Genomic DNA, 115,343 nt, shown 5'->3' on the forward strand with positions numbered 1-115,343 from the left:
GCAGGGCGGTCCAACCAGTAAAAGCATTTGGAGCTACTGTAGCCTTACCGAAAAGGGTCCCTGCGAGGGTGCCTTGAGTTTGCTCATCAGTAGCGATGGTTCTTGGAAGGGCATTGATGGTTCTTTCTACGTTTTGATTAGCCTCCGAAATAACAAACTCTCTTAATTTCTCACGCAAAACTGGAAAATTTCGCGACATCCCCTGATCTTCGTCTGAAATTGCTTTTGCTAGATTTTTACTCGCTCTGAACTTCTCTCTTGCAGAAAGACTGGTCAAAGTAAAATCAGCTCCGACAACCAACAGTAGTGCAGGAATACTGATCGTGGAAAGCAAACCTAAGATAAAGTACATTTCGTACTTCACCAAGGTAACCATAGGACCTGCGGTATTAACGACTCTTTCCGCAAGGTCCCCAGTAGTCACGTCCCAGAGAAAAGACTGAGTTGGCTGTACAAAAAAATGGTAGTTGTAGGGGCTTGACGTATCAATATGCATAAAGATAATCGTTGAGCAGCCAACCTCGTAAATGATTCGCTTTCTTCGCTCCAATACGTAGACATCGCCAGCTTTCAGGTGAATATTATGTAACGTGATCCCTAAAAAATTTAGGGCATCAAACCGCTGACTATTCGCAGTATCAAAAGGAAGATACTGAGACAAGCTATTAGTTACATCCCGCGGGCTGGTATGGTGAGTGGGTCTTTCTTGGCAAATTTCAACTAGTTGCCAGTGCCCGTCAATGAGTTCAAATTTCCTTTGTGTTGACACAGTTCGTCCCTTTTTAAGCTGCTTTGAGCAGCTACTTGTCCATGTAACTGAGCGTATGTTAAAAGCCGTGAAACAGCTCACTACGCATTCTGTGTGAATTGAGGCTCGCAAGTGTAAGACTTGATTGGAACTGACCGCCTCTAAAGTTAAGCGCAGATTACGCGCCCGTCAGCTCCCAATTTGGGATCATACAGGCCGATTCCAACCGCCGTTGCGACTCCTCGGCGCACATAGGAACTGCTCCCTGATTGGTGCCCCTACGAAAGCCAGAGAAAACAACGAATTGTTCCATACGCGCTTAACAAGCAGCATATTTTCAAAGACGAGCAGTATCCGTCAAGCTAAATACCGCTGTCGTCATTTCTGTTCTTCGATTGTGTGAACTCCATCAATGAAAACAAGGAAGCATCTGGGTCAAGACGGCATATGGGTCTGCCTTGTTTTTTACTCATTGCCAAATGACCTAGAAAACTGTTTGTCCAGCTGCAGGCCTTGCCCTACACGGAACTGCAGATAGCCATCATTAATATTTCTTTAAAACCTGATTTATCTCAGCGGGGCTTTCGGCGCGGTAAGGCACGACAACAGTCAAACCCGAACCATTCCGCTCAGCGAGATGATATCCGAGGCGAAAAGTGTACTAGTACAGCCTGACGGGTCAATCCGTTAGACGCTAAAAGACCTACCGCCTTCTAAGCGGCAGGTCTGTCGTGCCAACTGGTTAGTTCAGCCCTCAATGGTCACTGCCCCTTCCACCGACGAAACAGCACGCTGGCATTGACCCCGCCAAAGCCAAACCCATTGGACAGTGCATGGTCAGTTTCAATTGCGCGAGGGTTGCCTGTGGCGATGTTCAGACCGTCGGCCAACGGGTCGGCATTGTGCAGGTTGAGCGTTGCCGGAGCGAGTTGATCACGTAACGCGAGTACGGCAAAGATTGCCTCGATCCCGCCCGCTGCGCCCAACAAATGGCCGATAGAGGATTTGGTTGCGCTAATCACCGGCGAGGGCCCGTTGGCAAATATCGCTTTGATGGCAGCCAGCTCGCCCTTGTCGCCAACCGGAGTCGATGTTGCGTGAGCATTGAGGTGACCGACCTGACCGGGCTCGACGCCGCCTTGCTGCATGGCCTGCCTCATCGCGCGCTGGGCACCGTCGCCATCTTCCGGCCCGGAGGTAATGTGATAGGCATCGGCGCTGGTGCCGTAGCCGACCAGTTCGGCGAGTGGTGTGGCTCCGCGCGCCAGGGCATGTTCAAGTTCTTCGATGACCAGCAAGCCGGCGCCTTCGCCCATGACAAAGCCGTCCCGTTCGATGTCGAATGGACGAGAAGCAAGTTCCGGTGTGTCATTGAAGTTGCTCGCCAGGGCGCGAGCAGCAGCGAACCCAGCCAGGCTGACTCGGTGAATGGCGGCTTCGGCGCCGCCGCACAAGGCCACGTCCACCTCTCCTGCCCGGATCATGCGTGCCGCATCGCCAATCGCCTGTACCCCGGCAGCACACGCGGTCACCGGTGCACCCAGCGGGCCTTTCAATCGGTGACGGATGGAAACCTGCCCTGCGGCCAGGTTGCACAGGAACGAGGGAATCGTGAACGGCGAGAGGCGGCGGGGGCCTTTGTTGTCCGTGGTCCTCACGGCATCAGCAATCGCCGGGAAGCCACCGACACCGGTGGCGATAATGGTAGCGGTCCGCTCCTGTTCGCGTTCCGATTCCGGTGCCCATTTTGCCTGCGCCAGGGCTTGTTCCGCAGCCGCCAGGGCGAAAAGGATGAAACGATCGACCTTGCGCTGCTCCTTCGGTGAGAGCACACGATCAGGATCGAATCCACCTGCAGCATCCTCATCGGCACCAGGCACCTGGCCCCCGATGCGCACAGCCAAGTCGCCAATAAGTGCTTCCGGGAGCTGACGAATGCCGGATTCACCTGCCAGCAAGCGCTCCCAGACGAGCTCCACCCCACAGCCCAGCGGGGTGACCGCGCCCATTCCGGTAACGACGATACGTTTTGTCATCAGCTTTCGCCCCCTTGATTGTTTGGTAGTATCTAGACAGACCAAGTTACTATCATTATGAAAGTAACATAGTACACAATTTTCCGCAGTGGAGAACAACCCCGATGCAGCGCAAGACCCTTTTGCCGTCTGAATGCCCGATCGCGCTCAGCCTCGAGCGCGTTGGCGAGTGGTGGAGCCTGCTGATCATGCGCGATGCCCTGCAGGGCTTGCGTCGATTTGACGATTTTTCCAGGAGCCTGGACATCTCGCCCAACATGCTCACTCGCAGGCTCAACGCCTTGGTGGAAGCAGGATTGCTGGAGCGGCGTGCTTACAGTGACAAGCCGTTGCGACACGAATATGTACCGACTGAACGAGGTCGCGACCTCAAAGTGGTGCTTTTCGCGTTGATCGCTTGGGGCAACAAGCATTTCGCACAGGACGACGTGAGTGTTCAGGTAATCGAGAAAACCACCGGTAAAGCGCTGCAGCCGATGATGGTCAATACCGAAACGGGGCAGGCGGTGCCATGGGATGAGTGCAAGCTGGTGGATGGGCCCGGCGCCAGTCCGGGCATGCGAGAACGGTTACGGGGTATCAAAGTCTAGCCCAAAAAAGGGGGCAGTTAATCCTGCCCCCCTTTTACTCGCCAATTTTACGCATCCAGATTAGACGCCTGCTTTGTTTTCCGGCAAAACAAGCACTTTCTCAGTCGACGGACATATCCACTTCGCGAATATACAGCCGCCCCGCATCAATGGTCCCGGCATCCAGCATCTTCTGCTCCAGCTCGCCGCCAGTGGACCAGGTCGCAAAGTCATCGTCATTAAGCACGCCCAAGTGCTTGTCATCGATGCGCCACAAACCTTCCATCTTGTCATGTGGGTAGTTCGCCTCTACCACCATATCCAGCACCAGCGTCTTGTCTACCGGATAGATGCCAACAGCCGCCAGGGCGGCCCAACCGCCATCCAGCACGACCTTTTCCAGCGTTTGACCATCGATGGTCAGACCCAGGTCTGCGTCCTGAACCATGCCAGCCTGAAGGGCGACAGTCTCCAGGTTGGTGCCCGTAGACAGATCAATACGATAAACCTGTTTCTGTGCATTGGGGCTGACGCCGGCAGCGCCACCTGGCCCGCCATAAAGGAAGCTACCATCACGTTCCAGCACGAGGAAATCCGTATCGCTCAGCCCGACCATTTCCGAATTGGAGTTGGCTGCTTTCTCTTGCTGATAAAGATACTGACCGATAGCGCCCGTCTCCAGATCAACCGTCACTATACGAGTGATGGTCAAGGCGCGTACGGCCTTGGTGGGCAAGTCCATGGTGGATTGCATTACGCCGACCAGCGTTTTTTCATCCGGGGTAATTGCCAGGCCTTCCATCCCGCGATTAGCGCGACGATAGGCAAATTCCGCAGGCAAGTTGAAACGGGTACGTGCATCCATCGTGAAAGGGTTGATGCGATCAATCTCTTTGCCGTCCGCGTCAAAGTGCACCATGTGCGGGCCATACTCATCACTGACCCAGAAGCTGCCGTCACTCAGCGCAACCAGGCCTTCACCATCAAGACCGTAGTCGTCCAGCTTGATCGGATTGGTGGCCGCGTCGTAAGGTTGTGAAGGGTCTACCAGCACCGGGCTGCCATCCGGGTTGTAAGGCGTTTCGCCCGTACCGCCCAAGGCCGAAGTATTCGGCAGACCGCTGATCAGAGTGCCGTCAGGGCGTTTGAGCAAAATGGTGTCGAGTAACTCAACGCCGCCGTTTGCTGTCAAACGGAAGTGCCCCATGCGCGGAGTGTAATCCGGCACAGGAAATTTCTTGCCATTGCCATAATCGCCGTTAAAGTTCGCATTTGGACCACGATCAGTCAGCGCATAGAATTCATCCAGTTTGCTCGGGTGAGCGGTCATCGCCGAACCAAAACCACCGTTGCGCACCTCGAAGGGGCTCATTGTCTTGCCATCAATCAGATCGTCACGGAGCACCGTGAAGGGCAGTTCAACGCCATCAGCCGGGAAGCTGGCCAGGCGCTCGGCCAAGGCTTCCTCTGGGGTCTGAGCGGTATCATCATCGTCACTGCCGGAGTTGCAGGCAGTCAGCAACAGGCTGCTGCACACCAAAACGCACATCACTTTCCAGTTAGTCATAACTTTTCCTTTTTGGGGCAACCAGGCACACGCTGGATACACAAGCAGCCACTGTAAGGATCGGAAATGACAAAAATACGAAGGAAAGATGATGTTGTGTGCAGTACCACCTAATCGAAAGACGGCATACTCGGAGCCACAACGGGTTTACCGGCGTCACTCCACGCCTCAAAACCACCGCTGATGGACTGCACGTTCAGGTAACCCATCTGCTGCAAGGAGTTGGCGGCCAGCGCGGCGCGGCCGCTGGTCTTGCAATACAGCACCAGTTTGAGGTCACGAGCAGACATTTCCGGTGTACTGCTTAGCTTGAATTCCAGCAGGCCACGGGGAATGTTCACTGCGCCGGCAATATGGCCCGCAGCGAACTCATCACTTTCGCGTACATCAATCAGGGCATCCGCGTTGCGGATCGCGGCTTCGGCGTCCTGTACCGATACCTCTTGAATCTGCGCCTTGGCATCCACTACCAGATCATGAGCATTTTTCATTAAATTTCCCTCGGGTTGGATGGGTGAGTGAAGAATAGACAATTGCGTTTTAAGCGCGGCGTCGCGCTCACGGCGCAAAGCAACAAACTCGGACTCATTGACTCCCGTGTGACGAATCAAAAACCTGCCCGCAAGCGCAGCGATAACTAAAAAATAAATCTGTCACCTTTTTCTAATATTTCCTGAGCATCAGCCTGCTCATCCGTTCGTATTATCGACATATCAAACCGCTCCTGTCGTTGGTTCAGTATCTAATATTCATCTGACCTCAATTACTCTCCAATTACTTTATGCTGGCTGTTTTCGACATCGCCAGGCTTCTCCGGCAGAGGCACCAGATACCCCACACCAAGCAACAGCAGGCCAACCACAATAAACGAAACGATACGCTCAACCGTGCCGCTATTGGACAGATCAACCAGCAGTAGCTTGACCACCACTACCGCGATCAGCGCCATGCCCACCATCCATAGGTCTCGTTTGAGCAAACGATTGGCCGCCACCAACAAACCAACGCCGAGCAGGGTCCAGAAAATCGACAAACAGGTTTGCACCAGGTCCATTTCCAGCATGTGCGCGATATTGAAAGTTACCCCGGTAAAGGCATGCACGGTGCGCAGCAATAGTGTATTGAGATAGATAAAGCCCAGCCCGAGCAAAACCCTGACACCTGAGATGGGGGAAACGGCAGGGGGCAGTGCATGGCAAATACTACGCCACCACAAGCCAGCACAGACCAGTATACCCACCTGCCAAAGATCGAGCGGGTTCAGTAACGGCCAGTAAGGTAGCGGGTCGACTACCGGTTGAATGAAGCAGCCGATCAGCGTACTCACAAGTAGCATGGCAAATAGAATTGCCACGGCGCTGCGGCGATACAGTGGGTCCAGGCGCGCAGGCCACAGCCGTGTTTTAAGCGCCAGGACGATGGCAGTCAGCGGCACCAAACCAACGCCGATCAAATGCCAGCTATCGACGTCAGTATGCTGCTGAACTTGCCACTCCACTTCCAGCGCCGCAACGATGGTCATGGTCAGATAGCTCACCAGATGCCACGGCTCTTCTGCTTTGCCGATCATGCCGCTGAAAAAATTAGGGCGGTTATATAGCCAATACAACGTGATAAACGTCAGTGGCCAGGCAATATAGCCAAAGGATGAAAACGGATGTGAGCCAAAATACCTATGGGTCAGAAGCAGACCAACCGCTAGCGGCAACAATGCCAGTAACACCGGTGCCAGCGCCTGCCAGTGATAACGCATGCGCAACCATTGCAGGGCAATAAAACTCAGCGATACAAAGCACAGCACGGCCGGCAGAACTTGCTGATGCGTCAGGTGCGCTCCCATTTGCCAAACTCCGCCGGCAAACCACCACAATAAGCCCCAGCTCAGAACCGGTAAATGCAGCAAGCGCACCCAGTAGCTGTCCGGCTGCGCGCGCAAAATCCATGCGCTCCAGAGCGCGACTATGGCAATAGCGCAACTGCTGGCATAGCCCGCATTGAAAAACAAATGCTCACCCGCGGCAGGTGTACTCAGCAACCATGAAACGCCAGCGCCCACTTGCACTACCAGCGCCAGGAGCCCGCCCCAGTTGCGCTGTTGTCGAGCCGACAGCCAGATGGCTGCCGCGCCCTGAAACGTCCACACCAGGGCAGTGACGTCATGATCAAACGCATAAGGAACGGCCAGCGTCAGCATCACCACGCCGATGGCCGTCAACGACTCGCGCAACAAGAGGGCACGCTCGGTCAACATCTTCCACCAGAGCGCAGTGATGCCGAGATAGAACAGACCAAAACCGAGCGCACTCCACGCCATGCCGTACTCAAACTGTTCTACCAGCAAGGCTTGCAAGGCAAAACCAATTGTTGGTGTGCCAAACAAAATAGGGCCGTCGATAAACCGATGCGGGGGCCACCGCTTGCGCAGCCCAAATATCAATACCACCGCCACATAAAAAAGCATGAACAACAGCAGGAAAGGCTCGGTACTGGCGAACAGATCAGCCTGGTAACGCATAACACCCCAGGCTACGCAGATAATAAAGGTAAAGATGAACCCCATCAGCGTGAGCGCTCGCCATGCCTTGAACCAGACGATGGCCAAAATACCCGCATTGAGAATGGCGTAATAACTGAACAGCATCACATGGCTGCCGCTGCCAGTAGACGCGAGAATCGGCGCGAGAAAACCGCCGAGAATACCAAACACCGCCAGCGACTTGGCGTCCTGTTTTATCGACATCAATGCGGCAAATACCGACAACCCCACCAACAGCAAGAACCCAACGGAAGGAGACACGATCGGGTATACCTTCATACTGGCAAAGGTCACGAGATACCAGGTACCCACAGCGGCACCTTGCAGCAACAGCGCATAATCGCGGCGCTTGTGCCGTAGACGCCAGCCCAGCAGAAATACCACTAATGCAGCCGCAGCGATGCCAAGAAAGCGCAGCTCGATTCGCACGCTAATGCTCTCTGACGCGTACTTGACCAAGAAGGAGACGCCCAGAAACAGGATCACAATGCCGACGCGGGTAATCATATTGGTGCGCGCAATCAGCTTGCCCAGGCCACTTGATGCCCACAATGCGAGTAATTTATCGCCAGTACTTGGCACAGCGGGAGGGACGGCAGCGGTTACCGGCCGGGATGTGATGGCAGCAAACTCAGGTTCAACCCATGTGGTCTCTGCCGCTGCGGGCCCCTTGACGTGTGGGTCGATACTGGACGCAAGCTCCGGCGTGGCCGCTTCACTGAATACGTCGGGCGCTGGTGAGGGCTGGGCAGCATTGGGATTTACTGGCAATTCAGCGTCTGCAGCTGGCGCTGCGACAGCATCTGCCTCGGTACTAACAAGCTTCTTGCTCAGGAAGGCTATCTGCTCTTGCTGGCTACCTACCAGCCGGCTCAGCTCCCGAAACTTCACTAACAAGCCCGCCAAAACCGCCAACCCCAGCGCGCTTGCTACCTCCCCCAGCACGAAGCCAATCATCAGCCCCGCCGCCACCGCGATCACCATCCCCATTTGCGCATCCTGCATTAGTTGGAACGCCAGGGAGTATGGCGGATGCAGACCAAACAACCAAGTAGCGGAACGCTGGTTGGAGTAACTGGGGCTAGTTCAGATGAAGATTAATCCAGCCACTCAGGACAAGTAATGCAAGACTGCAAAAAATCGCACCGCAGGGAACACCCTCTACCATGCTTACACCGGGTAACGGGGGCAGGTGACCAGGTATCGATGATTGCGGAGCAGCCTTGCGGCCAATCGCAGCCACCGATATCAATCTGGTAGATGATAATCTGTCCTCATCTCTCTAGAGACAAATTTCATGAATTTTGGCAGCGACAATCAATCCGGCGTGTCACCCGCGGTACTTCAAGGAATCGTCGAGGCCTCGACCGGCGTAGCCGGCTCTTATGCCAATGACCACTGGACCCAAGCCGCCAATGCCAAGCTTTCCGACATCTTCGAGAAGCCGGTACAGGTGTTTTTTGTGGCCACCGGTACCGCTTCGAACTGCCTGGCGCTGTCCGCGTTGGTACAACCCTGGCATTCGATCCTGTGCCACTCGCAAGCACATATCGCGGTCGACGAGCTAAGTGCGCCAGAACTGTTCACCGGCGGTGCGCGCCTGGTGCTGATGGGCGACGATGGTGGCAAGCTGACTGCTCAGCTTTTGAGTGACACGCTGCAGAAACTGCCTGCAGACCGCCCGCATAACCAGATCCCGGGCGCACTCAGTATCACGCAGTGTACGGAGAGTGGACAGGTCTACAGCGTTGAGGAAATTCGAGCTCTGACGGAGGTCGCGCACGCCGCCGGCCTGCGAGTACACATGGACGGCGCACGCTTCTCCAACGCCCTTGCGACGCTTGAATGCTCTCCCGCTGACATCACCTGGAAAGCCGGAGTGGATGTGCTCTGTCTCGGCGCTTCAAAGAACGGCGCGCTGGCTTTAGAGGCCGTGATTTTCTTCGACGACACGCTGGCAAAGGATTTCGACCTCCGCCGCAAAAGATCGGGCCACCTGGTTTCCAAGGGCCGCCTTTTCGGCGCACAAATGTGCGCCTGGCTTGAGAACAACCATTGGATCAAGCTGGCGCACAAGGCGAACGAAGTAGCCCTGGCGCTCGAACACTGCCTCAAGCAGCACCCCGCTATCCAACTGGCCTGGCCGGTTCAAGCCAACGAGCTGTTCGCCGTGATGCCCACAGCGCTGTTTGAGCGCCTCAAGACAGAAGGTGTGCGGCTGAATGAGTGATCTGCAAGCAGCCTGCCCAAAGGGCTGGCGGTAGAAGCGGATCATCTAGCCGTGCGCTTCGTCACTTCGTTCGAATCGGAGAAGGCAGAAGTAGAGCAACTCAATGCGGTGCTGGCTACTTACTTCGCGGCCTGATTGCCAGCTCGGCGAGAGACAGATTCCCGCATGGAGGTGGTGGTTGCCGGAACACTTCCGCCGAGGCGGCGTAGTCATATGGATGCCTAGACAGGGGAAGCAATCAATGCTCATCCAACCCCAATTGTATGCTCATTTCCAGTTCGAGGAGATTGCGAGTCAATGACGGTAAGGCTACATATTTTCGGTGCATCAGGGTCGGGCACCACCACCCTGGCCCGCGCACTGGCCGAGCGCTGCGGCTGGCTTCACCTGGACACTGATGACTTCTACTGGTTACCCAGCGAACCACCCTACCTGCACAAGCGGCCACCCCAGGAGCGGGTGGCAATGATAAGCGAACAAACCGCCCAGGTGCCAAACTGGGTACTGAGCGGCTCGCTGTGCAGCTGGGGTGAAGCACTGATCCCTTCATTCACTCACGCGCTGTTCCTGCGCCTTGATGACGACGAGCGCATGCAACGCCTGCAGCAACGCGAATCGCAGCGTTACGGCACAAGCATCCAGCCCGGCGGCGACATGCATGCGCAAAGCCAGGCCTTCCTCGAATGGGCCGCAGGTTATGAGCATGGCGATGTACGAACTCGCAGCCTGCTGATGCATGAAACATGGATCGAACGGCATCTCGCCTGCCCGCTATTGCGTCTGGACTCGAGCCGGGAGACGCCGGAACAGCTTGTTGAGCGGGTGGCGTCTTGGCGACAGTAGCCCAGGAGCCACAAAATATCACCAAGCCGGCAATATTGTGTCCCCCAAGCCACAATAACCTATAGACACGCTTGTGAGAGCGTGGCTTACGGGCTACATTAATTGGCATATCAGCCCTATTTGTCGCCCAGGAGCTACAGATGTCCTCACTATATGACGTTGCCGAAATGCTCAAACAGGCGCGCCATGACGCGAACCTGAGCCAGGAAGCAATAGCCAGCCGTGCCGGCGTATCACGCTCCACAGTGGCCCGTATGGAAACATTGGCCAAAGGTGATATGAGCGTCTCTGCATTGGTTCGTCTGCTCGAGGCCGCAGGGTATGACTTGAAGCTGGTCAAGGTCGGTCATGGTCGTACCGTTGAGGACATTCTCAACGAACAGCGCGCAGGAAGAGGCTAACCATGATTCTCGACGTACACATTAGCGGAAGACTTGTGGCCAAGCTCTATCGCGAGCGCGATGAATACGTCCTGAAATACCTTCCGGGCACCGAACTGGCAGACTTTGTCAGCCTGACCATGCCCGTTCGTGAAGAGCCTTGGCGCTGGCCACGCGATCTGTTTCCGTTTTTCCGGCAGAACCTTCCCGAGGGTTATTTGCTCGGCGTTATTCGTGAGGAGTTCGGCGCAATGCTGGATGGCACCGACTTGTCTCTCCTGGGTTTAGTGGGCGGTACAGGCATCGGCAGAGTCTCGATTACGCCTGAAGGCGTCCAGCCCGGTATAGACATGGACCCTCTGGAAATAACCCACATGCTCCAGGCGGAAAATACCGCAGAACACTTTGCCGAGCTGGTACGCCAGTACGCACGCGTGGCCATCTCCGGGGTCGTGCCAAAGTTCATCGCCAAAGACGCCTCACACAACCAGCAGCCGCTGGGTAAGCCGACGCTGAGGACCGGATTTCATATCATCAAAGGTTCGGATGACAACACGCCGTTTCTCGGCTTCAACGAGTTCTACACCATGCACGTACTGGAACGGTTGAATGTCGTGCCCGTTGCCACATGCCAGATGTCTGAGGATGGAAGGGTTCTGGTAGTAGACCGCTTTGACGTTGATGAGCAAGGCATCCCCCACTATGGCCTGGAAGACGCGTGCGGACTGCTCGGCTTGCCGCCACACGAAAAGTATCGCCCCACAGTCGAGCAGGTGTGGAATGCAACCCGGTCTTATATGGGCGCAGATCGACTCCGCGAACAACGCGAGCACCTGGGCTGGCATCTGTTGACCAATTACGTGGTGCGTAACGCAGATTGCCACGCAAAAAATATCGCGCTGTATTACACCTCCCAGGCTGATGTCGGCTTTACCCCAGTCTATGACCTGGTAACCACGCAGGCTTACCCTCGCTTCGCTGCCAGCCCACCAGGGCTTTCCCTCGGCGGCAGGCAAACCTGGACGCCAGGCCGCTCGCTGGAAACCTTTTTCAAGTCTGTGCTTAGCATTCCCCCAGCGCAGTACGCTGCGATGGTTGAACAACTGTGTCAGTCAGCTGTGGAGGTTGGGCACAAGGTGATTGAAGCATCGAAAAACGAACCAGCCTGGCGCGATGTCGCCAAGCACATGGTGCACGCCTGGAATGACGGAATGGAGACATTACGCAGCGCCAAGGCAGCACCACAGTTTCGCGGTCTGGATAATGCCATTGCAGAAGCCGGCTTCTCAGGGCCACGCAAGCCTGAGTCTAGAGGTGAGGTGGTTGGTCGTTCTGAATTGTTGGCGAAAAAACGCTGAGGGCTTGAACGTGCGTTTTCGATTGGGACAAGCCGCTGTGCATGTGTGAGCGTAGAACTGTCACGCCCAGAACTAAAAAATAAATCTGTCACCTTTTTCCCAATAGCCGCGTGCAAGCCAAAAGCAACGACATGCCCCAGCAAATAAGGCAAAATCTGACGGCAGAAGCCAACTGCGATTGCAGCGATAGACGGCACTACCGAAAAGGATTCACGCCCCAGATGTTCGAACAAACCTTCAAAGCCATCGACGATGTTCTCTGGAAAGACGCTGGTTGCTCCAGTGAGCTGGATTACACCGAGCAGACCAGCTGGATGCTGTTTCTCAAATACCTGGACGACTTGGAGCACGAGCGCAGCCTTGCGGCCGAGCTAATGGGCGAGCAATACCAGTACATCATCGACGACGCCCACCGCTGGAGCCGCTGGGCTGCGCCCAAAGACGCCGCGGGCAACTTTGACCACAACAACGCCCTCACCGGCGATGACCTGATCGACTATGTGGATGGCGAACTCTTCCCCTACCTCAAGGGCTTTAAAAAGCGCGCCGACGGCCCCGACACCATCGAATACAAAATCGGCGAAATCTTCGGCGAGATCAAAAACAAGATTCAGAGCGGCTATTCATTAAGAGACGCTCTGGAAAAGGTGGACGAGCTGCGCTTCCGTTCACAGGAAGAAAAGCACGAACTCAGCCACCTGTACGAAACCAAAATCAAGAACATGGGCAACGCCGGGCGCAACGGTGGCGAGTACTACACGCCCCGCCCGCTGATTCGCGCCATGATCGACGTGGTTCAACCCAAAATTGGCGAAACCATTTACGACGGCGCCGCCGGCTCCGCGGGCTTTCTCTGCGAGGCCTACGACTATCTGCGCCAGGGTGGCCGCAGCAAGCAGCAGCTCTCTACCACCGCGCTGAAAACCCTGCAGGAACGCACCTTCTACGCCAAAGAGAAGAAGTCCCTCGCCTACGTCATCGCCATCATGAACATGATCCTGCACGGCATAGAAACCCCCAACGTGATCCACACCAACACGCTGACGGAGAACTTGCAGGACATACAGCCCAGCAACCAGTACGACATCATCCTCGCCAACCCGCCCTTTGGCGGCAAAGAGCGCAAAGAGGTGCAGCAGAACTTCCCCATCAAGACCAGCGAAACCGCCTTCCTGTTTCTGCAGCATTTTATGAAGATACTCAAACCCGGTGGCCGCGCCGCCGTGGTGATCAAAAACACCTTTTTAAGCAACACCGACAACGCCGCCGTCGCCCTGCGCAAAGAGCTGCTGCAAAACCACAACCTGCACACCGTGCTCGACTGCCCCGGCAAAACCTTCCTCGGCGCTGGCGTGAAAACCGTGGTGCTGTTCTTTACCAAAGGCGAGCCCACCCAGAAGGTGTGGTACTACCAGCTCGACCCTGGCCGCAGCCTGGGCAAAACCAACCCGCTGAACGACAACGATCTGCAGGCGTTTGTGCAGCTGCAGAAAGGCTTGGCAGATTCGGACAAATCCTGGTCGCTCAATGTCGCCGATCTGGATCAGGCCACCTGGGATCTGTCGGTGAAAAACCCCAATGCCAAAGAGGAGGCAGAGCTGCGCGAGCCGAAAGACATCATTGCCGATATTATTGCACTCGATAAAGAGAGCGAGGCCATACTGTCTAAGATTCAGGAGTTGGTGTGATGGCTTGGCCAACAGTTAAGTTGGGAGAAATATGCCAGATTGAGAAGGAACAGTTCCGTGAAGGAAATTTACCTTACGTTGGTATGGAAGATATAGAGGGCCATACTGGTAGATTTCTTGGAGAGCGGAGTCCTAAGTCTGTTGCTAGCTCAACATTTAAGTTCTCCGATAAGCATGTCTTATATGGGCGACTCAGACCCTATTTGAATAAAGTTTTAGTGCCTGGTTTCGAGGGGCATTGCTCCTCAGAAATATTTCCTTTGAAGCCCAGCGATAAGCTTAACCGAAAGTTTTTATATTACTGGTTATCAAGTGAAAAAATTGTATCTGCGATAGATGCGACGTGTACCGGCGCCCGGATGCCCAGAGCGAATGTGAAGGAGGTGCTAACTTTTGATTTTAGCTTGCCCTCCCTGCCGGAACAAAAACGCATCGTCGCCATCCTCGACCAGGCCTTTGCCGACATCGACCAAGCTCGCGCCCTAACAGAACAAAACCTCAAAAACGCCCGCGAACTGTTTGAAAGCTATTTACAACAGGTGTTTAGCCAGCGTGGGGAGGGGTGGACTATTGAACCACTGGAGAATGCGGTAACAAAAGACTGCACTTTATCTTACGGCATAGTTCAGCCAGGAGATAACGTCGCTGGAGGCTTGCCTGTAGTCCGCCCAACAGACCTGATAAAGGAAGTGATAGATCTGTCTGGCCTTAAGCAAATTGACCCTTCAAAAGCTGAAGGCTACATGAGAACTCTGCTGCAGGGTGGCGAGTTGTTAGTGTGCGTCAGGGGAAGTACTGGCACCACATCAATTGCGAGTGAAGAACTTTCAGGGGCCAATGTAACAAGAGGCATCGTTCCGATCCGATTCAATCCTGAAAAGATCTCACAAAGGTTCGGCTACTATCAGTTTATTTCTCCGGCCATTCAAACTCAGATTCAGGCAGGCACATACGGCGCAGCTCTGATGCAGATTAATATTCGAGACTTAAGGAAGCTGAAAGTCAGGATTCCATCCTTGGAGGTTCAGCAAAAAATTACAGACCAGCTCGACTCTATCAAACCCGACCTTGAAAGAATTGAAGCAATTTACTCAGCAAAGCTGAACGCGTTCGAGGAACTCAGATCTTCACTTTTAGAGAAAGCTTTCTCTGGAGCCTTAACCACGAATAACGAAAAAGCTGTTGCCTGAAATAGCAGGCAAGTAGCTTTACACAGTGTTATACGAAGTACATATACCACAGGGAACGGACAACCCATGACCATGAACGAAGCGGATACCAGAGCCAACCTGATCGACCCCAAACTGGTCGCTGCGGGATGGGGTTTGGTGGAACACAGCTATATCCGCCGTGAATGGTCGATTACCCAAGGCCGGATCATCGGCCGCGGCAAGCGTGCTTCGGCACTGAGCAGTGATTATGTGCTGGAGTATCAGGGCCGCAAGCTGGCGGCGATTGAGGCAAAAAAAGAGAGCCTGAGTTATACCGAGGGCGTGCGTCAGGCCAAGGACTACGCCCAGCGCCTGCAGTGCCGGTTTGGCTACGCCACCAACGGCCACGACATCTACCAGATGGATATGCTCACCGGTGAAGAGAAACTGGTAGAGCGCTTTTTAAGCCCCGCTGAGTTGTGGCAGCTGACCTTTGACCCCAGCCATAAACCCGGCGCCCTGCCCGAGCCGGACTTTGCCGCCGTGTGGCGCGAGCGCTTTGCCCAGATTCCCTTTGAGTGCAAGGGCGACTGGCAGCCGCGCTATTATCAGGAAAATGCCATCAACAACGCGCTGGAGGCCATCGCCCAGGGCCGGCAGCGTATTCTGCTCACCCTGGCCACCGGCACCGGCAAAACCTGCATCGCCTTCCAGGCCGCCTGGAAGCTGTTCCACAGCCGCTGGAGCCTGCGCGCGCAAACCCACCCCGCTGCCGCCAAAAAGCGCCCACGCATTCTGTTTCTGGCCGACCGTAACGTACTGGCCAATCAGGCGTTTAACGACTTTGGCCCCTTTGGTGAAGACGCCATTGTGCGCATTGAACCGGGAGAGATTAGAAAACTGGGCGCGGTGCCGAAGAATGCCAGCGTCTTCTTTACCATTTTCCAGACCTTTATGAGCGGGCCGGAAGACGAGCACGGCAACAGGACGCCCTATTTTGGCCAATACCCCGAAGACTTCTTCGACTTCATTATCATCGACGAGTGTCACCGCGGCGGCGCCAATGACGAGAGCAGCTGGCGCGACATTCTTGACTACTTCGCCCCCGCCGTGCAGCTGGGCCTGACCGCCACGCCCAAGCGCACGGTGAATACCGACACCTACAGCTACTTTGGCGAGCCGGTTTACAGCTACGCCCTGAAGGAAGGCATTAACGACGGTTTTCTCACCCCGTTTAAAGTGCTGCCCATCGTCGGCACCCTGGACGAGTACGTCTACACCCCCGGCGATGGTGTGGTGATCAAGGGCGAGCCGGAACCGGGCCGCATCTACAAAGAGGCGGACTTCAACCGCATTATCACCATCCCCCAGCGCGAGCAGATGCGCGTGCGCTACTGGATGGATCGCATCAACCCGCATGACAAAACCATCGTCTTTTGCGCCACCCAGGAGCACGCCGGCATGGTGCGCGACTTTATCAATCAATATGCGTCCGCCCAAGGATGGACCAGCAACCCCGGCTACTGCGTGCGTGTGACCGCCAACGATGGCAGCGCTGGCGAGAGTGACCTGAAAGTATTTCAGGACAACGAAAAGACCATCCCCACTATTCTCACTACCTCGCGCAAACTCTCCACCGGTGTGGATGCCCGCAATGTGCGCAATATCGTGCTGATGCGGCCATGCAACAACATGATCGAGTTCAAACAGATCATCGGTCGTGGCACCCGCCTGTACGACGGCAAGGACTACTTCACCATCTACGACTTCGTCAAAGCGCACTACAACTTTGCCGACCCGGCATGGGATGGCGAGCCGCTGCCACCAGAAGGTAAAGACTGCGCAACCTGCGGCCACAAACCCTGCACCTGCCCCAAAGAGCCCTGCTCTGTTTGCGGCTTTAACCCCTGCAACTGCGTAACACCCTGCCCGGTTTGTGAGGAGGCGCCCTGCAGCTGCCCATCAGCAGGCTGCGCGGAATGTGAACAAAGCCCTTGCGTGTGTGCCGGCCAGCCATGCCCTCTATGCGGTGCATCCCCTTGCGCGTGCGAAAAACCTGAAAAGCTGGTCATCCACCTTAGCGACGGCAAAACGCGCAGCATCAAACACATTGCCTCTGCGCTGTACTGGAGCCCCGAGGGCAAGCCGATTACCGCCAAAGAGTTTATCGAACGTTTGTTTGGCCAGATCCCCCAGTTTTTCGTCGACGAAGACCAGCTGCGCCAGATATGGAGCGACCCCACCACCCGCGAAAAGCTGCTGGAAGACCTGAGTGAGGCCGGTTATGGCGAAGAACAGTTGGACAGCATGAAGGAGCTGATCGACGCCAAAGACAGCGACGTCTACGACGTGTTGGCCTACGTTGCCTATGCCGCCGAAACCCACACTCGCGCAGAGCGGGTACACATCGCCAAGCCCGCCATCGCTCAGGCCTACAGCAACTTTAAACAACAGGCATTCATCGACTTTGTGCTGAGCAAATACATCGAAGACGGTGTGGCGGAATTATCGCCGAAAAAGATGCGCAGCCTGATCGAGCTGAAATACAACACCATCAGCGATGCAGCGAGTGAATTGGGCTCAACGGCAACGATCCGCGAGACCTTTTTGGGCTTTCAAAGGCTGCTTTACGCAGCGCAGAGCCAGGATAAAAACCAGCAGGTTTGACGCCACAACCTTAAACAGATGATAGCTCGTGCAGCGAACAAGTGTGCCGGATTGGTGCCTTCACCCCCTGCGCCACCCAGTTCTCACGGAGTAGTAAGAGCTACATCCAGCACGCCGTCGGAGGAGCTGGCGCGGCCATCACGGCCGCCGGTGGCTTTTGTGCAGTAATTGGGGTCAGATTAAAATTTACTGAAGCTCTTTGATGGCTCGACAGATTTTTGTTCTCGCGATGTTAATCCGATTCCGTTTCCTGCATCTCATCCACCCGCTTCACCCCAAACGCTCGACCTGAATCGATTCGACAAGCTGGCCAACCCAGCTTATCGATCCCGTTAAACCGACTGCGAATCACTCGACCCGTGTCAGCGTTACGTCAATGTTGCCGCGGGTGGCATTGGAGTAAGGGCAGACAATGTGGGCGCGTTCAATCAGGGTTTGGGCCTGTTCATCGTCCAGGTTTGGCAGGCTGATACGCAGTTCAACCTCGATGCCAAAACCTGTGGGGATGGCACCAATACCCACTACACCCTCAATCGATGCGTCTGCTGGCATGCTGAGCTTGTCCCGGCCAGCTACGAACTTCATTGCACCCAGGAAACAGGCTGAGTAGCCCGCAGCGAACAACTGCTCTGGGTTGGTACCTTCACCACCTGCGCCACCCAGTTCTCGCGGGGTAGTAAGGGCTACATCCAGCACGCCGTCGGAAGAAATTGCACGGCCATCACGGCCGCCGGTGGCTTCTGCATAGGCACGGTAAGCAACGTTTTGAATAGACATTTGGTAATCCTCTTGATTGGTTGGGTTTTGGCCGAAGGGCATGAACCACATCGGCCATGGAGCTACTGCGTTACTGCTGAAGGAAGTTCAGCAAATCCTGATTCAGCTGTTCCTTGTTGGTATCCGCCAGACCATGGGGGGCACCTTGGTACACGATCAGTTGGGCATCCTTGACCAGCGCGGCCGAGGCTTTGCCGGAGATGTCCAGGGGCACAATCTGGTCGTCACTGCCGTGAATCACCAGCGTGGGTACGTCGAACTTGGCCAGGTCACCGCGAAAGTCCGTCGCAGAGAACGCCGCGATGGAATCGTAGGTGTTCTTGGCGCCAGCCAGCATGCCTTGCCTCCAGAACGACTGGATCATGCCTTGTGACGGCTTGGCACCTTCGCGGTTGAAGCCGAAGAACGGGCCACTGGCAATATCCAGGTACAGCTGCGACCGGTCGACGTTGGAGGCTTCACGCAGACCATCGAATACCGAGAGCGGTAAGCCGTTGGGGTTGCTGTCGGTTTTCAGCATCATCGGCGGTACGGCGCTGATCAGGGCCGCCTTTTTCACCAGACCTGTGCCATGGCGGCCGATATAGCGGGCTACTTCACCACCACCGGTGGAAAAGCCGACCAGGGTAACGTCCTTGACCTGCAACGCTTTGATGACGGTTGAGAGGTCGTCGGCGTAGTGGTCCATATCGTTACCTTCCCAGGGTTGGCTGGAGCGGCCGTGGCCACGGCGGTCGTGGGCGATAACGCGGTAGCCCTTGTCTGCCAGGAACTGCATTTGCGCTTCCCAGCTGTCGGAGCTGAGCGGCCAGCCGTGGCTGAACATGACGACTTCACCATTCTTTGGGCCCCAATCCTTGTAGTACAGCTCGACGCCGTCCTGGGTGGTGATGGTGCTGGCAGTGCGAGCAAACTCTGCGGCGTGAGCGACCATTGAAATAACTGGCAGTGCAGCGGCGGCGAATGCGGCGATGGCGGTACGGGTAAATCTGTTCATGGCTTGATTCCTTTTCAGTGTAGTGAAAGTGCTGTTGTCTGTTGACGAAAAGGAGTTTCAGGCATTTACTGGTACGAATTAACACAATTTGTCTTAACTTTTTGACGGATCGTATTTTATGGTTGATCGACTCGCTGCTTTGCTGGGGCACTTTGCTGTCAGTGCGCGCACCTTCCAATCCGGTCCGCTGTGCGGCGTCAACACGCTGAGCGGCACCGAACCCTATGGCCAGTTGCATTTGCTGCGCCGCGGCACGGCTGAGGTCTGGCATGGCGCCAGCAAGGCGTACAGCCTGGATGGCCCGACCCTGCTGTTTTACCCACGCCCAATGGCGCACCGCTTTGTGACCGACAGCGAACAGGGCGCGGATTTTGTTTGCGCGCATATTGTCTTTGAGGGCGGCTCGGCAAACCCTCTGTCCAGTGCCCTGCCCGCGTGCGTTTGCATACCGCTGGACCAGTTACCGGACAGCGTGCCGGTGCTGACGCTGCTGTTTGCCGAGGCCGAGGCCAACAACTGCGGCCGCCAGGTCATGCTTGATCGGCTGTTTGAGGTACTGTTGGTGCAGCTGCTGCGCCAGTTGATGGAGAACGGCAGCACCCAGGTGGGACTGCTGGCGGGCTTTGCGCACATTCAACTGCGCCGCGCCATTGTCGCCATGCACCAGGCACCGGAGCGTGACTGGTCGGTGGAATCACTGGCGGCGGTGGCGGGCATGTCGCGCAGCGTATTTGCCAATCAGTTTCGTGAAGCGGTAGGCGAAACGCCGGCGAGCTACCTGCAGCGCTGGCGAGTGGGGCTGGTGCAAAAGTGGCTGAAGAATGGACAACCACTCAGGCTGATCGCCGAAGAGGCTGGCTACAGCAGCGAGTCTGCGCTGTCGCGTGCATTCAAGTCGCAGTGCGGACTATCACCCATGGCGTGGTTGAAGCAGGAGCGGTTGGTGGGGTAAAGATTGCGTGCCGTGGTAACTACGCCTATCTGTGCTTCCTCTCGATGATGGCGATATCAAAGCCGGTCGCGGCGGAACCAAGTGGCGAGCAGGTTGTGATCTGCTAGTTTGCAACATTGTTGTATAGACAGATCTGGCGCCAAACCTATGGCTACGCCATCGATTCAGACTGAAGACGCCCGAGGTGAGAAGCGCCAGAAAAGGCAACTGATTGACCAGTGCCGCTAGTCTCGCCAGGTAAAGCCGGTGTTCTCTAGGTCCGGGGCACTGACCGATTGCCCGCACCCTGCGCAGCCTGACGTTTTAGTGCAATCCGCATCAGCCTTTGAAAGGTCGGGCACTCCAGATGACTGGGTGCTGAGCAGGCCACCACATGACGCAACCCATCACGCAGTGCTGTCAGCTCCTTGATGCGTCGATCCAGAAGGTCAGCCTTTGCACCCACCATCTCGCGGTCTATGTCTGGCTGGCGTTCAGAGCCGAGCATTTCGCGTATGTCGGCCAGCGAGAATCCCGCAACCTGTCCCAAGGCAATCAGCGACAAGCGGGTCAGTACGTCCTTATCGAAAACCCGGCGCAGCCCTTTGCGGCCGACTGACCGAATCAGGCCTACTTCCTCGTAATAGCGCAGTTTCGAGGCAGCAATACCACTTTTACGCGAAAGTTCCGAAATTTCGAGCATGGCTCTTGACCTAAAGTCGACTTTAAGTAATAGGCTACTTGCCCACACCCTGACCATCAAGGAGATTGCGGAAATGACCGGACTGTTATTGGCTGCTCTGTTGCTCGGCGTTGGCGCTACCGTTTTCATGGATGTCGTCGCACTTTTACAAAAGCGTCTGCTTGGCATCCCCGCTCTGAACTACGCGCTGGTCGGACGCTGGCTTGGGCACATACCCGGCGGTACCCTTATCCACAAGTCCATCGGTAACAGCTCCAAAATCCGGGGAGAACGGATTCTGGGATGGATCGCGCACTATGGGATCGGGATGGTTTTTGCGGTGACGTTCCTGGCTCTTGCCGGGCAGGACTGGCTGGCTCGTCCCACGCTCATACCTGCGCTGGCTTTTGGGGTGACGACAGTACTTGCGCCTTTTCTTGTTCTGCAACCGGGTATGGGTGCAGGTGTCGCGGCTCGCAAAACACCGCAGCCGAACACAGCCCGACTGCGGAGTCTTTTTGCGCATTTCAGTTTCGGCCTTGGCCTCTGGCTGGCCGGTTTCGCTTGTAGCCTGGCCCTCCAAATCAACTGAAGGCGGTATCTCTGAAGCTTTGGCGGCTGGAGATTTCGCTGTACCTGGCCTGAAGATGCTCGCGTTTTACTGGCCACTGCAGCTCCGGCAGACGAAAAGTCAGGTAGTCCAGCGCCACCATCACAATGATGTCTCCCATGGTCAAGTCCGCTGGCGCTGTTTCTGCATAGCGGGCTTCCAGGGCGTCGGCACTGCGTTCGATAGCGCGCAGGCGGCGCTGCCCAAGTACGGACGCGTCGGCTTCTTTGCCGTGATGCTTGCGCTGGATAACCGTATTGAAGGCTGCTTCCATAAGCCCGTAGCCGATCCCAGCCAGATGCAAGGTACCGGCGGCACTGGCATCCGGTAACAGCGATACACGGCTTGAGAGGCGCTGCAAGTACTGCGCAATAAGCAGTGATTCCGCGATCGACTCGCCATCATCGGTGATCAACACCGGTACACGTCCGCAGGGATTCGCGGCCAGCAGCGCCGGTTCATCGGCCCAGGGATCACTCCAGACCAGCTCCAGCCGGTCATCCAGCCCCAACTCCAGGGCAATGATTCGGGCCACCCGGGCGTAGGGTGATGTCCGGTTGAGGTGCAATTGCATGGGATGCTCCTGTTAACGAGTGAAAGCGCTGCGCCGTGGGTCAAGACACAGCAGCACGAAACCGGCAACCAGCAAGAGGGTGCCGACCAAGAAGAGGGGTTGATAGGAACCGCTTGTGGCGTATAGCGAAGACATGGCATACCCCGACAGGGCCTGCGCCGCAGCGAAAACAGCGGTCGCCTGACCCCAGATGCGTTTGTGCGCTGTCGGACCAACCAGCTCTGCCAGTCGACCGGCAGTCAGGGCGACTATGCCCGGGACCATCGCGCCGACAATGAAAGACGAAAGCGAGCGACTGACCAGACCGGTCGAAAGCAGCGGCAGGCCAATCGCTACGGCTTTCAGTAAATACGCGGCAGCCAGGCTGGTGTGCCAGCCAAAACGCTTGACCAGCCAGCCAGCTGCGAATGGCCCTACTATCGCGCCCAAGCCAAAAACAAACCATTGGATTGCGGCGCTGCGGCTGCCCAGATCGACCTCGCGGGCGAGAAAATCTACCCAGAATACGGTATGTGGCACAAACCCCAGCGCGTCAAAGGCATAAGCTGCTATCACCAACAGGACGGAAACAGTCAGCAGCGACCGCAGCGGGCCGCCATTTACCGGCGTGCTGGCCTCTGCCGGTTTCAGTTCATTCAGTTTTGCCATCGACACTGTGCCGGCCAGACCCGCGGCAGCACAGAGTACGCCCAGCGCCAGCCATGTCCATTTCAGATCAAGGGCCAGCAGCGCCGGCACCAGGGTGGCAGAGACCAGTGCCCCGGCGCCGATACCGGTAAATACCAGGGCACCCACGGCCGGTTTTCCTGAACCAGGCGTGGCCGCCAGCGCCATGGACGGCCCCACCACCATCAATACCGCGCCAGCAAAACCCGCCGCAAACCGCCACAGGCTGAACCAGGCGTAACTGCCGGGCACGGCGCATAGAAGGAAACTCAGCGCTATGATCGCAAAGGCCCAACTCATGACGTGGCGAGCGGGATAACGCTCAGACAGAGCATGGGCTGCCAGGGCACCAAAAAAATACCCCAGCAGGTTGGTCGCACCCAAGTAAGCGGCCTGGGTATCGGAAAACCAGCCTTCAGTGACCAACATGGGTAGCAGCGCTGTGTAAGCGAAACGCGCAATACCGACACCACACAAGGTTGCCAGAAATCCGCTCGCCAACGCGGGTAGGTTTTCTCTCTCGATCATGACTCGATTGACTCGTACTAGCCTGAAGGAGCCTAGAATGGCAAAATCAGCTAAGCATTTATAATGATTATTTAAGATCACAGGCATCTCAAAAAGAGATAAGGGGTGGCTATGCAGCTACGCTCGCTGCAGGTTCTACTGGCAGTGGCTGAAACCGGCAGCTTTGTTGCTGCCGCATCCAGGCTGCATACGGTGCAATCCAATATCACCGCTCACATCAAGAAGCTTGAAACCGAGCTGGATACACTGCTGGTAACTCGAGGAAACCGAGCCGCCCTTACCCCGGCGGGCTTCTTGCTCAAGGGGTATGCCGAACGCATGACAGCCGCCCATGATGAAGCCGTATTACTCCTGCGCGGCAAGAACACACCGCTTGGCCAGTTGCGCATAGGCGCGATGGAAACCACCACCGCGTTTCGCCTCCCCCCACTGCTCGCTGCCTTTCACAAAGCCTACCCCGCTATTGAACTGAAACTGACCACCGGGCCGACGGCTGACCTGACCACTGGGCTGATCGAGGGCCGATTCGACTGTGTTTTCATCGCTGGCAAGCTCAATCACCCGGGCATTGAGAATACCCGGGCTTTTGTTGAAGAGTTGGTACTGGTAACCGACAAGCCACTGGACCGGCTGCCGACCAGCGCAGAATGGTTCTCGTCCAGCTTTCTCGCCTTCCGCCAGGGCTGTAGCTACCGCCAACGGATAGAGCTGTTGTTATCTGCAGCCGGTGTGTCAGCAACCCGGATAATCGACTTCGGCACCCTGGATGCCATGCTCGGCTGTGTGGCGGCCGGAATGGGTTATGCCCTGTTGCCGCGTTCAACCGTTGCAGCCCAAAGCCATCGCTTTGACGTCCATTGGGTGGAAATTCCTCGGGAAATAGCCTTGATTGATACCTATTTCGCCACCCCGCCCGAACATAGCTGGACGCCGGCACTCAGGTTGTTTGCCGACGCAATACCGAGCCCAGGTAACGAGTGACGGGAAGTTGGTAGAAACGCTCGCGCAATCGGCCCGCAGCGATTTGCAGGAGCTGACCGGATCTCTCTGAGCAGTCACCTTCAGATCACTACTCGACTGTTGCACCTGATTGCTGAGAGCGCCGACTCAAAAACCTGCCCGCAAGCGCAGCGATACACTGCGCTGCGCGCCGAGTACTGCACCATAATCACCTGAGCCGGTCAGTGCGTAATAGGCTGCCACGTAGTCTTTGTCGAACAGATTGCGTCCGATCAGCATCAGGTCCCAGCGGTTGCCGGCATCCGCTATGCCGAGGTAGCCATCTGCTGTGCCACGGGATGAGAGGTAAGTCCCTTCACCCCGTTCCAGAGTACCGTAAGCACCGCTGCGCCAGCTGTAGCCGGCCCCGGCCAGCCAATTCAGCCCGGGCCAGGCCGCACGGCGATAATCGAAGCCACTCGCGGCACTCCAGCGCGGCGCGCCGTAAACCTGCTTGCCGCGCTGATCGCAGTACAGTTGCTCGGTCGGCGGCGGGCATGGGGCGTCACTGAAGTGCCGATAGCGACTGTCATTCCAGGCTACAGCCAGGTAAGCATCAAGGTTGTCGGAAAACATCCAGGTCGTATCCAGCTCAATACCCCGTGAGCGAACCCGGCCGACGTTCATGAGATTGTTGCGCTGCGGGTTGAGTACCGCCGAATGCGGATTATACGTAATGGCCTGATAGTCATGGACCTGGGTGTGATACAGCGCAAAGTGGGTGTTTCCCCGGCCTGCGGCGAAAGTGAAGGAGCCGCCCGCTTCCAGCGTGTGCGCACGCTCCGGGTCGAAGGTCGGGCTGACGCCCGTGCCAATTGGCTCGGCATTGATGCCGCCGGCCTTGTAAGCGCTGGCAGCACCGGCATACAGAGCCAGGGAATCCGAGACGTAGCGGGTAATGCGCAGATGCCCACCCAGTAACCGGTCATTCACCGCATCGCGTCGCTGGTAATCCTGCCCCAGCGTAGCGGCCTGCAATGCCGGGCCGACCAGTTGGGACACCGGGTCAGCAGCCAGAGCCGGGCGCCGTGCCGTGCGACTGGCTGAACCATGCTTGCGCTCGTCGGCGATGCGCAACCCGACGCTGAGCAGATAGGCGTCGGTGGGGCGCCAATCAAGCTGCCCGAACAGGGCATGACTGCGAGTGGTCTGGCTGCCCGGTGTGTTGACGCTGGCGCCGTCGAGGATTGCGTCGTCGATCATCCCCGGGGTGATGCCCAGTTGTCGGACCTCGGGCACGCTGCCTGCGAACCAGTCTGCGGCTGACGGGCCGTATTCGAGCCAGCCACGGCGATCCATTGTCTGGTACATGCCGTGGTAGCCCAGCAGGTAATCCAGAGTGTTGGTTACCGGCCCCGTCAGCCGGAATTCCTGGCTGTACTGGGTATGCTCAAGATCTACCCCGCCTGCCGGTGATATCGGCAGGCCGATACCATCCAGGTCGCCACGTGATGCCATATCCCAGCTGCGCCAGCCGGTAATGGAAGACAGTCTGCTCGCTGTACCCAGCGGCATGTCGATATGCAGGGTAACGGCGTCCTGGTCTGCGGTGATCCGGTTGCGGGTGTCCTGCTGGACACGGCGCTCGAAGGGACGGACGGGCGGCAGGTCATACCCCACATAGTCCGCACTGCTGCGTGCGGACTGGCTGTAACGAACGACCGGAAAGGCACAGCAGTCCTCCTGCTGACGGGTCTGCTCGACTATCAGCCTGGCTGCCAGCCCGGCAGGGCCACGCCAGAGCAGCTGGCCGCGCATACCCCAACGGTCTTCGTCGTTTACCGCCGAGCCAACCAGGCCATTGCGCACGGAGCCATCGGCGCTGCGCTGGTACAGACTCAGGCTACCCGCCAGCACCTGATCCACCAGAGGGCCGGCCAGCTCGGCCCGGTACTGTCGCTGGCCGTTCTCACCAATCCGGATTTCGCCCCGACCAGAAGGCTGCCAGCTGGGCAGACGACTGATCAGATGAACCACGCCAGCGCTGCTGTTGCGGCCATAGAGCGTGCCCTGCGGGCCACGCAACACTTCGATACGCTCCACTCCGGCAAGGTCTGCCGGAAACATGCCCTGACGCCCCAGATAGACTCCATCCACCCACAAGCCGACATTGCTTTCCATGCCATCGTTGAACGATGAGGACCCCAGGCCACGGATGGAGAAGCTGGTCAATCTGGTCGATGGCGCGGCAAACTGCAGCGTCGGTATGCGACGGGCGAGCTCTTCGGCCGATTCCGGCGGCAAGGGCCCGGTCTCCTCGATAAACAACAGGTCGCGAGCCTGAATGGTCGGCCAGTCGAGATCCTGCCAGCGAGCAACCGTCTCGCTGTCGGGCAGAACGAGTGGGGCATCGGCCTGCGCCATGGGAGCAACACACAGGCATCCGAACAGGGTCGTCTTCAGCAGTCCTTTGGCGGGTTCAATTGTCAGCATGGCGGGTCCGTGCACTGGCTCTGAAAACACTGGGAGTCATACCCAGGCGCTCACGAAAAGCGGTGGTGAAATTGGCGGCACTGCTGAAGCCGACCAGGTCTGCAATGTCCTGCATGCTCATGGCCGTATCGGTCAGAAGTTCCTGGCTTTTGTGCAAACGTTCCTCACGTATAAAAGCAAAGACACTGGTACCCATGCGCTCGCGGAAAATCGCCGACAGGCGTTTCTCATAAGTGCCTACCCGGCGCGCTATCTCGGCTAACGAAGGAGGACTGGCCAACTCGTTGCCGATCAGCCGTAACGCGGCATTCAAAATCACCTGTTCCGGATCATGCGGAGCGTCGGAGAGCGTCGGGGCAGAGTAGTTGCGCTTGACCAGTTGCAGGTGAATGCGGATGCGGGCGAGGACTTCTTCCGGCAGAAATGGTTTGGTGACGTAGTCCACACTGCCCAAACTCAGACCATTCAACCGTTCCTCAGCCGATGCCGCTGCGGTCAGAAAGATCACCGGCAGGTCCCGTGTTGTGGGAGACTCCCGGAGCAATCGGCACAAGGCGAAACCATCAAGATCCGGCATGTGCACATCCAGCAGCACCAGGTCCGGCCACAGGGCGATAGTCCGGTCCAGCGCACGACGCGCTTCGGTAACAATGGAAATACGCATGCCTTCAGCCCGCAACAGTGCCATAAGCGAACCCAATGCCTCAGGCTGATCATCGATGATCAACACGTGCGCATTTGGCTTGTTGTTATTCATGTTTCCAATATCCCTTTGGCTGGATACAGCCAGCCAGTTCAGGGCGAACAAACCGCGTGCCCACCTGAAAAAACGTCCGCTCCAATCGAAACGCTAACGTGAAGACAACTCCGGCGAAATCCATGCTGCACGCGCTGCACCAGGCCATGCTGGCAACTGTGAATTCGATGCAGAGCGCATAACTGTCAGAATACCACCGTCAGGAATACATGATAGACGCAAACGGCAGCTGCAAGGAATCCGGGTAGCTCAACACCCTGATGCCTCAAGGTCTAGCCTGAGCCGACGAAAGCACCCAACCGCTTGAGCGGCGGTCAAACCGACCGACGCTTATTGCGTGCCGGCTCCCGGCTATGGCTGTGCAATAAATGCCTGACCTGGCCGAGCAGGTCACCACTGGTCGCCGGCTTGAGCAGATAGCTATCGAAATCAATCGACGGCGCCAGCTGCTCCGGCCTCCGTGGGGGTATGCCCGAATAGAGCATCATCTGCAACTGCGGCCAACGTCTTCGCACCTGCTCAAGTAACACCCAACCGCTTTTACCGGGCATCGATTGATCGCAGATGATCAGTTCAAAGGCGTTGTTTTGCAGGCTCTCCAAAGCCTGATCAACATCTTCACAGCTAACCACGTCATACCCATAGCCACCGAGCAGATCGCTCAAGGTATCGCGCACCATAGGCGAGTCGTCCACAACCAGGACGTGACTACCATTATCCACGACACTGGCCTCGTAGCTTTCGATGAAACTCTGTTCCACCTCTTGTTCGCCAGCCGGATCCAGTAGCAGTTCAAAGCTGAAGGCGGCTCCTCCCAAGCTGGACTTTTCCAGTTCCAGCTGCGAACCCATGCGCTCAAGCATCTGTTTGACGATAAACAAGCCAAGGCCCACGCCTTTTTCACCGCTGGCATTATCGCCACGGCCAAAGGGTCGCGTCAGTCGCTCCCAGTCAACGGCAGAAACTCCCCGGCCACTGTCTTCCACGCAGAAGCGTAGCGCGACTCGATCAGCCGCAGCCGTGGCGCCCGGCTCTACCGTGAAACGAATCTGCCCATTGCGGGTAAATTTCGCCGCATTGGCCAACAGGTTGACCAATACCTGACGCAGGCGGCGGAAGTCGGCGTTGACCAAGGTAGGCAGGTCAGACGACAAAATCGACTCGAAATGGTTGGCGTTGCTCTGCGCCAGCAAACGCCCCTGGAGCTGAACGTCGTCAAGAAAACCAAACAGATACCCCGGAGCAATCATCAGCTCCTTCTGCCGCAGCTCACTGCTGGAAAATTCCAACAACTCATCGATCAACTCAAGTTGCTGACTGGCAAAACGCTCGATATTGCGCGACGCCTCCTGCGCAGACACGCCGTTCTGACGCAACTGGCGGGCACTGCTGACGACACCCTGCATCGGCGCGCGCAGATCATGACTGATGCGCGCCAACAGGAACCCCTGGGCATTAAGCGATTCCCTGAGCTGTGTGGTCCGGCTGTCGACCTGATGCGCCAGGCGCTCCTGCTCGGTCTGCTTGAGCCGCTCGATATCATCCAGCGCCTGCTTTTCGCGGCGCCGACTCAAGGCAATCTGGCTTACCAGGGTATAGGTCAGCAGGGCGGCACCCGGCAGGGTTGATACCGAGAACCAGCTGTATTCGTACGGCGAAACCGGAAACAGACCCTGGTGAAATGCCAGGAAGGCCAGCGACTGGATGATCACCAAGGAGGTGACCAGATAGACAAACCAGCCATAGCGCAAACCCTGGCGGATGCCAGTGACCAGCACCCACAGCAGCACTCCGACAGTGAACAAACGCACCAGCTCCGCCGCAGCTTGTGCCAACAGGGAACCGGGGGGCAGCATCAGGTTACCCAGCGCAACCAGAACAATCATAATCTGGCACAGGGTCATCAGATAGCCGCTTAAAGCTGGCTGTTTACGCACCATCAGGAGAATACGCAGGTAGACAAAAACCAGAAAACGGGTGAGTGCTCCGGTTATTTCAATCAGGATCAGATCAAGCTGCGGATTGCCCGGCCACAGATAGACAAAACCGTAACCGGCGATCAGCGCCACCAGCAGCACATACGACAGTACCGACATGGCATGCGCGAACAGCAACGGCAACCTGAGAATATAGCCCGCCGCAAGACTGAACAGCACCAGCAGCAAGACGATGCCGAACACCACACCATCGGCAAGACTCTCGGCCATGCGTTCACTCAGCAAGCGGTCGTGGGACAGCAACATTGGTTGCATGGAAAAGCGCAGATCGCTGGCCATACGCAGGTAAATCGTTTGCTCCTGCTGTGCGGCCAGCACTACCGGAAAGGCCGGCAGGCGAATCGGGTTCTCCCATTCGTTCAACGGGTAATGCGCCCCGGCGTACTGCGCCACCCAGGCTCCATCCTCTCGCTGGAAAAGACTCATGTCCCGTGCTTTGGCCGTCCCCGGAAACAGCCAGAACCGGCATTCCCGTGGCGCATTATTGCGCACGTTCAGTTGCAGCCAGAGGGCGGAGGATTTCTGCGTGGTGGTCAGGTGTCGCGCTGTAACGTCTTCCCAGGCGGTGGTGGGCAAGGCCGTTACTGCCGACAAATCCATGCGCCCCGAGCCATCCTCCAGCGCTGACAGCCAGGGCTGCAGAACCAGCTTGTCGGCCTCGCAATCCTCAAGCGTCATGGTCTCGGCCCGGGAACTCAGGGACGCAACGGACAGGCAGAGGATAATCACCCACAGCAGGGGTTTAACCAGGCTGCGCGAGCAATCAGGGTGCAAGGCATGTATGGGCCAGAAAGACGACAACAGCGTTCCCTCGATCTGTGCGGTCGGGCAGCCGTTGGCCACCATATCTCGGAAGGGAACTCGCCAGATACCTGCCAAGATCAAGCTAGTTAATTATAGTTTCTATTTGTACTGTCTCGACCAAAATAGCCCAGACTCATTCGCCCAGCCAGGCAATTATGGGGGTCAGCGCAATTTCTCTAACGCTCCCCGGCGTGATATAAACCAGCTTGAAGTGAAGGCCAGAGCCCAGGATCGCCTGGTCACGTTCTTGTCGCTGTTGGCGACCCACCTCGCCGGAGATGACGCCCATTCTGTTCTGGAAGAAATTCACTGACCTTTTCCTGCTGCTGACTCTCCTGTCGGCATTCCCCCTCAGTGGGTATGCCGCCATCCTAGACTGCCGCCCCGGGGTTGAGTCCGTGCTGGATCATGCCCTGATTCTTGAAGATATGGACAGAAGCCTCACCCCTACCGAGGTGGCTGCACTTCCCGTCGGGCAGTTTTATACCCATCGTAGCAGTTTGCCGGACTGGGCATTGACACGTTCTGCAATCTGGCTGCGTTTTGAACTGGGGAATACGCAAACGCAGCCTTGCTCGCGCTGGCTGACTGTTGGTGAGCCTCGCCTGGAAAACATCCAGGTCTTCTTGCAACACAATGAAACCAGGACCCGACTGCAAGCCGGCAGTGCTTACCCTCTGGATGACTGGAGCGTGGCTGCTCGCCAACCCCGATTCAGGCTGGATGTGCCACCGGGTGAATCACTGCAGGTCCTGGTTCGTGTGGTCAGCAACAGCGTAATGCTGGTTAATCCAAAGCTATGGGACGACTCTACCCTGTTGAGCAAGGTGGCCAAGGATCAGTTGATTGATGGTATGACGCTGGGCTTCATTCTGCTGATGGTCTCTGTGGCGTTGATCATCGGCGTAGTCATTCGTTCCAGACTACTCTTGCTGCATGCTTTGGTTGTTCTCTGTTACAGCGGCTTCACCATGGCCGTCAATGGTTACCTTTTCTATTGGCCTGCTTTGCTGCCCTGGTCCAGAGAAATCGTTGCTGGCCTGTCTGCAGTGTCCTATCTTCTGATCTATTTTCTGCTGTATACACTTTTGCGCCTGGACTCGTTGCACCGCTGGCTGAATGCTGCTTTTTTGTTGTATGCCCTGATTACCGTGATTGTCCTGCTTCAAGGCATTGTTGGAAACTTTATCTGGTCCCTGGAAAAATTCGACGTACTACGCTTCGGGTACTACATTCTGGTCCCCATAGCCCTGCTGATTTCACTTTACCAACGCGTGCGCCTTAGCTGGCTGGCATGGTTACTTTGCACTCTGTTGAGCCTGCAAGGGCTACATTGGCTTTGGATGCAATTTCAGAATCTCGCCTGGACCGACGACGTTGACCAGTACTCACTGCAGTCGGGCTTCTTCTTCGTGTTCTTGCTGTTGTGCACCCTGACATTTGAAGCGCTTCAGTTGCGCCGTCGTGAACATACCGCACAGGATGAGTTGATTGCTCTGCAGCAGGCTGAGCACGAGCGGCTGGAAAGTCAGGTGGAAAAACGCACGAGCCAATTGCGTGAATCACTCAATGCACGCAGTTCACTTCTGGGGCGAATCAGCCATGATCTGCGTTCCCCGTTGAGCAGCATTATCAGCTACGCCCAGGAGTCACGCGCATCTTCAAGCAAGGAGTACCTTGAGCGCATTGAACGCCATGCCCGCCAGCAACTGGCCATGCTTGACGACCTGGTCGAGTTCTCAAGAACCGAACTACAGCAGATTGAGTTGAGCCTGGCGCCGGGCTACCTGTTCGGTTTTCTATATGAGATAGAAGAAGAGGGCCGCTTTCTGGCGCAGAGACGCAATAATGAGCTGCGCTGTGAATTGGCAGATGACCTGCCGACGGTGGTTAACGCTGATTTTCAGCAGCTCCGCCGGGTACTGATCAACTTGTTGAACAATGCGGCTAAATTTACCAGGAATGGCACGATAATACTGCAGGTTGAGACGCTGGCGCCGGCGAAGCAAGACAGTGGCCTGAGGTTTGCCGTGCGTGACAGCGGTCCAGGTTTTCCTGTCGGAAAGAGTCACCAGATGCTTGAGGCCTTTCAACGTGGCAATAACTCAGTTGGTGTTGAGGGGTATGGGTTGGGCCTGTCCATTGTTGCCGAGTTACTGAAACAAATGGATTCCGAACTGCAGATACAGAGTACACCTGGTAGTGGCAGCTCACTCAGCTTCGAACTTGAACTGAGCTTTGCATCGGAAGAGGAATTGGACAGCCTCTTTCTGGAAAGCCATACCCTTGGCGTGCATGGTGAGGGCTACCGCATCATTCTTGTTGACGATATAGCCCTGACCCGGGCATTTCTGGGTGACTTGTTGATGGGTTATGGCTTTGATGTGACGGCTGTCGAGACTGCCGAGGAAGCCCTTTCATATCTGGCAGATGAGCCTGCCGATCTGATGATTACTGATCAGCTGATGCCGGGAACAAATGGCTGGGCGCTGCTGCGTGAAGTCCGTCAGAAACACCCCAAGCTCCCGGTTATGCTGTATTCGTCAATACCACCCAGGCCACCCATTGAACACCAGGATCTGAGCTTCGACACCACGCTACTAAAGCCTGCCAGCACGGAAAAACTTCTCGACAGCATACAGGCGTTTTGCCGACACATTTCCCGCTGATCCTGAAACGCTTTGGCCCGCACCCTGCTATCCGTCACTTATCTTGAAGTGCTTTTTCAGGGTATATACCGATGCCTGCACATCGTCACTAATGCGCAAACAAAGTTGGCTTATGTCACGACTGTCAACATCGGCCAGCGTGTGCTGCAAGGTTCTTGCTCTGGCTTCCAGTCTGCGCAGCCCGGCATGTCCAGCGGTACTGATGAGATCATGTGCCTCTTGGCGCAATGTCTGCAAATCGATGGCGCCGGCCAGCTCACTGAATCGCCGTCCACGCTGCAAGCAGTCGTCTACCAGCATCGTCAACATACTGGCGAAGCGTTCGGCGCTAACCAGTTGCCTGAGCTTCTCCAGTGGCATCGGGTCCAGTATGGGCTCGTCATTGACTATGCGGCTTGACTGATCCTTTGGATGCTCGGCTACCGGCGTGCGATCAACACACAACTGCACCAGTGTTTGCCACAACAATGCCTGGTCTATCGGTTTACCGATGTGCGCATCCATGCCGGCTGCTCGGCATTGGCTGGCGTCCTGTTTGCTGGCATTGGCCGTCATGGCAATGATTGGCAGTTTGTTGAATCGCGTCTCCTGGCGCAGCATCCGGGTAGCATTGAGGCCGTCCAGACCAGGCATCATCATGTCCATCAGCACGGCGTCGTACGTTCCCGTTGGCGCTTGTTTCAACACGTCGATGGCCTGTTGTCCATCCTCAACCTCATCCAGCTTAATGCCGGCTTCCTGCAGAAACTCACGGGCAACCTCGCGATTTAGCTCATTGTCGTCCACCAGCAGCAGACGCAACCCTGCCAGCCGCGGTTCTGCGACTAATGGCACGGGCAAGGCACTTGGCAATACCGCTTCTGCGTCGGGAAGACGGACACGAACGCGGAACCAGAAGCGGCTGCCACGTCCTGGCTGGCTGTGTACGCCAACGCTACCCTCCATGAGTTCAGCCAGGCTACGTGAGATTGCCAACCCCAAACCCGTTCCGCCAAAACGTCGGGTGATGGACGTATCGGCCTGTTGAAAGGGCAGGAACAAATGCTCTTGCTCCTGCTCGCTCATCCCGATCCCTTGATCCTCCACTTCACCATATAGAATCGGGGCACCTGATTCTTCGTGCTGCAGACTTAACCGCAAGGTCACGGTGCCATGTTCGCTGAACTTGAGTGCATTATTGGTGTAATTGAGCAAAATTTGGCTGATCCGCAGTGGATCCCCCATCAACACGGGCAGGTCTGTTTCTGACTTCATTGTCAATATCAGCCCCTTGCTCTGCGCCTTTTCTTCCAGCATCTCGTGGATGTCTTCCAGCAGTTGCTGAGGGCTGAAAGCAATGCGTTCGGCTACCAGGTGCCCACCATCAATCTTGGTGAAATCAAGAATATCGTTGATGATGCCCAGCAGGTGGTGCCCAGACCTGATTATCTTGTCCATATGGTTCTGCTGGCGCGTATCCAGGGGATGTTTGAGAATCAATTGCGCGAGCCCAAGAATGGCATTCATCGGCGTTCTGATTTCGTGGCTCATTGTCGCCAGGAAAGCCGCTTTGGCGTGGGCGGCCTGCTCGGCCTGTTCCTTGGCATTTTCCAGCGCATGTGCCTGCGCCTTGGCCTCGCTGACATCAAGCCATATGCCGTTGAACAGTGTCGCGCCATCCTCCGTTCGTCTGGCGGTGGCCAGGGTCTTCAACCAGAAGCGCTGGTTGCCGTGCTCTACCTGCATCTCGATGTCGAGCGGCTGCAGATTGCGCAGGCTATGCTCGATGGCCAGGTCCAACTCATGCAGATGCTCAAGACTGTGGTTGATACGTATGTGGTCAAGACGCAGCCCCCGATGTTGCTTATCAGCAAGTGAGGGGCCGACATAGCGCTCGGACTTGCCGCTGAGGAAGACAAACTGCTGATCACCATTTACTGCGACTCGAAGCTGGAATACAGCGCCCGGCATGGCATCGGTAAGATCAATCAGCTGTTGCGAAATACGCCGATTTTCGGCGTCAACAATGGCCTCGCGCTCCAACTGGTCAGCACGCTGCATGCTGTCCCGGAAAACCCTGAGCGCCAAAGCCATGCTCCCAACCTCGTCACGGCGCTCGGTGTAGTCGATCGAATGATCGTAATCTCGTCGGCTGAGCCTGGCCATGGCGTTGGTCAGCTGCTTGATCGGGCGTGAAATCTGAGTAACCGATATGTAGGCGGATAGCCCAATGATCACTGCCAACGCCAGGGTGAAGGCTATCGTAGTGTTGAACAGGGTACGGTGGGTGGTCAGTGTCAACTCCTGCGAGGTGTTGTTGAAGTTGTCCACGGCGCTGTTGCGCAAAAAATCCATGTCACGACGCATAGCGCTCAACGCCGGATCGAACTCCTCATGAATTATCCTCAGCGCACGGTCTCCACGCCAACGAGCCGCCGAGTCAATGACTGCATGGGCCAGCTCGAACAGCTGCTCCTCTTTCTGACGTATGTCCTCCAGCCTTTGGTCCGCGTTTTTCAGCAGCGGCGCAATGCTTGATAGCTTCGCCTCAAACTCTTTCTGCTTTACATCCAGCAACTGCTGCGTTACGCGCATGCTGCCTTCGTCCTGCTCGGTCAGTACCGACAGTACCATTCGACTGGCATCACTCAGATCAAGCAAGGCGGCACTGATCATCAGTGACGCCTTCGCGTCCTGGTCAAGCAGCGCACGGTAGTCGCGATCCACCGTGTGCAGGCTGGTCATGGAATACAGGGTGATAATTATCGAGAGGGCGCCCAGCAGCGCGACCAGCAGCACGACCTTGCTGGTCAGCCCGAGATTATTGAACAGTCGCATTCAGTTACCCTGTGAGCGCGCGGCATTGATGATGACAGCTTTCATTCGGTCGACCGCTTGCGCATCGCTGATGCGCCCCAACAGGTGATCACTGACGACAGTGTAGATAGCCTCCTTTACCTTGCCTGGATTGGCGTTGCCCATCGCGATTGAGCCCATGACAGTGCGCCGCATGTTGGCCGCACGCAGGTCGTTGATCGCCCGCTGACCACACTGATTGAAACTCTCGCGCGGTACATCGACTCTGGCCGGGGCAGCGCCAGTCGCGATATTGAGTTCACGCTGCAACTCTACTTCCATCAGTGTGCTGGCAAAGGTGTTACGGATTCCGGGGTCGACCGGGTAATCCTTGAAGAACATGTATTGGTCGCTGTTGAACAGAAATACCCCCTGAGTATCAGGGAAGCGGAAACAAGCAAAGTCCTGACCCGGGATCATCCCGTGAGCGTTGAACTCGCCGTTTACCCAACTGCCTTGCACCTGCATCAGAGCTTGTCCGGTCCGAACCAGATCCGTTCCCTGGTCCCAACTGCGCGTATTCATACCCTCATCCATATACTCGCGCAACTGACTCATGCGTTGGAATATCAACCCCAGCATGGCGTCGTCCAACGCCACCGGATCAAGATCGAGGAATACCCGGCGATAGAACTCCGCACCACCCGCGCCTGCTGCCACAGACTCGAACAGCAAGGTGTGCTCCCAGGCGTCCCGGCCGATTGCCAATGGAATGATGTCAGCCAAACGCGCAGCTTCAAGCATGTGAATCAGATCTGGCCAAGTGTCGGGGACTGTCAGTCCCAAACGGGACAATTGTGGCTGGTTCAGCCACAACCAGTTGGTCGAGTGGGCATTGATCGGTGCCGCAACCCAATGCCCCTGGTACTTGGACAAGTGCTGAATGTCGAAGGGGACAACCTCATCCCACTCCTGCTGTTCGGCAATAGCATCCAGATTAGCCAACTTGCCTTGTCTGGCCCACTCCTGAATGTCGTATCCAATCACCTGAGAGGCCATCGGTGGATTACCAGCCGCCACCCGTCGACGTACGACATCCATATAGCGCGACGTCCCGCTGCCCGCCATCGCCTCCGTGATCCAGACAATACCCTGCTCAGCCAGATGCCGTTCGATCACCTGGATACTGGCCTGCTCGCCGAGTGAAACCCACCAGTGGGTAACGTCAACAGGGTATACGGCGTTATCAGTAGCCAGCGCAGTATTGAGCCAGATCAGCAAGAAGAGGGCACAGAGGCCAAGAGGACGCATGGGCATGTTAATCGCCGACAGGATAGACACTCTCATAGTGAGCTATTTGACGCCAGCCGACAATTTATCACAAGACTTTACATGTGCACGAAAATACACATATAGTAAACCCATGACGACGCCTCTTACCCGCAACCAGGCCATTGAGGCCGCCATCGACTCCCTTGATGGGACCTTCTTCAAGGCCCTGTGCGAGCCTGCCCGGGTTGCCGTACTGAAGCGCGTCATGCAGCTGGGTCGAGCCGATGTAACTGACATTGCAACCGGGCTACCTCAGGAGCGCTCGGTGATATCACGTCACCTGCAGGTACTGCTGGACGCGGGGATTGTTCGCGCCAGCAAGGTTGGCAGACAGGTTTTCTATGAAGTGGATGGGCCGGCCATTGTCCAGCGTCTGGAGGACATCCTGCACCACACCAAAAGCCTGACCCCCTTGTGCTGCCCGGGTAGTTCAGGCTGATTTATTTGACTTTAAACGTGCATAGGTGCGCATATATGAACTTAAACAGGGATGTGTTCGATGTCGTGGTTATCGGTGCCGGTCAGGCCGGACTTGCCAGCGGCTGGCAGTTGCAGCAACAAGGTCTGGATTTTCTGATCCTGGATGAGCAAAACCAGCCGGGGGGCAACTGGCGACACTACTATGACAGCCTGCAACTGTTCTCGCCGGCAGCCTATTCATCACTCCCTGGCCTGGCTTTTCCCGGCAAGCCGGGCCACTACCCGGTTCGCGATGAAGTCGTTCACTACCTGGAAACCTATGCCGAGCTCTTCCAGTTGCCAATCCTGCAGGGCATTCGAGTAGAGCGGGTCGATCAGACAATCAGCGGATTTCAGCTCACCACTGCCCACGGCCAGCAGTTCCAGGCGAAAGCCGTTATCGTCGCCTCGGGCGCTTTCAGCCGCCCTTACATACCTGAGATCACTGGCCTTGACGGCTTCGGCGGCAAACTGCTGCACAGTGCCGACTACCGCAACCCACAAGGCTTTCGCGGTGAGCGCGTGGTGGTCGTTGGGGCGGCCAACTCCGCCGTGCAGATCGCCTGTGATCTGGCCAATACTGCCAGCGTCACCCTGGCTACCCGGGAAGCAATTCGCTTCGCGCCCCAGCGCCTACTGGGCATAGATTTTCATGCCTGGCTGAAATGGACCGGTCTGGAGAAGACGCGCTGGCTGAATGATCAGAGCACCCCGGTACTGGACAACGGCATCTACAAAGCGGCCCTCAGAGCCAACCGATTCAGCCAGAAGCCGATGTTCACCCGGGTAACGCCGACTGGCGTTGAGTGGCGCAATGGCAACCAGGAATCGGTCGACAGCCTTGTTTTTGCCACCGGATTTCGTCCCAACCTGCCTTTCCTCAAGGGTCTTCCGGTAGTCAATGAGCAGGGCAAGGTGCTGCAGCGCGATGGCTCTGCCTTGAGGGTTCCCGGATTATTTTTTGTCGGCCTGCCGAAACAGCGCAACTTCGCCTCTGCGACGCTCAGGGGTGCAGGGCCGGATGCCGCCCATATCCTTCCCCCTCTTCAGGCGTATCTGCGCGGCCTTCAACACGCATCAACCCCCATGACGCCGGACAGGGCAACCCGCGCATGAATCACAACAAAGCCAGACCCATCAAAACATTCAAGCTGGTGGGGGCACTGGGTATTGCCCAGATACTTGCCTGGAGCAGCACCTACTATCTGCCGGCGGTACTCGCCACGCCGATTGCCGAAGACACCGGCTGGTCGCTGACCCGTGTCGTCATCGGGCTATCCTGGGGCTTGCTGATCGCCGGGGCCTGTTCGCCGCTGGCAGGCCGCCAAATTGATCGCCTGGGCGGGCGCTCGGTGCTGGCCACCAGTTCAGTGCTGTTGGCACTGGGCATGCTGTTGATGGGGCTGGCGCAACACCTGGTCACTTACTATCTGGCCTGGACCCTTGTCGGGGCAGGTATGGCGGCCGGTTTGTACGACGCGGCGTTCTCCACACTGGGCCGCCTGCTGGGCGCCAACGCCCGCGCATCCATCACCGGGCTTACGCTGATCGGCGGTTTTGCCAGCACCCTGGGCTGGCCATTGATCGCCGGGATGGAGCATCAAGTCGGCTGGCGCTTCAGCTGCTTTGCACTTGCAGCCATGCACCTGGTGATAGGGCTACCGATTCATTTGATGGCCATTCCCCGTGAGCAGGATACGCTGACCGAAACTCCGATCCCGATGCACCCAACCGGCGCTGCCAGCAACCCTTCCGGCACATCTGCCAGTCAGCTGCTGCTGTTGCTGGCCGCTCTGCTGACGCTGCAATCACTGGTGATCTCCACACTGTCGGTGCACCTTCTGGATGTGCTCAAGCTGCTTGGCATCGCCACGGCCACGGCGCTGGCCATCGGCATGATGATAGGCCCGTCTCAGGTAGCGGCCCGGGTTGCCGAGTTCGCTATTGGCCGCAATCTGCATCCAACCTGGTCAACGCGACTGGCCATTGTGCTCTGTGGGTTGGGTATTGGCCTGCTGTTGCCTGCCATGCCATGGCTCGGTTTTGTCGCCATGGGCTTGTACGGCGCCGGGGTTGGCATTCTGACCATCGCGCGCGGCACTCTGCCACTGGCGCTCTTTGGCTCTGCGGGCTATGGCACGCGCATGGGCCAATTGGCGCGCCCCATGCTGCTCGCGCAGGCCGCGGGCCCAGTGGGCGCAGCACTGATCCTCGAGCAGTTCGGTTCAACATTCCTGCTGGCGGTGCTCTGCGTGTTGGTTGGGATCAGCTTGATAATCAGCTTTGCCCTTCCGGCCAGATAGAAAAGCCGTTGTTCCGAACCGCATCATTCAAATCTTGCCCAGCAACAACAGGGCCACAATCACGACCACTACCAGGCCGAGAATACCACTGGGCATGTAGCCCCAGCTCCGGCTGTGCGGCCAGGCAGGAATGATGCCGATCAGAAGCAGGATCAGCACGATCAACACAATAGTGCCTACACTCATGGGACTCTCCTTTTATTCCGTGGGGTATGGGGTAAAAAGACCCGGGGCTACGCACCGCTGTGCGCAGACCCGGGCTGTATCAGTAGCTCAGTTCATTCGCCTGAACGCTCTTCACGCCACGCACATTTTGCGCGAGCTCTACCGCCAGAGCATGTTCGCTGCCACTGCCGACGACACCCTTGAGGCTGACGACGCCATTATCCGTACTGACTTCAATATCGGTTCCGGACACGTTGCTGGAGTAAAGCAAGGTTGATTTGACCTTGGTCGTAATCCAGCCATCGGAAATGCTTTCACCCGCTTCGGCCATGACGCTTTGATCATCCTTGTGCGTTCGGTCATCTTGCGGCTGATTAGCCGCACCTTCGACGCGCAGCTGGTTATCGACCGACACCACATTGCGTGTATTAGCCGCCAGACGTTCAGCCAGCTCGCTGTCTGCTTCGCTGTTGGCGGTACCACTCAAGGTCACGCGGCGATTTTTGGTTGCCACATCAGTCGCCAGACCTTCAGCATTCTTGCTCCACATGAGCTTGGCTTTGACGGCTGCGCTGATGCTGGCATCTTCAATGCGTTCACCAAATCCGCGTTCTGCATTATTGCGTTCCGCCGACCGATGGTTGGCGTCCACAACAATGTTGTTTTCCACCGAGTTGATTCCTTCGACGCCTTGTGCAATTTCCTTGGCCAGAGCCTTGTTGACGTCATCAGTCACATTGCCCGTCAAGGTCGCCTTGCCGTCTTCAACCGTCACTTGCAGGTTGTGGTCACGCAAGTAAGGATTGAGTTCGTAGGTAGTTGATATACGGGTTTCCTGGCGGGCATCGTTGAGCCCTTGCGTGGTGGTATCAGCAATAACAGCAATACTGCTGGTCGCAAGGGCCAGTGCCAGGGCTGAGACCTTGAAAAAATGACGTGGATGCTTGTTCATACAGTTTCTCCTGTCGAGAAAGTTGCTGCCGGCAGCGGCACACACTCAGGCTTTGCAGCAAAAGTGCGAGCAGGATGCGTCCGGCAACGTGTTCAGGAAGTTATTGTTTGCTGGCCTGAATCATGGCTTGACCGGGCCACGAAAGGCAGCCATGGCTTCGCTCTTCACCGCATCGTCAGAGCGTTGATCAGAGGGCTTTTGTTGACTCTGATTGATTTGGCTGAGCGGCTGATTGATTCGCGTGCCAGCCCATTTATGCGAATGCTCGTCATCCTTGATCGGGCCGTTGGAATGCGTGGTATCAATTGGCTTTTTCATGGTGACCTCCCAACATATTGCGGCACGGGCAAGATTGCGCGGTACCTTGAGAGGACAATGACAGTTCGTCGGTGGGGGTGTCGGTGCGCTGTCGCGCTTAGGCTAGATCCAGGTTGTTGAGCGGGGCTGCCAAGCCCCGCTCATGGTGCTCTACAGATTACCGACGGGTCGGCGCGCGGCTCCAGAGGCTCTGACAATGGTGATGCTGAGAAACCTCAAGCACAGAGGTCTGCACCGGTTCTGTTGTTTTCAGCTCTATCATGTTGTTCGGTGTCTCTGGAGTAAAGCTGTCGTACGCAGGCCACTGTTCCGCTACGCCGTCGCTGGCGTTGGGATCACCCGTTTTGGCAAACGTCGTCCAGTAATCCAGCATTCGTTCGGCAAGCAGCAATTGGCTTTCATCATTTCCCGTGCGCTCGAGCAGGACTTGTTCGCTTCCCCACAGGTAAGGCAGATCAGTGGTATGTGCGGCTCCAAGCGGGATACCCGGATCCGGGAAACGGTGAGGTGCGTTCTGCTCAGTAAACCAGTAACTATAGAGGTTTGTTCCGCTGGGTTTGTTGGCTGAGAACCCGTCAGGTGGCGGACTACCGCTAAGCAGAGCCAGCTGATTGCAGGCATAAGCCCAATCCGTTTCGATAGCTGCCATCACCAGCGGGTATTTATCGTCATCCCGATCATCGTACTCCGGTTGCGCCAGATAGTAGTCGACGATAGCCCCGGCATCCAGCCCGCGCCAATCGAATTGCAGGAGTTGGTGCGCTTTCGCTTTGATATTGGCCGCAGTAACCTCTACGCCCAGCCATTCATTGAACGCGATAGTGAATCGTCCTTCTTCCCGGTTGAAACCGACAACCAGGCCGTCAATGGGATTGGTACGGCCAGCCCTGAGTGCGCTCCATACTGATTCCGGGAAAACGTCACCCTGATTGCCAGCCACCGGCAGATAGCTCGCCCCAAGGTACTCGTCACCGCTGGAGCCGGCCCGGCCTTGCGCCTGCAGAATATCTGCAAGCTCACTGTTTCTCAGGCAGTCGCGTATCTCTTCTGCGCTGTTCAAGTCACAACCAAGCCGTTCAATAAAAGCCTGCCCCAGAGTGTAGGCTGCTGCTGGTGGCCGCTGGCCGGGCGCATAGGTGCCGCCTTGAGAAATGGCCTTGCTGAACAATCCCTCCGCAGTGGGCGAAACAACGTGAGTCAGCACACTGTGCCCACCAGCAGATTGACCAAAAATAGTGACGTTGTCCGGATCACCGCCAAAGTTGGCGATATTTGCCCTGATCCAGCGCATCGCTTCCTGCTGATCCAGAATGCCGTAATTGCCGGTAGCACTTCCATGCTCTTCAAACAAGGCGGGGAGCGCCTGAAATCCCAGGGCGCCGAGACGATAGTTGATGGTGACCACGATAACGTCCCGTTCGACCAGACGGGTGGGAAGGTAAAACTCTTCACCAGAGCCTTCCACAAACGCACCGCCATGCAGATATAGCATGACCGGCAACGCCTCTTCCGCAAGGCTACCCGCCGTCAGCTCTGCCGGACGGAAAATATTCAGAAAAAGACAGTCCTCGCTGATGGGAGAGGTATTCCCACTGCTGACCGGGGGCTCGTGCTGAGGGCAACGGGCCCCATAAGCATCGGCAGAGTCCGGGTCGCCTGTGAGCTCATCGACCGGGGTGACTGTCAGCGCTGCGGGCGGTGCAAAGCGAACCGGCGGCTGGGCATAGCGCAGGCCAAGAAAAGCCAGCATGTCGTCGCGTATCACACCCGTTATACGCTGTTGTTCGGTGGAGAATACCCGCTCTGCAAGGCTGGGTTCTGGCTCAACCGGGCCTACCGGTTCCTGAGGGTCTGTCGGCTCTGCCGTAGATGGCGGAGTCGAAGGTGGGCTGGAGCTTCCGCCGCCGCCACCGCCAGAAAGACATCCGGCCAGGGTCAACGACATGAGAAATAGAGCGAGCGGCTTCAACGCGAAAACGCCAGTCGAGGTAGTTAGTGATGACATATGTCCCTTCCTTGTTTCAGTGTGCTTGGTGGAGGCAGTAAAGGAAGGCTATCGCTGCGTATTATTGCTCGCATCGTCCAATTGGATGATGACAGAACTCTGGATTATGATTTCGCGGTAATATCAACGCGGAATGACAGGAAACACTCGAGAGCAAGACTGCCTGAGGGTCCACGTCATGGGTTGGATGCAACAGTCAGATGGAACCTGAGCATGATCAATAGCGAACAGCAGTGGCTTGATGTCGTGGATTGCTTCGCCGATGCGGCCGTCAGCGGCAATGGCTGGTATAACGCTCTTGAACGCCTGGCCCATGCCACCGGCTCGGAATTCGGTCAGCTGATTTGCCTTGGTGCGCAGCCGCCCATCCCTTTCAATGTCTGGACAGTTGATCCAATCGTTTCCCAGGAATTCGATCAACTGGGCTATCACGATCCGGCACTGAATCCCAGGGTGCGCGCTGGCACTGGTATTCCCGAGCTGGTCGTGCGTGCCGATGCGGACTTCATCACCCCCGATCAAGCCAGACACCACCCTCATTATAAATGGGCACGACATCACGGCCTGGGCTACATCTGCCTGACGCCATTGATTATCCGCCCCAATATGCTCATCGGCATTTCCGTTGGCCGCCGACAGGAAACCGGACACATCACCTCGGCGCAGCGTCAGATATTTGCTTCGTTGGCCGCCCATATGCGAGCGGCTATTCGCACGCAGTTACTGCTTGAAAGTGAGGCTGCGGCGTTACTGGTGGGTGCATTGGAGGCCATGTCACTCACCGCTTTTGCCTGTGATCGCGCTGGACAGGTGATCGGCATGACGCCCAAAGCGGAGCAGCTGGCTGGTCGAGGAGAATATCTGAAGCTTCGCGCCCGGTTGCTTCACGCTGAATTCGAGCACGAGACGCTGATCCTGTCCAAGGCAATAAAAACGGCAGCCAATGGCCTGACGCGCCCCGGCGACCCGTTACTGCACAGCTTCTTCCTGCACTCCGCCAGTGCACCATTGAGCCCTGTGATCGTGGACGTTATCTCGCTGCCCCAACAGTCCTTCAGCTTCGGTTTTCGCCCACAGGTAATGGTCGTCGTCAGAGGACTGGAGCACGACGACGATCAACTCGTCGCGGCCTTGCGTGCGGGCTTTGACGTCACTGCGGCTGAAGCCCGGGTGGCGATCCTGCTGGCTGATGGCCTGAGCCCGCAGGCAATCGCCCGCCAACGCGATGTTTCAGTCAATACCGTGCGTTCACAACTGCGCAGCCTGTACGACAAACTCGGTGTCTCTCGTCAGAGTGAGCTGGCTGCACGGCTTCGGCCTCTTCGCTAGATCACCGGCCCGGAAACTGGCCCATCCCGGCTTTCATCCGGTGGCCGGCAGTCGATTTCACCAAGCCGCCTTGCTCCCCTTTGACGGCTGGCATAACCTGTCCTTGCGGACAGCCAACATGTTGCAACCAAGCCACAACCATCAAGGAACCATAATGAAGAAAGTCATCTACGGGGCGCTGCTGGCCTCAACCGTGCTGCTCAGTGCCTGCTCCAGTGGCCCGTCAGAAAGCGACATCAAGGCGTTGCTTGAAGCAGAAATGGAAAAAATGTCAGCCATGATTGGCGAGCTTGGAGGCGACAGCATGTCCGACATGCTTGAAGTCGAGATTCACAAGGTCACCATTCATAGCTGCGAAGAAGAGCGCAGCGATGTCTACCGCTGCGATGTCGAAGTCGATGCAACGGCACCGGTAACCGGACGTTCGGTTGAGCGCGCGGAAATTGTATTGGCCAAATCTGACGACGGTTGGATACAGGCGCAGTAACTCTTGCTCTTTGTGATTAGTTAACCCGCTGTCCGCGCTGCAATTCCGTCAACTGTCGGATCGGGCTCCACCATGCAACAGAAGCCCTTCTGGGATTATTCGCAGGTTCATCGCACGCCTGGCGGAGAGTTGCCAGCCCGCAGTGCAGGCTAGTGTGAACGAGGTATTTGCCGGGCATCGGCATGCGGTATGAAATCTACCGCAAAATCCCGCGCATCAAGCTGGCAGATTTGCTCTGGCCGCCCATCGCCGTCAAGTTGAACCCAACCGATGCCACTGCCATTCCACAACCTTTCCCCCGCACTGGCCCGGTCGGGATCACGCGGCAGGATGAGCATACGCCGACGCTTGGTAAGCCAGTTCAACGGTGACCAGGGCGCATATAACCAACGATCAAGCCGATCAAACCAGTCAAGCAATGTTGTCGGGAAAGTGTTTTTCAATCCACTACTGGTAATTTGCCAGATATTCGGACCAGTCCGCTGATCACGGATGTGGATATCGTAAACAAAAGAATAATGTACATCACCAGACAACATCACATAATTTGCTGGTGTATGCGAGTGTCTGAAGATGTTCAACATGACTCTGGCTGCTCCACGATGTGCCATCCAGTTCTCAGCATCAACCAACAACGGTTGGCCGATCAGAGTAAAAAGCTTCTGAATGCCTTCAATCAGCTTTACGCCGAACATCGGTGCCGGTGTTACTACAACCACGGCAGACTGCCCGATTAGGTGCTGTTGCAGTTCACACAGCGCTTCCCAATCCATCAGCCCTGAAGGCCTTGAGGGGCTACGCTCACTGCGCCAACGCCGCGTCCGGGTATCCAGTACCAGTAACAGCGGGGTGCCGGGTATCTGATACTCCCAGCCCTGGAAGGCAAGTACGTTATCAATGCAGATATCCTGCTGTTCAGCGGGTAGCCAGTTCGATTGTGCAGTGACTTGCAGCAAGGAGCGCAAGTTTCCCAGTGGTGTGGCAACCCGGTCAGGATCATTGCCCCAAGCCTGACAAAGCAGGTAAGCAAGCAATGCATTGCCAATAATACGCCGTGAAAAAGGATGCCCATAGGCTGCCGTTTCCCAGTCCGCGGTCAGGTTCCAGTCATCTGTAATGTCATGATCATCAAAGATCATAAGGCTGGGCAGATGTGCCAATAGGCGCGCCACCTGCGGCAGGCCGTCAACAAAGCGCGATATCTGGACCTCTTCGCGCCGATAGTTTTGTTGGTGTTCAAGGGTCAAACCAGATGGCATCTCTGGCGCAATCAGGCGCCAGCACTCGGGTGACCAAACCAACAGATACATGGCCAACACCTCTGCCAGTGTTACGAGGTGATTATGCGCATGCACCGAAGTAAACACCGGCTTGCTGGCACCGCCAAAAAAACGCTCGCGCAAGGGACGGTTGGCAGCAACATCTGGCAACAGCACTGCTCGCTGGTAATAACTATGCTCAGTCTTGAACAAAGCCTGACTATCAACCACCGTGGCGCCTTCAAGTGTTTCATCAAACAGACCCAAGCGCTCAATCAGGCGATGAATCGCCACCAACATCGGACCCGCAACATCATCTGCATAAACCTGGTCGCCGGTCATCAACAACCAGTTTGGACGCTCGCCTGCTTGTGCAAGACGCTCTCCCAACCCTCGATCTGCTTGCACAAGTGCATCCGCACTGTCATGGTGAGGCTTGCGGCAAGAGCCATGCAATAGACGTCGGTTACTGGTACTGACCACAAAGCTGGGTCTTTGTTGATCTGGATGACGCAGATAGGGCATTGCCTCAAGCAAAGAGTGTTGATGGCCCTCCCGACTCCAGGCAAGGTCATATTCGATTGGCGTATCCAGTGGCAATGGCGTTGCTAACGGCACGTCAATCAGCAAGATATTGGCGTATCGTCCTATCGGCAAGAAATCACAGTAGTCAGCCAGCGGTACCTCACGCTCCGGCTCACCCATTGGCTGCAGTTTCAAGGTTAAAGCCAAGGGCTCACTGACCACCATCCAGATAGCCAAACGATCGGCTGAGCAGCGGCGCAGAATTGGACCAGTCAGTAAGGGCGGCAACGTATCAGCGGAATCAGGCATGCAAGTCTCTGACGATAACAACATGTATGCCATCATGCCGCGCATCAGCAATAGCTGCCAGAGTACGGAAAAGATTGCACACCATTTGGCTCAATGCGTGTGTCGCCGAATCTGATCGGTCCAGGCAGGCATGAGCTGCTGCAGAAACTATTTATGGCAGGCACAAAAAAGGCCGATCATTGCTGATCGGCCTTTTTCTCGTTGCCATTTCGTGCACCCTGGCGGGTGCAAGCGAAATCAGATGGCTACGATGTTTTCTGCTTGCGGGCCTTTCTGGCCTTGAGTCAGACGGAACTCAACTTGCTGGCCTTCAGCCAGAGTCTTGAAACCGTTGCCCATAATGGCGCTGAAGTGAGCGAACACATCAGGACCTGAAGCTTGTTGAATGAAGCCAAAGCCTTTAGCTTCGTTGAACCACTTGACGGTACCAGTAACTGTATCGGACATAATCGTAATTCCTGAATAAATATAATGTTGTGGCCATTGCTGACCGGTAATGCCTAAGAGTGGAGACTGTAACTTAGAAACTTCAGGACGATTTGTATGCGAACGATACTAACGAAGTGGAGATCTGAACTAAAGACTAACTTTAAGCTGATGACCACCATACAGGGCTTTGCCGGATTAGCAAGGTTTATTTTCCGTGCTCGACCTGCAGCCCCGATGATGTCAATTCCCTGCCCGTTGCTTGAAGGCTGGGCCATACCCCCCATTCAAGGCTCTGCCTTCTCACGCAAGGCCTGCAAGCGCTCCTCGCCGGCATCGGCACGCTCGATAAAGGCTGCAACCGTGCTTGTCTGGTTGTGGCGCAGGCCAGGCGGATAGGGTGCATCCATATAGACCTTGTTCGCCAGCTTGCCGGTCGTCTCATAATTGATGGCCAGCAGCATGCCGGTGACAATCAGGTAGAGCCCGGCGGTAATGCCGGCCATGCGCTTCGACAGCCGCGGGCTGAGCGTCACCAGATGAAAGTAGATTGCCAGCGCCAACGGAGCCAGCAGGAACAGATCACTGTGGCGATCCAGTGCCGCCCATGACAGCCAATAGGCGAGTACTCCGGACACCTTGAACCACAGAGTGGAAAAAAGTATGCCCAAGCTGATGATGAACAGGTGACGGCCGAAACGGGCACTGCCCGCAAACAATCGGTTGATCAACGCCCAGAGAGCAGCCCACATTACGGTCAGCAGCAATAACAGAAAGGTGCCACTGAGCAGGCTGAACAACTCGGTACTGCTATCGCCATCCAGCCATTCATTGCCGAAGGCGGCGACGGCGGCGATGATCACGCCGAGGAGGGCTGGCATCCAGCCTTCCCAGCCATGCCTGGTAGTGTCAGGCAACTCGTCGGCAACCGGGTGGTCGGCGCTGCGCACCCGCAAGCGAGTGTGCCCCAGGCGGACGTGGGTGTGGCCTTGCATGTCGACCTGATCCGCGGCGCGTTTGTTGACAATGATGCCGTTGCGGGTGTCATCACAGCGCAGCACCAATTGTCCCTCATGATCCTCGAGTACCGCATGCTGCGGAGCGACATGAGGGTCATCCAGGATCAGATCACTGGTATAGGCGCGTCCGATGCGCACCGGGAGCTGCTGGAAGCGCTGGCGACGCAGCACCGAACCATTGCGCGCCAGGACTTCGATAAAAATGGGCGATTTCATGGCTGGCCCTCCAGCGGAGTGTCAATGACATTGTCATCGGTGGCTACCTGCATGCTGCTCAGAAAGGCATCAGCCAGTCGCAAACCGTTCTCCCAGGAGACCCCGCGCATACTCATCTTGCTGAGCAGAGCACTGTCCGGGTCATCGGTAGTCACGCTGAGCACGTCCAGCATGTAGAGCCCGTCCAGCTTGTTGTAGGCGCTGAAACAGAGCACGGCACGCAGTGCCAAACCATTGCTCTCAATGAAGTCCTCGGTACATTCAGGCCCGCTGACCAGCGTATTGGAGGACGACCGGTAGACCTGGCCGGAAAAATGGTGTCTGGCCGTGCGGGCAAAACGCCAACGATCCAGCCCATTGCGTTGCAGTAGAGAATGGTTGATGGCGACGTGTCCGGTTCGCAACTCGTCGGATACGAAGACACTGGACTCCATGGCGCACTGAATTCGGCCGCTCGAGTAACCATTGCGCGGACGGGTATTGGCACTGCCCCAGCAGCGCAGCTGCTCCGATTCACGGACCGGAACCCGATAGTCACCCAGTTGCTTCAGAGCCAGCGGTGTTTCCAGCAAGCGGTCAAGCATAACCCCCTGATGCTCCAGCAACTGGGCGGAGATCAAGGGAGTGAAATCGTCGGGCGGCTCTTCGCCGATGCTGTCGAGCAGTGCCTGCAGATAAGGGACCGGCACCAGAAAACTGACCAGCTCTCCGTCCCGTCGATGCGCCACGTTGACCCCGGCAATACGGCCGGATGCGGTGATGCTCGGGCCACCACTCATGCCCGGGTTGAGCGCCCCACTGAACAACAGCAAATCCGAGAAATCCCGCTGGATAACCCCGTTGTAGGTACCCTCGGAGATGGTAAAACCCAGATCCAGAGGATTGCCCAGCGCATACAGGTATTCGCCCTGGATCAATTGTGCAGTTTGGTCCGGCAACTGGAAAAAACCGCTTCCGTGCCGGTCGATGCGCACCACAGCCAGGTCACGCAACACATCCACCGCCAGCAACTGCAGGTTGCCGCGTCGACCGTGGGTATCCAGGTATTCGCCGGTATAGACCTCCGGCTCAAGCGCAATCTGGGATACGACATGGTAGTTGGTGACCACCAGATCGGTATTGCCCAACAGGAAGCCGGAGCCCACCGAGGACTGGCTGCGACCATTTTTTACCAGAACCCGGATCTGCAAAAGATCCTTGCGCGCTTCGGCATACAGCCGCTGTGCCGTGGAAGACGGCGGACTCAGCTCCGTGCCGGGCAAGCTGGCGCTCAGCCCCGTGGCAATCACAGCCAGGCAACAAGCCAGGCTGATACATACAAGTGATTTCATACCGCTCCCTGGAAATATCTGACCAGGGAGTGAGCCCCTGTGTGCCAGTATCACTGATCGTCTCGCGCGCCACTGGCAAGTTGCCAACACCCGCCCAAAAGAACGCTGCGCAAGGGGGATGGCAAGGTGACGCTGTCCGTGCGGGCCGCATTGTAGCGTCGGGTTTTACCTGTAGTCCACCACTGGGCGGAAAGTGCCGACAGGACGAGATTGTCGGCTTGACTACTGTGCCGGATGAATTACCTTTACGTAAACGTAAAGCAATCGAGCCCCTGCCATGCCGCGCACCTACAGCATCAGCGAACTGTCCCGCGAACTCGACGTCACCCCGCGGGCGATCCGCTTCTATGAAGAGCAGGGCATGTTGCACCCCCAACGACGCGGGCAGGAGCGTATCTACGCCCCGCGTGACCGGGTCGCCCTGACCCTGATCCTGCGCGGCAAGCGGCTGGGCTTCTCACTGGCCGAATGTCGCGAGCTGATCGAGCTCTACGACCCCAGCGAAGGCAACCGCACGCAATTGCACAGCTTTCTGGCCAAGATCCAGGCCCGCCGGGCGCAACTTGAACAACAGTTGCTGGATATCCAGGCCATGCAGATCGAGCTGGATACCGCCGAGGAGCGCTGCCACAGCGCCCTGGCTGACACCGCACAGAACAACCACAACAAGAACGCGCATGGAGTACCCGAAGATGGCTGAGTTACCCGGCTTGAATTTCTTCCTTGGCCAGGATGTGGATATGTTGCGTGACGCGGTGGCCGCCTTTGCCGCCGCTGAAATTGCCCCGCGCGCCCAGGCCGCAGACCGTGACGATCAGTTTCCGCCGGACCTGTGGCGCAAGTTCGGTGACATGGGCCTGCTCGGCCTGACCGTACCGGAGAGCTATGGTGGCTCTGGCATGGGCTACCTGGCGCATATGGTGGCGATGGAAGAAATATCCCGGGCTGCTGGCGGCATTGGCCTGTCCTACGCGGCGCATTCCAATCTCTGCGTCAACCAGATCAACCGCAATGGCAGCGAAGACCAGAAGCGCCGTTTCCTGCCGAAGCTGATCAGTGGCGAGCATATTGGCGCGCTGGCCATGAGCGAGCCGGAAGCGGGCTCCGATGTGGTCGGCATGCGCCTGCGCGCCGAGCGCCAGGGTGACCACTACCTGCTCAACGGCACCAAGATGTGGATTACCAACGGGCCGGACTGCAACATCGTGGTGGTCTATGCCAAGACCGATCCGCAGGCCGGGGCACGGGGTATGACGGCCTTTATTCTCGACACCGACAGCCCCGGCTTCAGCGTTGCCCAGCGGTTGGACAAACTGGGTATGCGCGGTTCACCGACCGGCGAACTGGTATTCGACAATGTACGCGTGCCGGCGGACCAGGTGCTCGGCGGTGAAGGTGAGGGCGCCCGGGTGCTGATGAGCGGGCTGGATTACGAGCGCGCAGTCCTCAGTGGCGGCCCGCTGGGCCTTATGCAGGCAGCCATGGATATCGTGCTGCCCTATGTGCACGAACGCAAACAGTTCGGCCAGAGCATCGGCGAGTTCCAGTTGATCCAGGGCAAGCTGGCGGATATGTACACCACCCTGCAGGCCTGCCGGGCCTATCTCTATGCGGTTGGCCGACAGCTGGATGCTTCCGGTGAGCAACACCTGCGGCAGGTGCGCAAGGACTGTGCCGGGGTGATTCTGTATACCGCCGAAAAAGCCACCTGGCTGACCGGCGAGGCAATCCAGATTCTTGGTGGCAATGGCTATATCAATGACTATCCCACCGGCCGCCTGTGGCGCGATGCCAAGCTGTATGAAATCGGCGCCGGCACCAGCGAGATCCGCCGCATGCTGATCGGCCGTGAACTCTTCGACGAAACCCGCCCGTGAGTGGCGAAAGGGAGCAGCCATGAGTTATCTGGTCAGTAGCCTTGACCCGCGGAGCGCCGAATTCCAGCGCAATGCCGACGCCATCCAGACCCAGGTCGAGCAATGGCGCGCGCTGGTGCAAGAGATTGCCCGGGGGGGAGGCAAGCAGGCGCAGGCACGGCATCAGGCCAAGGGCAAGTTGCTGCCCCGCGAACGCATCCAGCAGTTGCTCGACCCCGGCTCGCCTTTTCTGGAAATGGGTCAGTTGGCAGCCTGGCAGGTGTATGACGAAGCCGTCCCCGCCGCTGGGCTGATTGCCGGCGTCGGCCGGGTCCAGGGCGTCGAATGCATGATCGTGGCCAACGATGCCACGGTGAAGGGCGGCAGCTATTACCCACTGACGGTAAAAAAGCACCTGCGAGCGCAGCAGATTGCTTTGGAAAACCGCCTGCCCTGCATCTATCTGGTCGACTCCGGCGGCGCCAACCTGCCACGCCAGGACGAGGTGTTCCCCGACCGCGAGCATTTCGGCCGCATCTTCTTCAACCAGGCCAACCTCAGTGCCGCCGGTATTCCGCAAATTGCCGTGGTCATGGGCTCCTGCACCGCCGGCGGTGCCTATGTGCCGGCAATGAGCGATGAAACCATCATGGTGGCCGAGCAGGCAACCATTTTCCTTGCCGGCCCGCCGCTGGTGCGTGCCGCCACCGGCGAAGTGGTCAGCGCACAAGAGCTGGGTGGTGCCGAGCTGCATTGCCAGACCTCGGGTGTCGCCGATCACTTTGCCGCCGATGACCACGAAGCCCTGGCCATGGCCCGACGCTGCGTGGCCAACCTGAACTGGCGCAAACAGGGCCAGCTGGCGTGCCAGCCACCCAGACCACCCCGTTACGCCGCCGAGGAGCTGTACGGCATCATTCCCGCCGACAGCAAGCAACCCTATGACGTGCGCGAAGTGATTGCCCGACTGGTCGATGACAGCCAGTTCGATGAATTCAAGGCGCGCTTTGGCAGCACCCTGGTCTGCGGTTTTGCCCACCTGCATGGCTATCCGGTGGCCATTCTGGCCAATAACGGTGTGCTGTTCAGTGAATCGGCGCAAAAGGGCGCACACTTTGTCGAGCTGGCCTGCCAGCGCGGCATACCGCTGCTGTTCCTGCAGAACATCACCGGCTTTATGGTCGGCAAAAAAGCCGAAGAGGGCGGTATTGCCAAGCATGGCGCCAAGCTGGTGACCGCCGTGGCCTGCGCCCGGGTACCCAAGTTCACCGTGATCATCGGCGGCAGCTTTGGTGCCGGCAACTACGGCATGTGCGGCCGCGCCTATGACCCGCGCTGGCTGTGGATGTGGCCCAATGCGCGGATTGGCGTGATGGGCGCGCAACAGGCCGCCGACGTGCTGGTACAGGTCAAACGCGAACAGGCCGAACGCAGCGGGCAAGACTACAGCGATGAACAGGCCGAGGCCCTGAAAGCCCCCATTGTCGAACAGTATGAGCGCCAGGCGGCGGCAAGCTATTCCAGTGCACGGCTGTGGGATGACGGCATTATCGACCCTGCCGACACCCGCCAGACCCTGGCACTGGCCCTGTCGGCCGCGCTCAATGCGCCGATAGAAAGCACCCGCTTCGGCATTTTCCGCATGTAGGCCTTTTCCACATGAAGCCTGCGCGCAACCCAATCGAAGAGACTTCGCATGAGCACTTTCAGCACCCTGCAACTGGACGTCAGCCCGACCGGCATCGCCACCCTGTGGCTGAACCGTCCGGAGAAAAACAACGCCTTCAATGCCGCCATGATCAGCGAATTGCTGCAGGCACTGGATGCGATCAAGGAACACAAGGACCTGCGCTTCATGCTGTTGCGCGGGCACGGCAAGCACTTTTCCGCGGGCGCGGATCTGGCATGGATGCGTGCCGCCGCCGAGCTGGATTACAACGCCAACCTGCAGGATGCCCACGCACTGGCCGAGGTCATGGCCCGTCTTTACCAACTGCCGATCCCGACGCTGGCCGTGGTGCAGGGTGCGGCCTATGGCGGCGCCCTGGGCCTGATCAGTTGCTGTGATCTGGCGATTGGTGCCAACGACAGCCAGTTCTGTCTCTCGGAAGTGCGTATCGGTCTGACGCCGGCGGTGATCAGTACCTTTGTGGTCAAGGCCATGGGCGAGCGTCAGGCGCGGCGGTATGCCCTGACGGCCGAGGCTTTCAGCGGTGAACAGGCGGTTGACCTGGGCTTACTGCACGCCAGCTATGCCCCGGAGCAACTGGACAGTGCGGTCAGTGACTGGTGCCGCACCCTGCTCGACAACAGCCCAGCCGCCATGCGCGCCACCAAGTCACTGCTGCAGGAAGTCAAACACGGTGAGCTGACCCCGGCCCTGCGCCGCTATTCCGAAGCGGCGATTGCCCGCATCCGGGTCAGCCCCGAGGGGCAGGAAGGGCTGAATGCCTTTCTCGCCAAGCGCCAGCCGAGCTGGCGTGTGGCCGCCCCCCCATCCGATGCGGAGCAATAAACCATGCGCCAGCCCATGTTCAATACCCTGCTGATTGCCAACCGTGGTGAAATTGCCTGCCGTATTATTCGCACGGCACGCGACATGGGCATTACCAGCGTAGCGGTGTACAGCGATACCGACCGCGACGCACCCCATGTACCTCTGGCCGACCGTGCCGTGGCACTGGGTGGCAGCCGCCCGGCCGACAGCTATCTGGATAGCGACAAATTACTCGCCGCCGCCAAGACCAGTGGTGCTCAGGCAGTGCATCCGGGCTATGGTTTTCTGGCGGAAAATGCCGACTTTGCTGCCGCCTGCGAGCAGGCCGGGCTGTGCTTTATCGGCCCGTCGGCCGCAGCGATTGCCGCCATGGGCAGCAAGTCATCGGCCAAAGCCCTGATGGCCGAGGCCGGCGTGCCGCTGGTGCCCGGTTACCACGGCGCCGCGCAGGATAACGCCAGCCTGCGCACCGCCGCCGAACAGATTGGCTACCCGCTGCTGCTCAAGGCCAGTGCCGGTGGTGGTGGCAAGGGCATGAAAGTGGTCAACGCCAGCAGCGAGCTGGACGATGCCCTGGATTCCGCCAAGCGTGAAGCCCAGAGTGCCTTTGCCGATGCGCAGCTGCTGGTAGAGAAATACCTGCAACAACCGCGGCATATCGAAGTACAGATACTTGCCGATCAGTACGGTAATTGCTGCTATCTGCATGACCGCGACTGCTCGATCCAGCGCCGCCACCAGAAGGTGCTCGAAGAAGCGCCAGCGCCCGGCCTGAGTGATGCGTTGCGCCAGCACATGGGCCAGGCCGCCGTCCGCGCGGCACGGGCGATCGATTATGTTGGCGCCGGTACCGTGGAATTTCTGCTCGACAGCGACGGTCAGTTCTATTTCATGGAAATGAATACCCGGCTGCAGGTCGAGCACCCGGTCACCGAAGCCATTACCGGACTCGACCTGGTTGCCTGGCAAGTGCGCATTGCCGCCGGTGAGCCCTTCCCGCTGCAGCAGGCCGATATACCCTGCCGGGGTCATGCCATGGAAGTGCGCCTGTATGCGGAAGATCCGCAACAGGATTTTCTGCCCGCCAGTGGCGAGCTGCACCTGTACCAGGAACCATCTTCCGGCCCTGGCCGTCGGGTGGACAGTGGTGTGGTCGAAGGCGACAGTATTTCGCCCTGGTATGATCCCATGCTGGCCAAACTGATTGCCCACGGCGACAACCGTGAACAGGCACGCCTGCGCTTGCTGGCCATGCTGGATGAAACCGCCGTGGGTGGCCTGAAAAGCAATCTGCTGCTGCTTAAACGCATTCTGACCGAGCCGGCCTTTGCCGCAGCGGAGCTGGATACCGGCTTTATTCCTCGCCATAGCGAGCAGTTGCTGACGCCGCTGCCGGAGCTGGACGAGAGCTTCTGGGCGCACGCCGCCAGCGCCCTGCTCGACAGCCTGCCGCCCGACGTACGAGATGAAGACCCGAACTCTCCCTGGTCAGCGCGCAGCAGCTGGCAAATGGGGCTGCCAGCGCAGACTGACCTGCACGTGCAACAGGGCGAGCAGCAAACACGCGCGTGCTTTACCCTCGCCGAATTACCCCCCGCCGGGCATTACTATCGCCGTGGTGAGCGAGTCTATTTACCCTGGCAGGGCGACTGGCTGGCGGTGCACATGGTTGACCCCTTGGCCAGCCGCACGCATGCTCAGACCGTCGGCGACCTCAGCGCGCCGATGAATGCCAGTATGGTGCGTGTTCTGGTGCAAGCGGGCGATAGCGTGGTTGCCGGGCAAGCCTTGCTGGTATTGGAAGCGATGAAAATGGAACACAGCCTGCGCGCGCCAGTTGACGGCGTCGTCAGTGCGATCCTGTGCCAGGAGGGCGACTTGATCAACCAGGGGCAGACCCTGATCAGCCTGGACGAACACGCCAATGCAGCCAGCGAGCACGCCACTGATTGAAGCCGGTACCTCTGCCTACCGGCGGGTATGCCTGGCTTTGCTGATTGCGTCGCTGGTGATTTTCGCCAATCTCTATGCCATTCACCCGCTGCTGCCCTTGATCGCCGAGCACTATCAGGTCTCGGTACTCAAGGCGGCCAATGCCTTCAACCTGACCAGCCTGACACTGGGCCTGGCGCTGCTGGTCATCGGCCCGTTGTCGGATGCCTGGGGGCGGCGCAATATTCTGCTCTGTGGTTTGCTGGCCACCGCCCTGCTGACCCTGGCCATGGCCTGGACCAGCCACTATCACAGCCTGTTGGTCTTGCGCGCCCTGCTCGGTGTCGCTCTGGCAGTCTTGCCCGCTACCGCCGTCGCTTATCTGGGCGATACCGTCAGCCGCAACGCGCTGATTGGTGCCGTGGGCCTGTATATCAGTGGCAATACCCTGGGTGGTGCCGGCGGGCGTTTGGTTGGCGGCGTGCTGGCTGATCATTTCGGGCTGCACATGATGTTTCTGCTGGTCGGCGGCGTCAGCCTTGGCGGCGTATTGCTGATTGCCTGGCTGCTACCGCCACCGGGTAACTTCCAGCGACAAACGCTGGCACCGCGCAACGTGTTCGCCAACTTCGGCCGGCATTTGCGCCACCCTCTGCTGTGGCCGGCGATGCTGCTGGGCGGGCTGAATTTTCTGATTTTCGTCAACCTGTATACCTACCTGACCTTCCGCCTCAGTGCGCCACCCTGGCAACTGGGTGCCAGCGCGCTGGGCTTGCTGTTTCTCAGTTATCTGGGTGGTACCTTTTCTGCGGCGCTGTCATCACGCATGGCGGCCCGCAGTCAGACCGGCGGCATGGCGCTGGGTGTCGGCATTCTGCTGCTCGGCTGCCTGCTCACGCTGGCGAATAACCTGGGGCTGATTGTCCTCGGCCTGGTGATCAATTCGTTCGGCTTCTTTCTCACCCATTCGCTGGCCAATGCCTGGGTCAACCAGCATGCCGAACAGGCCAAAGCCAGCGCCACGTCGCTGTATTCAGTGTGTTATTACCTCGGCGCAGCGGTAGGTATCTACTATCTGCAATCCTTCTGGCAGTGGGCTGGCTGGCCGGCAGTAATTGGCGCTGCGGCGTTGGTGCTATTGGTCAATCTGGCGCTGATTGCCCTCCTGCAATGGCGCTCTGCCAGCTATAATGCAGATAATTCTGATCCGGAGGCTATGCCATCGTGATACGTCGTTTTGCCGGCTGGCGCTGGCTGCTGTTTACCTGCTTGTTGACCTTTGGCGGTAGCCTGGCTGCCACGCCATCCGGGTCGACATCGGCACCCTTGCAGGTGCTGGTTGCCGATGTCTGGCCGTGGGCGTATGAAGATGAGCAGCAAGAGCTACGCGGCTTGCTGCCCGACCTGTTTGCCGAGCTGGCCAGTATCAGTGGCCAGGCCCTGAACGTGCGCAGATTACCGCACCAGCGCCTGCTGCATGACTTCGAGCGCGGCCAGGGTGATCTCAGTATCCTGTTTGCCAACCCCGAGGTTGATCGCTTTGCCGCACGCAGTGCCCCCATCCTCAGCACCCGCTTTATGCTGGTAGCGCCACGCGATTCCGCAGGCGAGTTGAGCTTGTCAGCCCTGTCCGGGAAAACGGTCGCCTATATTCGTGGCACTTTTTACGGCAGCGCCTTTGAAGCCAACCAGTCGATTATCAAGATACCGGTTCATCACCTGGAGCAGGCGGTGGCAATGCTGCAGGTCGGCCGTCTGGATGCACTGATCAGTAGCGAGCAGGTGCTGCATTACACCTTGCAGGAAATCGGTTCGCCAGCCGATGACTGGCGTATCGAGCTGCATGCCGAAGAGCAAATGGCCTACCTGTACCGCCACCGTGAAAACGTGCCGGCCAGCCGGATCGAGCCGCTGCTGGCCGCGCTAGAGCAACTGCGCGCTAGTGGTGAATTGCAGCGCCTGATGGGGGCTCCATCACCAAGGTAGCGGCTTGCAGGGTATTCTCCAGCAGGCAGGCAATGGTCATCGGGCCAACGCCACCGGGTACCGGGCTGACCCAGCTGGCGCGCTGTCGGGCACTGGCGAAGTCGACATCACCGACCAGTCGCCCGTCGGCCAGACGATTGATACCGACATCCAGCACTACCGCACCCGGCTTGAGCCACTCGCCGCGCACCAGTCCCGGTACCCCGGTGGCGACGACCAGTATGTCCGCCTGGGCGACCAACGCCGGCAAATCCCGCGTAGCCTTGTGCGCAATGGTTACCGTGGCTTCGGCGCGCAGCAATTCCAGCGCCATGGGCCGGCCAACAATGGTCGAGGCGCCAATCACCAACGCCTGCTGACCACGACAATCGACCCCGGCAGACTCCAGCAAACGCATGCACCCCTTGGGCGTGCAGGGGCGCAAGACCGGTAGCCCGGCCGCCAGCAAACCCAGATTGTGTGGATGAAAGCCGTCCACATCCTTGTACGGAGCAATCGCCTGCAACAGGCGGCTGCTATCCAGCCCGGCCGGCAAAGGCAACTGCAAGAGTATGCCGTGCACCGCTGGATCTGCATTCAATGTCTGGATCAGCGCCAACAGGGCCGCTTCGTCGGTGTCGGCCGGCAAGCGGTGACTGAAGGAATGCACACCCACCTCGGCACAGGCGCGGATCTTGTGCTGCACATAGACCTGCGACGCCGGGTCATTCCCCACCAGAATCACTGCCAGACCGGGCGGCGGCAAGCCGTCGGCCTGGCGCTGACGAATAGTTGCTGCCAGCGCGTTGCGTGTTTGCGCAGCCAGTGCGCGGCCATCCAGCAGCCGGGCACTGACTTGCGGATCGGCAAGTTCGGCCATGACTCAATACCCCTGCTGCCCGGGCACCCACTGGGTACCGGCCAGCGGCACCCGGGCCATGGCGGCTGATTCTACGGTGAGCGCCACCAGGTCTTCCGGGTCCAGGTTGAGCAGGTGCGACTTGCCACAGGCACGTGCCATGGTCTGCGCCTCGAGCACCATCACCCGCAGGTAATTGGCCAGTCGACGGCCGCCTTCGACCGGGTCGAGGCGTTTCGACAACTCCGGATCCTGGGTGGTGATCCCCGCCGGATCCTGGCCGTTCTGCCAATCATCGTAAAAGCCGGCCGCCGAACCGATGTCACGCAGCTCGGCATCCCAACGCGGGTGGTTGTCGCCCAGGGCAATCAGCGCCGCCGTGCCAATGGCTACCGCATCCGCGCCCAGGGCCATGGCCTTGGCCACATCGGCGCCACTGCGAATACCGCCCGACACAATCAGCTGCACTTCGCGGTGCATATCCATTTCCTGCAAGGCCTGCACGGCCTGCGGAATGGCGCTGAGAATCGGAATACCCACGTGTTCGATAAACACATCCTGGGTCGCTGCGGTGCCGCCTTGCATGCCATCGAGCACAATCACATCGGCCCCCGCCTTGACTGCAAGTTTGACGTCGTAATAGGGCCGGCTGGCGCCTATCTTGACGTAAATCGGCTTTTCCCAATCAGTGATTTCGCGCAGTTCGGCAATCTTGATCGCCAGATCATCCGGGCCTGTCCAGTCCGGGTGGCGGCAGGCGCTGCGCTGATCAACCCCGATCGGCAGGGTGCGCATGCCGGCCACCCGCTCGGTCACTTTCATGCCCAGCAACATACCGCCACCGCCGGGCTTGGCGCCCTGGCCGAGCACCACTTCGATGGCGTCTGCCTTGCGCAGATCGTCCGGGTTCATGCCGTAACGCGAAGGCAGGTACTGATACACCAGGTGCTTTGACTGCCCACGCTCTTCCAGCGTCATGCCGCCATCGCCGGTGGTTGTGCTGGTGCCAACCATGCTGGCACCCCGGCCAAGGGCTTCCTTGGCTTGTGCCGAGAGGGCGCCGAAACTCATACCGGCAATGGTGACCGGAATATCCAGATGAATGGGCTTCTTGGCAAAACGGGTGCCGAGCACCACATTGGTTCCGCATTTTTCCCGATAGCCTTCCAGCGGGTAACGCGACATGCTGGCGCCGAGCAGCAGCAGGTCATCAAAGTGCGGCACCTTGCGCTTGGTGCCGCCACCGCGAATGTCATAGATGCCGGTTTCGGCGGCACGCTGGATTTCCTGGATGGTCAGGCGGTCGAAGGTGGCCGACTCGCGCAGTACCGGGGGATGCTTGTCTGTCATGCTGTACTCCTCACGGCGGTAGCTCAGTAGGCTGCCGCGTTGTCGACCTTGAAATTGTAGAGTTCACGTGCCGAGCCATAGCGCTTGAAGCTGGCCGGGTCGGCATCGTAACCAGCGCGGTGCAGCAGTTCGGCCAGCTCTTCCAGATGCTCGGCGCGCATGGGCTTTTCCACGCAATCCGAACCCAGTGACTTGACTGTGCCGCGCACATAGATGCGGGTTTCGTACAGCGAATCACCCAGGGCGTCACCGGCATCACCGAGCACTACTACGCGCCCGGCCTGGGCCATAAAGCAGCTCATGTGACCGATATTGCCACCGACCACGATATCGGCGCCCTTGAGCGAGATGCCGCAACGCGCACCGGCATCACCGTCGATGATCAACAAGCCACCATGGGCGGTAGCCCCCGCCGACTGCGAGGCATTGCCCTTGACATGCACGCGGCCGGACATCATGTTTTCCGCCACGCCGACACCGACATTGCCGTCGACAGTAACGCTGGCCTTCTGATTCATGCCGGCGCAGTAGTAGCCGGTGTGGCCCTGAATATCTATCGACAGGCCTTCATTCAGGCCGACCGCCAGGTTGTGCTTGCCGGCGGGGTTCTTGACCACCCACTCACGTTCGCTGACCTGCCCGGCCTGGGCGTGCAATTGCTGGTTGAGTTCGCGCACGGTGCTGTGCGCCAGATCGATATGTTGCATGTGTCTCTCCTCAGGCCGCCGGCCGTTCCCAGATGTACATGGTGGCCGGTTCCGGCTCCCAGACCCGGGCATTCTCGATGCCTGGCAGACCGGCCAGCGCCTGATACTCCGATGCCATGGCGACGTAATCCTCGGTTTCCGCCAGCACCGCCGGCTTGCAGGCAATCGGGTCGCGGATCACCGCAAAGCCCTGACGGGTGCCGATAGCGAACGTGAAAAAGCCATCCAGATCCTGCAATGCATGGTCCAGTGCCTGTTGCAGGGTGTCGCCCTGGCGCAAGCGCCAGGTCAGGTAACCGGCTGCGACCTCGCTGTCATTCTCGGTTTCAAACACCAGGCCTTGGCGTTGCAGGCGTTGACGCAAACGGCTGTGGTTGGACAGCGAACCGTTGTGCACCAGGCACAGATCATTGCCGGTGGAGAAGGGGTGGCTGCCCTCCATGGTCACCGCACTTTCGGTGGCCATACGGGTATGCCCGATGATGTGGCTGCCACGCATGCCGGACAGGTTGAACCGATTGCTGATCTCCGCCGGCAGCCCCATACCCTTGAGAATCTCGATACTCTGACCCAGGCTCATGATGCGGATTTCCGGCGCCAGCTCAGCCAATGCAGTGCGCATTGCCGCTTCCTCGGCATCGGTTTTCAGCACCACGGCATCGGCATTGCGGAACCACTCCAGGGAACAACCCAGCTGACCTTCCAGTTCGCTCATCAGGGTTGGCCAGGGGTAATCCGGCTGACTGCTTTGCAATGTCAGCTTGATTCGGCCGGATTCCACTTCATCGCCATAGATGGCAAAGCCGGCGCTGTCCGGCCCGCGATCGGTCATCGCCAGCAACATGGGCGCAAAGAGCGCACCCAGCTGGTCTTCCAGTGCAGGGTTCTTCAGATACAACCCGACAATTCCACACATAGTTACATCCTCACTGCTGGCGGCAAGGTGCCGCGTCAGACGGCAAGCTGTTAGAGCTTGGGTAATAAACGCCGGTAAGGGCGCTCAGAAAAATTCGGTGTAGCGCTGCACTTCCCAGTCACTCACATGCCGGCTGTACTCGACCCACTCGGCGCGCTTGAGGGCGATAAACTCATCGACAATCTCGCTGCCCAGGGTGTCGCGGAACAAGGGGTCGTCCTCCAGTGCCTGGCATGCCTCGTTGAGGCTCTGTGGCAGGGTGGCGATGCCTCGCTCGGCGATGTCATCCAGGCTCATTTTGTACAGGTTTTCATTGCACGGCTCGCCAGGATCCAGCTCACGTTCGATACCATCCAACCCGGCGGCGATGATCGCGGCAGTGACCAGATACGGATTGCAGCCGGCATCCGGCAGGCGGTATTCGATACGTCCGTAGGGAATGCGCACCATCGCCGAGCGGTTGTTGTCGCCATAGGCGACAAAGGCCGGAGCCCAGGTCGCGCCGGACAGCGAGCGGCCGACCACCAGGCGCTTGTAGGAATTTACCGTCGGTGCGGAAAAGGCACAGAGGGCGGGGGCATGGGCCAGCAGGCCAGCGGCAAAGTGGTAGCCCAGTTTCGACAGCCCCATACCGCGCGGGTCGCTGTCATCATGGAACAGGTTGGGGTTGTCCGCGTCGGCAATCGAGACATGAAAGTGCATGCCGTTACCGGTGCGGGTGGCATCCGGCTTGGGCATAAAGGAGCAGATGATGCCCAGCTCGTTGGCAATCTCGCCGGCGGCCATACGGAAGAAGGTAAAGCGATCGGCCGAGGTCATGGCATCGCTGTAGGTATAGTTGATCTCGAACTGGCCGTTGGCATCTTCATGGTCGATCTGATAGATGTCATAACCGACCTGCTGCAGGGATTCAGTGAGCTTTTCCAGAAACTCGCGTGAGCGCGACAGGCCCTTGTAGTCGTAGCAGGGCTTGTCCAGGTTGTCGCTGCTGTCGACCAGTTGCAACTGACCCCGATCATCGCGGCGGAACAGGCTGAACTCGGGCTCGACGCCGGTATTCATGGTCCAGCCGCGGGCACTCAGGCGAGCAATCTGGCGCTGCAGCACATAACGGGTATCGTAGGGATGTGGCTCACCATTGACGTGACCGATGCACAGCACCCGGCCATAGCCTGGCTGCCAGGGCACCGGTGTCAGGGTCGACAGATCACCCTTGGCCATAAAGTCGGGACCGTGTGGCTCCATGCCCATGCCGCAAACGGCAAAGCCGGCAAAACCGGCACCTCCTTCGGCCACGGCGGCGAGGCCGCTGACCGGTACAGATTTGGTTTTTGCCGAGCCGTGAATGTCGACAAACTGGGCCAGCACATATTTGATGCCGTGCTGCTCGATAAGGCGCTGCGTTTCGGTGGGCAACATGGGTAAGGCGCTCCTGCTGGTTATTCCGCTTGAGAATTTAATTTTCACCAGAGGAAATGCAATTGCCTTGCCAGAATGCCGTCTAGCAGCAAAAAATCTGCTCGATGGCACGAAAGCTGCGGGGTCAAGGGGTTGGCAAGGCATCGCCGGCCGTATTGACGCGACTCGCACTTGCATTGGCCCACGGGCTGGTGCACATTCTCAGTGCGAAAATTAAATTACTGATCAGAAAACGTGCACACCCATGAGCAAAACTGCTGACGCGCCACCCAAACTCAAGCTGGAACAATATCTCGGCCTGCAGATCCGTCGACAACGCCAGGCGCAGGGCCTGAAAATTACCGACGTATCGCGCATTGCCGGCATCAGCCAGGGCATGCTGAGCAAGATCGAGAATGCCCAGGTATCAACCAGCCTGGATACCCTCACCCGCCTTTGTGACGTGCTCGGCCTGCCCATGTCCAAATTGTTCAGTCAATATGATCAGCAGGGCGGCGGCGCGCTGCTGGTCAGCAGCGGCGAAGGACTGGAGGTGGTGCGCCGGGGTACCGAAAAGGGCCACACCTATCAACTGCTCAACCATACCCGGGGGCCGAAGAAAAGTTTCGAGGCTTACCTGATCACCATGGATGATGCCGCCGAGGAGTTTCCAACCTTTTCCCACCCCGGCACCGAATTCATACATCTATTGGACGGCCGGCTGATCTACCGTCATGGCAACCAGCTTTACCCCATGGGCCCGGGTGACAGCCTGACCTTTGATGCCGAAGTCCCCCACGGCCCGGAAACCCTGATCGAGGTTCCTCTTCGCCTGCTGTCGATCATGAACTACGATCAGAGCTGATTTTTATAGCGGCGCCAGCCTGCCCCAGTCTGGCGCTCCGGCCCATGCAGCGCCCTGAAATCTCCCATCCCGCATTATCAGCGACCGCGTCTAAACCCGTTCATATACCCCCAAACCCGCCCAAAAGACCACCGGTCACCCGTTCGAGTTAGCTGGCACAGGCCTTGCTATACCCCCTATAGCAGTTACTGACCTTCAGCTGGGGCGCCTGGCCGTGCCCGCAGCCTATGCAACCGAGCGCTGTGCCGCTCACAGGATGCCGCCATGTTGAATCCGATTTTCCGCTTGCTGACGCCCGACAGCCTGGGGCTCAAGGTTATTGCCTTTACTGTGCACGGGCTGTGCAATCGTCACTTCACCCGTAGCCTGAACGAACGCCTGGCCGAACTGGACGAGCAGCTGGACCTGGCAAAAAGCCGACTGCATATGGCCGGTTTTGATGACCTGCGCCTGCAAGTCGGGCGCTCGGCCCGTCGCTACCCGGCCTCGCCCCAGACACTGTTGCAGCAGTTTCTGCGCGATGCCCAGTTGCGCAGCATTGCCCCGGTGGTTGATTTGTACAACCACTGGTCACTGGTGTCCGGACTGTCGATCGGCGCCCATGATCTGCGTTATCTGAGCCTGCCCGTCAGCCTGACTCTGGGGCGCGGGCATGAGGAGTTCATTGGCCTGGGCAATGACCAGGTCCAGCAATTGCCCTCTGGCGAGTACCTTTATCTGGATGCCGACCAACAGGTGATCTGCCGCATGGATTACCGCCAGTGTGCCGCCACAGCCCTGCAAGCGGACAGCCGCGAAGCCCTGGTCATTGTTCAGGGCCATGCCGATACCCCGCTGACCCACTTGCGCACCACCGCCGAAGCACTGCAAGCCGACCTCAACCGGTATTGCACCGGCCCTGAACAGGGCACCCAGTTACGCCAATCAGCCTGAGGGGGTCCACATGAGCTGGTTTTTACGTACCGCTGCACCACCCAGCCAGCCCGCACTGGACGATTGGCAGCAAGCCTTGTTGAGCGGCGACTGGGATAGAGCCCTGCAGCTGGAACAGGGCCGCATGCCCAGTGCTCTGCGTGAACGCTTGCACAGTCAGCCGGCCAATGCCGAGCAGGATGCCGGGGTTGCTGTGCTGCTGGGCCGGGTACAGGCATTGCAACGACACGCACGCCAGGCTATCGAGCAAGTGGAAGGCACCTTCGCCGAAATTTCTGCGCGCAGCAGCGAGCAGCTGACCTTTCTCGCAAAAACCCGTGACAACCTTGGCAGCAGCAGTAGCGGAGCCGAACAGTTGCGCACCGAGATGGATCTGGAATTGCGCGCTACCCAAACGTTTTTCAGCACGGAATTTGCCGAACTTGCCAACAGCCTGGATGAACGCAGCCAGTCTTCACGGCAGGTGATTGATGCCATCGACCATATCGGGCGTACTGTGCAATTACTGTCAATCAATGCCGCCATCGAAGCCGCACACGCGGGTGAACAGGGCCGGGGCTTTGCCGTGGTCGCCCAGGAAATCCGCGAACTGGCACTGAGCACCCAGGCCAACGCTCAACAGGCCTACAGCCAAATTGACCTGGCCCCGGTCAGTGAGCAATTGCAAGGCATGCTGCAAGATGCTGATGCCCGGCTGGAGCTGCTCGGTCAACGGGTCAATGAATCCCTGCAGACCTTGCATCGACAGCTGGATCACATGGCTGATCATCTGAACGAGATCGAAGCCAACAACAAGGTCATGGCTGCAGGCGTTGCGCTCGGCGAGGCGGCTGACCAACACCTGCTGGCGCGCAACAACTGGAGCCTGGATCTGTTGCACGACATGCACTCCATCTACCGCGAGCTGCCGAACCAGCAACGCCCTCAGGCAGTCCAGAAATTGCTGGCGGAAGAAAAACTGCACACCCATCCCCGGAGCGATCGCCTGGACGCGATACGCCAGCGTGGCGAGTTGCGCATTGCCATCGAGCCCCACTTCAAGGGCCTATCATTCCGGCAGCAAACTGGCGAACCGCTCCAGGGTATGGATGCCGAACTCGCCCGCGCCTTTGCCCGCTGGCTGGGGGTTAAGTGTCATTTTGTCGAGTACCCCTGGGACCGCTGCCTGCAACTTCTCGAAGCCGGGAGTCGCCGCCGCGAGGCAGAGGTCGATGTGGTCTGGAGCGCCTTGCCGCCGATGCCGGACTACGGCCAGGTCGCTTTCTCCGACCCTTATGTATTCCTTCCTTATGTACTGGCCAAACGCGCCGGCGACAGTCGTATCCAGCGCCTGGATGACCTGCAGGGCAAAGTGCTGGGTTGCATTGACGACCCGGCTGCACTGGAAGTGCTTGAGCAAGCCGGACTGCGCTGGGAAAGCAACCGCCACACCCCCGGCGGACGTATCGAGCTCGCCAACCTGCTGGCCTACAACGACCAGAGCCTGATCCATGACTGCCTGGCCGACGGAACGGTGGACGCCTTTGCCGTCGACTTGCCGATCTATCACTGGGCCTGCACCGGTACGGACAGCCCCTGGGCTGGACAGCTGGAAATACTGCCCGGCAACCTGAGCAGCGAGCTCTGGTTCTACTGTGCCGCCGTCGCCAATCAGCCCGGCAATACCGCTTTGCTCCGGGCAATCAACCAGTTCATTGCCGAATTTCGCACCACCCGCGACTACCAGCAACTGGTTGAGCGCTGGCAAGGCCAGGTCTATAGCGCCAACCGCTGGCAGTTTCAGCCCGGGGTACACGACCTGAAAAGTCTGGAGGCAGGCGACTGATCAGCGCACAAGCTGAAACCTTGCCCAGCATCGTGGCTGGCAAGACTTGATATTGACCATAGTTCAGGCTTGTCAGTTGCGTTCAGGCACGAATCTCTGTTGTATATGCATCAGCCAAGTGTATTTTGGAACCGGAGCACGATGTTTGCTCTTTCACTATTGGGTTGATGCAAGGACATTATGCTGGACTGGATTGAACAAAATTCATCACTCATCTCCATGTTTATCAATGCAGCCATGTTGCTTGTCTGGCTGTTTTACGCTCAGCTACTTTTTCATAGCTATCATCGACAGCGCCGACCACGCGTACTCATCAACAAGGGCATTGGTGGTCAGGATCTCGACTCTCCCTGCCTGATTTGCAACATGAGTCAGGAGGCCATATTTCTCTATTTCATCATGGCCAAATTGACGACCTCTGAAGGCAGCCACTTTAGTGCCGTAACGGATGGTGAAGCTGACTCCCTGGGGGATAAAGCAAAACGCAGCTCCTGGACCCGGCAGGGACCATTGGCTTCGGGAGAATGCCTTGATGTCTTTTCCTTCCGGCAAATTCTGACTCGCGTGGCGGGCGAGGCCGGAATTGAGCTGCATGATGGAGTGCCAGTCAACTCCGACATTGAGCTCAAGTCGCTGGAGTTCCACGTCATATCCATCTACGGCTCGGATAACGCCCCCTTCGGGGCGGTAAGACAGTTCGATATTCATTACGACCAGGAACGAAACACCGTCTCCTTGCGGCCAAATTCGATTGACACCCACAGCGAGACCTCGCGGTCTTATCGCCGCCAGATTAAACGCTGGCTGGAAAATGAACTCTAAAGTCTAAAGCTTTCCAGCATCGGTGGTACGCCCGGGAACATGCCAATCGCCGCCATCACGCCACACAGGATGCCAAACACCAGGCCGGGAATGATCCAGCGGCCGATATGTCCCAGGCTCTTGCCGCGCTCTTTGCAGCCGATCAGTCCCAGATTGTCGAGCAGTACGGTCAACGACCAGCCAAACACCGGATTAACCAGCGCCGAAGCGACAATAACGATGGCTGCCGATTCGGTGGTCTTGCCTTCCCGGGTCATCTGCATGCCGGCTTCCATCAGCGGCAGAAACACGCCGACGATCAGCGCGACACTGAGCACCGGCGGCCAGATCGCCAGATCCATCGGATAGCCGAGCAGTGCGGTAATGATGCAAAGCACCCCGGTCAGTACCGCACCCGCCGCAATTGGCCGTTTGGCAATCGCCGCCGGCACGATATAGGTGCCCCAGGACGACGCAATATTGCCGCCGCCGAGCAGACTGCCGACCACTTGCCGGGTGCCGGCGGTGCACATGGTGTCGTCGATATTCATCAACACCTTTTGCGCCTTGGGCGGGTAATTCAGCTGCTGGAACACCCGATGCCCAAGAAAATCCGGTGACCACATGGCCACCGCCAGTACCGCGAAAGGCGCTACCGCCAGAAAATGCTGGAACTCGGGCAGGCCCAACTGCCAGCCGGTATCGTCACCCCACCAGTAGGCCGGGTTCATATTGGGGATACCCGGTTCCGTGATGAACTCGAAGGGCGCGCCCAGGGCAAAGGCAATGCCGGCCGCCATCACCGAGCCGAGCGGAATCGCCAACCAGCGCATCTTGACATGCTCCAGCCAGGCATACATGACGATGGTCGCAATCAGGATGACAAAGGCAATATGCCCGCCCTCAAAACCTTCAGCCCAGCTGAACAGCTTGGCGATCTGCGAGGTAATACCGATAAAGCCCAGATACAGCAACAAACCGCCGCAGACCCCGTTGCTGGTCAGCCGCGCCAGCAGGCTACCGCCTTTGGTGATACCCAGGATGAAACCCAGCACCCCGATCATGATGCCGAGCGCCATCGGGTGGCCACCGGAGGCAACAATCAGGGGGATCATCGGAATCAGCGGACCATGGGTGCCGGGCAGGTTGCTGTTGGGGTTGATAAAGCCGGAGACCAGAATCACGAAGAGCACGGCAGCGATGAGCATTTCAAAGCGCACGTTCTCGGTGACAAAGTCAGCCGACAGGCCCAGTTGCGTGGCAAAGGTGCTGACAATCGCCGCTACCATGACCACCTTGCCGATGGTTGCGGCCATGGCCGGCACCCAGTCTTCAAATTCGAAACGGTAATCACGGCCGGGCAGGTTCATTCGCCAGCGTCTGGGGGCCATGACCTCAAGCTCGTGCTCCAGGTATTCGCGCCGGGTATTGAACGCGGAGCGAGGCTTGCGCTGGCTTTGATAGTCGCTGTTGTTGTGCATTGTGGCGCTCGTATCTCGGACATTGAGCGCTCGATGCTAGGGACTGAGGGAGAACAAGACTATTAGGCCTTAGGCTAACAACAAAATTACCTGGCGGCTTATGGCGTCGCCGGAGAAAGGAAGCAGGGATCAGCCAGGTTCGGGGGTTTCCCAAGCCTTCACGGCCCGAGCCTGTCACACATCATCCGGCTCAGTCGGCTCCTCCCGCTTTGGCCTGGGCCCGGCTGATGCCCACACAGGGTAGCGCAAGCCCGCTAGCCGGTTAACGACAAAGGCATGCATCAACAGGATCAGCACACCTGCCATCAGAATGGGAATCTGCGAGATGTTTGGCATCAGCCCCAGAGCGACAATTAATGCCGTAGCACCTGCCGGAGGATGCACAACATTAAAGGCCACCATCAGGCAACTGGTCAGCCCCATAGCAACTGCCACAGCACCCACACGCGACAAATCCATACCGGCCAGAAATGCAGAATCTGCATGTTGCAAACCAAACATATAGAGCGCACCCAACCCCACCAGCGCACCAATACAGTGCCCGCAGAGCGTATTGCGCGGCGATGCAGGCTGCGCCATAGGGACATGAAAAATGATGAACGCAGTAGCGCCCAGGGATGGGAAAATAAACGCTTCCTGAGTCACCAATGCAACTGTCGCCAGCAGGGCCATGCTGACGCCGCTATTTACCAGGTTGAACAGTGCGAGCACCGTTTTATGGCTGTGACGGGCCATCCACCATTCCAGGTGCATTGCCCGTAACACGCCACTGGCTTGCTGCCAACGCAACTTTTCGTTCTGCGAACTCATGAAACAACCCTTGCACCATTAAGGTGCAGAAGCCTACCTGAGTTCAAGCGACATCCCAAACCTGTTTTTCCGATAACTGTTACCGCCGGCACCACCTTAAACAAGCAATACCTGCCGGGCCAGGCGACAGATAATTTCGTCGCCATCAGAACAGCTGCTCCGGCCTCGGCTCTGGCTCCTGATTCGCCCTATCTCCTGCATCCATACCGTTGTCGCCTACGTTTTGCAGAGGCTACCTGGTTGGCCGCAAAAAATTCCTCTCAGGATATTTATTTTCCTAACAGTATTGACCAGCTCACTCCATTCGCTTATAAAAAACACATCGCGGATATTTTATCCTTTACTGCAATTTATATTTATATCTGAATTTATTTGCCATATATGAATATATGGCTACAAGGAGCCCGGATGTCTACGTCCTACACCATGACCATCAGCTGCCCGGCCAACTCGGGCATTGTTGCCGCTGTCACCACCTACCTGTCCAACTGCGGCTGCTACATCAGCGAGATGGCCCAGTTCGATGACGAGTTTCATGACCGCTTCTTCATGCGCGCGGTGTTTCGCTTCAATGCCGACAGCCCGTCCAATGCCGACAGCCTGAGCGAGGGCTTTGGCACGGTAGCCGCCGAGTTCGACATGCAATGGGCCCTGCATGACAACAGCACGCCAATGAAAGTGATACTCATGGTCAGCAAGTACGATCATTGCCTGACCGATCTGCTGTATCGCTACCACAAGGGCGAGATGAAGATGCAGGTCAGCGCCATCGTCTCCAACCACCTGGACCTGCGGCCGATGGCAGAGCGCGAGGGCATCCGCTTTGTCTATCTGCCGGTCAATGCCGACACCAAGGCAGAGCAGGAAGCCGAGCTGCGCAAGCTGATCGAAGAGACGGGCACCGAACTGGTGGTGCTGGCGCGCTATATGCAGATTCTGTCGGACACCATGTGCCAGTACCTGGCCGGCCGGGCGATCAATATCCACCACTCCTTTCTGCCCGGCTTCAAGGGCGCCAAGCCTTACCACCAGGCCTGGGAACGTGGCGTCAAACTCATCGGCGCCACCGCCCACTACGTCACCTCGGACCTGGACGAAGGGCCGATCATCGAACAGGAAGTGGAACGTGTGGATCACGGCCTGCGCCCGGATGACCTGGTCGCCATCGGCCGCGATATCGAAACCCTGACGCTGTCGCGGGCAGTGAAATACCACCTTGAACACCGGGTATTTCTCAACGGCGAACGCACCGTGATTTTCCGCTAAGCCGACGCCCACAAGCCCGCATTCAGCCCCGGAGGCCCCATGCCTTTCAATCTGCTCAAATATGGTCTGTCCGCCGACTACCCGGCCGAGGTCGACCTGCCACCACCGGTAGAGCTCAAGCCACGCTATGACGTGGTGATCATCGGTGCCGGCGGCCACGGCCTGGCCATTGCCTACTACCTGGCCCGCTACCATGGCATCACCAAGGTAGCGGTGCTGGACAAGGGCTACCTCGGCGGCGGCAACACAGCGCGCAACACCGCAGTGATCCGCTCCAACTACCTGACCCCGGAAGGGGTACGCTTCTATTCCGAATCGGTACGCCTGTTCAAGAACCTGGCCAACGAGTTCGACTTCAACATCATGTATTCCGAGCGCGGGCAACTGACCCTGGCGCACACCGATGCCACCGTGCGCGCCTTCCGCCAGCGTGCCGAAGTGAACACCCACTTTGGCGGGCGCACCGAGATGCTCGACCGTCAGCAGGTTGCCGAGCTGGTACCCACACTGAATATGGACCCCGGTCATTTACCGGTGCTGGCCGGACTCTGGCACAAGGACGGCGCCACTGCGCGCCATGACGCCGTGGCCTGGGGCTATGCCAAACAGGCGGCCAAGCACGGGGTGGAAATCCACCAGCTGACGGAAGTGCAGGAGCTGGTGATCGAGCAAGGCCGGCTGACCGGGGTGAAAACCAACCGCGGCACCGTGCAGTGCGGCTGCGCCGTGCAAGCGGTGGCCGGGCACAGCTCGCGGCTGCTGGATATGGCCGGCATTCGCGCGCCGATTCTCAGCTACCCCTTGCAGGCCATGGTCACCCAGCCGTTCAAGCCCTTTCTCGACCCCCTGGTCAGTTCCTCGGCACTGCATTGCTATGTGCAACAGACCAGTCGCGGCGAAGTGGTTTTCGGGGGTGGTTCCGATCCCTACCCGCTGTACCACACCCGCTCGACCCTGGAATTGAAGGAAAGCCTGATGGCCGCCGCCCTGGAGATGTTCCCGTTTCTGGCCCAGGCGCGCCTGATGCGCCAGTGGAGCGGGACCACCGACATGACCCCGGATTACAGCCCGATCATGGGTTGTTCACCAGTGGACAATTATTACCTGGATGCCGGCTGGGGTACCTGGGGCTTCAAGGCTACACCGATCTGCGGCCAGACCATGGCGGCGCTGATAGCCAGTGACGGCAAAAAAGTCCCGGAGCTGATCCAGCCCTTTGCCCTGGAGCGCTTCAGCCGCTTCCAGCAAGTCAACGAAATGGGCGCCACCGCCGCCAGCCATTGAGGATGCAACCATGAAAATCATGCCTTGCCCGCTCAACGGGCCGCGCAACATCAGCGAATTCGTCTATGGCGGCGAGTTCAAGACCATGCCCGACCCGGACAACTGCAGTGATGTGGAATGGGCCGATTACGTGTTCAACAGCAGCAACCCTGCCGGCATCGTCACCGAATGGTGGCTGCACAGCGCCAGCAGCTACTGGTTTCTGGCCGAGCGCAACACCCTGAGCGATGACATTGTGCGCACTTTTGATCCCAGCGAGATTTTCGCCGCCACTGCCAACCCGGAGGAATCCGCATGATGCCCGCTCGTTTACCTGCGCCCATGGGCCTGCTGATTGACCGTGAACGGCCGCTGAGTTTCCAGTTCGACGGCCAGACCTATCAAGGCCTGGCAGGCGACAGCATTGCCAGCGCCTTGCTGGCCAACCAGCGCTGGCTGCTGTCACGCTCGTTCAAATATCACCGCCCCCGCGGCCCCATGACCATGGCCGGGGAAGATGCCAACACCCTGGTGCAACTGCCCGGCGCACCCAACACCCTGGCGGATGTGCAGCCGCTGGCCGCCGGCCAGGACGTCAGCGCACAGAACGTCAATGGCTCGCTGGAACGCGACCGCAACGCCTGGCTGGGCAAGGCATCGCGCTTTATGCCGGTGGGCTTCTATTACCGCAGCTTCTACAAGCCCAAAGGAGCCTGGAAGCTATGGGAGCCGATCATCCGCAAGCAGGCCGGGCTCGGCGTGCTCGACCTGACACTGCGCCCGGACTATCACGACAAGGCCTTTGTGTTTGCCGATGTCGCCGTGGTGGGCGCCGGTCCGGCTGGTCTGCAAGCCGCCCTGAGCGCCGCCGAAGCCGGGGCCGAGGTGCTGCTGATCGAACAGCAAGCCTATCTGGGCGGCGCCCTGGCCTGGTCGCGCTTTGCCCTTGACGCCGAGGCTGCCGGGCAACTGCGCCAGCAGCTGCTGCAGGCGGTCAGTGAACATCCAAAGATCCGGGTGATGACCCAGGCCACCTGCAACGGCTGGTTTACCGACAACTTCCTGCCGGTGATTCAGGGCCAGCGCATGCACAAGGTGCGCGCACAGCAGGTGATTGTGGCCTCCGGTGCCTATGACCAGCCGGTGGTGTTTCACAACAACGATCTGCCCGGCATTGTGCTGACCAGCGCAGCGCAGCGCCTGATGCGCCTCTATGCGGTCAAGCCCGGCGAGCGTGCCGTGGTGCTGACCGGCAATGACCACGGCTACCTGGCCGCACTGGAGCTGCTGGAGCAGGGCGTGCAACTGGCGGCCCTGGTCGATCTGCGCAGCGCGCCGCATGACCCGACGTTGCTGGAACAGTTAGAGGCCCGGCAGGTGCCCTGCCATCTGCACAGCACCGTGTATGCCGCCAGCGCCGGCAAAGCACAGGGCCGCATTGACAGTGTCGAGGTGCGCGCGATCAGCGGGCGTGGCACCGTCAGCGAGACGGCCGCGCACTATGCCTGCGATCTGCTGTGCATGTCTTCGGGCTATATGCCGGCCTACCAGTTGCTCTGCCAGGCCGGCGCGCAACTGAGTTACGACGATGAGCACGCCGCCTTCCGCTTGCAGCAGTTGCCGGCCAATCTGCATATCGCCGGTTCAGTCAACGGCTTCCATCAACTGGACAATGTACTGGCCGATGCCCGCCGCGCCGCCAATGCCGCCCTCAGCGGACTCGGCCAACCGACACCGGCCGAGGACAACTTTACCGAGGAGCCCGGCTGCAACGCCGACTGGCCACTGTTTGCCCACCCCAAGGGCAAGGAATTTGTCGATCTGGACGAAGACCTGCAGATCGCCGACATCATCAACGCGACCCGGCATGGCTACCGCGATATCCAGCTGGTGAAGCGCTTTTCCACCGTGGGCATGGGCCCCTCGCAAGGCCGCCACTCGGCGCTGCCCACCGCACGCCTGGTCGCGGCCGCAACCCAGCGCAGCGTCAGCGAAACCGGCGTGACCACGGCGCGGCCGCCCTTTGTCGCGGAAACCCTGGCGCATCTGGCCGGACGCAGCTTTGATCCCTACCGACAAACCCCCTTGCACGACCGCCACACCGCCGCTGGTGCGCAGTGGATGCCGGCAGGCAACTGGCAACGGCCGGCCTATTACGGATCGCCCGGCAGCCGAAACGAGAGCATGCAGGCCGAGGCGCTGCAGGTGCGCAATGGCGTGGGCCTGATCGATGTCTCGACCCTGGGCGGGCTGGACGTACGTGGCCCGGATGCCGCCGAGTTTCTCAACCGTTTCTATACCTTTGCTTTCGTCAAGCAACCGGTTGGCCGCTCGCGCTATGCGTTGCTGACCAATGAGCAGGGCGTAGTGATTGACGATGGCGTCTGTGCCCGCTTCGCCGATGAACACTTCTACGTCAGCGCCACCACCAGCGGTGTCGAGCAGGTCTATCGGCAGATGCTGAAATGGAACGCCCAATGGCGCCTGGATGTGGATATTGCCAACGTCACCAGCGCCTTTGCTGCGGTCAATCTGGCTGGCCCCTTGTCGCGCCAGGTACTGGAACAAGCCGGTTGCGACCTGGACCTGTCCGCCACCGCCTTCCCCTATCTGGAAGTGCGTGAAGGCAAGGTGGCCGGCATACCGGCGCGCCTGCTGCGGGTCGGCTTTGTCGGTGAGCTGGGGTATGAAATCCATGTGCCTGCCCGTTATGCCGGCGCACTCTGGGATGTGTTGATGACCGCTGGCGCGGAGGCCGGCATCCGCCCCTTTGGGGTCGAGGCCCAGCGCCTGCTGCGTCTGGAAAAGGGCCATGTGATCATCGGCCAGGATACTGACGGCATGAGCCACCCGGGGGAAATCGGCATGGACTGGGCGATTGCACGCAAGAAACCTTTCTTTGTGGGCAAGCGGTCGATCGAGATTCTCGAGGCACACCCAGCCAAGCGGCGCCTGGTCGGCTTCCGCTTGCCCGCTGGCAGCGCACAACCACTGGAAGGCCACCTGGTACTCGAGGGTGACAACATCAGCGGCAATGTCACCTCCTGCGAATACTCGCCCAATCTGCAGGCCATTATCGGCCTGGCCTATTGCTCACCCGGCCAGGCCAGCCCCGGCCAGTCGTTATCCATACGGGTAGCCGGCGGCCAGTTGGTACAGGCCGAAGTGATCAAGCCGCCGTTTTATGACCCCGACAACCAGCGTCAGGAGCTGTGATATGCACGCCAGCCAACCCCTTGTTGAAAGTCCATTGCACCGTTACCCGGCTGCCGAGTCGAGCAGCGCCGGTAGTCGTGTGCAAAGCAGTTGTAGCCTGAGCGACTGGAGTCTGCTGCCACGGGTCGGTTTTCGTGGCAGCGATACGCCCGAGGACCTCAGTTCGCAGGGCTACCAGCTGCCCGAGCAAGCCAATCAGGCATGCTGGCAAGCGGACGGCAGCCTGTTGCTGCGCCTCTCCGCAAAAGAGTTCATGCTGCTGGCAGCCAGTCAGCGCAGTGCCGATACCATCGACCAGCTGGAGCAAGGCTGGCAGCAAAGTGCGCGCCGGCATTACCTGCTGCCACGTGCCGACAGCCATGCCTGGCTGCACCTCAGCGGAGCGGACGTGCCGCAGCTGATGGCCAAGCTGTGCGCCATCGACCTGCGGGCGGCCGCCTTTGCCCCGCTGGCGCTGGTACAGACCTCGGTAGCGCGCAATACCGCCATTGTGGTCAACAGCAGCCAGGGCGAGACACCACAGTTCGAGTTGCTCTGCGATCGTGCCACCGCGCGTTATTTATGCGACGTACTGGTCGATGGCATGGCAGAATTCAGCGGTCAGGTGCTGGCTGCCACCAGCGGCTGGCCGGACTGAGCAGGCAAACCACAGGGAGTAGGCATGAGCAGCACAAACGACTATCGGGTTCCCGCACTGGAACGTGGCTTGCAGATTATCGAGCTGTTCCACGCCGGTCAGCGCCAGCTGAGCACCCAGGACATGGCTGATGCCCTGGGCGTCAGCGTGTCCGCGCTGTATCGCATTGTGCAGACACTGAACCAGATGGGTTACCTGAACAAGCTGGGCAAGAACCGCTACGAACTGGGCAGTGCCGTGGTCAGTGCCGGCTTCCGCTATCTGGCCAGCCGTGACCTGGTCGATGTCGCCCAGCCACACCTCAACGCGCTGCGTGATCGTACTTCACTGTCCTGCCATTTGAGCATCCGCCAGCAGACCGACAGCCTCTACCTGTGCCGCGCCTTTGCCGACCAGCGCCTGACCGTGAATATCCCCGTCGGCACGCGTATTCCCTGCCATGCCAGCGCCATGGGCCGGGTGTTGTTGTGCGCCCTCAGCCCCGCCGAGCTGGACAGCCTGTATCAACAGGTTCGCCTGGATGACGTCCCCGGTGATGCACCCAGGACCCTGCCTGCGTTGCGCCAGTTGCTGATCGCCGATGTCGAGCAGGGCTGGGTCATGCATGGCTCGGACTACTCCACCGCGATTGCCACCGCCGTGCGCAATCATCACAACGAGATTGTAGCCGCGATCAATCTTTCCGCGCCTGAAGCCCTGCTGTCCAGCGCCAGCTCACAATCCGATTATCGCAATGAGTTGCTTCTCACTGCCGCGCGAATTTCCGCAGAACTGGGAGCACCCGCTGACTGACATTGTTTCTAACTTGTAATCAGCAGGTGAATCTGGACCAAACTTGCTTGTATGATGTACAAAAGACATCAATCGGGAATAGTCGTTTCTACAGGGAATAGCATGCTCAGGTTCTTTATTGTTTTCCTCGTTCTGCTGGCCGTGCTGTTCACACTGGAACTCACGGGCCCGGCACAAAAATACCTGGTCATCCCATGGACCAATACACTTGCCTGGATCAGCGGTGGCCTGGTCAGCATGTTCGACAGCACGGTTGAGACCTATGGCCGTGTCATGCTGAATACCCGAACCGGACAGGGCGTATCCATCGAGGCCGGTTGCAACGGTGTCGAGGCATTTATCGTATTGATTGCTGCCATGGTGGCTTTCCCCGCTTCAATCCGGCTCAAGCTGATTGGCTTGGCCATTGGTTTTGTCGCCATTCAGTCACTCAACGTTGTCCGGGTAATCAGTCTCTACTACCTGTCCGGCTGGAGCCCCAGCCTGTTCGAGTTTGCTCATCTGTATTTGTGGCAAGCGCTGATCATGATTGACGTTCTGATTGTCTGGTTGCTGTGGATGCGTCATGTGCTCAAACCGGCACCTGAGGTAGCCAATGTCCACGCGTGATTCCGGGATTGCCAATTTTTTTATCCGTATCCTGATTTTTCTGGGACCAGCCCTGTTTATCTGGTCAATTGCGCGCGCCCCGCTGTCAGTTCCTGTGGGTGAAGCCGCCAGCTGGCTGGTGCATCTGCTGTTTCCAGACTGGGCCAATGGCGTTGAGCTGGAAGGCACGCAACTGACACTGGTCACCAACTTGCAATTCATGCACGAAAGCGGCCAGCGTGCGATTCTTACGCCAAGTGTTGAAGTCCTCAATTACACCTACGGCCTGCCCCTTCTGGTTGCCTTGCTGATAGCCTCCAACGCACCCGGGCTGTGGTGGAAGGCGCCGCTTGGGGCATTGATTCTGATCCCCTTCCAGTTATGGGGAATCGCCTTTGCCTGGCTGGTAGCCATTGCAATCCACGCCCAGGATGCAACCCAGGCAATTACCGGTTATGGCCCCGCCCAACAGAACTTTTTTGCGACCGCTTACCAACTGGGCACTCTGATCATGCCAACCCTGGTTCCCATCATTGTATGGATTCTGTTTGAACGTGATTTTGCCAACAACCTGGTCAAAGCAAAACACAGTGAAAGCACCAGTCCGGAAGCCGAGCAATAGCCTGCCCAACGAAACTGGCCAAGGCTCTCAGCATGAGCTGAATCTGATGCCACCGAATTTGGGCTGTCGTCTCTGCACTATCTTCCGGCCTTGAGTCACTGCGCAGTGAAGTTAACCGCGCTGCACGCATTGCCGTCGCTGCCGGTTCAGAGCAAAATAGCGGCCATTAGCCATCACCCAATAGCCAAGACATTGACTACACTGCATCAGTACTACGCCAGCCCTTTTTCGCCGAGCAAGGCCAAAACACGCATGATTGATTACAGCAAATCCCAGTTCCTGGTCGTTGATGACTTTTCCGACTTTCGCACCTCGGTCAAGAACATGTTGAAGCAGATGGCCGTGCAACACATCGATACCGCCGCCAATGCCAAAGAAGCGCTGGAACTGTGCCGACTGAAACGCTATGACATCGTCCTGCATGACTACAACCTGGGTGCCGGCAAGAATGGTCAGCAGGTACTGGAAGAACTGCATGAGCGAAAACTGATGATGCCCCACTGCATCTTTGTCATGGTAACGGCAGAAACCAGTCAGGCCATGGTCATGAGCGCCATCGAGTGTGAACCGGATGCCTACCTGACCAAGCCGTTCAACCGGGCCAGTCTGCAACAGCGGCTGGACAAGCTGGTGCAACGCAAACAGGCTCTGAAACCGGTCCTGGATGCAGTGCACAAAGGTGATCACCAGACCGTGGTGGAAGCCTGTCAGCAAGTCATGCGTGACCAACCCAAATACCGCCCGCAGTGTCTGCGCTATCAGGCCAACGCGCTGGAGGCACTGGGGCAAGACCGGGCGCTGGAAAAAATGCTCACCGCTATCATGGCTGACCGGCCACTGCCCTGGGCGCTGGTCGCGCTGGCCGACCTGTACCGCCGCATGGGGCAACTGGACAAGGCGGAAAACCTGCTGGAACAAGGTGTGCGACAGTTCCCTATGCTGCCGATGATTTATGACGGACTGGCGGCGGTGTATCGCGATCGTGATGACCTGCCCAAGGTACAGCAGTGGCTGGAACAGGGATTGCGGATATCCCCGCATGCATTGCACCGTCAGGTCGAGCTGGGCACCGTAGCGCGGCAGAATCAGGATAGTGATGCTGCGCTCAAGGCCTGGCGACAGGCGGTTGATCTGGGTCGCAACTCGGTATTTCACAGCGCCGAGAGCCATCTCAGCCTGGCCGCCACACTCAACGATCAACTGAATGAAAACCCTGATCCCAAGGTAACCCTTGAACTGCGCCAGACCCTGACGGAAATGGAGCAGTCCTGGTCGGATGATCCGGGCTTGCAGGTGCGCAGCAACCTGCTGCAGGCCAGTGCATTGCAGAAAACCGGCAAGAGCGGCGAAGCCAGCGCGCTCTTGAGCAAGGCGCAGGGCCAGTTGGCGCAACTGGATACCTTCTTCAGCCCACAAGCCGCACTGGATGTGGCCGACAATTTGCGCGAGCTGGGCCAAGCCGATCAGGCCGAACAGATGCTCGCCACCTGCGCGGAAATGTATGGCGATGACCCTTCGGTCATGCAACAGATTGCCGGCAAGACCGACAACCCTGCCTTGCTGGATACCAGTAAACGCGCTGCAGAACTGAACCGCCAGGGCATTCAGCATTACCAGCAAAAGAACTACCCGCAAGCACTGGAGGCCTTTCGCCAATCGCAGAAGTTGCAACCACGCAATATCAGCTTTGCGCTGAATACTGCGCAATCTCTACTGCGGCTGATGGCTACCGAACCGGACCCGGCGCTGAAGGAAGAGTGCCGCCTCTGCCTGCAGCAGGTGCGCAGCATTCCGCCCAGTGACAGCCGCTACGAGCGCTACCTGAAACTGTGCAAACATGCGGAGGCTTCATGAGCAATACGCCAGACCCCGAAGAGAGCGGCATGGACTTCGCCACGGTAATGGCCTCGACCGTTCACGACATGAAAAACACCATGGCGTTGATGCTGCAAACCTATGATACCTGGCTAGAGCGGCTGCCACCGGAGCTGGCCGAGGCGCCGGAGCGCGGCATCATCCAGTATGAGTCCATGCGCCTGCACGGCATGCTGGTGCAGCTGCTCGGGCTGTACAAGATGGAAACCAATCGCCTGCCGTTGAACCCCGGCTATTACGATGTTGAAGACTTTCTGCAGGACCAGCTGGCACGTCACGACGATATTTTACGCTCGCGGCATATTGAGGGGGATTACCAGATCGAAGAAGATGGCCTGATGGGCTTTTTCGATAACGACCTGATCGGTTCGGTGGTTGCCAATGTGATCAACAATTCGATCCGTTATGCCCGAAGTGCGATCAGCCTGCGTGCCTGGATGGAAAAGGAGCAACTGGTCATCAGCATATGTGACGATGGCGACGGCTATCCCGAGGCAATGATCGAACAGCAAGCCAATTATGCTGCAGGCATTCGCATGAGCACCGGCAGTACCGGCCTGGGGCTGTATTTTGGCCAACAGATCGCGCACTTGCATCAACGCAATGATGAACACGGATTCATTCAGCTGTGCAATGACAGCCCTCTGGGCGGCGGCGAGTTCCGCCTGGTGCTGCCCTGAACTGAATGACTCAACGCGGCATCAGACGCACGCCCTCCAGCTCACTCAGGGGCTGTGGATGGCCGAGGTGAAACCCCTGCACATAATCCACCTCCAGCTCTGCCAATACTGCCAGGATCTCGGCACTTTCGACGAACTCAGCTACTGTTCGCAGCCCCATTTCATGAGCAATGGTGTTGATCGAGCCGACCATGGCGCGGGCAATCGGATCGATGGCGATTTCCTTGATGAATCCACCGTCGATCTTGACGAAATCCACCGGCAGGTTTTTCAGATAGCCGAAGGACGACAAGCCCGAGCCGAAGTCATCCAGAGCAAACTGGCAGCCGATGTTTTTCAAGGTACGCATAAACACCACGGCGCGGTTCAGATTGGCAATGGCGCTGGTTTCGGTAATCTCGAAGCACAGTGCACTGGTCGGCACCTGGTGGCGTTCGATAGTGAGCAGCACGTATTCGAGAAAGCTTTCCTCGCTCAGCGATGCGGCGGACAGGTTGATTGAGTAGTTGCCGATCTGCTGCGGGTAGCGGCGACTGAAATCGCCCAGCCAGGCCAGGAAATTACCCACCACCCAGGTATCTACCGCCGTCGCCATGTCGTAGCGCTCTGCAGCCGGCATAAAGGCCCCCGGCGGAATGATGCTGCCATCGCTATCCAGCATGCGGACCAGAACTTCATAGTTTTTCCGCTCGTCCTGTTCCTGCATGGAGACAATCGGTTGCACATACAGACGCAAGCGGTCGGCATCCAGGGCATGCCTGATGCGACTGACCCACTGCATTTCACCGCGCCGGCGCTGCAGCTCCTGATCGTCATCCTTGAAAATATGCAAGCGGTTACGGCCGCCATCCTTGGCCGCATAACAGGCGCTGTCTGCAGCACTGAGCAGCGCAGCCAGGCTTTCAGTGTCATGATCCAGCTGCACCAGTCCGATACTGACGCCGACAGCGAAGGTCTTGCCCTGCCAACTGAAACGAAAACTCTCCACCAGCGCGCGAATGCCATCAGCCACCGGTAGCGCCTCCTCCAGCGAGCACCCCATCAGCAGCAGGCCGAACTCGTCTCCCCCCAGGCGGGCAAGCACATCGGTATTGCGAATCCGGGTCTGAAACAGCTTGGTCAACTGCCGCAAGAGTTCATCACCGGCAGCATGACCACAGGTATCGTTGACCACCTTGAACTGATCCAGATCCATATAGCAGAGCACATGCTCACCGCGCTCCAACGCGGAGCGATCCAGCAACAGGGAAGCCTGCCGTTCGAATTCGGCCCGGTTGGCCAGCCCGGTCAGGGTGTCATGGGCCGCCTGATGTGACAGCTCACGTGCCAGCCGACGCGTGACGGTCACATCGCGGAAGGTCAGCACTGCACCAATAATATGCCCCTCAGCGTTACGAATCGGCGCTACCGCATGCTGCACTGGTACCTGCTGCCCGTCACTGCGCTGCAACATGGCCGCGCTGCCATCCAGCGTCTGCGTATGTTTGTTATACCGGGTCAGCAAACGGCGTACGGGATTGCCCAGTGGCGCACCGGTGTATTCATCAACCAGTTGATAGACATCATCCAGTTTACGGCCTTCAGCCGCATCCTGAAGCCAACCGGTCAACTGTTCGGCAACCGGATTCAGGTAACGAATACGCGCATCCGGCCCGGTGGTAATCACCCCGTCACCAATCGAGGCCAGGGTTACCTGCGCGAGCATTTTCTCCTGGTACAGCTGCTGTTCCATGCGCCTCCGCTCGGTGACATCGCGCAGGGTACAGGTGAGCGTTTGCTCGGCGTCATCACTGCGACTGACCGTCAGTTCGGCCACAAACTGATCATGCGGATGGCGACTGAACAACACCTCCTGTTTGGACTCGCTGCCGCGCACCGGTACCGGCAAGGCCTGCCAGCCCTGTTCGGCAACCAGCGTCTGCAGCGGCAGGCCGACCAGTTCATTCGCCGGCAACCCCAGAAGCCGCTCGGCCCCCGGGTTGCAGCTGGCCAATATTCCATCCGGGGTACAGGTGACAATGCCGTCGCGAATGTCACGCACAATGGCCTGGGTCTTGCCCACGGCCTGGTTCAGCGCACGAATCACCTTGTTGTACTGGCTGGCAATCTGCCCGACTTCGGTAAATGGTTCAACCGGTACTTCCTGACGGAATTGTCCGTCACGCTGGTGCGTCGCCATCGCTTCGAGCAGCTCGATCAGTTCGGTACGGGCACCATGTTCGGTGACATTCAAGCCCGCCCGCTCATCTTCCGGATCCACACGCAGCGGATAAATACGATTGATCAGATTCAGTAGCACCCAGGTCAAACCAAAGGCCCAGACCCCGGATACCAGGACCGCCTCAAACTGTACCCAGGCCTGTTGCCAGCGATTCAGGCCCGTGCCGAGCAACGCCGGATCCGCAAACGCTGCCAACGCCATTACCCCCCAGACGCCACTGGCCAGGTGCACAGGCACCGCGCTGACAGCGTCATCAATGCGCCAGCGATAGAGCAGACGATCAGCCAGATACATCACCAGGCTGCCAATCAGACCAATCAGGAAAGCGGCACCGGCATCGATCACGTCAGCACTTGCTGTCACCGCCACCATGCCGGCAATCAAACCATTGAGCGGGTAGACTGGATCGACATACCGCCAGCGCAGCCAGGACAGCCCCATACCACCGAGAATACCGGCAATCGCTGCCAGGACCGTATTGGCAATAATGCCCGGTACCCGGCCATCAAAGGCAAAGGTGCTGCCGCCGTTGAAACCGAACCAGCCAAACAACAGCAAGAGTGCACCCAGCATCGCCATGGGTAGATTGGAACCCGGCAGGCTGCGGCCATCACGAGTCTGGTCAAAACGACCCTGACGCGGCCCGAGAACCAGAATGACCGCCAGGGCAATCCAGCCACCAACCCCATGCACAACAATCGAGCCGGCAAAGTCGGTAAAGCCTCGCGCAGCCAGCCAACCTTGGCCGTTACTGAATGCACCGCCCCAGGCCCAATGGCCGAAGAAGGGATAGACCAGGCCTGCCGCCACCACAGTGACAATCAGGTAGCCACCAAAGCGCATGCGTTCGGCCGCAGCGCCGGACACAATGGTTGCTGCGGTAGTACAGAACATGGCCTGGAACAGGAAGAAGGCTGCTTGCCAGGTATCGTCAAAAGAGAGCAGGGCAAAGCCGGTACCGAACCAACCACCCTGACTGACACCAAACATGATGCCGAAACCGAACAGCCAGTAGAGGGAGATGGCGACACTGAGGTCGGCCATATTCTTGACTGCCACGTTGATTGCATTCTTGCTGCGTGTCAGACCTGATTCGAGGCAGAGGAAACCCAGCTGCATATTGAAGACCAGGCCAGCACAGAGGACCACCCACATCACGTCAATCATGGCCACAGACATCAGGTCACCCGCTCAGGCTGGTAATCCAACGCACTTTTGCGGTGCCACCCCGCTAATCCGGCACCGCATCAGTGCACGCACCACCCCAAGCACCTGCAAAATGCCACTATCCTTGGCGCTGAGTGGTTCAGCAGGATTAACAGCACAATTCGTACCAGATTATTGAGGACCGAGGAATGCTCGCCTGCAAGTAATCAACCGAAGCGGCTAGTGGCAATATTTTATTTTGATGTAAAAATAAATTTATTGTAGTATCACCCAATACTACTACTGCAACACCTCTGGCGGGCCTTATTTTATCGGCCAAGACGAGACACAGCAGACAGCTAATTACTACTGTAATATTTAGCCTTCTTGCAATTGCACGCATCCATGACCGGCGTGCCACGGAGCTTACCATGCACATGATGCACGATCTCTATCTAGCCCTGCGCCGTCTGCAACGGGCCAGTGAAATACATGCCAAACGGCTCGGCCGCAATAGTGGCCTGACGCCGATCCAGCTACTGATCCTGCACAGCATCAAGGCCATGGGTGAAGGCACCCTGGGTGATCTGGCCAAGCGTGTCAGCGTTTCCCAGGCCACCCTGAGTACCATTATCGACCGACTGGAAAAGCGTGACTTGCTGCATCGCATCCGCAGCAAGAGTGACAAGCGCAAGGTACATCTGGCCCTGACCGAGACTGGCCTGGCGGCAATTCAGGCCGAACCGGCACTGCTGCCCAGCGAATTTCTCGACAACTTCAGCGAACTGCCTGACTGGGAACAACTCATGTTGCTGGCCAGCCTGCAACGTGTCGCCGGCCTGCTGGAACATGGCCAGGATGGTATCGGCCCCAGTGCGTTGTTCGAGCGCGACCACGTCGCTTGATTGCTCGACAGGGAAGCACTGATTAAATCCGGTCGGAGCATCAGCGCGACTGTTGCTGACCGGTGCTGGACACGCCGTAAACCCATCCATGGGGGCTCGTAGATGCCCGCAGAAAATTGCTCCTGCATTTTCTGCGCTTCCGCCGTCCATGGCGGTCGCCTGGCATCTAACGGTCCAGCACCGGTCAGCAACAGTCACGCTGCCAAAGATTTGTGCAATTAATCAGCGCTTCCCCACCCCCACTCGCAACCCCACCATTTAATTCCCTGTTTCCCTTGCAGCCCCCCTCGGCATTTCTTAGCATGTTTGAAATATCAAACATTTGCGTGTCTTTTGACTGACACCCATGCCATGAGGATTACCGATGCAACTTGCCCGCCCTGACCTTTTCCGCCAACAGGCCTTTATCAACGGTGAATGGTGCGAGGCAGACAGCCAACAGCGCTATCAGATTGCCAACCCGGCTGACGGCAGTGTTCTGGGCAGCGTACCCAACATGAGCACTACTGACGCCCGGCAAGCAATCACCGCAGCGGAAAAAGCCCAGCCGGCCTGGCGTGCGCTGAGCGCCAAGGAGCGCAGCACTGTATTGCGCCGCTGGCACGCGCTGATGCTGGCGCATCAGGATGACCTGGCGCTGATCATGACCGCCGAACAGGGCAAACCCCTGGCCGAAGCGCGCGGTGAAATCGGCTATGCAGCGAGCTTTATCGAATGGTTTGCCGAAGAAGCCAAACGGGTTTACGGCGACATCATCCCCGGCCATCAAGCTGACAAACGTATTCTGGTGCAAAAAGAGCCGGTGGGCGTTACTGCCGCCATTACGCCGTGGAACTTTCCCGCCGCGATGATCACCCGCAAGGCAGCGCCAGCATTGGCGGCCGGTTGCGCCATGGTGGTCAAGCCGGCACCGCAAACACCCTATTCCGCCCTGGCACTGGCCGCGCTGGCTGTCGAAGCGGGGCTGCCTGCTGGCCTCTTCAGCGTGCTGACCGCCGACGCCGACCAGGCAATCGAGATTGGCAACGAACTTTGCAGCAACCCGGTGGTGCGCAAACTCTCGTTTACCGGTTCCACTGCCGTGGGCAGTCAGTTGATGCGCCAATGTGCGCCTTCGCTGAAAAAGCTGTCACTGGAACTCGGCGGCAACGCACCTTTCATCGTATTTGACGATGCCGACCTGGATGCCGCCGTCGAAGGCGCAATGATTTCCAAATTCCGCAATGCCGGGCAGACCTGTGTCTGCGCCAACCGCATCTACGTTCAGGATGCGGTGTACGATGCCTTTGCCGCCAAGCTGTGTGCCGCTGTCAGCCAGCTCAAGGTCGGCAATGGCCTGGAGGAGGGCATCAGCACCGGTCCGCTGATCAATACAGCAGCGCTGAACAAGGTACAGCAGCATCTGCAGGATGCCAGTGACAAGGGTGCCAAACTGCTGCTCGGCGGCAAGCCGCATAGCCTGGGCGGCAACTTCTTTGAACCCACGGTGCTCAGTGAGGTCAACGCCAGTATGCAAGTAGCCCGCGAAGAGACCTTCGGGCCGCTGGCACCTTTGTTCCGCTTCAGTGACGAGGCCGATGTGATTGCCCAGGCGAACGACACCGAATTCGGTCTGGCTGCCTATTTCTACGCCAACAACCTGAACCGGGTATTCCGCGTGGCCGAAGCGCTTGAATACGGTATGGTCGGTATCAATACCGGGCTGATCTCAACCGAGGTAGCACCCTTTGGCGGCATGAAAGCCTCTGGCCTCGGGCGTGAAGGCTCGAAATACGGGATCGATGAATATGTCGAGATCAAGTATCTCTGCCTCGGCGGGATTGGCTGAGCAGGCAGCCAACTGATGCGCCGCCCTTTGGCGCTGCTGCTGCGTGTCGTCGTATGGGGCCTGCTGCTCCTGCTGGTGCTCGGCCTGTTTGCAGCACAACAGGCCCAGCGCTGGATTCAGCAACAAGGCATTCATGATCTGGGCTTTTCCGGTGTGCGCTGGCAGGCCGGCAGCCTGCATATCGGTCGTCTCAGCCTGACCCGGCTGGAAGGCGGCGGTTACCAGCAACTGATCATCGGGCAACTTCAACTGCAACCCGACTGGTCAGCTGGTCAACTGCAACATATTGCTGCAGAGCACCTCTGGCTGAGTATGCAGCCGGGTAGCCAGCCGGTTACCAGCCCCGCCGCCAATCCTTTCGACTGGCCCTTTGCGGTACTGCAGGATTCCCGCCAATGGCTGGCCCGACTGCCCGAACAGCTCGTTGTAGAGCAACTGACCATGGATCTGCCCTGTGGTGAGCAGTATTGCCATCTGCGCGGACATTTCAATCTGACAACTGATCCCGAGCAGATGCAGCTGGCGTTGCAATTACACCATGCCGGCGAACAATTGCGCTGGCAGAGCGATCTGGAGCTGCGTGAACATACCCGACTCAACAGCACCATTGAACTGAATACCCGGCCTTTGGCCCAAGTGGATCTCACGGGCAGTGACGGTGGCCGACAATGGCACGCCAGCTTGCTGGTACCTGACTGGCCGGACAGTAGCGGGCTGCTCAACGCGTTGTCACCCTGGTTGAACCGCGACGGCTGGCCGGTTGATCAACTACCGCAAGGTGCCCGGTTCAATGCCAGTGGTTTCTGGCGCGGTGATCAACCTCCCGAGAACCCGGGGCAAATGCTGCAGGGCGAACTGGCCATGCAAGCCGACCTGTCCCTACCCGAACCCTGGTTGCTGCCCGGCTACGCGCGGATTCAGGGCGACGCCCAGATTGGGCTGGCGCACTTTGATCAGGCCTGGCAAATCTCTCGCTTGCAGACTGACCTCAACCTGGATCAACTGCAGCATCCAGCCCTTGCCGACGTACCTGACTGGCTGCGCCCTGAGCACCTGCAGCTGCAATTGCGCGCGCGTGAGGATCAAACCCTGAACTGGCAGCAGACGCTGTCAGCCGAGCTGTCCCTGAGCAGTCAGGGCAGCAGTCAGATAGACTGGAACAGCCAGTTGGAGCTGGGACTGGAACCCGCGTTGCAGCTGACGTTCAAGCAGGGTGAGCTGGATGTCAGGCTGGCTGCACTGCAACTGGATGACTGGGCGCTCGGCAACGTACATGTGCAGGCAGCTGCGCTGGCCGGACAAGTGAATGCGCAGCAGATCCAGCTTCTCCCCAGCGAGGCCATCACTTTGCGCCTGCAGCAACTGGAGAACCCGGCGCTGGACCTGGCAGCCAACAACCTGCAACTGACCCTGGCAGACAACCAATTGCTCTGGCCGCTTACCGAGTCGGCCAAACCCAAGGTGAGCAGCCGAATCAGCCTGCAAGCCGGCACACTGGAACACCCATTGCTGAAAGCCCAGGGCTGGAATGGCCAATGGCAACTGGACTGGCACAGCAATGCCCTGACTGCTCAAGGGCAGCTGGGCAACGCTGGCGGGCTCAATATGAGCAGCCAGCTGCAGTTGTCAGATGCTGGCGACTGGAAGGGCGCAGTCGAGCTGGAAGAAATCTTTTTCCGTGCCGGCAATCCGCTGGCGGCCAGTCTGGCTGACTGGCCCGCACTGCTCAGCCTGTCGAGTGGCCGCTTGACGGGCAATGTCAGCCTGCTTGGCAGCAGTGGTCTGGACAGTCTGGAGGGTCAGCTGCAGCTGCGCGGAGCCAACGGCATCTATGACCGTAGCAGTTTCAGCGGGCTGGACCTGCCGTTGCAAATAGACCTGCGCGGCGAACAGTTGCAGCTCGAGAGCTCCGGGCTGCGCATTACCAGCATTGATCCCGGCCTGCCGCTCGGCCCGGTTCAACTCAGCGCCAGTTACCTGGCTGATATGGACAGCCTGCTGCAGGGGCAAGTGCGGATCGAGCAGGCCGAATTGCAGGGCCTTGGCGGACGTGTATGGCTGGAACCCGACAACATCGATCTGGCCACCAGCGAACAGGTATTGCCATTCAGGTTCAGCGGCCTTGAACTGGGCCGCCTGCTTGAGGTCTATCCTACAGAAGGGCTGGAGGGCGGTGGTACCCTGGATGGGCAGCTGCCGCTCAAACTGAGCGATGGTGCATTCAGTGTCAGTGACGGGCTGGTTCAGGCGCGGAATCCGGGTGGCCGATTGCAGTACCGTTCCGAGCGCATCAGTGAACTGGCGGCCGGCAATCCCGGCATGCGTGAGCTGGCGGTTGCACTGGATGACTTCCGCTATACCCTGCTACGCAGTACGCTGGATTATCAGGAAGACGGTACCCTGCTCCTGGGGCTGCGTCTGGAAGGCAGTAACCCGGCGTTGCAACAAGGGCGCCCGGTGCACTTGAACATACAGCTGGAAGAGGATATTCCAGCGTTGCTGGCCAGCCTGCAATTGAGCGGACAGGTCAGTGAAATCATTCAAAAACGGGTTCAACAGCGCCTGCTACAGCGCCAGAACCCCTGAGATGGAAGGAGCCCGGCCTATGCCATGGCGTCGTCTTGCGGTACTCATGACCAGCCTCTGGTTGCTGGCTGCCTGCACCCCTACGGTCCAGTTGGCTGCACCCAGCGAGCCGATCAATATCAATTTGAACGTGAAGATTCAGCACGAGATTCTGGTCAAGATCGACCGTGAGCTGGATTCCCTGTTCAGCGAATCCAGTGGCCTGTTCTAAGGAGCCCCGTTATGCATCCGATTACCCGTTTCAGCGCTCTCTGTCTGATCATCCTGTTCAGCTTGCCGGCACTGGCCATGAACCTCAATCAAGCCATGACTGCACTGCCTGCCGCCAAGGAGGCCGGCCACCTTGGCGAACAACCCGACGGCTATCTGGGTGTGGTCAAACCGGTGGGTGAGGCGGACGAGATAGCCAGCCTGATCAATGCCGCGCGACGCGCCGAGTATCAGCGCCTGGCCGATGAACACAATGTAGACCTGAGCGACATTCAGGCACGCGCCGGCAAGAAAGCCATAGAACGCACTCCGGCCGGGCAATACATCCAGCTCAACGGAGTGTGGATGACGAAGTAGCCGGCAACCAGCGGATCGGCCCATACCAGCCCTGGATGGGCTGACCGCTGTTATCGCAATCGGTCATGATCGCCAGGCCATCAATCTGGTCGACCTCTTCGCCATGCAAGGCGATGAAATCCTCCCGCACATTGCGCTGCTCGGTATTCACTTGCCAACCGCCCGTGCTGCCACTCTGCAAAGCCAGCATCCGGGCCTGCCCGGCAAAAGCGTTCGGCCAGTTGCTCATGCGCGGTTCCGTGCTGGACCAGACATAATTCACCGCACGCGTACGCCAGCGCAGCAAACCCCCATCCTTGACCACGTAGAGGCGCACCGGGTAATCATCACCCGCCTTGCTTTGTTCATCGATATCACTGAACACGCCACGGACTGCCCACTGCCATTGCAGTACCGGACTTTGCCGCAAGTCGATGTCCTGTTGCAGGTACAGCGCACTGGCGCCATTCACGCAGTCGGCCTGCAACCAGGTTTGTCCGTCGCGCTTAACCAGGCTGTACTCGGTCGGGTCAGCAAAGTCGCGCTGCTCCCAATCGAGGATATCGGCCGGCTGATAACTGTTGGCCGTGGCGGCATTGGCCGCACAGGCCAGGCACAAGCCGAGCAGGCTAGTCCGCATCATCATCCTGCTCCTGTTGGTAGCGCTGCCAGTCTTCCCAGTCATGCGGGGTACCGGCGCGCGGCGCATCGGGATGCAGGGCACGCTGCAACGCCTTGCCTTCCAGGCTGCTGGCTTTATCGTCCTCGTCAGGCTCCTTGTCCAGACCATACTTTTTCTTGAACTCATCAACACGCATGTTCACCTCCGCATATTGAGTGTTCTTCGAGTATGCGCCGTATCAAACCGGCCTGCCTGACGAGGATGTTGCAGAATGTCAGGGCAGGTCCAGCAGAGCGCGCACACGCAATTGCTCATGCTCGGCAAAATTGCGTGCCAGTAACTCATCCAGCATGGCAGTCTGGTCCGTCGGCGCCAACCCGGGATGCTGCATGATCTGCTCGCGCTCGCTGGCAAAGCTGTCGAGCCGCTGTTGCCAGTCGGCGCGCTGGCTGTCCAGAGCCTCAAGCCGTTCAGTAGCCTGCGGCCCAACCAGTTCCATACGCAGGTTGCGCAGCTCATCGCTACTGCCACCCGCGGCCAGCAATGCCTGACTCTGCTGGCGCAGGTCGGCATGCAGCTGGGGCAACAACAGCTCCCGCAACGCGTCGGGCAGATCATCACGCAGTGCCTCAATGCGCTCGCCCCGCTCAACCGCATCCAGTGTAGCGTCCTGCATGACCTGCATACGTTGCAGCGTGAAGCGGTGATAGAGCTCTTCTTTGGCGAAGAAGGCCGCATGCGCTTCGGCGCTGAAAATGCTGGCACGCAGACGTTGCACGGCATCTTCACGGGCCAGCAGCGCATCCAGATCAGCCGCCCGCGGGTAAGCTGATTCCAGATCGACCACTGCATGCAGATAGGCGAGGTAATCGTCGAGCAAATCCAGCGCCTGGGTCTGGGCTGGCTGTGCCAGATTCTGGCGCAAATAGGCGCGAATCTTCGCCTCGGCCTGCTCCTGACTGACTTCGCCCACAGTGGCCAGAAAATAATCGAACAGATGGCGCAGCTGGTCAGTAATCAGCAGATTGCCCTGGGCATCGACCTGTAACTGGCCATCTACCTCGGTATCGCGCAGAGAAGCCGGCAAGGCCTCCGGCACTGGGGCCTGGAGGCCGGGCATAGCTGCCGGAGTGGTCAGGTCTGCTGTCTCGGCCGGCGATGGGGAAGAAACCGCAGCCGTTTCAACGGGCGCATCGCCTTGGCTCAACCAACCGATCAAGAGCACGGCGCTGAGCACAAGAGGCGTATATATAATAAGTGCTTTCACGGGTCATTCCTGTTGCCCCGGCAGCACACTGCCGGGGCAGATCGTGCGGATGGTTACAGGCCGGCTCGCTTCAGCCGGTTGGCATGCTGACGATAGACCGACACCGGACTGGTCTCGAACAGGCTGGTCAGGCCAAATGTCTGATTCACCTCGTCAAGATGGTTCATGCGGTAGTTGTCGCGAATCACCATACCCATGCGCGAGCTGCAACGACCAACCAGACCGTCATTGGCTTCAAAGCCAAAGGTCAGGGCGGTAGCTCCAAGCATCAGATCGGCGGGATCGAGGATATTGGTGACCGGGCTGGTGCCACTCCAGGAGTAGTAGCGCACGCCGTTGACCACATAAGCACCCTCGCCACAGGCAGAGGTGGGCAAGCCCTGCGGAAAACGCGCATTGAAACGGGCCGCGCCGGCAGAATTGAGCGACTCCAGGGTACCCAGCGCATTCTGCGGGGTGGTCGAGCTGCTGCCGGAAAGGAAGTTGATCAACCCGCCCAGGCCATTGACGATACCGGCCAGCATGGCTTCGCCAGCGGAGCCTTCCGGCACATTGCGAATAAAGTCGGCTGTCGCCGAGCCCTTGTGCGGGGCACCGACACTGGTGACCGAAGCCACCAGATCAGGGCGTACGGCTGCAACGTAACGGACGGTCGGGCCGCCGTGGCTGTGGCCGATCAGATTGACTCTGGGCTTGCCGCTGATGGCGACGATTTCTTCGACCTGGGCCAGCAATTGCTCACCACGGGCTTCCGAGGTGTCCAGCTGACTGACTTCGGTGACATACACTTTGGCGCCATCCTTGCGCAGTGCGCCAGGAATGCCGAACCAGTAATCCACACCGAGCAGGCTGTCAAAACCGAGCATGCCGTGGGATAGCACAATGGGGTATTGCGTTTTTGTGTAACCGGAGGAGCTGAACCAGAAGGCCTGAGCCTGTGTGGCCAGCGTCATGCCGGCAACCAGCCCGACGGTGACGGGCAACCATGCAGTGCGACGCATATTACGAATCCTTTGTTGTTGTCTTTGTAGGCCCGGAGCTGCGGTGGCTCCAAGCGATTGCAAGCCTAGACAGCGATCAGGAGAAGCGACAGGCCGGGCTGAAATAAACCATCTGCTGACTTTATGGCTATTTTGTGACCCATCAGACACTGGCTCTGCAACAAGATCATTCAGCAAATAAATGCGATGAACGGCAGTTCATATTTTGCTGTGCAAGACACGACAACAAAGCGGCGCCAGCAGTGACAATCTGCTAATCTTGGCCGGCTGCCTACTTATGACTGTCCATGGAGTGACTTTGATGCTTGCAAGCCTGATAACTGGCTACCCCTTCTGGCTGTTGCTGGGATTGCTGCTGTTGATTTCCGAGTTTTTTGTGCCGGGTCTGATCGCTGCCTTCTTTGCTATCGGCGCGCTGATAGTGGGTTTGTTGACCCTGTTTGGCGTGATTGAAAGCCTGCCCATTCAATTGACACTCTTTGCCCTGATCAGCCTTGCCGCCCTGTTCGGCCTGCGCAAGCATTTCAAGCGCTGGCTGACCGGCGCGACCAGTGATCGCTCGCTGCAGGATCAGGATGACAGCGGCCTGATCGGTACGCGGGTCAAGGTACTCACCGACTTTACCCAGGGCATCGGCCATGTGTCGCACAACGGCGCCAAATGGGATGCCGAATCCAGCGACCCACTCAAGGCCGGTGATGCTGCCTGGATCATCAGTCACCGGGGTATAGTGCTGACTGTCAGCAGTACTTTGCCGGCAAACCTTTCCTGACACCCTGTAAAAAACGGAGCTAATGCATGGATATTGCAACCATGATTGCCTTGGCCTTTTTGGTCCTGGTCGTCATCACTGTGGCAAAAACGGCGCAGATCGTGCCACAACGTTCGGCCTATGTTGTCGAGCGTCTGGGTAAATATGTAAAGACACTGGAAGCCGGCTTTCACCTGCTGATTCCCTTTGTCGACAAGATTGCCTACAAACACACCCTGAAAGAGAACGCCATGGATGTACCCCGCCAGGCGTGCGTGACCCGCGACAACATCCAGATCGTGGTTGACGGTGTCCTCTACCTGCAAGTGGTCGATCCCAAGCAGGCCAGTTACGGCATCCATGACTATGCCTATGCCGCAATGCAGTTGGCGCAGACCACGTTGCGCTCGGTCGTCGGCAAGATTGACCTGGACAAGACCTTTGAAGAGCGCGAGTCAATCAACATGCAAGTGGTTGAAGTGCTCGACGAAGCGGCCAAGCCCTGGGGCGTCAAGGTGCTGCGTTACGAGATTGCCGATATCGAACTGCCGGCGACCATTCTCGATGCGCTGGAGAAGCAGATGCGCGCCGAGCGGGAACGTCGCGCAGTGGTTGCCGAGTCTGAAGGCGAACGACAGGCCAAGATCAACGTGTCTGAAGGCATGAAGCAGGAAACCATCAACCTGTCCGAAGCCGACAAGATGCGTCAGATCAACGAAGCTGAAGGCAAGGCCCGCGAGATCGAGCTGATTGCCGAAGCCACGGCTGAAGGTATTCGTCGGGTTGCCCTGGCAATCAATACCGATGGGGGTCAGGATGCGGTTGGTTTGCGGGTTGCCGAACAGTATGTGCATGAGTTCGGCAAACTGGCGCAAACCAACAACACCATGATCCTGCCTGCCGAGCTGAGCAATATCGGCTCTGCGGTCGCTGCAATCACCAAGACACTGGAATCAACCAGAACCCGCTGATTGCAGTGAAAAGGGCGCCATTCGGCGCCCTTTCTGCATCCGGGGCTTAACCCGGTCAGCAATTGGGCATACACTTGGCGCCATTATACTTTTGTTGCAGGGGTAACCGGCCATGTCAGCCACCGAGCAGAACAACACACTCAGCGAAACCCAGGCTGCACAACAGAAAGCCATGTTGATGCGACTGGCGCGGGTAGAAGGACAAGTCCGCGGTATCCAGGCGATGATCAAACGCGGCGAAACCTGTGAAGCCATCGCACAGCAATTCTCGGCCTCACGCAGCGCGCTGGACAAGGCCTACCGCATGATGCTGACCTGCCTGATCGAGGAAACCCTGCTGGAACCGGGTCAGAATCCGGCTGATGCCATCGAGCAGGTGCGCAAGATCTTCATCAAGTACACCTGAACGGCAACGCCCACCCGATCCCGTCCTTTCCCGGCCGCCGGCCAACCACACCGCACTGCATCAGGCCGGTGCTGCCTGACGTGCTGCCCGGCGCTGTTTGAAATGTTCCAGATAGGACATCAACGCCGGAATCACCAACAGCACCAACAGCGTCGACAAGCCCAGACCGAAAGCAATCGATGTCGCCATCGGAATCAGGAATTGCGCCTGCAACGAGGTTTCGAACAGCAAGGGCAGCAGACCGCCAATGGTGGTCAATGACGTGAGCAATACCGCCCGTAGCCGCTGCACCACTGCCTGATTCAACGCTTCGGTTATATCCAGGCCCCGCTGGCGTTGCTGCTCGTAGAAGGTCACCAGAATAATCGAGTTGTTGACCACAATCCCGGACAACCCGAACAGGCCAAACAACGACATGATGGTCATGTTCATGCCCATCAGCCAATGTCCCAACAGGGCACCGACCAGTGCCAGAGGAATCACCGCCATAACAATCAGCGGCGTGCTCCAGGACCTGAACACCCAGACCAGAATCGCGTACATCAGCAGCAGGCCGATAAATAACCCGGTGCGCATATCGGCCATGGTGTCGCGCTGATCGGCCGAGCGGCCCTCGAAGCTGTAGCTGGCGTTGTAGCGCGCAGCCAGATCCGGCAGCGCCGGTGCCAGTGACTCCAATACCACCCCCGCCGTGGTGGCTGCCGGATCGAGATCAGCCGTCACTTCCGCAGCCAGACGCCCGTCGGCATGTCGCAGAGCCTCGAAACCCTGGCGGGTGGTGAATTCAGCAACCTGTTCCAGAGGCACGAAGCGCCCGTCGGCCAGACGAATATTCAGGTGCGACAGGCTGGACAGACGTTCCCGCTCATCTCGTGGCAACTGCACGCGCACTTCAATTTCGTCCGACTGCTGCTGGTAGATTTGCGCCAGCCGGCCGTCATAGGCTGCGCGCAACTGATTGCCCAGACTTTGCGTGCTCAGGCCAAGCGCCTGGCCATAAGGCGTCAGCTCATAGACCAGCTGTTCACGGCCCCAGGCCATATCGTCTTCCACCGTCAGCACGCCATCAATGGCTCCCAGCATCTGCGCCAGCTCATCCGCTGCGGCTTTGATCTGCCGGGCATCTTCACCACTCAGGCGCACATTGATGTCCTTGCCCGGAGGCCCGGCCACTCGTTCAGTCATCACCAGACGATCCAGCCCGGCCGGCATCTCGATACGCTCACGCCAGGCACGAATAAACGCCTGATTGCGTACCTCGCGGTGATCCGGCGAGATCAACTCGACCATCACCGAGCCCACCTGATCACCACTGCGCCCTGTACCGGCCGAGCCGGTAATCTGTCCGCGACGCACGACTGCGGTCTGAATCAGTTCTCCGCCCAGTGCGGCTTCAGTGGCATTCAGGCTGTCCTGCAAATGCTCGGTGAAACGCTCCATGGTGCTGCGCGGCGTGCCGGCAACGAAGGTGGCATTGGCATAGAGCACCTGTGGTTCCGGCGTGGGGAAGAAGCTGAAACCGATACGTCCGCTGCTCATCAGGCCGATGGTAAACAGTATGGCCAGCAGGGCGCAGGCCAGGGTCGCGCCCCGGTGTTCCAGGGTACGCGCGGAAAAGCGCCGGAAAGGGCCTTCGCGGAAACGCCCGAAAGCTTCATCAAATCGGCTACGAACCCCATCCAGCTTGCGCCCGGCACGGGCCAATGAAGACTGTCGCAGCGAAGGCATGGCGGGCTTGAATGCATTGCGCAGGTGGTGCGGCAACACCACAAAACACTCAATCAGCGAGGCGATCAGAATGCAGATCATCACCACGGGGATATCGCCGAGAATATTGCCGAACACGCCACCGACCATCAGTAGCGGCATAAAAGCGGCAATGGTCGTCAGCGAAGAGGCGACTACCGGCCAGAGCATGCGCTTGGCCGCGCCTTCCGAGGCATATTCCGGTTTTTCGCCGTCACGGAAGTGAGCATCGGCATCCTCACCGACCACAATGGCGTCATCGACAATCACCCCGAGCGCCATGATCAGCGCAAACAAGGAGATCATGTTGATCGAACCACCAATCAGCCAGAACACTCCGAGGGCGCCCAGAAAGGCCGTGGGAATACCGACCGCCACCCAGAGCGCAACCCGCGCTGGCAAGAAGAAGTACAGCAACAACAACACCAGCACCAGACCACCAACCCCGTTGTTGACCAACAGATTGATGCGCTCGTTGATCAGTCGCCAGGCTTCGTCATAGACATGCAGCTGCAAACCCTCGGGTAGGGTTGGGCGCACCTCCTCAAGCCAGTCATTGAGCACCTTTGCCGACACCAGCGAATGCCCGTTTTCCGCCCGCTGCAGTTGCAGCTCCACCGCCGGCAAGCCCTGATAACGCAACATGGTCTGATTGCGCATGGGCTCCTGACGAATACTCGCCACATCACCCAGGCGGGTATAACTGCTGGCTGCCGACTGCAGAATCAATTCGGCAAACTGCTCCGGGCTGCGCCGCTGCTCGATCGCACGCAACTCGCGCGCCGCATCCTGATCGCCGATCTGTCCGGCGGGCAGATCGCGTGACTCCGCTGCGACCCGCTCGGCAATCTGCTCCAGGCTCATACCCAGCTCCTGCAACCGGGCATTCGCTACATCGATGCTGATCTGCTGGGCCGGCAAGCCGGAAAGGTTGATGCGGTCGATTCCGCGCGCAAGCAGGTCACGCTCCAACCGGTAGGCCAGAGCCCGCAATTCATGATCGGCATAGGGGCCATAGACCAGCACATTGGCTACCGGGTCAAAACGCGCCACGCGCGCCACCTCGGGTCGTTCGGCACCGCTGGGCAAATTGCGGAATTCATCGACCAGTTGACGCACATCGTCCAGGGCCACAATCGGATCGCTGTCCTCGGTAAACTCGAGGGTAATATTCGAGACCCCTTGCGCCGAGGTCGAGGTCATCGACTTGAGTTTTTCCACGCTGCGCAGACGCTGCTCCAGCGGAATGGTAATCGCCTGTTCGATATCCTCCGCAGCAGCTCCACTCCAGACCACGCGCACGGTGACGAAATCCAGAGCAAAGGTCGGAAAGAACTGGATATTCATGCGGGTCAGGCCAAGTACCCCGGCGCCAATCATCAACAGCATGAACAGATTGGCCGCTACCGGGTGGCGAACAAAGAACCCCAGCGGGCTGCGTGCTCCATTCATCAGGGCTGCTCCTCGTCAGCCGCTGACGTATCCACTTTCAGCCCCTGCATGGCATTGGGCAGATGGGTGATGACGATCTGCATGCCCGCAACCAGTTCCGGCGATCCCACCAGAACCTTGCGCTCACCCTGTTCATCCCGGGTTTCACCGAGTCGCTGCACACTCAAGCGATGCATGCGGCCATCTTTCAGCGCATAGATGGTGTCATTGCCATACAGGGCGCTATGGGGCAAGGCGACACTGTTTTCCTGTGTGGGTCGCGTCGCGCTCATGGCCAACAGATTGCCAACACGCAGACTGGGGGCTGGGGCATCCAGCTGGAATATCGCTTCAACGCCACTGGCATCAGCTCGCCCGGCGATACGCACCAGAGTAAGACCAATTATTGGCTCATCCAGGGTGTCGGCACGAATGGTCGAGCCTTCGGCCAGCGCCTGCAAATAAGCCTGACTGTAAACCTGGGGCAGGGTGGCGCGCACTTCCATGCCCGCCAGCGGATACAGTTCGAGCAGGGCCTGATTGGCGTTCACCTGATCACCCACCGCGACCTGCGGCTGGCTGACGATGGCATCATAGGGAGCAGCAAAACGGCTGCGCTTGGCATCACGCTGCATACTTTCCAGGGCAGACTTGCTGCGTTGCACACGTGCCTGCAGCGCCGCCTCACGATGGGCAAAGGTCTCGATACTGCGCTGCCGGTTGGCCACCGTCAGTGCCGCCCGCTCCATGGTGTCTTCTGCATTATCCAGTTCGGCACGCGGTGCCAGTTCACGCTCGACCAGTCGTTGCATGCGTGCCAGGGCTGCTTCCGCGTTGGCCTGGATGCGCTGTTCCAGCTCAAGAGCACGCTGATCATTGCGGTGCGCCGCCCTTTCGCTGGCCAGCTGGGCCTCGGCATCGGCGAGTTCGGCTTCTGCCTGCAGCAGGCGCGGGGCAATATCGGCCTCATCCAGTGCTACCAGCAACTCCCCTTGCGCAACCTGCTGACCATCCCGTACCGGCAATTCAGCAATCCGCCCGGACAGGGGGGCAACCACGGTAAAGCGTTGCGGTGACTCCAGCTGCCCATACAGCGTCAGTCGCGGCTGTAGCTTTTGTGGCTCGATAACCTGCGTATCCACCCGCCAGCTGCGCTCGGCCGGGGTTACTGTTTCCGGTGTCGGCCGAGTGGCCCGCAAGACCACAAAAATCACAACAGCAAGGATGATGATAAGGAGTGGCAATGGCAGCTTGCGCATGGGAATTCCGTTTGAGAAAAATGACATGATAAAGCTTTGCGTACGTAAAAAGACAACACCCGGTGCATCACCGGGTGTTGCTAGCCAGCTGATGATCGTTCCAGCACTCAGGGTCGATAAATGGTGTCCGGGTCAATCTGTGGTTGCCAGGGCAATCCATCGTTCTGCCACCCATTGAGCGTACGCAGACCCTCCTGTGCGCCGTCTTTATGGGCACTGCCCTGAAAACCGTTGATGACATAGCGCACATTGGTAAAACCCTGTTCCCGCAGGTAATTGGCACTGGGCTCGCCACGCTCGCTGCCGGAGCGGCAAAGTGTCACCACCAGAGCGTCTTTCCCCAGACCTTTGGCATCCAGTGCTGCGGCCACCTGGGCCGCAAAATCCGGATTCTGGTTCAACTGGAAGCGGTTATTTTCGCTGTCGAAGGCGTACCGATCGACCAGCAGATAGGGAATATTGGCATCAATGCCCAGCGGTGTACCGACAAACATGATTTCCACCGGGTCGCGCACGTCGATAAACAGCATCGCCTCATCCTGCTGCTGCAACAGATAAGCTGTCTGTTGCGGAGTCAGGCCCGACTCCTCGGCACTCAGATTCGTCGCCATGGCAGCAACAACTATCAGCAGCCAGTTGCGTAAACGCATAGGTCTCTCCTGTAAGGGTTTGACGGGTTCAGAAGGAATATACCCGCGTATTTTCCTCAGTCATCCGGGCGGCCATGTCTGGTGGCGTTGCCACCTCGATGCCGGCACGCAGATCGGCCTGGGTATATTCGCTGTTGGGCAAATAGAGGGCGCAGACACTCACGTTGGCACCCTGCTGCAGGAGCCGATCCAGCAGCTGTGCCGGGCTGACATCATTCGGCTTGAGCCTGTCATCCGGTGCATTCTGCAGGGCCAGGTCACCGGCACGGTCACATAACAGCACATCGACCTGATGCCCCTGACCGGCAATCGCATTGCCCAGCACCATGGCCATACCCTGGGTCTGCACCGAAGCACTGGTAACAATCAGCAAATGTTGCCGGGGGCTCTGGTGTTCATCCGCATTGGCAGCGGATACACCAGCCAGAGCAGCTGCAGCCATCACAGATAACACGATGGGGCGCAGTAATTGTCGCATAGGTCTCTCCTTATACTGTTGGGGGTATATATCGAGTGTAATGGAAAAGTATCGATTATGCTGCCGCTGCTCTGTGACCCGTTGTCACAGGTAGCGCTATAACCCGCCATATCCCGCATCGATATGCCTTCTCGGCGAGGCAACAGCGCGCTACTTTCAGACTTTGCTCAAAAACAACAACATCCTGGAGATGCTCTATGTCCGCTATGCGCTGGTTGTCTGCCTACCCCGACAACATTCACTGGGACGCTCCGCTGCCACTGAAGCCGGTTTCCGAACTGCTCAGTCAGGCCGTCACCAGCTTTGCCGAGCGGCCGGCAATCAATTTTCTCGGTCACCCGATCACCTATCGGGAGTTTGATCAGCTGGTCAATCGCGCAGCTCGCGGGCTACAGGATCTCGGCGTCAAGCCGGGGGTGCACGTCGGGCTCTACCTGCCCAATTGCCCGCATTATTTCATCGGCTTCTTTGCCGTGCTGCGCGCCGGCGGCACCGTGGTCAACTATTCACCACTGGATGCCGAGCGCACCCTGGCGCACAAGATCGAAGACAGCCAGACCGACATCATGCTGACCCTGGAGCTGGCCGCCTTTTACCCGAAAATGGCCAGCCTGCTGGAAACCAGCCGCTTGCAGACACTGGTGCTGGGTACATTGACCGAGTTCTGCAGCGGGCCCGTCAGTGAGGCCGATGCCGGGCAGCTTGGCCCCACAGCCGAGGTCGCCTGGGGACCGCAGTGCCGCGCCTTTGTCGAATTGCTGTCTAACGACGGTACGCTCACCGACTACCCGATTGACGACCCGGCCAACCAACTGGCGGTGCTGCAATACACCGGCGGCACCACGGGTGCACCCAAGGGCGCCATGCTCACCCACGGCAATATCAGCAGCTCATGCGCACAACTGGAAGCCATTCTGGATGGCACCCTGCAGCCGGGAGAAGAACGTGTGCTGGCGGTACTGCCGCCATTCCACATCTACGCCCTGATGATCAATATGGTGTTCAGCCTGCATCTGGGGGCCGAAGTCTATCTGCAACCACGTTTCGATGCCGAGACGGTGCTACGCCTGATCAATGACCGGCGCATTACCAGCTTCCCCGGCGTGCCCACCATGTTTATTGGCCTGGCGGCGCACCCGCTGACCGCCGAACTGGACCTGACTTCGCTGAAAATGTGCAACTCCGGTGGGGCACCGCTGCCTCTGGATGTGCAGCAGCGCTATCAGGAGCTGGCTGGCTGTGCGCTGCGCGAGGGATGGGGCATGACGGAAACCTCTACGACCGGCACTTTTACGCCGATGACCGCCGAACCGCACCCGGGGTCCTGTGGCCTGCCGGTGCCCGGATGCCGGATAAGGATACTGGCGCTGGATGACAGCGAACGGGAAATGCCCGCTGGTGAGCGCGGTGAACTCTGCATCAGCGGCCCGAACATTACCCGCGGCTACTGGCAGCGAGACGATGCCACCGCCGAGGCGATGACCAGCGACGGGTTCCTGCGCACCGGCGATGTCGCCTATATGGATGATGACGGCTGGGTGTATATCGTCGACCGCACCAAGGACATGATTCTGTGCAGTGGTTACAACGTTTACCCAAGGATGATTGAAGAAGCCATCTACGAACATCCAGCGGTGGAAGAGGTCTCGGTGATCGGTATTGATGACCCCTACCGGGGTCAGGCACCCAAGGCCTTTATCAAGCTCAAGAGCGGCGCCGAAACACCCGATTTTGCCAGCCTGCAGGCCTTTCTTGAGCCACGTCTGGGCAAGCACGAGCGTCTGGCGGCGATGGAGATCCGTGCCGAGCTGCCGAAAACCCCGGTCGGCAAACTGTCCAAGAAGGAGCTGGTCGACGCCGAACGCCAGGCCAGTCAGCAGGGTGCCAACGCCTGACCGCCTGAACCCTGCGCAGGGTCGCCAACCTGCGCAGCTTTTATCCGGCAGGGCTGGACGCGGTCGCTGACAAGGCTCAGCATGGTCCGATAACAACAGCAAACTGGCACTGACCCATGGCTCAACGGCTGCGTTACTACTGGCTGCTTCCGGCGCTGGCGCTGCTCTGCCTGGCGCTGGCTCTCTATTGGTATGCCGGCCACCAGGCACAGCCGCCACTGACGGTGCCGCCGCTGGCAGCCAGCCCGCCGCCCGCCGAGGCCACCTTTGTCGGCAGCCCGGCTTGCGCCGCTTGCCACCAGACCGCCTTCGACCACTGGCAGGCATCCCAGCACGCCAGGGCGATGGCACCCGCCAGCCCGGCCACGGTGCTGGGCGACTTTGCAGCCAACCCGTTCGAGTACCAGGGCATCACTACGCAGTTTTCCCGCAGCGGCGATGACTTTATTGTGCGTACCGATGGCCCGGACGGGCAGCTTCAGGACTATCCGGTGCAGTACACCTTCGGCGTTGATCCCCTGCAGCAATACCTGCTGGATCTGGGCGATGGCCGCCTGCAGGCCCTGTCCGTGGCCTGGGATACGCGGCCGGAAGAGCAGGGCGGTCAGCGCTGGTTTCATATCTACCCTGATGAAGCCGTGACCCACCAGCATCTGTTGCACTGGGCCCGGCCCAGCCAGAACTGGAATTTCATGTGCGCCGACTGCCATGTCACTGATTACCGCAAGGGCTATGACCCGGCCGGCAACCGCTTTCAACCCGGTTGGTCAGAACTCGGCGTCGGTTGCGAAGCCTGCCACGGTCCCGGCAGTGAGCACCTGCGCTGGGCCGCCGGAGCCGATGACCTCGAGGCCTATGGCCTGACCCTGCAACTGGACCAGCGCCAGGGGCTGGACTGGTATTTCCAGCTGGAAGCCGTGACCGCCAGCCCGCGTCAGCCGACTGCCGAGCACAAGGAACAAACGCTCTGTGCCCAGTGCCATTCATTGCGCAGCCAGGTCAGCGAGGGTTTTCAGGCCGGCGAGAGCTTCTTCGATCACTACCGGCCAGAACTGCTGACCGATCCGCTGTACTACCCGGACGGCCAACAACGCGAAGAAGTCTTTATCAGTGCTTCCTTCGCCCAAAGCAAGATGCACGCCGCCGGCGTCACCTGCAGTGACTGCCACGACCCGCACAGCCAGCAGCTGCGCGCCGACGGCGATACACTCTGTGCCAGTTGTCACAATGCCGACCATTTCGACCAGCCCAGCCACCACTTCCATCCCACCGGCAGTAGCGGCGCCCAATGCGTCAACTGCCACATGCCGCAAACCACCTATATGGTGACCGACCCGCGCCGCGATCATCAATTCGGCATTCCCGACCCGCATCGCTCGTTGCGTCTGGATACCCCCAACGCCTGTGTCAGCTGCCATCAGGACCAGACCCATGCCTGGGCCGCCGAGGCAGTAGCCGACTGGTATCCCGCGGGCCGCTGGCAAGACGGGCATTTTGCCGATGTCTTTGCCGCTGCCGATGCCGGACAGCGCCACGGTGCGATGAGCGTGCAGCAGGCACTGGGCAAGCTGCTGACGAGCGAGGATCAACCGCCGATTATTCGGGGCAGCGCCGCGACCCGTCTGCACCCGAACAATCAGAACCTGGATAGGTTGCGAGCAGGTCTGGCGCATCATGACCCGCTTATTCGCCAGGGCAGCCTTGAGGCATTCGAAAACGTCACCCCTGATCAGCGTCAGTCGCTATTGCCTTTGCTCACTGACACAGAGCGCAGCCTTCGCAGTGCCGCCGCCCGCCTGCTGAGTGGCAGCCAGATACCGGTCGACTATCAGGCCGACTTTACGCGCGCACTGGCAGATTACGAAGCTGAACTCGCGTTGCATGCCGATCGCGCTGACGCCCTCAACCAGTCGGCCCTGTTGCGACTGGACCAGGGACGCGCCGGGGAAGCGGAAAGCCTGTGGGGCCAAGCCTTGCAGCGCGACCCGTTGCACACCGGAAGCCGACTCAATCTGGCCGACCTGCTGCGCGCCCAGGGCCGCGAAGCTGCAGCACAGCGCCTGCTGCAGGAAGGGCTGACGCTCAACCCGGAAGACGGCTTGTTGTATTACGCCCTTGGCCTGAGTCTGGTGCGCCAACAGCGATACGATGAAGCCCTGGCCCATCTGCAGCAGGCCTATCAACTCCGTCCGGGTGATCCTCGCATGGCCTACGTACTGGCGGTGGCCACCGAGCCTGTCGCACCTGCGCAAGCCCTGAGCTTGCTCGAAGAAGCAGTGACTCAGCATCGGCATGATCCTGACCTACTCTGGGCAGCAGCCAGTTTCCATGACCGGCATGGCCAATCCGCCGCCGCCAAACGCTATCTGCAGCAACTGCTGGAACATTACCCGGAGCACGCCGCGGCCCAGCGTCTGCACCAACAGCTCAACGACTGAGCAGCCCTCTGTTACTGGCAGCCGCTTTGCATGATAATGGCCGCCTTGTTCACCAACCTGAAGAGACTTTCATGCTGCTTGCCGCGCTGGCCCTGATCGTGGGATTGATCGTTCTGGTCTGGAGTGCCGACCGCTTTATCGACGGCGCTTCAGCCACTGCCCTCCATCTGGGTGTCCCGAGCCTGTTGATCGGTATGCTCATCATCGGCTTCGGCACCTCGGCACCTGAGCTCATGGTCTCGGCACTGTCCGCTCTGCAAGGCAACCCCAGCCTGGCACTGGGCAATGCCTATGGCTCCAACATTGCCAACATCGGCCTGGTCATCGGCCTGGTCGCCGTACTCAGCCCGATTACCGTGCATTCGCAAATCGTGCGCAAGGAATTGCCGATCCTGCTCGGTATCACCTTGCTCTCCGGGGCATTGTTGCTGAACGGTCAACTTGATCGACTGGATGCAGGCCTGCTTCTGCTGGTGTTTTTTGCTCTTTTTGCCTGGTCCATTGTGCAAGGCATAAAAGGCCGTGATGATGTGCTGATCGGAGAAATTGATAGCTCGCTACAGGCCCACCCGATGCCAATGGGCAAGGCGATTGCCTGGCTGGTCATTGGTTTATTGCTGCTGGTTGCCAGCTCCCGCTTGCTGGTCTGGGGTGCAGTCGACATTGCTACCGCCCTGGGCGTCAGCGAACTGGTTATTGGCCTCACCATAGTAGCCATCGGCACGTCACTGCCAGAGCTTGCCGCAGCCATCGCCGCGGTTCGCAAGAACGAGCATGACCTGGTACTGGGAAACATCATCGGTTCCGGGCTGTTCAACACCCTGGCAGTGGTCGGCCTGGCTGCTGCGATCAGCCCATTGTCGGTTGAGCCGGCCCTGTTGCAACGTGACTGGGTATTGATGTTGGTCCTGACTGTCGCCCTGCTGGTGTTTGCCTTGAGCCGCCGCGGCCGGGGCGGGCGAATCAATCGCGTAGAAGGTGGCTGCCTGCTGCTGGTCTATCTTGGCTATCTCGGCTGGCTGGGCATGCACCTGGCCGGTTGAACTGTCACCGTCCCCCTCTCACCACGGAAATACCCGTAGCAGGGCCGTGCGTCAACTGACCGCATACCCCTCGTAGTATTTTGATCTACACTGCTCCAGGGATTCAAGATCAATTCTGCTCTTGAGCCTTCCTTCGCTGCTGCGATTAATTACCGATGTTACAACCATAGGAGTTGTCAACATGGAGCTAGATCCGCTTTTTCTGTCCCGCCTGCAATTTGCCTTTGTGGTCTGCTTTCATGCCATTTTCCCGGTCTTCACCATTGGCCTGGCGTCGTTCATTGCCTTTCTGGAAGGCATGTATCTGCGAACGGCAAACCCACTCTGGGTCAAGTTATCCAGGTTCTGGACCCAGGTATTTGCCGTGGTCTTCGGCATGGGCGTGGTGTCCGGTATCGTCATGGCATTCCAGTTCGGTACCAACTGGAGCAATTTCTCCTACGCCGGCTCCAATTTCCTCGGTCCAGTGCTCAGTTACGAGGTAGTCACAGCCTTCTTTCTCGAGGCTGCGTTCCTTGGGGTGCTGCTGTTCGGCCGTGACAAGGTACCCGCTGGCGTGCACTTGTTCGCCGCCTGCATGGTCGCACTGGGCACCTTTATCTCGTCGTTCTGGATTCTGTCGGCCAATAGCTGGATGCAAACCCCGGCGGGCACTGAGCTGCGTGACGGTATGGTCCATGTCGTTTCATGGTCACAGGCGTTGATCAATCCCTCGTTTATCTATCGTTTCAGCCATATGGGGTTGGCCTCGTTCCTTACCGGTTCTTTTGTCGTAGCGGGGGTCAGTGCCTGGTATCTGTTGCGCAAACGTGAGGTAGAAGCCAACCGCAAGGCACTCTCAGTCAGCCTCTGGATGATACTTTTGCTGGCACCGGTACAGGCTGTAGTGGGCGATTTTCATGGCCTGAATACACTGGAACATCAACCGATCAAAGTGGCTGCAATGGAAGGCAACTGGGAGCGTTCCGCCGGTGTACCCCTGCTGTTGTTTGCATGGCCGGATCAAGCGGCACAGACCAACCACCTGGAAATCGGCATTCCCAAACTGGCCAGCTTTATTCTGACCCATGACTGGGAAGGTGAAGTGCCCGGCGTAACCGACGTCGTCGCCGAAGAGCAACCGCCCGTCTGGATCGTTTTCTGGGCATTCCGCGTCATGGTCCTGATTGGTCTGTTGATGATTGCGGCCGGCCTGGCCGGTTTGTTTCTGCGCCGTGGCGGACGTTACTGGCAAACGCCCTGGTTCCTGCATGCCTTGCGACTGATGAGCATAAGCCCTTTTATTGCCGTGTTGGCTGGCTGGGTAGTCACTGAAGTCGGGCGGGCTCCCTGGCTGATTCAGAATGTCATGACGCATGCCGAGGGTCTGACCCCCTCGCTGACCGGCGGTATGGCCCTGTTCAGCCTGATCGGTTACATCACCGTGTATGCCGTCGTGTTCAGTGCCGGTGTGTATTACCTGATGCGCGTGCTTCAGGATGGTATGGAAGAGCGCGATACCCAGGCCGATGACATATTCGAGCGCCCTTCACGTCCCATGTCGGCGACTCAAGTGCAATTCGAACAAGGAGGGCAGTGAGATGGATACTTTTGACCTTTCATTGATTTGGGCGGTGATCATTGCCTTTGGCGTCATGATGTATGTGCTGATGGATGGTTTCGATCTCGGCGTAGGCATCCTGTTTCCCTTCGCACCCGATGAGCAGGCACGGGATGTCATGATGAACTCGGTAGCACCGGTCTGGGACGGTAACGAAACCTGGCTGATACTCGGTGGTGCCGGGCTATTGGCTGCCTTCCCGCTGGTCTATTCAGTGCTGTTGCCGGCTCTGTATATCGGCGTTTTCCTGCTGCTGGCCGGGCTGATCTTCCGCGGCGTAGCCTTCGAGTTTCGCTTCAAGGCAAGAAGCTCCCGCTATTTGTGGAACTGGGCTTTCGCCGGTGGTTCAATCGTTGCCGCTTTTGCCCAGGGCGCCGTGGTGGGTGCCTATATCCAGGGCTTTGCCACCGAAGGCAAGGTATTTGTCGGCGGCCCTTTCGACTGGCTGACACCCTTCACCGTGTTAACGGGTTTGGGCTTGCTGGCCGGTTACGCACTGCTTGGCTGCACCTGGATGATCATGAAATCCGAAGGCTATATTCAGGCCTGGGCACGCCGCCTGGCACCGCGTCTGCTGGCGGCAGTGCTGTTGGTTTTCGTGATCATCAGTGTATGGACACCGACAGTCGACCCGACCGCTTACGAGCGCTGGTTTTCGGCGATTCAGGTTATCTGGATTCTGCCTGTATTGGTGGGGCTGTGCGCCTGGCAAATTTTCCGCAGCCTGCGCAAGCAGAGCGATGCCATGCCCTTTGTTGCCACCATGGGACTGTTCGTCTTTACCTATCTCGGCCTGCTGGTCACCAAGTGGCCCTACGTAGTCCCACCCAACCACACGCTGTGGGACGCGGCTTCGGCGCCGGAATCCCAATTGTTCCTGCTGCTCGGGGTACTCTTCGTGATTCCCATCGTACTGACCTATACCGCCTGGACCTACTGGGTCTTCCGCGGCAAGATCAAGGCCGGTGACGGCTATCACTAGCGACGCACGCAAGCTGGTCAGCCGGCGCTGGCTGGCGCACTACCAACAGTCAGTGCGTAGCTGGCTGCTGGGCGCGGTGATGGCTGGCGTGCTGCAAACGCTGGCCATCATCGGGCAGATGGGACTCTTCGCCTGGCTGGCCCAGGCCATCCTGATCTCTGGCCAAGAGCTGTCGCACACCTGGCCGGCATTGGCTCTCCTGCTGGCCTGCATTCTGTTGCGCGCGCTTGCCCTGCTGGCTCAGGAGCTCTGTGCTCAACAGGCAAGCGCCCGGGTGCGCCAGCAAATGCGCAGCGACCTGACTCAGCGCTGGGCCGCTCTCGGGCCGGTCAGGCTGGCGGGAGAATCCAGCGCCCGGCTGGCCAACCAGTGGCTGGAACAAGTGGATGCCGTGGATGGTTACTACGCTCGCTACCTGCCACAACAATGGCTGGCCCTGCTGGCTCCGCTACTGATTCTTGCCCTGGTGCTCTGGCTGGATTGGCTGGCGGCGATTTTCTTGTTGCTGAGTGCACCATTGATTCCCTTGTTCATGGCGCTGGTCGGCATGCAAGCGGAACAAATCAGCCAACGGCACGTGCTGCAAGCCGGCCGCCTGGCGGGTCATTTTCTCGACCGCATACGCAACCTCACCAGTTTGCAACTCTTTGGTCAGCAACGGGTCGCGACGGCAAGTGTGCAGGCCCATACCCAGGCCTATCGGCAGTTGAGTATGGCAACCCTGAAAGTAGCCTTTCTGTCTTCGGCAGTACTGGAGTTCTTCGCCTCGGTCGCTATTGCCGTGGTCGCCATGTATATCGGTTTCGGCCTGCTGGGGTATATCGAATACGGTCCCGCGGAGCAACTGACCCTGTTCAGCGGGCTCTTTGTGCTCTTGCTGGCGCCCGAATTCTTTCAACCTCTGCGCAGCCTGGCGCAGCATTACCATGACCGCGCAGCGGCCCTCGGTGCAGCTGACCAACTGGCTGAATGGCAAACGCAGCAACCAAGCGAACACCCGATCGAATTGCAAGCGCCAGACTCAGCCAGCCCTGATGCCGTCTGCGTCACCGACCTGACCCTGGCCCACCCCGATAGACCACCCGTTTTGCGCCAGGCCAATCTGCACCTGCCGCGCGGACAGGCCCTCTTGATCAGCGGTCCCAGTGGCATCGGCAAGACCACCCTGTTGCAGTGCCTGGCCGGCTTCATTGCGCCGCAACAGGGCCAGATCAGCGTGTTTGCGCACGCCCCCGGCACACACCCCATTGCCTGGCTGGGCCAACGCCCCTGGCTGATCAAAGGCAGTTGGGCTGACAACCTGCGCTTGCTGACCCCGGCGGCGACCGAGGAGCAAATGCGGGCAGCCCTGGAAAAAGTCGGGCTTGCCGAGTCGCTGCAGGCACAAACAGCCGGGCTGAACAGCCAACTGGGCGAGGATGGGCGCGGCCTCTCGGGTGGCCAGGCCCAGCGCCTGGCACTGGCTCGAGTCTGGCTCAGCAGCGCCAGCCTGGTCCTGCTGGATGAGCCCACGGCCGGGCTGGATGCCGATAGCGAACAAGGCGTGGTGTATGCCTTGCGCGCGCTTCGCGACAGCGGTCGTACACTGATTATCGTCAGCCACCACCCGGCCATGAGCGAACTTGCCGACCAGCATCTGTACCTGAGCAATGGAGTGCTGGCCCATGCGTGAACTGCTGCCCTGGCTGACAGCCATGCGACCCTACCGCGGCCGCCTGCAACTGGGCATCGGCTTGCTGGCTTTGACCCTGTTGGCCGGCATCGGCCTGCTGGCACTCTCGGGCTGGTTCATTACCGCAACCGGCGTAACCGCAATGCTCTGGGCTGCGGGCACCCGGGTTGCTTTCGATGTCTATGTGCCCGGTGGTGGCATCCGCTTCTTTGCCGTTACCCGCACACTGGCGCGCTATACCGAGCGGGTATTCAATCACAATACGGTGCTGACCTTGCTGGCCGCGCTACGGGTCCGGCATTTCTCCGCACTTACCCGGCTGGATGGCAACAACCTGGCCAGAATCCGCGCCAGCCAATGGCTCAACCGCCTCACGGCAGATATCGATACGCTGGATAATCTGTATCTGCGTTTGCTGGCCCCACCCCTGGTCGCACTGCTCTGCGTTCTGGTCGTCAGTGGCTTGCTCGCTGCGGTTAACGTCCACCTTGGTTTGATCGCCCTGGCTCTGTTGCTGCTGGTGTTGCTGCTGGTGACCTGGGGCAGCGCCCACTTGACGCACAATCTTGCGGCCGGACGAGTATGGCAGCTGGATCAGTTGCGGGCCCGGTGTGTGGAACAGCTACAGGGCATCGCTGAGTTGGCTGCTGCGGGTCATCTCGCTGCCCGGCAGCAGCAACTACTCGAGCAAAGCCAGCAACTCATAAGCGAACAACTGCGCTGGCAACAACGCGTAGCCGTTTTGCAGGCCATCAACCTGACAGCCCTGTTGCTGATCAGTCTGCTGGGGCTGACGCTGGCATTGCAGGGCTATACTCAGAGCATTATCAGCGGCCCCGCAGGCATCATGATCGCCATGGCGCTACTGGCGCTGCACGAAAGTTTTGCCGGTTTGCCCGCCGGCAGCGCGCAATGGGGAGCAACCCTCGCCGCAGCCGAGCGCCTCAACCAGCAAACCAGCCTGCAAAGCTGTCTGCACCAGCCTGAGCATCCTGCAGCCCTGCCCGTTAAAGGCGACCTGTTCTGGCACTCGGTCAGTGTGCGGCATGCCGGGCTGCAATCCATTGACCTTCACCTGCCGATGGCAACCAGCCTGGCGGTGATTGGCCCGTCCGGGTGCGGTAAATCATCCCTGGCGGCACTGGCAGCTCGCCTGATCGATCCTGACAATGGTCAGGTGCTGTTCGGCTCGACCCCGCTGACTAGCCTGGACCTGGATCAATGGCGCAGCCAGATCGGTTACCTGACCCAGAGCACTGACCTGCTGCATGACAGCATTGCAAGCAATCTGCGCCTGGGCTCACCTGATGCTAGTGACGATGAGCTCTGGCAAGCTCTGGACCGGGTCGAGTTGGGAGATATGGTGCGAGAGTTGCCCGATGGCCTGCATAGCTGGGTTGGCGAAACCGGCCGCCAGCTGTCCGGTGGCGAAGGCAGGCGTCTGGCGCTGGCACGGGTGCTACTCAAGGATCCACCCATCGTCATTCTGGATGAACCTTTTACCGGCGTAGACCATATCCGGCGTGAACGCATCAAGGCCTGGCTGCACAGCTGGCTGCAAGGACGGACTGTGCTTCTGCTGGCCCATGACGCCGATGCACTGCCAGCTGCGGACCGGGTGCTGCAATGGCCTCAGGTCTGGTCTCGGTAGTGGCCCGCGACGATGCAGACTGCCCCCGCCAGCCCGAGCCGTGTATCATGCAGGTCACATTGAATCACCCAGCAGAGACCCATGACTGATAAGGCCCAGACCCGTCCCGAGCACAAACAACGCCCGCTGATCGACCTGCTGGTGAGTATTGTCGCGCCCTCGATCATCCTGATGAAATTCAGTGGCGAAGAGCACCTCGGGCCACCGCTGGCGCTGGTCATTGCCCTGGCCTTTCCGCTCGGCTGGGGGCTGTTCGAGCTGATTCGCTATCGCAAGTTCAACTGGATTGCCCTGCTCGGCCTGGTCAGCGTCATGCTCACCGGCGGCATCGGTCTGCTCAAGCTCGATCCTCAGTGGCTGGCAATCAAGGAAGCCGCCGTGCCCGGTATCATCGGTATTGCCGTGCTGGTCTCGACCCGAACCCGTTTCCCGTTGATTCGCACCCTCCTGTACAACGACAAAGTGCTCAACGTGGACCTGGTACACGAACGCCTGAGCGAACGCAGTCTCGTTGACGTTTTTGAGCAGCGCCTGCTCAAAGCCACCTACTTCCTTGCCGGTACTTTCTTTTTCTCATCGGTGATGAACTATGTTCTGGCCAAGTGGATCGTCAACAGCCCTGCAGGTTCGCAGGCCTTCAATGAAGAGCTCGGCCGCATGACGCTGGTCAGCTATCCGATGATCGCACTGCCGTCGATGGTCATGATGGTCCTGATCCTGGTCTATCTGTGGCGAACCATTCATGGGCTGACCGGCTTGACCATGGAAGACATCGTCGCCCAGCCGCCAGGCAAAAACAGCCAGGAATCCTGACGCGCCAGCGCAAGAGCCCTGCAGCGACCAAAGCTACATCATGGGCACCAGCGAGGTGCCCATGTGCGTTTTGCCACAACATGCAGGCCATGCTATATCTGAACGACTGGCCAAGCTCGCTTGACCGCACTTAATCCGCACAAGGCAGGGACTGCCGCGACAAACTCCCTTGCCTGCCGTTCTACAGAACCCCGCACAAACACCGTGTGACGGGAATGGCGGTAGCGTGCCTGCCGTCGGGGAATTGATCACCATGATCGATATCCTGGAGCATGCCCGGAAATGAAGGATTAACGTCATGATTTCAACGCGTTAAACGCACGATGGAAAACCGGGATATGAGGCTCTGCGACCATTTTGCCGGTCACATGAAACCCGACAATCGGGTTATAAGACTGACGTCACGGGGCTGCAAGCGAGTTGGAACAACATTTAAGAAAAACAAAACGATCACCGACATATTGGTCGGTGAGGCTGATATATAAATGTTGAACAAAGCCGCTTCGCGGCAGAGTAGAGGCGTTACGTCATTACTAGCACAAGGACACAAGGATATGTCCGATCGCGCAGTGCAGAAGGTGTTTGCTGCCTACCATGACCGGTTGAAGGCAACCAAACAGCCGCTAAAGAACCTGAATGTCACCGCCGGAGTAATACTGACCCACCAACGTCGACTTAAAATTGACCCACCTGAAGCAAAATGGCCGCCTAATCAAATGACCAGAGCGGCGGCCGATGTTGACTCAGGAGAGACTCGTGGAAATTCATGTATTACATGGCCAAGGCAACAGCATTCGCGCCATCGCAAAGCAGCTCGGAGTGTCGCGCAATACGGTGCGGAGGTATCTGCGGGATCTGACGGTTGTACCTAGCTATCCGGACCGGGCTGCTCGCCCAGCAAAGCTAGAGCCCTACAAAACCTATCTGTTAGCACGGATCGAGGCGGCCAAACCGCACTGGATACCGGCAACGGTTCTGTTCAGCGAGATTCAGGATCGTGGCTATGCTGGCGGAATCACTCAGCTCAAGAACTATCTCGCCGAGTTCAAGACGGCCGTGCCTGATCCGGTAGTTCGTTTCGAGACGCCTCCAGGCAAGCAAATGCAGGTCGATTTCACGACCATCTCTCGCCACCGGCGCACGATCAAAGCTTTCGTCGCCACGCTGGGATATAGCCGCGCTACCTACGTCCGGTTTTCCGAGCATGAGCGTCAGGATGACTGGCTGCGCGGGATCGAGGAGGCATGCCATTACTTCGGCGGGGTACCCCAGGAGATCCTGTTCGACAACGCCAAGACCATCATGATCGAGCGTGATGCTTACGGCGAAGGCCAGCATCGTTGGAATGCGCAACTGCTGGCGACTGCGCGTGATTATGGCTTTATCGCCCGCGCTTGCCGACCCTACAGAGCTCGCACCAAGGGCAAGGTCGAGCGCTTCAATGGTTACTTGAAAAACAGCTTCATCACGCCCCTGGCAGCCACTCTGAATCAGGCTGGGCTTCGGCTGGATGTGGCCACGGCCAATGCCCATATAGGTCCCTGGCTCGAGCGTGTGGCGCACCAGCGTATCCATGGCACCACCGGCATCAAGCCTCAGATATTGCTGGATCAGGAGCGCTTCCAGCTCAGGCCATTGCCACGGCGGGCAAAACGGGGCTTAGAGCACATACCCGCCGCCGCACGGCCTGTGCCCAGGGAGAGCTTCCAGCATCCGCTGAGCACCTATGATCGGCTGCTGGAGGCACGTCCATGAACCTGCAACATCAGCGTATCCAACACGCCTGCGCGAACCTAAAGCTCGACACGTTAGCCAGCGAATGGTCAGCCATGGCCGACCGTTGCGCCTCGCAAGAAGACACCTTGGCCGACTTCCTTGAGCAGCTATTGCGCTT

Annotated in this window: 96 protein-coding genes and 1 pseudogene (2 of these 97 only partly in view); 57 read left to right on the forward strand and 40 right to left on the reverse strand. The window is 58.6% G+C overall.

Going from position 1 to position 115,343, the window contains the following annotated elements:
- Together BLU07_RS14630 and fabF are read right to left on the reverse strand one after the other, a co-directional pair.
- Positions 1 to 769, reverse strand: the 5' portion of a protein-coding gene (locus BLU07_RS14630) for a hypothetical protein (protein ID WP_092388314.1). Its footprint begins 314 nt before the window's first position; only the first 769 of its 1,083 coding nucleotides appear in the window; the start codon lies at positions 767 to 769; the stop codon falls past the left edge of the window.
- Between the two features lie 740 nt (positions 770 to 1,509).
- Positions 1,510 to 2,784: a beta-ketoacyl-ACP synthase II gene (gene fabF / locus BLU07_RS14635; protein WP_092388317.1), complete on the reverse strand. Its 1,275-nt coding sequence runs from the start codon at positions 2,782 to 2,784 to the stop codon at positions 1,510 to 1,512.
- A gap of 104 nt (positions 2,785 to 2,888) precedes the next feature.
- Between fabF and BLU07_RS14640 the strand changes: the two genes are divergently transcribed.
- On the forward strand, positions 2,889 to 3,374 hold the full coding sequence (locus BLU07_RS14640) for a winged helix-turn-helix transcriptional regulator (RefSeq protein WP_092388320.1): 486 nt from the start codon (positions 2,889 to 2,891) through the stop codon (positions 3,372 to 3,374).
- 100 nt (positions 3,375 to 3,474) lie between these two features.
- Here BLU07_RS14640 and BLU07_RS14645 read toward each other — a convergent pair whose 3' ends face one another.
- From BLU07_RS14645 to BLU07_RS14655, 3 genes are all read right to left on the reverse strand, one after another.
- On the reverse strand, positions 3,475 to 4,920 hold the full coding sequence (locus BLU07_RS14645; RefSeq protein WP_092388323.1) for an esterase-like activity of phytase family protein: 1,446 nt from the start codon (positions 4,918 to 4,920) through the stop codon (positions 3,475 to 3,477).
- 110 nt (positions 4,921 to 5,030) lie between these two features.
- The gene (locus BLU07_RS14650) at positions 5,031 to 5,411 is read right to left on the reverse strand and encodes a rhodanese-like domain-containing protein (RefSeq protein ID WP_092388326.1); all 381 of its coding nucleotides are present in this window, start codon (positions 5,409 to 5,411) and stop codon (positions 5,031 to 5,033) included.
- Between the two features lie 272 nt (positions 5,412 to 5,683).
- Positions 5,684 to 8,446, reverse strand: coding sequence for a DUF2339 domain-containing protein (locus BLU07_RS14655; RefSeq protein WP_157719212.1), 2,763 nt, complete (start codon positions 8,444 to 8,446; stop codon positions 5,684 to 5,686).
- A 307-nt stretch (positions 8,447 to 8,753) separates the two neighbouring features.
- On the opposite strand from BLU07_RS14655, the gene BLU07_RS14660 reads away from it, so the two are divergent.
- From BLU07_RS14660 to hsdR, 7 genes are all read left to right on the forward strand, one after another.
- Positions 8,754 to 9,686 carry a threonine aldolase family protein gene (locus BLU07_RS14660; protein WP_092388333.1) on the forward strand — a complete coding sequence of 311 codons (933 nt, stop codon included), beginning with the start codon at positions 8,754 to 8,756 and terminating at the stop codon, positions 9,684 to 9,686.
- A 297-nt stretch (positions 9,687 to 9,983) separates the two neighbouring features.
- Complete coding sequence (locus BLU07_RS14665) at positions 9,984 to 10,529, forward strand: AAA family ATPase (protein WP_092388336.1); 546 nt, start codon at positions 9,984 to 9,986, stop codon at positions 10,527 to 10,529.
- A gap of 140 nt (positions 10,530 to 10,669) precedes the next feature.
- Positions 10,670 to 10,930, forward strand: a complete 261-nt coding sequence (locus tag BLU07_RS14670; RefSeq protein WP_092388339.1) for a helix-turn-helix domain-containing protein — start codon at positions 10,670 to 10,672, stop codon at positions 10,928 to 10,930.
- Between the two features lie 2 nt (positions 10,931 to 10,932).
- On the forward strand, positions 10,933 to 12,267 hold the full coding sequence (locus BLU07_RS14675; RefSeq protein WP_092388342.1) for a type II toxin-antitoxin system HipA family toxin: 1,335 nt from the start codon (positions 10,933 to 10,935) through the stop codon (positions 12,265 to 12,267).
- A 221-nt stretch (positions 12,268 to 12,488) separates the two neighbouring features.
- On the forward strand, positions 12,489 to 13,955 hold the full coding sequence (locus tag BLU07_RS14680) for a class I SAM-dependent DNA methyltransferase (protein ID WP_092388344.1): 1,467 nt from the start codon (positions 12,489 to 12,491) through the stop codon (positions 13,953 to 13,955).
- On the forward strand, positions 13,955 to 15,145 hold the full coding sequence (locus tag BLU07_RS14685) for a restriction endonuclease subunit S (RefSeq protein WP_092388347.1): 1,191 nt from the start codon (positions 13,955 to 13,957) through the stop codon (positions 15,143 to 15,145). The genes BLU07_RS14680 and BLU07_RS14685 overlap by 1 nt, the downstream gene beginning before the upstream one ends.
- A gap of 66 nt (positions 15,146 to 15,211) precedes the next feature.
- Entirely contained in the window at positions 15,212 to 17,773 is a 2,562-nt protein-coding gene (gene hsdR / locus BLU07_RS14690; RefSeq protein WP_092388350.1) for an EcoAI/FtnUII family type I restriction enzme subunit R, read from the forward strand.
- A gap of 14 nt (positions 17,774 to 17,787) precedes the next feature.
- Here the strand turns inward: hsdR and BLU07_RS18090 are convergent.
- The 3 genes and pseudogenes from BLU07_RS18090 to BLU07_RS14700 form a co-directional block, all read right to left on the reverse strand.
- Positions 17,788 to 17,928 (reverse strand): annotated as a pseudogene (locus BLU07_RS18090) (organic hydroperoxide resistance protein); the annotation flags it as partial.
- 193 nt (positions 17,929 to 18,121) lie between these two features.
- Complete coding sequence (locus BLU07_RS14695; protein WP_022961983.1) at positions 18,122 to 18,550, reverse strand: organic hydroperoxide resistance protein; 429 nt, start codon at positions 18,548 to 18,550, stop codon at positions 18,122 to 18,124.
- A 70-nt stretch (positions 18,551 to 18,620) separates the two neighbouring features.
- The gene (locus BLU07_RS14700; protein WP_092388353.1) at positions 18,621 to 19,547 is read right to left on the reverse strand and encodes an alpha/beta fold hydrolase; all 927 of its coding nucleotides are present in this window, start codon (positions 19,545 to 19,547) and stop codon (positions 18,621 to 18,623) included.
- A gap of 118 nt (positions 19,548 to 19,665) precedes the next feature.
- On the opposite strand from BLU07_RS14700, the gene BLU07_RS14705 reads away from it, so the two are divergent.
- Positions 19,666 to 20,499 carry an AraC family transcriptional regulator gene (locus tag BLU07_RS14705; RefSeq protein WP_092388356.1) on the forward strand — a complete coding sequence of 278 codons (834 nt, stop codon included), beginning with the start codon at positions 19,666 to 19,668 and terminating at the stop codon, positions 20,497 to 20,499.
- Positions 20,500 to 20,752: 253 nt separating this feature from the next.
- On the opposite strand, the gene BLU07_RS14710 is transcribed toward BLU07_RS14705, so the two are convergent.
- Positions 20,753 to 21,181, reverse strand: coding sequence for a helix-turn-helix domain-containing protein (locus BLU07_RS14710; protein ID WP_092388359.1), 429 nt, complete (start codon positions 21,179 to 21,181; stop codon positions 20,753 to 20,755).
- A gap of 73 nt (positions 21,182 to 21,254) precedes the next feature.
- Between BLU07_RS14710 and BLU07_RS14715 the strand changes: the two genes are divergently transcribed.
- Complete coding sequence (locus tag BLU07_RS14715; protein ID WP_092388362.1) at positions 21,255 to 21,752, forward strand: DUF2938 domain-containing protein; 498 nt, start codon at positions 21,255 to 21,257, stop codon at positions 21,750 to 21,752.
- Here the strand turns inward: BLU07_RS14715 and BLU07_RS14720 are convergent.
- Both BLU07_RS14720 and BLU07_RS14725 read right to left on the reverse strand, forming a co-directional pair.
- Entirely contained in the window at positions 21,745 to 22,344 is a 600-nt protein-coding gene (locus BLU07_RS14720; protein WP_092388365.1) for a glutathione S-transferase N-terminal domain-containing protein, read from the reverse strand. The two genes, BLU07_RS14715 and BLU07_RS14720, sit on opposite strands and share 8 nt — an antisense overlap.
- A gap of 12 nt (positions 22,345 to 22,356) precedes the next feature.
- The gene (locus BLU07_RS14725) at positions 22,357 to 23,538 is read right to left on the reverse strand and encodes a YbfB/YjiJ family MFS transporter (protein WP_092388368.1); all 1,182 of its coding nucleotides are present in this window, start codon (positions 23,536 to 23,538) and stop codon (positions 22,357 to 22,359) included.
- Between the two features lie 111 nt (positions 23,539 to 23,649).
- On the opposite strand from BLU07_RS14725, the gene BLU07_RS14730 reads away from it, so the two are divergent.
- A complete protein-coding gene (locus BLU07_RS14730; RefSeq protein ID WP_092388371.1) occupies positions 23,650 to 24,519 on the forward strand; it encodes a LysR substrate-binding domain-containing protein in 870 nt (289 codons plus the stop codon).
- Positions 24,520 to 24,645: 126 nt separating this feature from the next.
- Here BLU07_RS14730 and BLU07_RS14735 read toward each other — a convergent pair whose 3' ends face one another.
- The 3 genes from BLU07_RS14735 to BLU07_RS14745 form a co-directional block, all read right to left on the reverse strand.
- Positions 24,646 to 26,970, reverse strand: a complete 2,325-nt coding sequence (locus BLU07_RS14735; RefSeq protein ID WP_092388374.1) for a TonB-dependent receptor — start codon at positions 26,968 to 26,970, stop codon at positions 24,646 to 24,648.
- Complete coding sequence (locus tag BLU07_RS14740) at positions 26,957 to 27,727, reverse strand: response regulator transcription factor (RefSeq protein ID WP_092388377.1); 771 nt, start codon at positions 27,725 to 27,727, stop codon at positions 26,957 to 26,959. The genes BLU07_RS14735 and BLU07_RS14740 overlap by 14 nt, the downstream gene beginning before the upstream one ends.
- Before the next feature lie 314 nt (positions 27,728 to 28,041).
- Positions 28,042 to 30,525, reverse strand: a complete 2,484-nt coding sequence (locus BLU07_RS14745; RefSeq protein ID WP_231701646.1) for a hybrid sensor histidine kinase/response regulator — start codon at positions 30,523 to 30,525, stop codon at positions 28,042 to 28,044.
- Positions 30,526 to 30,806: 281 nt separating this feature from the next.
- On the opposite strand from BLU07_RS14745, the gene BLU07_RS14750 reads away from it, so the two are divergent.
- Complete coding sequence (locus BLU07_RS14750; RefSeq protein WP_092388380.1) at positions 30,807 to 33,197, forward strand: hybrid sensor histidine kinase/response regulator; 2,391 nt, start codon at positions 30,807 to 30,809, stop codon at positions 33,195 to 33,197.
- Between the two features lie 27 nt (positions 33,198 to 33,224).
- Here the strand turns inward: BLU07_RS14750 and BLU07_RS14755 are convergent, their stop codons facing one another.
- Together BLU07_RS14755 and BLU07_RS14760 are read right to left on the reverse strand one after the other, a co-directional pair.
- Positions 33,225 to 36,014: a response regulator gene (locus BLU07_RS14755; RefSeq protein ID WP_092388383.1), complete on the reverse strand. Its 2,790-nt coding sequence runs from the start codon at positions 36,012 to 36,014 to the stop codon at positions 33,225 to 33,227.
- Positions 36,015 to 37,289, reverse strand: coding sequence for an ABC transporter substrate-binding protein (locus BLU07_RS14760; RefSeq protein ID WP_231701647.1), 1,275 nt, complete (start codon positions 37,287 to 37,289; stop codon positions 36,015 to 36,017). It lies immediately after the preceding gene.
- A 106-nt stretch (positions 37,290 to 37,395) separates the two neighbouring features.
- Between BLU07_RS14760 and BLU07_RS14765 the strand changes: the two genes are divergently transcribed.
- From BLU07_RS14765 to BLU07_RS14775, 3 genes are read left to right on the forward strand one after another with little or no spacing between them, the layout of a single operon-like run.
- The gene (locus tag BLU07_RS14765) at positions 37,396 to 37,743 is read left to right on the forward strand and encodes an ArsR/SmtB family transcription factor (RefSeq protein ID WP_092388389.1); all 348 of its coding nucleotides are present in this window, start codon (positions 37,396 to 37,398) and stop codon (positions 37,741 to 37,743) included.
- Positions 37,744 to 37,778: 35 nt separating this feature from the next.
- Positions 37,779 to 38,879 (forward strand): flavin-containing monooxygenase, encoded by a 1,101-nt coding sequence (locus tag BLU07_RS14770; protein WP_092388392.1) that lies wholly within the window; start codon positions 37,779 to 37,781, stop codon positions 38,877 to 38,879.
- Positions 38,876 to 40,066: an MFS transporter gene (locus BLU07_RS14775; protein ID WP_092388395.1), complete on the forward strand. Its 1,191-nt coding sequence runs from the start codon at positions 38,876 to 38,878 to the stop codon at positions 40,064 to 40,066. The genes BLU07_RS14770 and BLU07_RS14775 overlap by 4 nt, the downstream gene beginning before the upstream one ends.
- Positions 40,067 to 40,093: 27 nt before the next feature.
- On the opposite strand, the gene BLU07_RS14780 is transcribed toward BLU07_RS14775, so the two are convergent.
- The 4 genes from BLU07_RS14780 to BLU07_RS14795 all read right to left on the reverse strand — a co-directional run bounded on the left by BLU07_RS14780 (position 40,094) and on the right by BLU07_RS14795 (position 43,506).
- Positions 40,094 to 40,252, reverse strand: a complete 159-nt coding sequence (locus BLU07_RS14780; protein ID WP_092388398.1) for a DUF3309 family protein — start codon at positions 40,250 to 40,252, stop codon at positions 40,094 to 40,096.
- Between the two features lie 79 nt (positions 40,253 to 40,331).
- Positions 40,332 to 41,183, reverse strand: coding sequence for a BON domain-containing protein (locus BLU07_RS14785; RefSeq protein WP_092388401.1), 852 nt, complete (start codon positions 41,181 to 41,183; stop codon positions 40,332 to 40,334).
- 120 nt (positions 41,184 to 41,303) lie between these two features.
- Positions 41,304 to 41,501: a hypothetical protein gene (locus BLU07_RS14790; protein ID WP_092388404.1), complete on the reverse strand. Its 198-nt coding sequence runs from the start codon at positions 41,499 to 41,501 to the stop codon at positions 41,304 to 41,306.
- A gap of 157 nt (positions 41,502 to 41,658) precedes the next feature.
- Complete coding sequence (locus BLU07_RS14795) at positions 41,659 to 43,506, reverse strand: carboxylesterase/lipase family protein (protein ID WP_092388407.1); 1,848 nt, start codon at positions 43,504 to 43,506, stop codon at positions 41,659 to 41,661.
- A 213-nt stretch (positions 43,507 to 43,719) separates the two neighbouring features.
- On the opposite strand from BLU07_RS14795, the gene BLU07_RS14800 reads away from it, so the two are divergent.
- Both BLU07_RS14800 and BLU07_RS14805 read left to right on the forward strand, forming a co-directional pair.
- Positions 43,720 to 44,835, forward strand: a complete 1,116-nt coding sequence (locus tag BLU07_RS14800) for a helix-turn-helix transcriptional regulator (RefSeq protein ID WP_157719213.1) — start codon at positions 43,720 to 43,722, stop codon at positions 44,833 to 44,835.
- A gap of 154 nt (positions 44,836 to 44,989) precedes the next feature.
- Positions 44,990 to 45,322, forward strand: coding sequence for a hypothetical protein (locus BLU07_RS14805; RefSeq protein WP_092388413.1), 333 nt, complete (start codon positions 44,990 to 44,992; stop codon positions 45,320 to 45,322).
- Between the two features lie 149 nt (positions 45,323 to 45,471).
- Here the strand turns inward: BLU07_RS14805 and BLU07_RS14810 are convergent, their stop codons facing one another.
- The 4 genes from BLU07_RS14810 to BLU07_RS14830 form a co-directional block, all read right to left on the reverse strand.
- The gene (locus BLU07_RS14810) at positions 45,472 to 47,415 is read right to left on the reverse strand and encodes a metallophosphoesterase family protein (protein WP_092388416.1); all 1,944 of its coding nucleotides are present in this window, start codon (positions 47,413 to 47,415) and stop codon (positions 45,472 to 45,474) included.
- A 237-nt stretch (positions 47,416 to 47,652) separates the two neighbouring features.
- Positions 47,653 to 47,862, reverse strand: a complete 210-nt coding sequence (locus tag BLU07_RS14815) for a cold-shock protein (protein ID WP_092388419.1) — start codon at positions 47,860 to 47,862, stop codon at positions 47,653 to 47,655.
- A gap of 266 nt (positions 47,863 to 48,128) precedes the next feature.
- On the reverse strand, positions 48,129 to 49,076 hold the full coding sequence (locus BLU07_RS14825) for an FHA domain-containing protein (RefSeq protein WP_092388425.1): 948 nt from the start codon (positions 49,074 to 49,076) through the stop codon (positions 48,129 to 48,131).
- Complete coding sequence (locus BLU07_RS14830; RefSeq protein ID WP_092388428.1) at positions 49,073 to 50,407, reverse strand: S1 family peptidase; 1,335 nt, start codon at positions 50,405 to 50,407, stop codon at positions 49,073 to 49,075. The genes BLU07_RS14825 and BLU07_RS14830 overlap by 4 nt, the downstream gene beginning before the upstream one ends.
- 277 nt (positions 50,408 to 50,684) lie before the next feature.
- On the opposite strand from BLU07_RS14830, the gene BLU07_RS14835 reads away from it, so the two are divergent.
- Genes BLU07_RS14835 through BLU07_RS14865 form a run of 7 tightly spaced genes read left to right on the forward strand, consistent with a single transcriptional unit; the run spans position 50,685 to position 58,678 of the window.
- Positions 50,685 to 51,107, forward strand: coding sequence for a MerR family transcriptional regulator (locus BLU07_RS14835; protein WP_092388431.1), 423 nt, complete (start codon positions 50,685 to 50,687; stop codon positions 51,105 to 51,107).
- Positions 51,100 to 52,284, forward strand: a complete 1,185-nt coding sequence (locus BLU07_RS14840) for an isovaleryl-CoA dehydrogenase (RefSeq protein ID WP_092388434.1) — start codon at positions 51,100 to 51,102, stop codon at positions 52,282 to 52,284. Before BLU07_RS14835 ends, BLU07_RS14840 begins: the two co-directional genes overlap by 8 nt.
- Positions 52,285 to 52,303: 19 nt before the next feature.
- The gene (locus tag BLU07_RS14845; protein ID WP_092388437.1) at positions 52,304 to 53,911 is read left to right on the forward strand and encodes a carboxyl transferase domain-containing protein; all 1,608 of its coding nucleotides are present in this window, start codon (positions 52,304 to 52,306) and stop codon (positions 53,909 to 53,911) included.
- Positions 53,912 to 53,959: 48 nt separating this feature from the next.
- Positions 53,960 to 54,778 carry a gamma-carboxygeranoyl-CoA hydratase gene (locus BLU07_RS14850; RefSeq protein WP_092388440.1) on the forward strand — a complete coding sequence of 273 codons (819 nt, stop codon included), beginning with the start codon at positions 53,960 to 53,962 and terminating at the stop codon, positions 54,776 to 54,778.
- Positions 54,779 to 54,781: 3 nt separating this feature from the next.
- Positions 54,782 to 56,713, forward strand: coding sequence for an acetyl/propionyl/methylcrotonyl-CoA carboxylase subunit alpha (locus BLU07_RS14855; RefSeq protein WP_092388442.1), 1,932 nt, complete (start codon positions 54,782 to 54,784; stop codon positions 56,711 to 56,713).
- Positions 56,685 to 57,920: an MFS transporter gene (locus BLU07_RS14860; RefSeq protein ID WP_197675020.1), complete on the forward strand. Its 1,236-nt coding sequence runs from the start codon at positions 56,685 to 56,687 to the stop codon at positions 57,918 to 57,920. Before BLU07_RS14855 ends, BLU07_RS14860 begins: the two co-directional genes overlap by 29 nt.
- Positions 57,917 to 58,678, forward strand: coding sequence for a substrate-binding periplasmic protein (locus tag BLU07_RS14865; RefSeq protein ID WP_157719214.1), 762 nt, complete (start codon positions 57,917 to 57,919; stop codon positions 58,676 to 58,678). Before BLU07_RS14860 ends, BLU07_RS14865 begins: the two co-directional genes overlap by 4 nt.
- Here BLU07_RS14865 and folD read toward each other — a convergent pair.
- The 5 genes from folD to glnT form a co-directional block, all read right to left on the reverse strand.
- Complete coding sequence (gene folD, locus BLU07_RS14870; protein WP_092388448.1) at positions 58,632 to 59,537, reverse strand: bifunctional methylenetetrahydrofolate dehydrogenase/methenyltetrahydrofolate cyclohydrolase FolD; 906 nt, start codon at positions 59,535 to 59,537, stop codon at positions 58,632 to 58,634. The genes BLU07_RS14865 and folD overlap by 47 nt on opposite strands.
- Before the next feature lie 3 nt (positions 59,538 to 59,540).
- Entirely contained in the window at positions 59,541 to 60,866 is a 1,326-nt protein-coding gene (locus tag BLU07_RS14875; protein ID WP_092388451.1) for an FMN-binding glutamate synthase family protein, read from the reverse strand.
- A gap of 23 nt (positions 60,867 to 60,889) precedes the next feature.
- Positions 60,890 to 61,573, reverse strand: a complete 684-nt coding sequence (locus tag BLU07_RS14880) for a GltB/FmdC/FwdC-like GXGXG domain-containing protein (protein WP_092388454.1) — start codon at positions 61,571 to 61,573, stop codon at positions 60,890 to 60,892.
- Between the two features lie 10 nt (positions 61,574 to 61,583).
- Positions 61,584 to 62,489 carry a class II glutamine amidotransferase gene (locus BLU07_RS14885; protein ID WP_092388457.1) on the reverse strand — a complete coding sequence of 302 codons (906 nt, stop codon included), beginning with the start codon at positions 62,487 to 62,489 and terminating at the stop codon, positions 61,584 to 61,586.
- A gap of 84 nt (positions 62,490 to 62,573) precedes the next feature.
- Positions 62,574 to 63,908 carry a type III glutamate--ammonia ligase gene (glnT, locus tag BLU07_RS14890; RefSeq protein WP_092388460.1) on the reverse strand — a complete coding sequence of 445 codons (1,335 nt, stop codon included), beginning with the start codon at positions 63,906 to 63,908 and terminating at the stop codon, positions 62,574 to 62,576.
- 244 nt (positions 63,909 to 64,152) lie between these two features.
- Between glnT and BLU07_RS14895 the strand changes: the two genes are divergently transcribed.
- The 4 genes from BLU07_RS14895 to BLU07_RS14910 all read left to right on the forward strand — a co-directional run bounded on the left by BLU07_RS14895 (position 64,153) and on the right by BLU07_RS14910 (position 68,332).
- A complete protein-coding gene (locus tag BLU07_RS14895; protein WP_092388463.1) occupies positions 64,153 to 64,752 on the forward strand; it encodes a helix-turn-helix domain-containing protein in 600 nt (199 codons plus the stop codon).
- A 264-nt stretch (positions 64,753 to 65,016) separates the two neighbouring features.
- Complete coding sequence (locus BLU07_RS14900; protein ID WP_092388466.1) at positions 65,017 to 65,685, forward strand: B3/B4 domain-containing protein; 669 nt, start codon at positions 65,017 to 65,019, stop codon at positions 65,683 to 65,685.
- Between the two features lie 10 nt (positions 65,686 to 65,695).
- Complete coding sequence (locus BLU07_RS17990) at positions 65,696 to 67,510, forward strand: methyl-accepting chemotaxis protein (protein WP_092388469.1); 1,815 nt, start codon at positions 65,696 to 65,698, stop codon at positions 67,508 to 67,510.
- Positions 67,511 to 67,690: 180 nt separating this feature from the next.
- Complete coding sequence (locus BLU07_RS14910) at positions 67,691 to 68,332, forward strand: hypothetical protein (protein WP_092388472.1); 642 nt, start codon at positions 67,691 to 67,693, stop codon at positions 68,330 to 68,332.
- Here the strand turns inward: BLU07_RS14910 and BLU07_RS14915 are convergent.
- Entirely contained in the window at positions 68,329 to 69,792 is a 1,464-nt protein-coding gene (locus BLU07_RS14915) for a DUF3360 family protein (protein WP_092388475.1), read from the reverse strand. The two genes, BLU07_RS14910 and BLU07_RS14915, sit on opposite strands and share 4 nt — an antisense overlap.
- Before the next feature lie 174 nt (positions 69,793 to 69,966).
- Positions 69,967 to 70,602, reverse strand: coding sequence for an HPP family protein (locus BLU07_RS14920; RefSeq protein ID WP_092388478.1), 636 nt, complete (start codon positions 70,600 to 70,602; stop codon positions 69,967 to 69,969).
- Here BLU07_RS14920 and BLU07_RS17685 point away from each other — a divergent pair.
- The 11 genes from BLU07_RS17685 (at position 70,567) to BLU07_RS14970 (ending at position 81,541) form a co-directional block, all read left to right on the forward strand.
- Positions 70,567 to 70,968 carry a hypothetical protein gene (locus BLU07_RS17685; RefSeq protein WP_172830074.1) on the forward strand — a complete coding sequence of 134 codons (402 nt, stop codon included), beginning with the start codon at positions 70,567 to 70,569 and terminating at the stop codon, positions 70,966 to 70,968. The two genes, BLU07_RS14920 and BLU07_RS17685, sit on opposite strands and share 36 nt — an antisense overlap.
- Positions 70,969 to 71,010: 42 nt before the next feature.
- Positions 71,011 to 71,868, forward strand: a complete 858-nt coding sequence (gene purU, locus BLU07_RS14925) for a formyltetrahydrofolate deformylase (RefSeq protein ID WP_092388481.1) — start codon at positions 71,011 to 71,013, stop codon at positions 71,866 to 71,868.
- Between the two features lie 39 nt (positions 71,869 to 71,907).
- Positions 71,908 to 73,152 carry an FAD-dependent oxidoreductase gene (locus BLU07_RS14930; protein ID WP_092388484.1) on the forward strand — a complete coding sequence of 415 codons (1,245 nt, stop codon included), beginning with the start codon at positions 71,908 to 71,910 and terminating at the stop codon, positions 73,150 to 73,152.
- A 10-nt stretch (positions 73,153 to 73,162) separates the two neighbouring features.
- Positions 73,163 to 73,450, forward strand: a complete 288-nt coding sequence (locus BLU07_RS14935; protein WP_092388486.1) for a sarcosine oxidase subunit delta — start codon at positions 73,163 to 73,165, stop codon at positions 73,448 to 73,450.
- Positions 73,447 to 76,347, forward strand: coding sequence for a 2Fe-2S iron-sulfur cluster-binding protein (locus tag BLU07_RS14940; RefSeq protein ID WP_231701648.1), 2,901 nt, complete (start codon positions 73,447 to 73,449; stop codon positions 76,345 to 76,347). The genes BLU07_RS14935 and BLU07_RS14940 overlap by 4 nt, the downstream gene beginning before the upstream one ends.
- Position 76,348: 1 nt before the next feature.
- Positions 76,349 to 76,984, forward strand: a complete 636-nt coding sequence (locus BLU07_RS14945; RefSeq protein ID WP_092388492.1) for an aminomethyltransferase family protein — start codon at positions 76,349 to 76,351, stop codon at positions 76,982 to 76,984.
- A gap of 24 nt (positions 76,985 to 77,008) precedes the next feature.
- Positions 77,009 to 77,776: an IclR family transcriptional regulator gene (locus tag BLU07_RS14950; RefSeq protein ID WP_092388495.1), complete on the forward strand. Its 768-nt coding sequence runs from the start codon at positions 77,009 to 77,011 to the stop codon at positions 77,774 to 77,776.
- A 102-nt stretch (positions 77,777 to 77,878) separates the two neighbouring features.
- Positions 77,879 to 78,385 (forward strand): exosortase H, encoded by a 507-nt coding sequence (xrtH, locus tag BLU07_RS14955; RefSeq protein WP_092388498.1) that lies wholly within the window; start codon positions 77,879 to 77,881, stop codon positions 78,383 to 78,385.
- On the forward strand, positions 78,372 to 78,986 hold the full coding sequence (locus BLU07_RS14960; protein ID WP_092388501.1) for an exosortase H-associated membrane protein: 615 nt from the start codon (positions 78,372 to 78,374) through the stop codon (positions 78,984 to 78,986). Before xrtH ends, BLU07_RS14960 begins: the two co-directional genes overlap by 14 nt.
- A 252-nt stretch (positions 78,987 to 79,238) precedes the next feature.
- Positions 79,239 to 80,840, forward strand: coding sequence for a tetratricopeptide repeat-containing response regulator (locus tag BLU07_RS14965; protein WP_092388504.1), 1,602 nt, complete (start codon positions 79,239 to 79,241; stop codon positions 80,838 to 80,840).
- Positions 80,837 to 81,541, forward strand: a complete 705-nt coding sequence (locus BLU07_RS14970; protein WP_092388507.1) for a sensor histidine kinase — start codon at positions 80,837 to 80,839, stop codon at positions 81,539 to 81,541. Before BLU07_RS14965 ends, BLU07_RS14970 begins: the two co-directional genes overlap by 4 nt.
- A gap of 10 nt (positions 81,542 to 81,551) precedes the next feature.
- Here BLU07_RS14970 and amt read toward each other — a convergent pair whose 3' ends face one another.
- Positions 81,552 to 84,941 carry an ammonium transporter gene (amt, locus tag BLU07_RS14975; RefSeq protein ID WP_092388510.1) on the reverse strand — a complete coding sequence of 1,130 codons (3,390 nt, stop codon included), beginning with the start codon at positions 84,939 to 84,941 and terminating at the stop codon, positions 81,552 to 81,554.
- Positions 84,942 to 85,339: 398 nt separating this feature from the next.
- Here amt and BLU07_RS14980 point away from each other — a divergent pair, with 398 nt between their 5' ends.
- From BLU07_RS14980 to BLU07_RS15000, 5 genes are all read left to right on the forward strand, one after another.
- Positions 85,340 to 85,813, forward strand: coding sequence for a MarR family winged helix-turn-helix transcriptional regulator (locus BLU07_RS14980; protein ID WP_092388514.1), 474 nt, complete (start codon positions 85,340 to 85,342; stop codon positions 85,811 to 85,813).
- A gap of 364 nt (positions 85,814 to 86,177) precedes the next feature.
- Entirely contained in the window at positions 86,178 to 87,641 is a 1,464-nt protein-coding gene (gene gabD, locus BLU07_RS14985) for an NADP-dependent succinate-semialdehyde dehydrogenase (protein ID WP_092388517.1), read from the forward strand.
- 15 nt (positions 87,642 to 87,656) lie between these two features.
- Positions 87,657 to 90,227 carry an intermembrane phospholipid transport protein YdbH family protein gene (locus BLU07_RS14990; protein ID WP_092388520.1) on the forward strand — a complete coding sequence of 857 codons (2,571 nt, stop codon included), beginning with the start codon at positions 87,657 to 87,659 and terminating at the stop codon, positions 90,225 to 90,227.
- Positions 90,228 to 90,246: 19 nt separating this feature from the next.
- A complete protein-coding gene (locus tag BLU07_RS14995; protein ID WP_092388523.1) occupies positions 90,247 to 90,438 on the forward strand; it encodes a YnbE family lipoprotein in 192 nt (63 codons plus the stop codon).
- Between the two features lie 11 nt (positions 90,439 to 90,449).
- Positions 90,450 to 90,794: a YdbL family protein gene (locus BLU07_RS15000; protein ID WP_092388525.1), complete on the forward strand. Its 345-nt coding sequence runs from the start codon at positions 90,450 to 90,452 to the stop codon at positions 90,792 to 90,794.
- Here BLU07_RS15000 and BLU07_RS15005 read toward each other — a convergent pair.
- The 4 genes from BLU07_RS15005 to BLU07_RS15020 form a co-directional block, all read right to left on the reverse strand.
- On the reverse strand, positions 90,769 to 91,419 hold the full coding sequence (locus BLU07_RS15005) for a DUF3047 domain-containing protein (protein WP_197675022.1): 651 nt from the start codon (positions 91,417 to 91,419) through the stop codon (positions 90,769 to 90,771). The two genes, BLU07_RS15000 and BLU07_RS15005, sit on opposite strands and share 26 nt — an antisense overlap.
- The gene (locus BLU07_RS15010) at positions 91,403 to 91,591 is read right to left on the reverse strand and encodes a hypothetical protein (RefSeq protein ID WP_092388531.1); all 189 of its coding nucleotides are present in this window, start codon (positions 91,589 to 91,591) and stop codon (positions 91,403 to 91,405) included. The genes BLU07_RS15005 and BLU07_RS15010 overlap by 17 nt, the downstream gene beginning before the upstream one ends.
- A gap of 78 nt (positions 91,592 to 91,669) precedes the next feature.
- Positions 91,670 to 92,662, reverse strand: coding sequence for a lipase secretion chaperone (locus BLU07_RS15015; protein ID WP_092388534.1), 993 nt, complete (start codon positions 92,660 to 92,662; stop codon positions 91,670 to 91,672).
- 53 nt (positions 92,663 to 92,715) lie between these two features.
- The gene (locus tag BLU07_RS15020; protein WP_092388537.1) at positions 92,716 to 93,663 is read right to left on the reverse strand and encodes a triacylglycerol lipase; all 948 of its coding nucleotides are present in this window, start codon (positions 93,661 to 93,663) and stop codon (positions 92,716 to 92,718) included.
- A gap of 301 nt (positions 93,664 to 93,964) precedes the next feature.
- On the opposite strand from BLU07_RS15020, the gene BLU07_RS15025 reads away from it, so the two are divergent.
- The 3 genes from BLU07_RS15025 to BLU07_RS15035 all read left to right on the forward strand — a co-directional run bounded on the left by BLU07_RS15025 (position 93,965) and on the right by BLU07_RS15035 (position 95,791).
- Positions 93,965 to 94,435 carry an NfeD family protein gene (locus BLU07_RS15025; RefSeq protein ID WP_092388540.1) on the forward strand — a complete coding sequence of 157 codons (471 nt, stop codon included), beginning with the start codon at positions 93,965 to 93,967 and terminating at the stop codon, positions 94,433 to 94,435.
- 26 nt (positions 94,436 to 94,461) lie between these two features.
- A complete protein-coding gene (locus BLU07_RS15030; protein WP_092388543.1) occupies positions 94,462 to 95,385 on the forward strand; it encodes a stomatin-like protein in 924 nt (307 codons plus the stop codon).
- 112 nt (positions 95,386 to 95,497) lie between these two features.
- Complete coding sequence (locus BLU07_RS15035; RefSeq protein WP_231701649.1) at positions 95,498 to 95,791, forward strand: metal-sensing transcriptional repressor; 294 nt, start codon at positions 95,498 to 95,500, stop codon at positions 95,789 to 95,791.
- A 60-nt stretch (positions 95,792 to 95,851) separates the two neighbouring features.
- Here the strand turns inward: BLU07_RS15035 and BLU07_RS15040 are convergent, their stop codons facing one another.
- The 4 genes from BLU07_RS15040 to BLU07_RS15055 form a co-directional block, all read right to left on the reverse strand.
- Positions 95,852 to 98,989 (reverse strand): efflux RND transporter permease subunit, encoded by a 3,138-nt coding sequence (locus tag BLU07_RS15040; RefSeq protein WP_092388546.1) that lies wholly within the window; start codon positions 98,987 to 98,989, stop codon positions 95,852 to 95,854.
- The gene (locus tag BLU07_RS15045; RefSeq protein WP_172830121.1) at positions 98,989 to 100,227 is read right to left on the reverse strand and encodes an efflux RND transporter periplasmic adaptor subunit; all 1,239 of its coding nucleotides are present in this window, start codon (positions 100,225 to 100,227) and stop codon (positions 98,989 to 98,991) included. Before BLU07_RS15045 ends, BLU07_RS15040 begins: the two co-directional genes overlap by 1 nt.
- 107 nt (positions 100,228 to 100,334) lie before the next feature.
- Complete coding sequence (locus BLU07_RS15050; RefSeq protein ID WP_092388552.1) at positions 100,335 to 100,877, reverse strand: rhodanese-like domain-containing protein; 543 nt, start codon at positions 100,875 to 100,877, stop codon at positions 100,335 to 100,337.
- A 28-nt stretch (positions 100,878 to 100,905) separates the two neighbouring features.
- Entirely contained in the window at positions 100,906 to 101,355 is a 450-nt protein-coding gene (locus tag BLU07_RS15055; RefSeq protein WP_092388555.1) for a DsrE family protein, read from the reverse strand.
- Between the two features lie 197 nt (positions 101,356 to 101,552).
- On the opposite strand from BLU07_RS15055, the gene BLU07_RS15060 reads away from it, so the two are divergent.
- From BLU07_RS15060 to istB, 10 genes are all read left to right on the forward strand, one after another.
- Positions 101,553 to 103,250: a long-chain-fatty-acid--CoA ligase gene (locus BLU07_RS15060; protein ID WP_092388558.1), complete on the forward strand. Its 1,698-nt coding sequence runs from the start codon at positions 101,553 to 101,555 to the stop codon at positions 103,248 to 103,250.
- 116 nt (positions 103,251 to 103,366) lie between these two features.
- Positions 103,367 to 105,688, forward strand: a complete 2,322-nt coding sequence (locus BLU07_RS15065; protein ID WP_092388561.1) for a tetratricopeptide repeat protein — start codon at positions 103,367 to 103,369, stop codon at positions 105,686 to 105,688.
- Between the two features lie 71 nt (positions 105,689 to 105,759).
- Complete coding sequence (locus BLU07_RS15070) at positions 105,760 to 106,731, forward strand: calcium/sodium antiporter (RefSeq protein WP_092388564.1); 972 nt, start codon at positions 105,760 to 105,762, stop codon at positions 106,729 to 106,731.
- 181 nt (positions 106,732 to 106,912) lie between these two features.
- The gene (locus BLU07_RS15075; RefSeq protein WP_092388567.1) at positions 106,913 to 108,310 is read left to right on the forward strand and encodes a cytochrome ubiquinol oxidase subunit I; all 1,398 of its coding nucleotides are present in this window, start codon (positions 106,913 to 106,915) and stop codon (positions 108,308 to 108,310) included.
- Position 108,311: 1 nt separating this feature from the next.
- Entirely contained in the window at positions 108,312 to 109,313 is a 1,002-nt protein-coding gene (gene cydB / locus BLU07_RS15080; RefSeq protein WP_092388570.1) for a cytochrome d ubiquinol oxidase subunit II, read from the forward strand.
- Positions 109,297 to 110,985, forward strand: coding sequence for a thiol reductant ABC exporter subunit CydD (gene cydD / locus BLU07_RS15085; protein WP_197675024.1), 1,689 nt, complete (start codon positions 109,297 to 109,299; stop codon positions 110,983 to 110,985). The genes cydB and cydD overlap by 17 nt, the downstream gene beginning before the upstream one ends.
- Positions 110,978 to 112,636 (forward strand): thiol reductant ABC exporter subunit CydC, encoded by a 1,659-nt coding sequence (gene cydC, locus BLU07_RS15090; protein WP_157719215.1) that lies wholly within the window; start codon positions 110,978 to 110,980, stop codon positions 112,634 to 112,636. Before cydD ends, cydC begins: the two co-directional genes overlap by 8 nt.
- A gap of 81 nt (positions 112,637 to 112,717) precedes the next feature.
- The gene (locus tag BLU07_RS15095; RefSeq protein ID WP_092388576.1) at positions 112,718 to 113,449 is read left to right on the forward strand and encodes a VC0807 family protein; all 732 of its coding nucleotides are present in this window, start codon (positions 112,718 to 112,720) and stop codon (positions 113,447 to 113,449) included.
- 735 nt (positions 113,450 to 114,184) lie between these two features.
- Positions 114,185 to 115,204: an IS21 family transposase gene (gene istA / locus BLU07_RS15100; protein ID WP_092385633.1), complete on the forward strand. Its 1,020-nt coding sequence runs from the start codon at positions 114,185 to 114,187 to the stop codon at positions 115,202 to 115,204.
- Positions 115,201 to 115,343, forward strand: the start of a protein-coding gene (gene istB, locus BLU07_RS15105; protein ID WP_092385635.1) for an IS21-like element helper ATPase IstB. 655 nt of this gene lie beyond the right edge of the window; the window shows 143 of its 798 coding nt (coding positions 1-143); it begins with the start codon at positions 115,201 to 115,203; its stop codon lies beyond the right edge, outside the window. Before istA ends, istB begins: the two co-directional genes overlap by 4 nt.

It is taken from the genome of Halopseudomonas salegens (assembly GCF_900105655.1).
GTDB lineage: Bacteria > Pseudomonadota > Gammaproteobacteria > Pseudomonadales > Pseudomonadaceae > Halopseudomonas > Halopseudomonas salegens.

Excerpts from the sequence above, each read along its gene's own strand:
- BLU07_RS15020 (WP_092388537.1), bottom strand. The coding sequence starts at position 93,663 with ATGCGTCGCACTGCATGGTTGCCCGTCACCGTCGGGCTGGTTGCCGGC.
- BLU07_RS14670 (WP_092388339.1), top strand. The coding sequence starts at position 10,670 with ATGTCCTCACTATATGACGTTGCCGAAATGCTCAAACAGGCGCGCCAT.
- hsdR (WP_092388350.1), top strand. The coding sequence starts at position 15,212 with ATGACCATGAACGAAGCGGATACCAGAGCCAACCTGATCGACCCCAAA.
- BLU07_RS14840 (WP_092388434.1), top strand. The coding sequence starts at position 51,100 with ATGGCTGAGTTACCCGGCTTGAATTTCTTCCTTGGCCAGGATGTGGAT.
- istA (WP_092385633.1), top strand. The coding sequence starts at position 114,185 with ATGTTGACTCAGGAGAGACTCGTGGAAATTCATGTATTACATGGCCAA.
- BLU07_RS14795 (WP_092388407.1), bottom strand. The coding sequence starts at position 43,506 with ATGTCATCACTAACTACCTCGACTGGCGTTTTCGCGTTGAAGCCGCTC.
- BLU07_RS14850 (WP_092388440.1), top strand. The coding sequence starts at position 53,960 with ATGAGCACTTTCAGCACCCTGCAACTGGACGTCAGCCCGACCGGCATC.
- amt (WP_092388510.1), bottom strand. The coding sequence starts at position 84,941 with ATGTCTGTGGCCATGATTGACGTGATGTGGGTGGTCCTCTGTGCTGGC.
- folD (WP_092388448.1), bottom strand. The coding sequence starts at position 59,537 with ATGGCCGAACTTGCCGATCCGCAAGTCAGTGCCCGGCTGCTGGATGGC.
- BLU07_RS14765 (WP_092388389.1), top strand. The coding sequence starts at position 37,396 with ATGACGACGCCTCTTACCCGCAACCAGGCCATTGAGGCCGCCATCGAC.
- purU (WP_092388481.1), top strand. The coding sequence starts at position 71,011 with ATGTCTACGTCCTACACCATGACCATCAGCTGCCCGGCCAACTCGGGC.
- BLU07_RS14990 (WP_092388520.1), top strand. The coding sequence starts at position 87,657 with ATGCGCCGCCCTTTGGCGCTGCTGCTGCGTGTCGTCGTATGGGGCCTG.
- BLU07_RS14920 (WP_092388478.1), bottom strand. The coding sequence starts at position 70,602 with ATGAGTTCGCAGAACGAAAAGTTGCGTTGGCAGCAAGCCAGTGGCGTG.
- BLU07_RS14750 (WP_092388380.1), top strand. The coding sequence starts at position 30,807 with ATGACGCCCATTCTGTTCTGGAAGAAATTCACTGACCTTTTCCTGCTG.
- BLU07_RS15045 (WP_172830121.1), bottom strand. The coding sequence starts at position 100,227 with ATGCGCAAGCTGCCATTGCCACTCCTTATCATCATCCTTGCTGTTGTG.
- BLU07_RS17990 (WP_092388469.1), top strand. The coding sequence starts at position 65,696 with ATGAGCTGGTTTTTACGTACCGCTGCACCACCCAGCCAGCCCGCACTG.
- BLU07_RS15050 (WP_092388552.1), bottom strand. The coding sequence starts at position 100,877 with ATGCGTTTACGCAACTGGCTGCTGATAGTTGTTGCTGCCATGGCGACG.
- BLU07_RS14735 (WP_092388374.1), bottom strand. The coding sequence starts at position 26,970 with ATGCTGACAATTGAACCCGCCAAAGGACTGCTGAAGACGACCCTGTTC.
- BLU07_RS15055 (WP_092388555.1), bottom strand. The coding sequence starts at position 101,355 with ATGCGACAATTACTGCGCCCCATCGTGTTATCTGTGATGGCTGCAGCT.
- BLU07_RS14755 (WP_092388383.1), bottom strand. The coding sequence starts at position 36,014 with ATGCGACTGTTCAATAATCTCGGGCTGACCAGCAAGGTCGTGCTGCTG.
- BLU07_RS14655 (WP_157719212.1), bottom strand. The coding sequence starts at position 8,446 with ATGGGGATGGTGATCGCGGTGGCGGCGGGGCTGATGATTGGCTTCGTG.
- BLU07_RS14880 (WP_092388454.1), bottom strand. The coding sequence starts at position 61,573 with ATGCAACATATCGATCTGGCGCACAGCACCGTGCGCGAACTCAACCAG.
- BLU07_RS14710 (WP_092388359.1), bottom strand. The coding sequence starts at position 21,181 with ATGCTCGAAATTTCGGAACTTTCGCGTAAAAGTGGTATTGCTGCCTCG.
- BLU07_RS14965 (WP_092388504.1), top strand. The coding sequence starts at position 79,239 with ATGATTGATTACAGCAAATCCCAGTTCCTGGTCGTTGATGACTTTTCC.
- BLU07_RS14675 (WP_092388342.1), top strand. The coding sequence starts at position 10,933 with ATGATTCTCGACGTACACATTAGCGGAAGACTTGTGGCCAAGCTCTAT.
- gabD (WP_092388517.1), top strand. The coding sequence starts at position 86,178 with ATGCAACTTGCCCGCCCTGACCTTTTCCGCCAACAGGCCTTTATCAAC.
- xrtH (WP_092388498.1), top strand. The coding sequence starts at position 77,879 with ATGCTCAGGTTCTTTATTGTTTTCCTCGTTCTGCTGGCCGTGCTGTTC.
- BLU07_RS14805 (WP_092388413.1), top strand. The coding sequence starts at position 44,990 with ATGAAGAAAGTCATCTACGGGGCGCTGCTGGCCTCAACCGTGCTGCTC.
- BLU07_RS14830 (WP_092388428.1), bottom strand. The coding sequence starts at position 50,407 with ATGAAATCACTTGTATGTATCAGCCTGGCTTGTTGCCTGGCTGTGATT.
- BLU07_RS14910 (WP_092388472.1), top strand. The coding sequence starts at position 67,691 with ATGCTGGACTGGATTGAACAAAATTCATCACTCATCTCCATGTTTATC.
- BLU07_RS14640 (WP_092388320.1), top strand. The coding sequence starts at position 2,889 with ATGCAGCGCAAGACCCTTTTGCCGTCTGAATGCCCGATCGCGCTCAGC.
- BLU07_RS14775 (WP_092388395.1), top strand. The coding sequence starts at position 38,876 with ATGAATCACAACAAAGCCAGACCCATCAAAACATTCAAGCTGGTGGGG.
- BLU07_RS15095 (WP_092388576.1), top strand. The coding sequence starts at position 112,718 with ATGACTGATAAGGCCCAGACCCGTCCCGAGCACAAACAACGCCCGCTG.
- BLU07_RS15025 (WP_092388540.1), top strand. The coding sequence starts at position 93,965 with ATGCTTGCAAGCCTGATAACTGGCTACCCCTTCTGGCTGTTGCTGGGA.
- BLU07_RS14930 (WP_092388484.1), top strand. The coding sequence starts at position 71,908 with ATGCCTTTCAATCTGCTCAAATATGGTCTGTCCGCCGACTACCCGGCC.
- BLU07_RS14660 (WP_092388333.1), top strand. The coding sequence starts at position 8,754 with ATGAATTTTGGCAGCGACAATCAATCCGGCGTGTCACCCGCGGTACTT.
- BLU07_RS14665 (WP_092388336.1), top strand. The coding sequence starts at position 9,984 with ATGACGGTAAGGCTACATATTTTCGGTGCATCAGGGTCGGGCACCACC.
- BLU07_RS14790 (WP_092388404.1), bottom strand. The coding sequence starts at position 41,501 with ATGAAAAAGCCAATTGATACCACGCATTCCAACGGCCCGATCAAGGAT.
- BLU07_RS14855 (WP_092388442.1), top strand. The coding sequence starts at position 54,782 with ATGCGCCAGCCCATGTTCAATACCCTGCTGATTGCCAACCGTGGTGAA.
- BLU07_RS15060 (WP_092388558.1), top strand. The coding sequence starts at position 101,553 with ATGTCCGCTATGCGCTGGTTGTCTGCCTACCCCGACAACATTCACTGG.
- BLU07_RS14935 (WP_092388486.1), top strand. The coding sequence starts at position 73,163 with ATGAAAATCATGCCTTGCCCGCTCAACGGGCCGCGCAACATCAGCGAA.
- BLU07_RS14860 (WP_197675020.1), top strand. The coding sequence starts at position 56,685 with ATGCAGCCAGCGAGCACGCCACTGATTGAAGCCGGTACCTCTGCCTAC.
- BLU07_RS14970 (WP_092388507.1), top strand. The coding sequence starts at position 80,837 with ATGAGCAATACGCCAGACCCCGAAGAGAGCGGCATGGACTTCGCCACG.
- fabF (WP_092388317.1), bottom strand. The coding sequence starts at position 2,784 with ATGACAAAACGTATCGTCGTTACCGGAATGGGCGCGGTCACCCCGCTG.
- BLU07_RS14815 (WP_092388419.1), bottom strand. The coding sequence starts at position 47,862 with ATGTCCGATACAGTTACTGGTACCGTCAAGTGGTTCAACGAAGCTAAA.
- BLU07_RS14995 (WP_092388523.1), top strand. The coding sequence starts at position 90,247 with ATGCCATGGCGTCGTCTTGCGGTACTCATGACCAGCCTCTGGTTGCTG.
- BLU07_RS15075 (WP_092388567.1), top strand. The coding sequence starts at position 106,913 with ATGGAGCTAGATCCGCTTTTTCTGTCCCGCCTGCAATTTGCCTTTGTG.
- cydB (WP_092388570.1), top strand. The coding sequence starts at position 108,312 with ATGGATACTTTTGACCTTTCATTGATTTGGGCGGTGATCATTGCCTTT.
- BLU07_RS14730 (WP_092388371.1), top strand. The coding sequence starts at position 23,650 with ATGCAGCTACGCTCGCTGCAGGTTCTACTGGCAGTGGCTGAAACCGGC.
- BLU07_RS14760 (WP_231701647.1), bottom strand. The coding sequence starts at position 37,289 with ATGCCCATGCGTCCTCTTGGCCTCTGTGCCCTCTTCTTGCTGATCTGG.
- BLU07_RS14715 (WP_092388362.1), top strand. The coding sequence starts at position 21,255 with ATGACCGGACTGTTATTGGCTGCTCTGTTGCTCGGCGTTGGCGCTACC.
- BLU07_RS14825 (WP_092388425.1), bottom strand. The coding sequence starts at position 49,076 with ATGAAATCGCCCATTTTTATCGAAGTCCTGGCGCGCAATGGTTCGGTG.
- BLU07_RS15035 (WP_231701649.1), top strand. The coding sequence starts at position 95,498 with ATGTCAGCCACCGAGCAGAACAACACACTCAGCGAAACCCAGGCTGCA.
- BLU07_RS14770 (WP_092388392.1), top strand. The coding sequence starts at position 37,779 with ATGAACTTAAACAGGGATGTGTTCGATGTCGTGGTTATCGGTGCCGGT.
- BLU07_RS14835 (WP_092388431.1), top strand. The coding sequence starts at position 50,685 with ATGCCGCGCACCTACAGCATCAGCGAACTGTCCCGCGAACTCGACGTC.
- BLU07_RS14645 (WP_092388323.1), bottom strand. The coding sequence starts at position 4,920 with ATGACTAACTGGAAAGTGATGTGCGTTTTGGTGTGCAGCAGCCTGTTG.
- BLU07_RS14780 (WP_092388398.1), bottom strand. The coding sequence starts at position 40,252 with ATGAGTGTAGGCACTATTGTGTTGATCGTGCTGATCCTGCTTCTGATC.
- BLU07_RS14900 (WP_092388466.1), top strand. The coding sequence starts at position 65,017 with ATGTTGAATCCGATTTTCCGCTTGCTGACGCCCGACAGCCTGGGGCTC.
- BLU07_RS14810 (WP_092388416.1), bottom strand. The coding sequence starts at position 47,415 with ATGCCTGATTCCGCTGATACGTTGCCGCCCTTACTGACTGGTCCAATT.
- BLU07_RS15030 (WP_092388543.1), top strand. The coding sequence starts at position 94,462 with ATGGATATTGCAACCATGATTGCCTTGGCCTTTTTGGTCCTGGTCGTC.
- BLU07_RS14940 (WP_231701648.1), top strand. The coding sequence starts at position 73,447 with ATGATGCCCGCTCGTTTACCTGCGCCCATGGGCCTGCTGATTGACCGT.
- BLU07_RS14725 (WP_092388368.1), bottom strand. The coding sequence starts at position 23,538 with ATGATCGAGAGAGAAAACCTACCCGCGTTGGCGAGCGGATTTCTGGCA.
- BLU07_RS14885 (WP_092388457.1), bottom strand. The coding sequence starts at position 62,489 with ATGTGTGGAATTGTCGGGTTGTATCTGAAGAACCCTGCACTGGAAGAC.
- BLU07_RS14705 (WP_092388356.1), top strand. The coding sequence starts at position 19,666 with ATGGTTGATCGACTCGCTGCTTTGCTGGGGCACTTTGCTGTCAGTGCG.
- BLU07_RS14700 (WP_092388353.1), bottom strand. The coding sequence starts at position 19,547 with ATGAACAGATTTACCCGTACCGCCATCGCCGCATTCGCCGCCGCTGCA.
- BLU07_RS14875 (WP_092388451.1), bottom strand. The coding sequence starts at position 60,866 with ATGACAGACAAGCATCCCCCGGTACTGCGCGAGTCGGCCACCTTCGAC.
- BLU07_RS14960 (WP_092388501.1), top strand. The coding sequence starts at position 78,372 with ATGTCCACGCGTGATTCCGGGATTGCCAATTTTTTTATCCGTATCCTG.
- BLU07_RS14980 (WP_092388514.1), top strand. The coding sequence starts at position 85,340 with ATGCACATGATGCACGATCTCTATCTAGCCCTGCGCCGTCTGCAACGG.
- BLU07_RS14720 (WP_092388365.1), bottom strand. The coding sequence starts at position 22,344 with ATGCAATTGCACCTCAACCGGACATCACCCTACGCCCGGGTGGCCCGA.
- BLU07_RS14845 (WP_092388437.1), top strand. The coding sequence starts at position 52,304 with ATGAGTTATCTGGTCAGTAGCCTTGACCCGCGGAGCGCCGAATTCCAG.
- BLU07_RS14915 (WP_092388475.1), bottom strand. The coding sequence starts at position 69,792 with ATGCACAACAACAGCGACTATCAAAGCCAGCGCAAGCCTCGCTCCGCG.
- BLU07_RS14685 (WP_092388347.1), top strand. The coding sequence starts at position 13,955 with ATGGCTTGGCCAACAGTTAAGTTGGGAGAAATATGCCAGATTGAGAAG.
- BLU07_RS14695 (WP_022961983.1), bottom strand. The coding sequence starts at position 18,550 with ATGTCTATTCAAAACGTTGCTTACCGTGCCTATGCAGAAGCCACCGGC.
- BLU07_RS15070 (WP_092388564.1), top strand. The coding sequence starts at position 105,760 with ATGCTGCTTGCCGCGCTGGCCCTGATCGTGGGATTGATCGTTCTGGTC.
- BLU07_RS14740 (WP_092388377.1), bottom strand. The coding sequence starts at position 27,727 with ATGAATAACAACAAGCCAAATGCGCACGTGTTGATCATCGATGATCAG.
- BLU07_RS14895 (WP_092388463.1), top strand. The coding sequence starts at position 64,153 with ATGAGCAAAACTGCTGACGCGCCACCCAAACTCAAGCTGGAACAATAT.
- BLU07_RS15065 (WP_092388561.1), top strand. The coding sequence starts at position 103,367 with ATGGCTCAACGGCTGCGTTACTACTGGCTGCTTCCGGCGCTGGCGCTG.
- BLU07_RS14680 (WP_092388344.1), top strand. The coding sequence starts at position 12,489 with ATGTTCGAACAAACCTTCAAAGCCATCGACGATGTTCTCTGGAAAGAC.
- BLU07_RS15010 (WP_092388531.1), bottom strand. The coding sequence starts at position 91,591 with ATGCGTGTTGATGAGTTCAAGAAAAAGTATGGTCTGGACAAGGAGCCT.
- BLU07_RS14650 (WP_092388326.1), bottom strand. The coding sequence starts at position 5,411 with ATGAAAAATGCTCATGATCTGGTAGTGGATGCCAAGGCGCAGATTCAA.
- BLU07_RS15000 (WP_092388525.1), top strand. The coding sequence starts at position 90,450 with ATGCATCCGATTACCCGTTTCAGCGCTCTCTGTCTGATCATCCTGTTC.
- BLU07_RS14945 (WP_092388492.1), top strand. The coding sequence starts at position 76,349 with ATGCACGCCAGCCAACCCCTTGTTGAAAGTCCATTGCACCGTTACCCG.
- BLU07_RS15005 (WP_197675022.1), bottom strand. The coding sequence starts at position 91,419 with ATGATGATGCGGACTAGCCTGCTCGGCTTGTGCCTGGCCTGTGCGGCC.
- BLU07_RS14800 (WP_157719213.1), top strand. The coding sequence starts at position 43,720 with ATGATCAATAGCGAACAGCAGTGGCTTGATGTCGTGGATTGCTTCGCC.
- glnT (WP_092388460.1), bottom strand. The coding sequence starts at position 63,908 with ATGTTGCCCACCGAAACGCAGCGCCTTATCGAGCAGCACGGCATCAAA.
- BLU07_RS15040 (WP_092388546.1), bottom strand. The coding sequence starts at position 98,989 with ATGAATGGAGCACGCAGCCCGCTGGGGTTCTTTGTTCGCCACCCGGTA.
- BLU07_RS14785 (WP_092388401.1), bottom strand. The coding sequence starts at position 41,183 with ATGAACAAGCATCCACGTCATTTTTTCAAGGTCTCAGCCCTGGCACTG.
- BLU07_RS14950 (WP_092388495.1), top strand. The coding sequence starts at position 77,009 with ATGAGCAGCACAAACGACTATCGGGTTCCCGCACTGGAACGTGGCTTG.
- cydC (WP_157719215.1), top strand. The coding sequence starts at position 110,978 with ATGCGTGAACTGCTGCCCTGGCTGACAGCCATGCGACCCTACCGCGGC.